At 71.9% G+C, this 92,774-nt stretch carries 87 protein-coding genes and 1 pseudogene (1 of these 88 only partly in view); 49 read left to right on the forward strand and 39 right to left on the reverse strand.

Annotated features, from left to right (window positions below; translation table 11 throughout):
* A protein-coding gene (locus ACFY0D_RS02110) for a hypothetical protein (protein WP_390796504.1) crosses the window boundary here: on the forward strand, positions 1-925 show its 3' portion. It extends 329 nt beyond the left edge of the window; only the last 925 of its 1,254 coding nucleotides appear in the window; its start codon lies off the left edge, out of view; its stop codon occupies positions 923-925.
* A 78-nt stretch (positions 926-1,003) separates the two neighbouring features.
* Here the strand turns inward: ACFY0D_RS02110 and ACFY0D_RS02115 are convergent, their stop codons facing one another.
* The gene (locus ACFY0D_RS02115; RefSeq protein ID WP_390796505.1) at positions 1,004-2,719 is read right to left on the reverse strand and encodes a bifunctional 3'-5' exonuclease/DNA polymerase; all 1,716 of its coding nucleotides are present in this window, start codon (positions 2,717-2,719) and stop codon (positions 1,004-1,006) included.
* 466 nt (positions 2,720-3,185) lie between these two features.
* On the opposite strand from ACFY0D_RS02115, the gene ACFY0D_RS02120 reads away from it, so the two are divergent.
* Entirely contained in the window at positions 3,186-4,364 is a 1,179-nt protein-coding gene (locus ACFY0D_RS02120) for a DUF2786 domain-containing protein (RefSeq protein ID WP_390796506.1), read from the forward strand.
* Positions 4,365-4,498: 134 nt separating this feature from the next.
* Positions 4,499-4,744 (forward strand): DUF397 domain-containing protein, encoded by a 246-nt coding sequence (locus tag ACFY0D_RS02125; protein WP_030009198.1) that lies wholly within the window; start codon positions 4,499-4,501, stop codon positions 4,742-4,744.
* Between the two features lie 110 nt (positions 4,745-4,854).
* Here the strand turns inward: ACFY0D_RS02125 and ACFY0D_RS02130 are convergent, their stop codons facing one another.
* A complete protein-coding gene (locus ACFY0D_RS02130; RefSeq protein WP_094744647.1) occupies positions 4,855-5,364 on the reverse strand; it encodes an ATP-binding protein in 510 nt (169 codons plus the stop codon).
* A 341-nt stretch (positions 5,365-5,705) separates the two neighbouring features.
* On the opposite strand from ACFY0D_RS02130, the gene ACFY0D_RS02135 reads away from it, so the two are divergent.
* The 9 genes and pseudogenes from ACFY0D_RS02135 to ACFY0D_RS02175 all read left to right on the forward strand — a co-directional run bounded on the left by ACFY0D_RS02135 (position 5,706) and on the right by ACFY0D_RS02175 (position 15,006).
* Complete coding sequence (locus tag ACFY0D_RS02135) at positions 5,706-6,584, forward strand: helix-turn-helix domain-containing protein (protein ID WP_382545002.1); 879 nt, start codon at positions 5,706-5,708, stop codon at positions 6,582-6,584.
* Positions 6,585-6,673: 89 nt separating this feature from the next.
* Positions 6,674-8,131 carry an aldehyde dehydrogenase family protein gene (locus tag ACFY0D_RS02140; protein WP_390796507.1) on the forward strand — a complete coding sequence of 486 codons (1,458 nt, stop codon included), beginning with the start codon at positions 6,674-6,676 and terminating at the stop codon, positions 8,129-8,131.
* A gap of 61 nt (positions 8,132-8,192) precedes the next feature.
* Positions 8,193-10,271, forward strand: a pseudogene (gene mrdA / locus ACFY0D_RS02145) (penicillin-binding protein 2); the annotation flags it as partial.
* Between the two features lie 112 nt (positions 10,272-10,383).
* The gene (locus tag ACFY0D_RS02150; RefSeq protein ID WP_390796508.1) at positions 10,384-10,896 is read left to right on the forward strand and encodes a DinB family protein; all 513 of its coding nucleotides are present in this window, start codon (positions 10,384-10,386) and stop codon (positions 10,894-10,896) included.
* 24 nt (positions 10,897-10,920) lie between these two features.
* Entirely contained in the window at positions 10,921-11,550 is a 630-nt protein-coding gene (locus tag ACFY0D_RS02155) for a PadR family transcriptional regulator (RefSeq protein WP_314242544.1), read from the forward strand.
* 78 nt (positions 11,551-11,628) lie between these two features.
* The gene (locus ACFY0D_RS02160) at positions 11,629-12,564 is read left to right on the forward strand and encodes an ATP-binding cassette domain-containing protein (RefSeq protein WP_390796509.1); all 936 of its coding nucleotides are present in this window, start codon (positions 11,629-11,631) and stop codon (positions 12,562-12,564) included.
* Positions 12,561-13,343, forward strand: coding sequence for an ABC transporter permease (locus ACFY0D_RS02165; protein WP_390796510.1), 783 nt, complete (start codon positions 12,561-12,563; stop codon positions 13,341-13,343). Before ACFY0D_RS02160 ends, ACFY0D_RS02165 begins: the two co-directional genes overlap by 4 nt.
* A gap of 76 nt (positions 13,344-13,419) precedes the next feature.
* Positions 13,420-14,178 carry a MerR family transcriptional regulator gene (locus ACFY0D_RS02170; RefSeq protein ID WP_390796511.1) on the forward strand — a complete coding sequence of 253 codons (759 nt, stop codon included), beginning with the start codon at positions 13,420-13,422 and terminating at the stop codon, positions 14,176-14,178.
* A 120-nt stretch (positions 14,179-14,298) separates the two neighbouring features.
* On the forward strand, positions 14,299-15,006 hold the full coding sequence (locus ACFY0D_RS02175; protein ID WP_390796512.1) for a DedA family protein: 708 nt from the start codon (positions 14,299-14,301) through the stop codon (positions 15,004-15,006).
* Between the two features lie 177 nt (positions 15,007-15,183).
* Here ACFY0D_RS02175 and ACFY0D_RS02180 read toward each other — a convergent pair whose 3' ends face one another.
* Together ACFY0D_RS02180 and ACFY0D_RS02185 are read right to left on the reverse strand one after the other, a co-directional pair.
* Positions 15,184-16,824, reverse strand: a complete 1,641-nt coding sequence (locus ACFY0D_RS02180) for a threonine/serine exporter ThrE family protein (protein ID WP_390796513.1) — start codon at positions 16,822-16,824, stop codon at positions 15,184-15,186.
* A 277-nt stretch (positions 16,825-17,101) separates the two neighbouring features.
* Positions 17,102-17,596: an inorganic diphosphatase gene (locus tag ACFY0D_RS02185; protein ID WP_008742522.1), complete on the reverse strand. Its 495-nt coding sequence runs from the start codon at positions 17,594-17,596 to the stop codon at positions 17,102-17,104.
* Between the two features lie 133 nt (positions 17,597-17,729).
* On the opposite strand from ACFY0D_RS02185, the gene dacB reads away from it, so the two are divergent.
* From dacB to folE, 6 genes are all read left to right on the forward strand, one after another.
* Positions 17,730-19,208, forward strand: coding sequence for a D-alanyl-D-alanine carboxypeptidase/D-alanyl-D-alanine-endopeptidase (dacB, locus tag ACFY0D_RS02190; protein ID WP_390796514.1), 1,479 nt, complete (start codon positions 17,730-17,732; stop codon positions 19,206-19,208).
* Between the two features lie 38 nt (positions 19,209-19,246).
* Complete coding sequence (locus tag ACFY0D_RS02195; RefSeq protein ID WP_390796515.1) at positions 19,247-20,383, forward strand: zinc-dependent metalloprotease; 1,137 nt, start codon at positions 19,247-19,249, stop codon at positions 20,381-20,383.
* Positions 20,384-20,607: 224 nt separating this feature from the next.
* Positions 20,608-21,645, forward strand: a complete 1,038-nt coding sequence (gene tilS, locus ACFY0D_RS02200; RefSeq protein ID WP_390796516.1) for a tRNA lysidine(34) synthetase TilS — start codon at positions 20,608-20,610, stop codon at positions 21,643-21,645.
* A gap of 65 nt (positions 21,646-21,710) precedes the next feature.
* The gene (hpt, locus tag ACFY0D_RS02205; RefSeq protein ID WP_030228417.1) at positions 21,711-22,271 is read left to right on the forward strand and encodes a hypoxanthine phosphoribosyltransferase; all 561 of its coding nucleotides are present in this window, start codon (positions 21,711-21,713) and stop codon (positions 22,269-22,271) included.
* A gap of 205 nt (positions 22,272-22,476) precedes the next feature.
* Positions 22,477-24,504, forward strand: coding sequence for an ATP-dependent zinc metalloprotease FtsH (gene ftsH, locus ACFY0D_RS02210; RefSeq protein WP_382544974.1), 2,028 nt, complete (start codon positions 22,477-22,479; stop codon positions 24,502-24,504).
* Positions 24,505-24,609: 105 nt separating this feature from the next.
* A complete protein-coding gene (folE, locus tag ACFY0D_RS02215; protein ID WP_381845450.1) occupies positions 24,610-25,218 on the forward strand; it encodes a GTP cyclohydrolase I FolE in 609 nt (202 codons plus the stop codon).
* A gap of 51 nt (positions 25,219-25,269) precedes the next feature.
* On the opposite strand, the gene ACFY0D_RS02220 is transcribed toward folE, so the two are convergent.
* The 6 genes from ACFY0D_RS02220 to ACFY0D_RS02245 all read right to left on the reverse strand — a co-directional run bounded on the left by ACFY0D_RS02220 (position 25,270) and on the right by ACFY0D_RS02245 (position 30,173).
* Positions 25,270-25,755 (reverse strand): DUF3180 domain-containing protein, encoded by a 486-nt coding sequence (locus tag ACFY0D_RS02220; RefSeq protein WP_390796517.1) that lies wholly within the window; start codon positions 25,753-25,755, stop codon positions 25,270-25,272.
* Positions 25,756-25,804: 49 nt separating this feature from the next.
* Positions 25,805-26,413, reverse strand: a complete 609-nt coding sequence (folK, locus tag ACFY0D_RS02225) for a 2-amino-4-hydroxy-6-hydroxymethyldihydropteridine diphosphokinase (RefSeq protein ID WP_390796518.1) — start codon at positions 26,411-26,413, stop codon at positions 25,805-25,807.
* Entirely contained in the window at positions 26,410-26,769 is a 360-nt protein-coding gene (gene folB, locus ACFY0D_RS02230; RefSeq protein WP_030010912.1) for a dihydroneopterin aldolase, read from the reverse strand. The genes folK and folB overlap by 4 nt, the downstream gene beginning before the upstream one ends.
* Before the next feature lie 129 nt (positions 26,770-26,898).
* The gene (locus ACFY0D_RS02235) at positions 26,899-27,342 is read right to left on the reverse strand and encodes a nuclear transport factor 2 family protein (protein WP_266603374.1); all 444 of its coding nucleotides are present in this window, start codon (positions 27,340-27,342) and stop codon (positions 26,899-26,901) included.
* 25 nt (positions 27,343-27,367) lie between these two features.
* The gene (folP, locus tag ACFY0D_RS02240) at positions 27,368-28,240 is read right to left on the reverse strand and encodes a dihydropteroate synthase (RefSeq protein WP_390796519.1); all 873 of its coding nucleotides are present in this window, start codon (positions 28,238-28,240) and stop codon (positions 27,368-27,370) included.
* A gap of 85 nt (positions 28,241-28,325) precedes the next feature.
* A complete protein-coding gene (locus ACFY0D_RS02245) occupies positions 28,326-30,173 on the reverse strand; it encodes a phosphatidylglycerol lysyltransferase domain-containing protein (RefSeq protein WP_390796520.1) in 1,848 nt (615 codons plus the stop codon).
* Between the two features lie 152 nt (positions 30,174-30,325).
* Between ACFY0D_RS02245 and ACFY0D_RS02250 the strand changes: the two genes are divergently transcribed.
* Positions 30,326-31,435: an alpha/beta hydrolase-fold protein gene (locus tag ACFY0D_RS02250; RefSeq protein WP_351148288.1), complete on the forward strand. Its 1,110-nt coding sequence runs from the start codon at positions 30,326-30,328 to the stop codon at positions 31,433-31,435.
* A gap of 103 nt (positions 31,436-31,538) precedes the next feature.
* On the opposite strand, the gene ACFY0D_RS02255 is transcribed toward ACFY0D_RS02250, so the two are convergent.
* Positions 31,539-32,501: an ABC transporter ATP-binding protein gene (locus ACFY0D_RS02255; RefSeq protein ID WP_390796521.1), complete on the reverse strand. Its 963-nt coding sequence runs from the start codon at positions 32,499-32,501 to the stop codon at positions 31,539-31,541.
* Positions 32,502-32,650: 149 nt separating this feature from the next.
* On the opposite strand from ACFY0D_RS02255, the gene ACFY0D_RS02260 reads away from it, so the two are divergent.
* The 4 genes from ACFY0D_RS02260 to ACFY0D_RS02275 all read left to right on the forward strand — a co-directional run bounded on the left by ACFY0D_RS02260 (position 32,651) and on the right by ACFY0D_RS02275 (position 36,221).
* Complete coding sequence (locus ACFY0D_RS02260; protein WP_390796522.1) at positions 32,651-33,403, forward strand: ABC transporter permease; 753 nt, start codon at positions 32,651-32,653, stop codon at positions 33,401-33,403.
* A 4-nt stretch (positions 33,404-33,407) separates the two neighbouring features.
* On the forward strand, positions 33,408-34,079 hold the full coding sequence (locus ACFY0D_RS02265; RefSeq protein ID WP_390796523.1) for an ABC transporter permease: 672 nt from the start codon (positions 33,408-33,410) through the stop codon (positions 34,077-34,079).
* A gap of 34 nt (positions 34,080-34,113) precedes the next feature.
* Positions 34,114-35,106, forward strand: coding sequence for an ABC transporter substrate-binding protein (locus ACFY0D_RS02270; protein WP_390796524.1), 993 nt, complete (start codon positions 34,114-34,116; stop codon positions 35,104-35,106).
* Between the two features lie 98 nt (positions 35,107-35,204).
* Positions 35,205-36,221, forward strand: a complete 1,017-nt coding sequence (locus tag ACFY0D_RS02275) for a hypothetical protein (RefSeq protein ID WP_390796525.1) — start codon at positions 35,205-35,207, stop codon at positions 36,219-36,221.
* A 38-nt stretch (positions 36,222-36,259) separates the two neighbouring features.
* Here ACFY0D_RS02275 and ACFY0D_RS02280 read toward each other — a convergent pair whose 3' ends face one another.
* On the reverse strand, positions 36,260-36,853 hold the full coding sequence (locus tag ACFY0D_RS02280) for a TetR/AcrR family transcriptional regulator (RefSeq protein ID WP_390796526.1): 594 nt from the start codon (positions 36,851-36,853) through the stop codon (positions 36,260-36,262).
* A 116-nt stretch (positions 36,854-36,969) separates the two neighbouring features.
* Between ACFY0D_RS02280 and ACFY0D_RS02285 the strand changes: the two genes are divergently transcribed.
* Positions 36,970-37,881: an NAD(P)-dependent oxidoreductase gene (locus ACFY0D_RS02285; protein WP_390796527.1), complete on the forward strand. Its 912-nt coding sequence runs from the start codon at positions 36,970-36,972 to the stop codon at positions 37,879-37,881.
* Here the strand turns inward: ACFY0D_RS02285 and ACFY0D_RS02290 are convergent.
* The 4 genes from ACFY0D_RS02290 to ACFY0D_RS02305 all read right to left on the reverse strand — a co-directional run bounded on the left by ACFY0D_RS02290 (position 37,878) and on the right by ACFY0D_RS02305 (position 41,592).
* Complete coding sequence (locus tag ACFY0D_RS02290) at positions 37,878-39,128, reverse strand: alpha/beta hydrolase family protein (RefSeq protein ID WP_390796528.1); 1,251 nt, start codon at positions 39,126-39,128, stop codon at positions 37,878-37,880. The two genes, ACFY0D_RS02285 and ACFY0D_RS02290, sit on opposite strands and share 4 nt — an antisense overlap.
* 187 nt (positions 39,129-39,315) lie before the next feature.
* Positions 39,316-39,531: a hypothetical protein gene (locus tag ACFY0D_RS02295; RefSeq protein ID WP_301368292.1), complete on the reverse strand. Its 216-nt coding sequence runs from the start codon at positions 39,529-39,531 to the stop codon at positions 39,316-39,318.
* Between the two features lie 29 nt (positions 39,532-39,560).
* Complete coding sequence (locus ACFY0D_RS02300; RefSeq protein WP_390796529.1) at positions 39,561-40,412, reverse strand: arylamine N-acetyltransferase; 852 nt, start codon at positions 40,410-40,412, stop codon at positions 39,561-39,563.
* Between the two features lie 37 nt (positions 40,413-40,449).
* The gene (locus ACFY0D_RS02305) at positions 40,450-41,592 is read right to left on the reverse strand and encodes an NADH-quinone oxidoreductase subunit D (RefSeq protein WP_189744048.1); all 1,143 of its coding nucleotides are present in this window, start codon (positions 41,590-41,592) and stop codon (positions 40,450-40,452) included.
* A 31-nt stretch (positions 41,593-41,623) separates the two neighbouring features.
* Between ACFY0D_RS02305 and ACFY0D_RS02310 the strand changes: the two genes are divergently transcribed.
* Both ACFY0D_RS02310 and ACFY0D_RS02315 read left to right on the forward strand, forming a co-directional pair.
* Positions 41,624-42,115, forward strand: coding sequence for a PH domain-containing protein (locus ACFY0D_RS02310; RefSeq protein ID WP_150258602.1), 492 nt, complete (start codon positions 41,624-41,626; stop codon positions 42,113-42,115).
* Positions 42,112-43,551: a PH domain-containing protein gene (locus tag ACFY0D_RS02315; protein ID WP_390796530.1), complete on the forward strand. Its 1,440-nt coding sequence runs from the start codon at positions 42,112-42,114 to the stop codon at positions 43,549-43,551. The genes ACFY0D_RS02310 and ACFY0D_RS02315 overlap by 4 nt, the downstream gene beginning before the upstream one ends.
* A 227-nt stretch (positions 43,552-43,778) precedes the next feature.
* On the opposite strand, the gene ACFY0D_RS02320 is transcribed toward ACFY0D_RS02315, so the two are convergent.
* Both ACFY0D_RS02320 and ACFY0D_RS02325 read right to left on the reverse strand, forming a co-directional pair.
* On the reverse strand, positions 43,779-44,453 hold the full coding sequence (locus ACFY0D_RS02320; protein ID WP_150258603.1) for a response regulator transcription factor: 675 nt from the start codon (positions 44,451-44,453) through the stop codon (positions 43,779-43,781).
* A 17-nt stretch (positions 44,454-44,470) separates the two neighbouring features.
* A complete protein-coding gene (locus ACFY0D_RS02325; protein WP_390796531.1) occupies positions 44,471-45,673 on the reverse strand; it encodes a sensor histidine kinase in 1,203 nt (400 codons plus the stop codon).
* A 154-nt stretch (positions 45,674-45,827) separates the two neighbouring features.
* Here ACFY0D_RS02325 and ACFY0D_RS02330 point away from each other — a divergent pair, with 154 nt between their 5' ends.
* Complete coding sequence (locus ACFY0D_RS02330) at positions 45,828-46,772, forward strand: SAM-dependent methyltransferase (RefSeq protein ID WP_390796576.1); 945 nt, start codon at positions 45,828-45,830, stop codon at positions 46,770-46,772.
* A gap of 133 nt (positions 46,773-46,905) precedes the next feature.
* Here the strand turns inward: ACFY0D_RS02330 and ACFY0D_RS02335 are convergent, their stop codons facing one another.
* Positions 46,906-48,456: a M28 family metallopeptidase gene (locus tag ACFY0D_RS02335; RefSeq protein WP_390796532.1), complete on the reverse strand. Its 1,551-nt coding sequence runs from the start codon at positions 48,454-48,456 to the stop codon at positions 46,906-46,908.
* 252 nt (positions 48,457-48,708) lie between these two features.
* Positions 48,709-49,836: a DUF5937 family protein gene (locus ACFY0D_RS02340; protein ID WP_382549001.1), complete on the reverse strand. Its 1,128-nt coding sequence runs from the start codon at positions 49,834-49,836 to the stop codon at positions 48,709-48,711.
* A gap of 198 nt (positions 49,837-50,034) precedes the next feature.
* On the opposite strand from ACFY0D_RS02340, the gene ACFY0D_RS02345 reads away from it, so the two are divergent.
* Positions 50,035-50,244, forward strand: coding sequence for a hypothetical protein (locus ACFY0D_RS02345; RefSeq protein WP_301368272.1), 210 nt, complete (start codon positions 50,035-50,037; stop codon positions 50,242-50,244).
* 78 nt (positions 50,245-50,322) lie between these two features.
* Here ACFY0D_RS02345 and ACFY0D_RS02350 read toward each other — a convergent pair whose 3' ends face one another.
* Genes ACFY0D_RS02350 through ACFY0D_RS02370 form a run of 5 tightly spaced genes read right to left on the reverse strand, consistent with a single transcriptional unit; the run spans position 50,323 to position 55,755 of the window.
* Complete coding sequence (locus ACFY0D_RS02350; protein WP_052876528.1) at positions 50,323-51,132, reverse strand: type III pantothenate kinase; 810 nt, start codon at positions 51,130-51,132, stop codon at positions 50,323-50,325.
* A 3-nt stretch (positions 51,133-51,135) separates the two neighbouring features.
* Positions 51,136-52,104, reverse strand: a complete 969-nt coding sequence (gene nadC / locus ACFY0D_RS02355) for a carboxylating nicotinate-nucleotide diphosphorylase (RefSeq protein ID WP_390796533.1) — start codon at positions 52,102-52,104, stop codon at positions 51,136-51,138.
* Positions 52,105-52,106: 2 nt separating this feature from the next.
* On the reverse strand, positions 52,107-53,858 hold the full coding sequence (locus ACFY0D_RS02360) for an L-aspartate oxidase (protein WP_390796534.1): 1,752 nt from the start codon (positions 53,856-53,858) through the stop codon (positions 52,107-52,109).
* Positions 53,855-54,847: a pantoate--beta-alanine ligase gene (gene panC, locus ACFY0D_RS02365; RefSeq protein WP_390796535.1), complete on the reverse strand. Its 993-nt coding sequence runs from the start codon at positions 54,845-54,847 to the stop codon at positions 53,855-53,857. The genes ACFY0D_RS02360 and panC overlap by 4 nt, the downstream gene beginning before the upstream one ends.
* A complete protein-coding gene (locus ACFY0D_RS02370) occupies positions 54,844-55,755 on the reverse strand; it encodes a Rossmann-like and DUF2520 domain-containing protein (protein ID WP_301368263.1) in 912 nt (303 codons plus the stop codon). The genes panC and ACFY0D_RS02370 overlap by 4 nt, the downstream gene beginning before the upstream one ends.
* Positions 55,756-55,867: 112 nt before the next feature.
* Between ACFY0D_RS02370 and ACFY0D_RS02375 the strand changes: the two genes are divergently transcribed.
* From ACFY0D_RS02375 to ACFY0D_RS02405, 7 genes are all read left to right on the forward strand, one after another.
* Positions 55,868-56,998: a threonine aldolase family protein gene (locus tag ACFY0D_RS02375; protein ID WP_390796536.1), complete on the forward strand. Its 1,131-nt coding sequence runs from the start codon at positions 55,868-55,870 to the stop codon at positions 56,996-56,998.
* 236 nt (positions 56,999-57,234) lie between these two features.
* Complete coding sequence (locus ACFY0D_RS02380; protein WP_030389722.1) at positions 57,235-57,420, forward strand: DUF397 domain-containing protein; 186 nt, start codon at positions 57,235-57,237, stop codon at positions 57,418-57,420.
* A 97-nt stretch (positions 57,421-57,517) separates the two neighbouring features.
* Positions 57,518-58,081 (forward strand): hypothetical protein, encoded by a 564-nt coding sequence (locus ACFY0D_RS02385; RefSeq protein ID WP_301374560.1) that lies wholly within the window; start codon positions 57,518-57,520, stop codon positions 58,079-58,081.
* A gap of 14 nt (positions 58,082-58,095) precedes the next feature.
* Positions 58,096-58,263, forward strand: coding sequence for a hypothetical protein (locus ACFY0D_RS02390; RefSeq protein WP_030009899.1), 168 nt, complete (start codon positions 58,096-58,098; stop codon positions 58,261-58,263).
* A 101-nt stretch (positions 58,264-58,364) separates the two neighbouring features.
* Positions 58,365-58,817 (forward strand): BlaI/MecI/CopY family transcriptional regulator, encoded by a 453-nt coding sequence (locus tag ACFY0D_RS02395; RefSeq protein ID WP_390796537.1) that lies wholly within the window; start codon positions 58,365-58,367, stop codon positions 58,815-58,817.
* A gap of 11 nt (positions 58,818-58,828) precedes the next feature.
* Entirely contained in the window at positions 58,829-59,359 is a 531-nt protein-coding gene (locus ACFY0D_RS02400; protein ID WP_301368256.1) for an amino-acid N-acetyltransferase, read from the forward strand.
* A 165-nt stretch (positions 59,360-59,524) separates the two neighbouring features.
* Positions 59,525-59,860 carry an Lsr2 family protein gene (locus ACFY0D_RS02405; protein ID WP_351148357.1) on the forward strand — a complete coding sequence of 112 codons (336 nt, stop codon included), beginning with the start codon at positions 59,525-59,527 and terminating at the stop codon, positions 59,858-59,860.
* Positions 59,861-59,864: 4 nt separating this feature from the next.
* Here the strand turns inward: ACFY0D_RS02405 and ACFY0D_RS02410 are convergent, their stop codons facing one another.
* Entirely contained in the window at positions 59,865-60,497 is a 633-nt protein-coding gene (locus tag ACFY0D_RS02410) for an SCO3374 family protein (RefSeq protein WP_390796538.1), read from the reverse strand.
* 462 nt (positions 60,498-60,959) lie between these two features.
* Between ACFY0D_RS02410 and ACFY0D_RS02415 the strand changes: the two genes are divergently transcribed.
* Complete coding sequence (locus tag ACFY0D_RS02415) at positions 60,960-63,485, forward strand: ATP-dependent Clp protease ATP-binding subunit (protein ID WP_030727078.1); 2,526 nt, start codon at positions 60,960-60,962, stop codon at positions 63,483-63,485.
* Between the two features lie 88 nt (positions 63,486-63,573).
* On the opposite strand, the gene ACFY0D_RS02420 is transcribed toward ACFY0D_RS02415, so the two are convergent.
* Positions 63,574-66,600 (reverse strand): NACHT domain-containing protein, encoded by a 3,027-nt coding sequence (locus ACFY0D_RS02420; RefSeq protein ID WP_390796539.1) that lies wholly within the window; start codon positions 66,598-66,600, stop codon positions 63,574-63,576.
* 331 nt (positions 66,601-66,931) lie between these two features.
* On the opposite strand from ACFY0D_RS02420, the gene ACFY0D_RS02425 reads away from it, so the two are divergent.
* Positions 66,932-67,525, forward strand: a complete 594-nt coding sequence (locus ACFY0D_RS02425; protein ID WP_390796540.1) for a M23 family metallopeptidase — start codon at positions 66,932-66,934, stop codon at positions 67,523-67,525.
* 79 nt (positions 67,526-67,604) lie between these two features.
* On the opposite strand, the gene ACFY0D_RS02430 is transcribed toward ACFY0D_RS02425, so the two are convergent.
* The 6 genes from ACFY0D_RS02430 to ACFY0D_RS02455 all read right to left on the reverse strand — a co-directional run bounded on the left by ACFY0D_RS02430 (position 67,605) and on the right by ACFY0D_RS02455 (position 73,271).
* Positions 67,605-68,786, reverse strand: coding sequence for a LamG-like jellyroll fold domain-containing protein (locus ACFY0D_RS02430; RefSeq protein ID WP_390796541.1), 1,182 nt, complete (start codon positions 68,784-68,786; stop codon positions 67,605-67,607).
* A 71-nt stretch (positions 68,787-68,857) separates the two neighbouring features.
* Positions 68,858-70,177, reverse strand: coding sequence for a two-component system sensor histidine kinase CseC (gene cseC, locus ACFY0D_RS02435; RefSeq protein WP_390796542.1), 1,320 nt, complete (start codon positions 70,175-70,177; stop codon positions 68,858-68,860).
* A complete protein-coding gene (gene cseB, locus ACFY0D_RS02440) occupies positions 70,174-70,887 on the reverse strand; it encodes a two-component system response regulator CseB (RefSeq protein ID WP_351148376.1) in 714 nt (237 codons plus the stop codon). Before cseB ends, cseC begins: the two co-directional genes overlap by 4 nt.
* A 29-nt stretch (positions 70,888-70,916) precedes the next feature.
* Entirely contained in the window at positions 70,917-71,549 is a 633-nt protein-coding gene (locus tag ACFY0D_RS02445) for a hypothetical protein (protein WP_390796577.1), read from the reverse strand.
* 35 nt (positions 71,550-71,584) lie between these two features.
* Positions 71,585-72,145, reverse strand: coding sequence for a SigE family RNA polymerase sigma factor (locus tag ACFY0D_RS02450; RefSeq protein ID WP_030010715.1), 561 nt, complete (start codon positions 72,143-72,145; stop codon positions 71,585-71,587).
* 184 nt (positions 72,146-72,329) lie between these two features.
* Positions 72,330-73,271: an A/G-specific adenine glycosylase gene (locus ACFY0D_RS02455; RefSeq protein WP_390796543.1), complete on the reverse strand. Its 942-nt coding sequence runs from the start codon at positions 73,269-73,271 to the stop codon at positions 72,330-72,332.
* Between the two features lie 409 nt (positions 73,272-73,680).
* On the opposite strand from ACFY0D_RS02455, the gene ACFY0D_RS02460 reads away from it, so the two are divergent.
* The gene (locus ACFY0D_RS02460; RefSeq protein WP_390796544.1) at positions 73,681-74,487 is read left to right on the forward strand and encodes a hypothetical protein; all 807 of its coding nucleotides are present in this window, start codon (positions 73,681-73,683) and stop codon (positions 74,485-74,487) included.
* A gap of 100 nt (positions 74,488-74,587) precedes the next feature.
* Here ACFY0D_RS02460 and disA read toward each other — a convergent pair whose 3' ends face one another.
* Together disA and radA are read right to left on the reverse strand one after the other, a co-directional pair.
* Positions 74,588-75,712, reverse strand: coding sequence for a DNA integrity scanning diadenylate cyclase DisA (disA, locus tag ACFY0D_RS02465; RefSeq protein WP_390796545.1), 1,125 nt, complete (start codon positions 75,710-75,712; stop codon positions 74,588-74,590).
* A 205-nt stretch (positions 75,713-75,917) separates the two neighbouring features.
* Positions 75,918-77,330, reverse strand: coding sequence for a DNA repair protein RadA (gene radA, locus ACFY0D_RS02470; protein WP_390796546.1), 1,413 nt, complete (start codon positions 77,328-77,330; stop codon positions 75,918-75,920).
* 86 nt (positions 77,331-77,416) lie between these two features.
* Here radA and ACFY0D_RS02475 point away from each other — a divergent pair, with 86 nt between their 5' ends.
* Together ACFY0D_RS02475 and ACFY0D_RS02480 are read left to right on the forward strand one after the other, a co-directional pair.
* Positions 77,417-77,869 carry a hypothetical protein gene (locus ACFY0D_RS02475; RefSeq protein WP_390796547.1) on the forward strand — a complete coding sequence of 151 codons (453 nt, stop codon included), beginning with the start codon at positions 77,417-77,419 and terminating at the stop codon, positions 77,867-77,869.
* 51 nt (positions 77,870-77,920) lie between these two features.
* Entirely contained in the window at positions 77,921-79,681 is a 1,761-nt protein-coding gene (locus ACFY0D_RS02480; RefSeq protein ID WP_390796548.1) for a hypothetical protein, read from the forward strand.
* 12 nt (positions 79,682-79,693) lie between these two features.
* On the opposite strand, the gene ACFY0D_RS02485 is transcribed toward ACFY0D_RS02480, so the two are convergent.
* A complete protein-coding gene (locus ACFY0D_RS02485) occupies positions 79,694-80,446 on the reverse strand; it encodes a hypothetical protein (RefSeq protein ID WP_390796578.1) in 753 nt (250 codons plus the stop codon).
* Between the two features lie 177 nt (positions 80,447-80,623).
* Between ACFY0D_RS02485 and ACFY0D_RS02490 the strand changes: the two genes are divergently transcribed.
* From ACFY0D_RS02490 to ilvD, 4 genes are all read left to right on the forward strand, one after another.
* Positions 80,624-81,562 (forward strand): Ppx/GppA family phosphatase, encoded by a 939-nt coding sequence (locus ACFY0D_RS02490; protein ID WP_390796549.1) that lies wholly within the window; start codon positions 80,624-80,626, stop codon positions 81,560-81,562.
* A gap of 80 nt (positions 81,563-81,642) precedes the next feature.
* Positions 81,643-82,500 carry a sugar phosphate isomerase/epimerase family protein gene (locus ACFY0D_RS02495; protein ID WP_390796550.1) on the forward strand — a complete coding sequence of 286 codons (858 nt, stop codon included), beginning with the start codon at positions 81,643-81,645 and terminating at the stop codon, positions 82,498-82,500.
* Positions 82,497-83,135: a TetR family transcriptional regulator gene (locus tag ACFY0D_RS02500; RefSeq protein WP_390796551.1), complete on the forward strand. Its 639-nt coding sequence runs from the start codon at positions 82,497-82,499 to the stop codon at positions 83,133-83,135. Before ACFY0D_RS02495 ends, ACFY0D_RS02500 begins: the two co-directional genes overlap by 4 nt.
* A 122-nt stretch (positions 83,136-83,257) precedes the next feature.
* The gene (gene ilvD, locus ACFY0D_RS02505; protein WP_390796552.1) at positions 83,258-85,108 is read left to right on the forward strand and encodes a dihydroxy-acid dehydratase; all 1,851 of its coding nucleotides are present in this window, start codon (positions 83,258-83,260) and stop codon (positions 85,106-85,108) included.
* Between the two features lie 52 nt (positions 85,109-85,160).
* On the opposite strand, the gene ACFY0D_RS02510 is transcribed toward ilvD, so the two are convergent.
* A complete protein-coding gene (locus ACFY0D_RS02510; RefSeq protein WP_390796553.1) occupies positions 85,161-87,284 on the reverse strand; it encodes a serine/threonine-protein kinase in 2,124 nt (707 codons plus the stop codon).
* Positions 87,285-87,390: 106 nt separating this feature from the next.
* Here ACFY0D_RS02510 and ACFY0D_RS02515 point away from each other — a divergent pair, with 106 nt between their 5' ends.
* The 5 genes from ACFY0D_RS02515 to proC all read left to right on the forward strand — a co-directional run bounded on the left by ACFY0D_RS02515 (position 87,391) and on the right by proC (position 90,951).
* Positions 87,391-87,693, forward strand: a complete 303-nt coding sequence (locus ACFY0D_RS02515; protein WP_390796554.1) for a peptidase — start codon at positions 87,391-87,393, stop codon at positions 87,691-87,693.
* A 69-nt stretch (positions 87,694-87,762) separates the two neighbouring features.
* Positions 87,763-88,293, forward strand: a complete 531-nt coding sequence (locus ACFY0D_RS02520) for a hypothetical protein (RefSeq protein WP_390796555.1) — start codon at positions 87,763-87,765, stop codon at positions 88,291-88,293.
* Between the two features lie 180 nt (positions 88,294-88,473).
* Positions 88,474-89,307 carry an ABC transporter ATP-binding protein gene (locus ACFY0D_RS02525; protein ID WP_390796556.1) on the forward strand — a complete coding sequence of 278 codons (834 nt, stop codon included), beginning with the start codon at positions 88,474-88,476 and terminating at the stop codon, positions 89,305-89,307.
* The gene (locus ACFY0D_RS02530; protein WP_390796557.1) at positions 89,304-90,041 is read left to right on the forward strand and encodes an ABC transporter permease; all 738 of its coding nucleotides are present in this window, start codon (positions 89,304-89,306) and stop codon (positions 90,039-90,041) included. The genes ACFY0D_RS02525 and ACFY0D_RS02530 overlap by 4 nt, the downstream gene beginning before the upstream one ends.
* A gap of 100 nt (positions 90,042-90,141) precedes the next feature.
* Positions 90,142-90,951 (forward strand): pyrroline-5-carboxylate reductase, encoded by an 810-nt coding sequence (proC, locus tag ACFY0D_RS02535; protein WP_301368215.1) that lies wholly within the window; start codon positions 90,142-90,144, stop codon positions 90,949-90,951.
* 46 nt (positions 90,952-90,997) lie between these two features.
* Here proC and trpS read toward each other — a convergent pair whose 3' ends face one another.
* Both trpS and ACFY0D_RS02545 read right to left on the reverse strand, forming a co-directional pair.
* A complete protein-coding gene (gene trpS / locus ACFY0D_RS02540) occupies positions 90,998-92,002 on the reverse strand; it encodes a tryptophan--tRNA ligase (RefSeq protein ID WP_390796558.1) in 1,005 nt (334 codons plus the stop codon).
* 525 nt (positions 92,003-92,527) lie between these two features.
* Positions 92,528-92,774, reverse strand: a 247-nt coding sequence (locus ACFY0D_RS02545; RefSeq protein WP_383397895.1) for a hypothetical protein, incomplete at its 5' end; no start/stop codon positions are given.

The following is a 92,774-nucleotide window of genomic DNA, read 5'->3' on the forward strand; positions in this document are numbered from 1 at the left end:
GGCCGGTCGGTTCACCGAGCCCAAGGCGCGGGGCACGCAGGACGAGCTGGGACCGAGGGCCGGCGTCGTGTACGACGACGGGAAGGGCCCGGCGGCCGTCTCCCTCAGCCTCCAGCGGGTGGACCCGTTCGGCAGCCAGTCCCGCGCGCAGACCGAATGCGAGGACAAGAACCTGCACACCTACGACGACTGCCGGACCGAGCAGCTGCCCGACGGCTCCAGGCTGCTGCTCCACCAGGGGTACGAGTACCCGGACCGCCGGGCGGACACCAAGGTCTGGCGGGCCGTGCTCGTGACTGTGCAGGGCTTCCTGGTCGACGCGTCCGAGTGGAACGCGGCGGCGGACAAGGGCGCCCCCGTCTCCCGGACCGACCCGCCGCTGACCGTCGCGCAGTTGAAGAGCCTGGTCACCTCGGCCACCTGGCACGCGGCCCTGAACGACCTGCCCGCGGCCGATCCCGAGCCGGCGCCCGAGCCGGAGTCGATCGCCCTGCGGGACCGGAAGGCCGTGGACGCCCTGGAGCATCTGATGGCTCGGTTCGGGATCACCGTCCCGATCGTCTCCAAGGGCGGGCAGGGGACGTACGGCTACGTCGTGCTCGACGACGGCAAGGGCAAGTCGCTGGTCCAGATCAACGTCCAGTCGCACGCGAACCCCCCGGGCTTCACCGGCAACCCGGCCGTCACCACGGAGTCCGACGGCACGAAGGTGAAGGTCACGGCGGGGCCCGGGGAGAAGAACAAGAGCGTGACCCAGTGGAAGGTGGACACCCTGCGCAAGGACGGGCTGCGCGTGCTGGTCACCGCCTTCGGCACGGCGGACCAGAACGGCCCGGCCACCCGCCCCTCACCCGCGCTGACGATGGGGCAGCTGCGGCAGATCGCGCTCGCCCCGGACTGGAACCCGGGAGCGCCCGCCCACTGACCCGCGCACTGACCCGCGCACTGGCCCGCCCGCCGACCCGCGCACCGGCCCGCCCGCCGACCCGCCCGCCGATCCCGCTCACTTGGCGTCGGCGTAGCACTCCACGACCGCCGTCGTGAACGGGAACCGGACCGGGGTGTCGCCGAAGGCGATCCGGCCGGCCCGTTCGCCGGCGGCCCGGATCGCCTCCACGACGGCCTCGGCCTCCTCGGCCGGGCAGTGCACGATCACCTCGTCGTGCTGGAAGAACACCAGCTCGGCCCGCATGCCGGCGGTCGCCTGCCGCAGGGCCGCGAGCAGCAGCAGGGCCCAGTCGGCCGCGCTGCCCTGGACGACGAAGTTACGGGTGAACCGGCCGCGGGCCCGGGTGTTGGTGGAGGCGTAGCTCGGGGTCCAGCCGTCGTCCCGGTCCTGCGGGGTCCCGGCTGCGCCCTCCCCGTACCCCTCGCCGGGGTCGACGCCGCCGTCACCGGCCTCGTCCCCCTCGCCGGAGCCGGCGGGCGGCGGGCAGGTGCGGCCCAGCCAGGTCCGTACGAGCCGGCCCTCCTCCCCGGCCTTCGCCGCGTCGTCCACGTACGCGACGGCCCGGGGGAAGCGGCGGCGGAGCGCGGCCAGGTTCTTCAGGCCGTCCCCGGAGGTCTGGCCGTAGACGGCGCCGAGCACGGCGATCTTGGCCTTGTCCCGGTCGCCCGAGAAGCCCTGGCGGGAGACGGCGGTGTAGAGGTCCGAGGCCTCCCCGGCGACCTCCATGAAGGCGGGGTCGCGGGAGATCGCGGCGAGGACGCGCGGCTCCATCTGGTCGGCGTCGGCGACGACGAGCCGCCAGCCGGGGTCGGCGACCACGGCCCGGCGGATCACCTTGGGGATCTGCAGGGCCCCGCCGCCGTTGGTGACCCAGCGGCCGGTGAGGGTGCCGCCGGGGATGAACTCCGGGCGGAAGCGGCCGTCGCGGACCCAGTCCGCGAGCCAGGCCCAGCCGTGGGCGGTGTAGATCCGGTACAGCTTCTTGTACTCGATCAACGGCTCGACGGCGGGATGGTCCAGCTCCTGGATCTCCCAGCGGCGGGTGGACTTGAGCTTGATCCCGGCCCCGGCGAAGGCCTTGACGACGTCGGCGGGCAGATCGGGGCGTACGCGTCGGCCGAAGGCGTCGGACACGCGGTCGGCCAGCTCGGCGAGGCGCCGGGGCTCCCCGCCGCCCGCGTACCGCTCGCCGAGCAGCTCGGTCAGCAGGGCGCGGTGCACGTCGGCCCGCCAGGGCAGGCCCACGCGGTTCATCTCGGCGGCGACGAGGAAGGCCGCCGACTCGGCGGCGGTGAGCAGCCGCATCCGGTCGGGGTGGGCGGTGGCGTCGAGCCGCTTCGCCTGGTCGGCGTGGACGGCGAGCAGGGCGTCCAGGGGGACCGGGGTGGGCTGCGGGTCGAAGAGGGAATCCTGGGCGCGGGGTTCGGCGGCGCGCGGGCGCGGATCGGGCGGTACGGGGGCGCCGGTGAGCCGGGCCCAGGCGGCGGCCGCCGAGCGGGGCTCGCCGAAGCGGCCCTCGTGGCCGAGGAGCAGCAGCTCGGCGTCCTCGATGTCGTGGCACCGCTCGACGCGCACGCCCGCGGCGAGCAGCCGGGGGTACACGGCCGCGGTGGACCGCCAGACCCAGCGCGTGCCGGGCGGGGCGGCGCGCACCGCGTCGGCCGGGTCGCGCACGCGCATCCGCACTCCGTCGGAGGGGGGTACGGGCGCGGCGTGCCACCACCCGTCGCCGTCCTCGGCGAGGGCCCACCGGGGAGTGCGGTCGCTCATGGGTGCGAGTGTCCCACCGGGGTCTGACAGCGGCCGTGCGGCGGGCCGTGCGGGTGCGGCGCCGTTGCGGGGGCCCTGCCCCCGGACCCCCGCGACTCAAACTCCCGCGGCTACCGCGGGGAGGTAACCCCTTGCAGGGCTGGGATCGGCGGGGCCGGAAGGAGCGGCGGTGCCCGCGTACACCTCCAGGGCCGGGCGCGGCGGGCGGCCGAGGAGGCGGGGCGGGCCGAGCAGGCGGGCGCGCAGCCGCGCAGGCGGCGTTCGGGCCGCCTGGAGCGCGACGGCCTGGTCGCCCGGACCGTGCCAGCCACCGTGCCGCCCCAGGCCGAGTACGAGCTGACGACCTCGGCCGCAGCCTGACCCGTCCGGTCAAGGGCCTCGCGGACTGGTCGTCGGCGCACCGCCCGCAGATCGAGGCCGCCCGCCGGGAACGGGACGCGAAGGCGGACATGCCAAGCTGAGAGGTGTGAGAGACCTTGCCGAGACCGTCGACCGAGCCTTCGCCGCCGCCCTCTACGCCCAGGACGACGCCGGACTGGACACCGGCGCCTCGCTGCTCGTCGCGGACCAGGGGCGCTGGCCCGCGGTCGGGCGTGAGCTGCTGGCGCGCGGGGAGGCGTACGTACGCCAGGGCTGGGAGCGGGGCTGGCAGCCGGCCGACGTGCTGCGGCTGGTCCGCCGGGACCTCGACGAGCGGCACCTGCGGATCACCGGGGACCTGATCGCCGCCGAGGCGCGCCGCTACGCCCGGCTCCCGGCGCGCTGGGGTGCCGCCGAGGTGTGGTGGACGGGCGACGAGGAGTACGCCGACCGGCTCGCGCAGCGGGAACGGGCGGACCGGTTCACGCTGGCCACCGCCTTCCTGGAGGTGCTGCGGCTGCTGATCCGGCTGCCCTCGATCGAACCGGTGGGTCCGCTGCCCGGCGACCCGGCCGACGCGCTCGCCGAGCACGCCCACATCGAGCCGCGCATGCTGGGCCGGATCCGGGCCCTGCTCGCCAAGGCCGAGGCGACGACCTTCCCGGAGGAGGCGGAGGCGCTCAGCGCCAAGGCCCAGGAGCTGATGGCCCGGCACACCGTGGACGAGGCGCTGCTGGCGGCGAGCGGCAAGGGCCCGGCCCGGGTGCCCGGCGCCTGCCGGATCGGTGTCGAGCCGCCGTACGAGGAGGCGAAGGCGGTCCTGCTCGACGCGGTGGCCGGCGCCAACCGCTGCCGGGCGGTGTGGAACAGCGGCTTCGAGTTCTCCACGGTGGTCGGCTTCGAGAGCGACCTGGAGGCGGTGGAGCTGCTCTACACCTCGCTGCTCGTGCAGGGCACGGCGGCGATGACCCGCGCGGAGGCCGCGCAGCGCTCGGGCGGGCGCAAGCGGACGAAGACCTTCAGGCAGTCCTTCCTGCTCGCCTACGCCAGCCGGCTCGGCCACCGGCTCGCCGAGACCGCCGAGCACACGGCGACGGAGGCCCCCGACAACCTGCCGGCCCTGGTGGCCCGCGACGTGGCGGTCACCTCGCGGGCGGAGGAGATGTTCCCCCGGACCACCACGACGCGGCTGCGCGGCGCCACCGACCACGCGGGCTGGGAGGACGGCACGGCCGCCGCCGACCGCGCCCACATGGGCGGCAGGCAGCGGCCGCTGCCCCGCTAGCTGTCCCTACCCCCGAGTAGGACCTGTCTGTGATCAACGGACCACCCCGCGTGCACGTGCATCTGCCCATGCAGCAGCTCATGAACACAGCTATGATCCGGAGGAGTTGACATCTGCACTATCGGGGGCTTCCTGTGGACCACGCGTACAACGGGATGGCAGCTGCAGAACTCGCTACCTTGTTTGAGCTGACGTGGCAGAAGAGCAGACACAGCAACTCGCAGGGTTCCTGCGTGGAGTTCGCACGGCTGCCGGGAGGCGATGTCGCCATGCGCAATTCGCGCTTTCCCGACGGACCGGCGCTCGTCTACACGCCGGCCGAGATCGAGGCTCTGCTTCTGGGCGTCAAGGACGGCGAGTTCGATCACCTGATCAACTGACGGAACAGCGCACGCATCACGCCATGCACGTGCACTGGCCGGGACTGATCGCAATGATCAATCCCGGCCAGTTGTCCTGTGTTCGCCCTTGATCGGCGACCGCCGGCGGTTCAGTCCTGGAGCAGGAAGAGCGCCCAGACCACCTTGCCGGTCAGCCGGCCCGCGAGCGGGTGCCAGCCCCAGCTGTCGCTGTACGAGTCCACCAGGAACAGCCCGCGCCCGGACTCCAGGTCGAAGTTCTCCTCGGTGCGCTCCGGCGAGAACGCCCCGCCGGGCCGGTCCTCGCTGGGGTCCCGCACCGCGCACACCAGCCGCGTGCTCCACCGCATCAGGTGCAGCCGTACCGGCGGCTCCGGCTCGGCGTCCGCTCCGCGCGCGTCCTCGGGCAGAGCATGGCGCAGCGCGTTGGTGACGAGCTCGGAGACCACCAGGGCCACATCGTCGAAGCGGTCGTCGAGGCCCCACTGGGACAGGGTCGAACGACAGAAGGAGCGGGCTCCGCGCACCGCCTCGTAACGGGCGGGCAGAGCGCAGGAGGCGGACCCGGAGACAGCCGTGGGGTCGACCGGGGGCAGCCCCTGCCGTAACGGCTCGAGCATGGTCGATCCATTCGTCCCCATGCGAGGCACTCCCGGGATTCGCGGGCGGAGCGGTCATCTCCGTCCAGAAAGAACTGCGGGGTGGGTCCGGCGCCGGCGCGAACAGCACGCAGGTGCGCGGGGACCATCGTTCCGAATGCCGGAGCCGGATGCAAGGGCAGATGCACGTGCACGCGCCGGACCTGTCCACTCCCGTGACGGTTCTGACTCATTTCTTCCTACGCATACTTACGGACTTCTTTTCCCGGAGACGGGATTCCGTTACAGAACGAGTACGGGCCGATGCGTTTTGGTGGCAGACTGCGGCCCCTGGGGTACGGGGGCCCTTAGACGCTCGCGCACACCACGCGCACGCCAATGCGATGGGGAGGGCAGTACTAGTGACCGCAGAAGCAAGCGGTTCTGTGGTGCGCCGCATCCTCCTGGGCTCCCAGCTCAGGCGACTCCGAGAATCCCGCGGCATCACCCGTGAGGCGGCCGGCTACTCGATCCGCGCATCCGAATCGAAGATCAGCCGCTTGGAGTTGGGAAGGGTGAGCTTCAAGGCCAGAGACGTAGAGGATCTCCTCACGCTCTACGGAGTCACGGACAGCACGGAGCGCGAGTCGCTGCTCGGACTGGTCCGCGAGGCCAACGCGACCGGCTGGTGGCACAGTTACGGCGACGTGCTGCCCGGGTGGTTCCAGACGTACATCGGCCTGGAGGGCGCCGCCTCGCTCATCCGGATCTACGAAGTCCAGTTCGTCCACGGACTGTTGCAGACCGAGGCGTACGCGCACGCCGTCGTCAGCCGCGGCATGCCCGGCGCCACCGCCGCCGAGATCGACCGCCGCGTCGCCCTGCGCCTGGAGCGCCAGAAGGTCCTCGTCTCGGAGAACGCCCCCATCTTCCACGCCGTCCTCGACGAGGCCGCGCTGCGCCGCCCGTACGGCGACCGCGAGGTCATGCGCGGTCAGCTGGAGCACCTCATCGAGGTCTCCCAGCGGCCCAACGTGCAGCTCCAGGTGATGCCCTTCTCCTTCGGCGGCCACGCGGGCGAGAGCGGAGCCTTCACCCTGCTGCGCTTCCCCGAGTCCGACCTCCAGGACATCGTCTATCTGGAACAGCTCACCAGTGCCCTCTACCTGGACAAGGGCGAGGAAGTGGGGCAGTACGAGCGGGCGATGGAACGGCTCCAGGCGGACTGCCCCGATGTCGAACGGACCCGGGATCTTCTCCGCGGCCTGCTCCAACTGTCTTGATTCGCACGTAGTATGACGTCTGATCAGTGCATGATGACCGATCGGTCTCCGGTGCAGCGCACGGGTGCGCGCTCGCAGTAAGGGATGGCATGTCCATATTCAGCGACCTGGCTCACCAGTACATCGACGGCGAATGGCTGGCCGGTACCGGTTCGTGGGACATCATCGACGTCAACCCCTTCAACGGGGAGAAGCTCGCGGCCATCACCGTGGCCACCGTCGAGCAGGTGGACCAGGCCTACCGTGGCGCCGAACGCGCCCAGCGCGAGTGGGCCGCCACCAGCCCCTACATCAGACGCGCCGTCCTGGAGCGCGCCCTGCGGATCACCGAGGAGCGCGAGAAGGAGATCGTCGAGGCGATGATCGACGAGCTCGGCGGGACGCGTCCCAAGGCCGAGTACGAGGTCCACCTCGCGATGGAGTTCATCCGCGAGTCCCTCCAGCTCGCCGTCCGGCCCGAGGGGCGGATCCTGCCCTCGCCGGTCGAGGGCAAGGAGAACCGGGTCCAGCGGCTCCCCGTGGGCGTCGTCACGGTGATCAGCCCCTTCAACTTCCCCTTCCTGGTGACCCTGAAGTCGGTCGCCCCGGCCCTGGCGCTGGGCAACGCGGTCGTCATCAAGCCCAACCAGAACGCGCCGGTCGTCGGCGGCGGCGTGATCGCCAAGATCTTCGAGGACGCCGGGCTGCCGGCCGGCCTGCTGAACGTCCTGGTCACCGACATCGCCGAGATAGGCGACGCGCTCCTGACCCACCCCGTGCCCAAGGTCATCTCGTTCGCGGGATCGGACCGGGTGGGCCGGCACGTCGGGGCGGTCGCCGCCCGCCACTTCAAGCGCACGGTCCTGGAGCTGAGCGGCAACAGCGCCCTCGTCGTCCTCGACGACGCCGACCTCGACTACGCGGTGGACGCGGCCGTCTTCAGCCGCTTCGTCTACCAGGGCCAGGTCTGCATGGCCGCCAACCGGATCCTCGTCGACGCCTCCGTCGCCGAGGAGTTCACCGAGAAGTTCACCGCACGCGTGCGCGGCCTCAAGACGGGCGACCCGCACGAGGCCGACACCCACATCGGCCCCCTGATCAACTCCTTCCAGGCCGACGCCCTGACCGCGCTCGTGGACCAGGCCGTGGAATCGGGCGCGCAGGCGCTCGTACGCGGGTCTACGCGCGGCAACCTGGTCGAACCCACGGTGCTCGCCGGGATCCCCGAGGACTCCCCGCTGCTGAGCCAGGAGATCTTCGGCCCGGTGGCCCTGCTGGTGGTCTTCGACGGCGAGGACGAGGCCGTACGGCTGACCAACGCGACCCCCTACGGGCTCAGCGGCGCCGTGCACACCCGGGACGTGGAGCGGGGCGTCCGCTTCGCCCAGCGGATCGAGACGGGCATGATCCACGTCAACGACTCCACGATCGGGGACGAGCCGCTGGCCGCCTTCGGCGGCGAGAAGGCCTCGGGTCTGGGCCGGCTGAACGGCGAGGCCACGATCGAGGCCTTCACCACCCAGAAGTGGATCTCCGTACAGCACGGCCGGACGACCTTCCCGTTCTAGGTCACCCCCGCCATCCCCCTAGACTCGGCCGGGCGTAGGCAGCCGCCCGGGGGAGAACGAGTTGAGCAACATACCGGAGACCGGCCGGACCCCTCGGGTCCAGAACCGGCTCGTCGTCATCCAGATCGTGGTCTTCTCGCTGTTGCTCACGCTGGGCGGACGCCTCTGGTACCTCCAGATCCGCAACGGCTCGGAGTACACGGACGAGGCGAAGAACAACCACGTCCAGCAGGTGGTCCAGCCCGCCGTGCGCGGCTCGATCCTGGACTCGCGCGGGATCCCGCTCGCCGACAACGCCACCCACCTCGTGGTCTCCGCCAGCCGCACCGAGCTGCTGACCATGAAGGACAAGGGCAAGTCCGTGCTGACCCGGCTCGCCGGGGTGCTGGGCGTGGACGCCCAGGAGGTCATCGACAAGGTCCGGCTCTGCGACGCCAAGACCAAGCAGCCCTGCTGGAACGGCTCCCCCTACCAGCCGATCCCGGTCAGCGACGAGGCCACCACCGAGCAGGCCCTGCAGATCCGCGAGCACCCCGAGGACTTCCCGGGCATCACGGCCGAGGCGACCGCCCTGCGCCGTTACGCGGCCCCGGACGAGGCCAACACCTCCCAGGTGCTGGGCTACCTCTCCCCGGTCACCGACGAGGAGATCGCCAAGGCGAAGAAGTCGGACTCGCCGTACCTGCGTTCCGACCAGGTCGGCCGCTCCGGCCTGGAGCGCACGTACGACAAGGAGCTGCGCGGCAAGGCGGGCATCACCCGCTACGAGGTGGACAACCTCGGCCGGGTCATCGGCCAGGGCGAGACCGACCCGGCGAGGCCCGGCTCGAACATCGTGACCTCGATCGACTCCCGGGTGCAGGCGGTCGCCGAGCGCGAGCTGAACAACGCGATGATCGAAGCCCGCAAGGTCCGGGACAAGAACACCGGCCGCAACTACGAGGCCGACTCGGGCGCGGTCGTGGTGATGGAGACCAAGACGGGCCGGGTCGTGGCGATGGCCTCGAACCCGACCTACGACCCCAACGCCTGGGTGGGCGGCATCTCCGCCAAGGACTACGCCTCGCTCACCGACAAGGGCTCCAACTACCCGCTGCTGAACCGGGCGATCCAGGGGCAGGCGGCGCCGGGCTCCATCTTCAAGGTGGTCACCTCGACGGCCGCGGTCAACGCCGGGTACCCCTTCAACAACCGCTACCCCTGCCCCAGCTCGTACTCGGTCGGCAGCCAGACCTTCACGAACTTCGAGTCGCAGGGCCACGGTGACATCACCATCGGCCGGGCGCTGGAGGTCTCCTGCGACACCGTGTACTACGCCCTCGCGGACCAGGAGTGGAAGAAGGACGGCGGCATCAAGCCGAAGAAGGACCCGAAGGACTGGTTCCTGAAGACCGCCCACGAGTTCGGGCTGGGCAAGCGCACCGGCATCGACCTGCCGAACGAGGTCCCCGGCCGGGTCCCCGACCGGAAGTGGAAGCAGGACTTCTTCGACGCGAACAAGGACGCCTGGTGCCGCGACGGCAAGAAGAACGGCTCCTTCGCCGAGAAGATCGCCTACGAGAACTGCCGTCAGGGCAACCAGATGCGCGAGGGTGACGCCATCAACTACTCGATCGGGCAGGGCGACACGCTCGTCACCCCGATCCAGATGGCCTCCGTCTACTCGGCCATCGCCAACGGCGGCACGCTCCACCAGCCCAGCATCGGCAAGGCGATCGTCAGCGCCGACGGGAAGTCGGTCCAGGAGATCGCGCCGAAGGAGGCGGGCAGGCTGCCGATGGACGCGAAGACCCGCGACAACATCGACGAGGCCCTCGCGGGCGTCGCCACCAACGGCAGCGCGGCCTGGCGCTTCGGCGGCTGGCCGCAGAAGCAGATCCCGATGCACGCCAAGACGGGTACGGCCGAGGTCCAGGGCAAGCAGACGACCTCGTGGTTCGCCTCGTACACCGAGGACTACGCGATCGTCATGACGATCTCCCAGGGCGGCACCGGCTCGGGTGCCTCGGGACCCGCGGTCCGCAACATCTACGAGGCGATGTACGGGCTCGACCCGACGGGCAAGCAGGACCTCTCCAAGGCCCTGCTCCCGCAGCCCGTCACCGCGCTGCCCGCGATCCGCCCCGACGGGGAGATCGAAGGCAACTGAACGGCCAATGAGGACAGGATCTGACCGCAATGCTCCGTAGCGTGTGTCCTGTCGGGGGGAGAAGCCCCCGGCAGGACACACCTCACGCATAAGGCGGTCGGACATGGCTCAGATTTCCACCGAGGTCCTCGGCGACGAGCGCGGCACCCTCCTCGCCTTCGTCGGCGCCCAGCGCACGGCGATCCGCGAATCGCTCCTCGGGCTCAGCGAGGAGCAGGCCGCCGGCCGCCACAGCGCAAGCGAGCTCACGCTGTCCGGGCTGCTGAAGCACGTGGCCGAGGTGGAGCTGAACTGGCTGCGCCTCGCCCAGCAGGCGCCGAACGAGAGGGCGCGCACCCAGGAGACCTGGGGCGAGGCCTTCCGCCTGGTCGACGGCGAGTCCGTCCCGTCGGTCCTCGCCTTCTGGGACGAGGTCGCGGAGCAGACGGCGGCCTTCGTCGCCGCCGTCCCGAGCCTGGACGACACCTTCCCGCTCCCGCCGGCCCCCTGGTTCCCCAAGGACGCCAAGGTCTCGATGCGCTGGATGCTCCTGCACCTGGTGGAGGAGTTCGCCCGGCACGCGGGCCACGCGGACATCGTCCGCGAATCCCTCGACGGCACCAAGGCGATGGGCTAGACGGCGGGGGCTTAGCCTGGCCCCATGTCAGCGATCCGGCTTCTTGTCCTCGGTGCGGTCCGCCAGCACGGGCGGGCCCACGGGTACCAGGTGCGCAACGACCTGGAGTACTGGGGCGCCCACGAGTGGTCGAACACCAAGCCCGGATCGATCTACCACGCGCTCAAGCAGATGGCGAAGCAGGGCGTCCTGCACGCGCACGAGGTGGCACCGAGCGCGGCGGGCGGGCCGCCGCGCACCGAGTACGAGGTGACGGACGCCGGCCGCGAGGAGTACTTCCGGCTGCTGCGCGAGGCCCTCGCGGCGTACGACCAGAAGACGGACGTGCTGTCGGCGGCGATCGGCTTCATGGTCGATCTGCCGCGGGCCGAGGTGCTCGCGCTGCTCCGGGAGCGGATGGCGAAGCTGGCGCTCTGGCGGTCGTCGGTGACGGACTACTACACGCCGGAGGGCGGCCCGGAGGCGCTGGGCCACATCGGCGAGATCATGCACAGGTGGGTCCACTCCGCGGATGCCGAGGCGGAGTGGACGCGGGGGCTCGTCGCCCGGATCGAGGGGGGCGCGTACTCCTTCGCCGGCGAGGGCGGCGATCCGTTCGTGGGGGTCCTCGCGGACGGCCAGGAGAATCCGTACGCCACGCACCAGGATGCGTAATCAAGTTTGACTAGCCGAGAGGCGGGCATTACCTTGGGCGCGCCCAGCTACTCAAATTTGATTACCGGAGGAGCGGTTTTGGCGATCTTCGTCGAAGGTGTCCACAAGCGGTACGGCGGCAAGCCCGCGCTGGCGGGCCTCGACCTGGAGGTGAAGCCCGGGACGGTGCACGCCGTCCTCGGCCCCAACGGAGCCGGAAAGACCACGGCGGTGCGCGTCATGAGCACCCTGCTGCGGCACGACGAAGGCGTGGTCCGGGTCGCCGGCCACGACGTACGCACCCAGGCGCCGGCCGTCCGCGCCCGGATCGGGCTGCTCGGCCAGCACGCGGCGCTCGACGAGGAACTGGCCGGGCGGCAGAACCTGGAGATGTTCGGCCGCCTCCACCACCTCGGCGCACGGCGGGCCGGGCTGCGGGCCGGCGAACTGCTGGAGCGCTTCGGCCTCGCGGACACCGGCCGCAAGCCGGTGAAGCAGTACAGCGGCGGCATGCGGCGCCGGCTCGACCTCGCGGCATCCCTGATCACCGAGCCGGAGGTGCTCTTCCTCGACGAGCCGACCACCGGGCTCGACCCGCGCGGCCGCACCGAGGTGTGGAGCGCGGTCCGCTCCCTGGTGGGCGGCGGCACCACCGTCCTGCTGACCACGCAGTACCTGGAGGAGGCCGATCAGCTGGCCGACCGCATCACGCTGATCGACGCGGGGCGGGTGGCGGCCGAGGGCACGGCCGACGAGCTGAAGTCCCTGGTCGGGCCGGACCGGATCGTCGTCGTCCTGCGGGACGCGGCGCGGCTCGCGCAGGCGGCGCGGCTGCTGCCGGACCCGGCCGTGGACCCGGACTCCCTGACCCTGAGCTTTCCGGTGGAGGACCGGATGGCGGGCCTGGCCCTGACCCTGCGCGCGCTGGAGGGGGCGGACATCGAGGCACGGGACCTCGCGGTCCGCCGCCCCACGCTCGACGAGGTCTTCCTGCACCTGACCGACCGCACGGACGCCACGGAGGTGGCCGCATGAGCACGCCCTGGGTGGTCGCGGACTCCTGGACGATGACCCGGCGCGAGCTCGCGCACTGGGGGCGCCGGCCCGTCCAGATGGTCGTCGGACTGGTCTTCCCCGTGATGCTGCTGCTGATGTTCGGCTTCCTGATCGGCGGCGGGCGCGGGATCGACGGCGATTACGTGGAGTTCCTGGTGCCCGGGATGCTCGCGCTGACCATGGCCTTCGGGCTGGAGGCGACCATGACCGCCGTCACCCAGGACCTGGGCAAGGGGGTGATCGACCGGTTCCGCGCCATGCCCATGTCCTCCGCGGCGGTGCTGGTCGGCCGCAGCGCGGCGGACATGCTCCAGTCGGCGGTGGGCCTGGCCGTCCTCGCGGGCGTCGGTCTGCTGCTGGGCTGGCGCTGGCACGGCTCCCCGGCGGCCGCCCTGCTCGCCTTCGCGCTGCTCCTGCTGCTGCGCTTCGCGATGCTGTGGATCGGCATCTTCCTGGGCATGGTCGCGGGCCGTCCGGAGCTGGTGCAGGCGGTGCAGATCCTGGTGTGGCCGGTGGGCTTCCTCTCCAACGCCTTCGCGACACCGGAGGCGATGCCGGGATGGCTGGGGACGGTGGTCGAATGGAACCCGATGTCGGCGACGGCGACCGCGGTCCGCGACCTGTTCGGCAACCCGGCCGCGGCCGGGCAGTCGTGGGCCGGTGACCACGCGGCGCTGCTCGCCGTCGGCTGGCCGGTCCTGCTGCTGGCGGTCTTCTTCCCGCTGGCGGTGGCCCGCTTCCGGGGTCTGAGCAAGTAGCTCCCGTAGCGGGCTTGCACCTCACGCCGCGTGAGGGACCACAGTGAAGGGCGTACCCAACCTGAGGAGGGAAGCGATGGGCCACTCCGTGGGCCAGGTCGCCGGTTTCGCCGGAGTCACGGTGCGCACCCTGCACCACTACGACGAGATCGGCCTGCTCTCCCCGAGCGGCCGCAGCCACGCGGGACACCGGCGGTACGACGACGCCGACCTGGACCGGCTGCAGCGGATCCTGTTCTACCGGGAGCTCGGCTTCCCCCTCGACGAGGTCGCGGTCCTGCTGGACGACCCGGAATCGGATCCTCAGGAGCATCTGCGCCGGCAGCATGCCCTGCTGACCGACCGGATCGCCCGGCTCCAGCAGATGGCCAAGGCCGTTGAGCACGCCATGGAGGCGAAGAAGATGGGCATCAACCTCACGCCCGAGGAGAAGTTCGAGGTCTTCGGGGACAAGGACCCCGAGCAGTATGAGCAGGAGGCCGAGGAGCGCTGGGGCGACACCGAGGCGTACACCGAGTCGCAGCGCCGGGCGGCCTCGTACACCAAGGACGACTGGCAGCGGATCCAGGACGAGTCCGCCGACTGGGGCCGCCGGTACGTGGCGGCCATGGAGGCGGGCGAGCCCGCCGACGGCGGGCGCGCGATGGACCTGGCCGAGGAACACCGCCTGCACATCCACAAGTGGTTCTACGACTGCTCGTACGAGATGCACGCCTGCCTCGGTGAGATGTACGTGGCGGACGAGCGGTTCACGGCGTTCTACGACGCGATGAAGCCGGGTCTCGCCGAGCACCTGAGGGACGCGATCCTCGCGAACGGCGTGCGCAAGGTGTAAGCGGAATGTCACGCAAGCGACCCCCTCCCGGGCCTGGAACCGGGTGGGGGTCGTGTGCGTTGATAATTGAAAACCGCCCGTCCCGCAGCACCACCCCTGATCCAGGAGAGCCCGGAACCCGTGTATACGCTTGCGCTCGGCCCTGAGTGGCTGTCCCCGGACTATCTGATCTCGCACTTCGGTCTGATCGGCATCCTGGTCATCGTCTTCGCCGAGTCGGGACTCTTCGCGTTTCTCCCGGGCGACTCCCTGCTGTTCACGGCGGGCCTGCTGGTCGCGGACGGGCAGTACATCAAGCAGCCGCTGTGGCTGGTCTGCACCCTGATCGTGGCCGCCGCGATCATCGGTGACCAGGTCGGCTACATGATCGGCAAGTTCTTCGGGCCGAAGCTCTTCAACCGGCCGAAGTCCAAGCTCTTCAAGCGGGAGAACCTGGACAAGGCGCACGAGTTCATGGACAAGCACGGCCCCAAGGCCATCGTGCTCGCCCGCTTCGTGCCGATCATCCGCACCTTCGCCCCGATGGTCGCGGGCGCCGGCACGATGAAGTACCGCACCTTCCTGACCTACAACGTCATCGGCGGCATCGGCTGGGGTGCGGGCGTCACGATCGCCGGCTACTGGCTCGGGCAGATCGAGTTCATCAAGACGAACGTCGAGCCGATCCTGGTGGGCATCGTCCTGATCTCGGTCATCCCGGTGGTCTTCGAGGTGCTGAAGGCCCGCAAGGAGAGCAAGGCGAACGCCGGCGCCGAGGCGGCCGAGGCCGTGGCCGACGGCTCCGCCCCGCAGGCCCCGGGCGCGCGCGGCCGCCACGCCAAGCGCTGAGGCCCGCCCGCAGCACCCCGTACACGCCCGTACCGCCCCGGAGGCCCGCGAGAGGCCCCGGGGCGTACGTGTGCCGTACGAGGCCGCGTGCCGGGGCGTACGGAACTCCGGCGGTCCCGGCGGTCCCGGCGGTCCCGGCGGTCCCGGCGGTCCCGGCGGTCCCGGCGGCCCCGGCGCTCAGAAGCCGCGGGTCCGCTTCGCCGCGCGGCGCTTGGCGGCGCTCGTGGCCCCCGGGATGCGCATGAACAGCCGCGAGGCCTCCGACCCGAGGTTGACCCCGATCGCGATGGCCAGCGCGATGGCCGCGGCGTTCACCAGCGATCCCAGGCCCTCGTTCAGCCGGTTCTCGGCGATCAGCAGCAGCCCGTAGTACACCGCCGAGCCGGGCAGCAGCGGGCCGATGGCGGCCGTCACGTACGGCAGGGCGGAGGCGAAGCGGTAGCGGGAGAAGAGCTGCCCGAAGAGGCCCACGAGCCCGGCCGCGATGGCCGTGGACGGGACGGGCGGGATGCCCCCCGCGTAGTGCAGGGCCCCGAAGGTGACCCAGGCGACCGCGCCGTTCAGCGTCACGATCCATACGGTGGAGCGCTCCTGCTGGAGCAGGATCGCGAAGGTGAACACCAGCACCATCGAGGCGGCGATCTGGATCAGCGGCCGCTGCTGGATCTGGAGGACCTCCTCCGGCCGCGGCGAGGCGTCGAACTGCAGCCCCACGTAGAGCACCACCAGCACGCCCATGATGATGCCGATGAAGAGGTACATGACCTCCAGCAGCCGGGCCGACGCGGTGATGTAGTAGCCGGTCAGGCCGTCCTGCACGGCCGCGACCACGGCCCGTCCCGGCAGCAGCGCGAACAGCCCACCGGTGATCACGGCCGAGGCCTTGACGTCGATCCCCGTCATGCTGAGCGCGACCCCGATGGCGGCCGGCGGCATCGCGGCGACCACGAACTGGTAGAACTCGGGCAGCCCGCGCCCGGCGCACAGCCAGGCCAGGCGGTCGCCGAGGACCGCGCCGATCGCGGCGGCGAAGAAGACGAGGACGCCACCGCCGACGAGCGTGGAGGCGGCCCCGGCGAGCAGTCCGGCGGAGGCCGTGAGCATCCAGCCGGGGTACGGGTGCCGGTTGCGGCGGATCTCGGCGAGGCGCCGGTAGGCCTCCTCCAGCGTCACGTCGATCTCGTGGGCACTGATGTCGTCCACGAGCCGGAACACGGCCGCGAGCCGGTTGTAGTCGGTGCCGCGGCGGCGCACGGTCCGGCTGGCGGAGACCGGGTCGCCCACCAGCGAGGGGTGGTGGGTGATCGACAGCATGGTGAAGGTGACGGTCGGCTCGCAGCGGTCCAGCCCGTAGGAGCGGGCCACCGCGAACATCGCGGCCTCCACGTCCTCGGCGCCCTCACCGCCCGCGAGCAGCAGCTCGCCGATGCGCAGGGTCAGGTCGAGCACGCGGCCCACGGCGGGCCCGGTCTCGCTGTGGCGCTGCACGAGCTCCGGTACGGGGCGCACGTCGACCGGCATGCGCAGCATCGTGCGCATGCGGTCCTGCCAGGGCGATTCCTTCATCTGCGCGACGGGGAAGCCCTGGCCGGGGGTGTAGGCGGGCGGGGACTGCGCGGCCCGGTAGGTGGCCGGGGCGGCGAAGGCCGATCCCTCGGGCTCGGGCTCCACCGGATCGGCGCCCGCCGGACGGGCGAATTCCGAGGTGGGCTGGTCTTCCTCGGGAACGCCCGGCTCCATGCCGGGCGGCGGCGTGAAGGCGCTGTGCGCCTCGTCGGACTGGGGCTTCCTGTCCTCTGCCCCGTCGGCCTCCGCCACGCGTCCTCCAGTCCGTGATCACCCGGGGTATCAGTATGCGGAATCGTTTCCTCCGTAGCCACGGAGGGCGGCGGGTGCCGATCGTGCCGGGAGCGGGGTGCCCGATGCCCTGCGGGGCTCTCCCCGGCCCGCCCTTCCACCGTTCCCCGGGGCTCTGCCCGGGAACGCTCCGCAGGCAGGGAACGACAGTGGGCGGCACCCCGGCCAAGGGGGTGCCGCCCACTGTCGAAGTCAGGTCCCGGGGGATATCCCCCCCGACCCGGCCGGCCGGCGGAGCCTAGTGGTGGCCGCCCTGCGCCTCCAGGCGCTTGTACGAGGCCTCGATCTCGGCCTCGGCCTCGGTGCGGCCGACCCAGTTCGCGCCCTCGACGGACTTGCCCGGCTCCAGGTCCTTGTAGACCTCGAAGAAGTGCTGGATCTCCAGGCGGTCGAACTCGGAGACGTGGTGGATGTCGCGCAGGTGCTCGACACGCGGGTCGGAGGCCGGCACGCACAGCAGCTTGTCGTCGCCGCCCGCCTCGTCCGTCATGCGGAACATGCCGATGGCGCGGCACTTGATCAGGCAGCCCGGGAAGGTCGGCTCGTCAAGGATGACCAGCGCGTCCAGCGGGTCGCCGTCCTCGCCCAGGGTGTTCTCGACGAAGCCGTAGTCGGCCGGGTAGCTGGTCGAGGTGAAGAGGCGACGGTCCAGACGGATCCGGCCGGTCTCGTGGTCCACCTCGTACTTGTTCCGCGAACCCTTGGGGATCTCGATGGTGACGTCGAACTCCACGTCCTGCTCCTCCATGATCAGCTGCATTGCTTCGGGACTGCGTCGATTCGTCTGCGTGCGCGTCCGGCCCGGCCCTGCCGGGTGGGGTGCCATGCTCGCGGCAAGACGCAGTGGTTAAGTGTCCCTCACGCATATGTGTGATCGCGAAAGGGGCTGGTCCGAGGTGCCATTGGTCAAGACCTGGCAGCTCATCGCAGGGTCGGCCGTCGCCGGCCTCGCCCTGTCGGTGGCAGCGGTGACCGCGGCCGGTCCTTGGGACTCCGGCCAGCGTAAGGCCGAGCGGGACACAGCCGCCTCCTGGGACCGTACGGGTGGCGCAGATCACGGTGGAGGGCCCCGTTCCGACGCCCTCCCCGAAGCCGCGCCCAGCGCCCCCGGGGTGCTCGGCACCATCGGCCCCGGCGCCCCGCGCGCACAGAGCGCCCCCGCCGCGCCCGCCTCCGCCGGGGGCCTGGCCGCCGCGCTCAAGCCGCTGCTCGCCGATCCCGCGCTCGGCAGCCTGCGGACCGCGTCCGTCGTCGACACCGCCACCGGGCAGGTCCTCTACGAGTCCGGGGCGCGGGACGCGATGACCCCGGCCTCCACCGTCAAGATCGCCACCGCCGCGGCCGTGCTGGCCGCCCTCGGGCCCGAGCACCGGATCAGGACCACCGTCATGCCCGGCGACTCCCCCGGACAGATCGTCCTGGCCGGCGGCGGCGACCCCTCGCTCACCGCCAAGAAGAAGAGCCCCGCCGGATCCGGCGGCAGCCTCGTCGCCCTCGCCGCCGACACCGCACAGGCCCTCAAGGCCGCCGGCACCGACACCGTGACCCTGGGATACGACGACAGCCTCTACACCGGCCCCGCCCGCCACCCGATCGGCGTCAACCCCAACATCGCTCCGGTGACCGCCCTGACGGCCGACGAGGGCCGCCCCGACGACTCCACCTCCGGGCCCGTGGACCGGTCCGACGACCCCTCCAAGGACGCCGCCCGGGCCTTCCGCACCCTGCTGGCCGAACGCGGCATCAAGGTCACCGGCGAACCCGCGAAGGCCAAGGCCGCCGCCGGCGTCCAGCCGCTGGCCGTCACCCTCTCCACCCCGGTCGCCGGCCTCGTCGAGCGGATGCTGACCAACAGCGACAACGACATCGCCGAAGCCCTCGCCCGGCAGACCGCCCTCGCCTCCGGCCGTCTCGCGAGCTTCGAGGGCGCCGAGAAGGCCGTCACGGACCGGCTCACCGCCCTCGGCATCGACACCGCCGGCTCCCGCTTCGCCGACGGCAGCGGACTGAACCGCGCCGACAAGGTCAGCGCGGGCCTGCTCACCGGGCTCCTCACCAAGGCAGCCGACCCCCAGCGCCCCGAGCTGCGGCCGGTCCTCACCGGACTGCCCGTCGCCGGATTCACCGGAACCCTGAAGGCCCGCAACTCCGGCAGCTCCCCGGCCGCAGGCCTGCTCCGCGCCAAGACCGGCACCCTGTCCGGGGTGAACTCCCTCTCCGGGACGGTCGTCGATTCCTCCGGCCGACTCCTCGCCTTCGCCTTCCTGACGGCGAACACCCCCGGTCCCGAGGGCGCCGAGAAGGCCCTCGACAAGCTGGCCGCGGCCGTCGCGACCGCTTCTTAGGGGGTCCGCCGGAGGGCCGGTCCACGTACGGTTGACGCATGACGAGCATCGGTGGTGCGGAGATGGTCGACTGGAACCTCGCGGTGGCGACCGCGACCCGACTGGTACGACCCGGCCCGGAGGTCACCCGGGACGAGGCGCGGGCCGTCGTCGCCGAGCTGCGGCGGCACGCCAGGACCTCGGAACGGCACGTGCGCGAGTTCACCCGGATGATCCCCGAGGGGTCGGCCGTCCCCGACACGCCTGTCCTGGTCGTCGACCGGGCCGGCTGGGTCAAGGCCAACGTCGCCGGCTTCCGCGAGCTGCTCCAGCCGCTCCTCGGCAAGATGCAGGACCGCCGCGCGGGCGCCCCCGGCGGAGCCGTCCTCGGCGCGGTCGGCGGCAAGGTCACCGGCGTCGAGCTGGGCATGCTGCTGAGCTTCCTGGCCTCCCGGGTCCTGGGCCAGTACGAGACCTTCGCACCCGTCTCCCGGGACCTGCCCGCCGCCGGCGGCCGGCTGTTGCTCGTCGCGCCCAACATCGTGCACGTCGAGCGCGAGCTGGAGGTGCACCCGCACGACTTCCGGCTCTGGGTCTGCCTCCACGAGGAGACGCACCGTACACAGTTCACCGCCGTCCCGTGGCTGCGCGACCACCTCGAAGGCGAAATCCAGACGTTTCTCGGCGCCACCGAGGTGGACCCGTCCACCGTCCTGGAACGCATCCGGGAAGCCGCCCAGTCCTTCGCGGGCGCCCGCCCCGACGCCGACCACGGCGACGAAGGCCGCTCCCTCGTGGAACTCGTGCAGACCCCCGAGCAGCGCGAGATCCTGAGCCGGCTCACCGCCGTCATGTCCCTGCTGGAGGGCCACGCCGACTTCGTGATGGACGGGGTCGGCCCCCAGGTGGTGCCCTCGGTCGCCGAGATCCGCGAGAAGTTCCAGCAGCGCAGGGCCAGCGGGGCCGGCCGCCTCGACGCCGCGCTGCGCAAGCTGTTGGGCCTGGACGCCAAGCTGCGCCAGTACCGCGACGGCGAGCGGTTCGTACGCGCCGTCGTCGGCCAGGTCGGCATGGACGGCTTCAACCGGGTGTGGACCTCCCCGAACACACTGCCGACCAAGGCCGAGATCGCCAGGCCCGCCGACTGGGTGGCCCGGGTGCACCGCAAGGGGAGCGAACCGAGCGAAGCGGAGTGACACAGGGGGCGTAAACATGTCTCACTGGGGGAAGCAGCGTCACCCGTCCGAGGGACCGTGGGCCGTGGAAGGGCGTGCGATGCTCGGGGAACGGCTCGGTTCTGTCACCATCGACGCACTCTGAGTGACATCCTCCCGTTCCGCGGGGGCAGCCGGGCAGCAGCACCTCAGCACACCACCCCAACGCCTCCGAGGCATCCGAACTCCATCGAAGGGCACCGGACATGGGTCCCCATCCTGCGGTCGCGGCGATACGCCTGGCGGTCCGCCGCGTACTCCACGACGTCCTCACCGACCACACGGGCACTCCCGCCGGCCCCCGCCGCGCCGGGGGCCCCCTGCCGCTCGTCCTCGTCGCCTGCTCCGGCGGCGCCGACTCCATGGCGCTCGCCTCCGCCCTCGCCTTCGAGGCCCCCAAGCTCGGCATCCGGGCCGGCGGCATCACCGTCGACCACGGACTGCAGCCCGGCTCCGACCTGCGCGCCGCCGAGGTCGTCACCCGCATGACCGCACTCCGCCTCGACCCGGTGGAGTCCGTCGCCGTGCGCGTCGGCCGCGACGGCGGACCCGAGGCCGCCGCCCGCGACGCCCGCTACGGGGCCCTGGACGAAGCCGCGGACCGCCTCGGCGCCGCCGCCGTGCTGCTCGGCCACACCCGGGACGATCAAGCCGAAACCGTCCTGCTGGGCCTGGCCCGCGGCTCCGGCATCCGCTCGCTCTCCGGCATGCCGGAGGTCTCCGGCGGCAGCGCGGGCCGCACGAACCGCTACCGCCGCCCCTTCCTCCAGGTCGACCGGCAGACCGCCCGCAAGGCCTGCATGGTCCAGTCCCTCCCCGTCTGGGACGACCCGCACAACATCGACCCCGCCTACACCCGCTCCCGGCTGCGCCACGAGGGACTGCCCGCCCTGGAGAAGGCGCTCGGCAAGGGAGTCGTCGAGGCACTCGCCCGCACCGCGCAGCTCTCCCGGGACGACGCCGACGCCCTGGACTCCTGGGCCGCCGAGGCGGAGACCGGCGTACGCGACGCGGACGGCCGCCTGGAGTGCGCCAAGCTCTACGCCCTGCCCCCGGCCGTCCGCCGCCGCGTGCTGCGCAGGGCCGTCGTCGCGGCGGGGTCCCCCGCGGGCTCGCTCTTCGCCCGTCACATCGAAGAAGTCGACCGCCTCATCACCGGTTGGCGCGGTCAGGGCGCCATCAACCTGCCCGGCCGGGTCGAGGCCCAGCGGCAGGGTGGCAGACTTGTCATCCGGCAGGGCTGATTGGTGCTGAAACACGGCTGAGTCCTCCGGGGTCGCCCCCGGAGCCCCGGCCGACAACGAAAGTGATGCGGGTGGACGAGAAGGACATGGGCAGCGACCTCCAGTCGGTGCTCATCACCAAGGAAGAGATCGACGCGAAGCTGGCCGAGCTGGCCGCGAAGATCGACGCGGAGTACGCGGGCAAGGACCTGCTCATCGTCGGTGTGCTCAAGGGCGCCGTGATGGTGATGGCGGACCTGGCGCGTGCCTTGTCCACCCCGCTCACCATGGACTGGATGGCGGTGTCCTCGTACGGCGCCGGGACCCAGTCCTCCGGCGTGGTGCGGATCCTCAAGGACCTGGACACCGACATCAAGGACAAGCACGTCCTGATCGTCGAGGACATCATCGACTCGGGCCTGACGCTGTCCTGGCTGCTGTCGAACCTGGGCTCCCGCCAGCCGGCCTCCCTGGAGGTCGTCACGCTGCTGCGCAAGCCCGAGGCCGCGAAGGTCGCGATCGACGTGAAGTGGGTCGGCTTCGACATCCCCAACGAGTTCGTCGTGGGCTACGGCCTGGACTACGCGGAGAAGTACCGCAACCTGCCGTTCGTCGGCACGCTCGCCCCGCACGTCTACGGCGGCTGATCCCGCTCCCGCCCCCCGGGAACCCCGGCAAGCCCGCGGGGAACCTGGGGGCGGTTCCCGCCGTTGAAGCAGGGGAAGGCGGGTCTGTCAGCCGTCCCACAGGGCCGCGGGTGACAATTCAGGGGTACATTCCGAAGAACAGTCTTTACTCACAGCAGCATTTACCTACGGGCAGGAGGGACGGGACGCCTGGCGTCCCGTATGGATGGACGTGAAGCGATACTTCCGTGGGCCGGTCATGTGGATCGTGCTGGCCGTCCTCGCCGTGGTCGTGTTGATGAATGTCGTCGGCTCCGGCGGCGGCTACAAGTCGGTGGACACCAGCGAGGTCATCAAGGCGATCAACACTGGCCAGGTGGAGACAGCCAAGCTGACCACCGGCGACAGCCAGATGATCAAGATCGAGCTCAAGCAAGGCGAGAAGCTCGGCAAGCACGACGGCACCAAGTTCCAGGCCAACTACATCGGGGATCAGGGCGTTCAGCTCGCCCAGAGCCTCCAGACCAAGTACGACGCCGGTCAGATCCCGGACGGGTACTCCGTCACGCCGGACAAGACCAGCCCGTTCCTGAGCGTGCTGCTCTCGCTCCTGCCCTTCGTGCTCATCGTCCTGGTCTTCCTGTTCCTGATGAACCAGATGCAGGGCGGCGGCTCCCGGGTCATGAACTTCGGGAAGTCCAAGGCCAAGCTCATCACCAAGGACACCCCGAAGACCACGTTCGCCGATGTCGCGGGCGCGGACGAGGCCGTCGAGGAACTCCACGAGATCAAGGAGTTCCTGCAGGAGCCGGCGAAGTTCCAGGCCGTCGGCGCCAAGATCCCCAAGGGTGTGCTGCTGTACGGCCCGCCCGGCACCGGAAAGACCCTGCTCGCGCGTGCCGTCGCGGGCGAGGCCGGTGTCCCCTTCTACTCGATCTCCGGATCCGACTTCGTCGAGATGTTCGTCGGTGTCGGTGCCTCGCGTGTCCGTGACCTGTTCGAGCAGGCCAAGGCCAACGCCCCGGCGATCGTCTTCGTCGACGAGATCGACGCCGTCGGCCGGCACCGCGGTGCGGGTCTCGGCGGCGGTCACGACGAGCGCGAGCAGACCCTCAACCAGCTGCTGGTCGAGATGGACGGCTTCGACGTGAAGGGCGGCGTCATCCTGATCGCCGCCACGAACCGTCCGGACATCCTCGACCCGGCGCTGCTGCGCCCGGGCCGCTTCGACCGGCAGATCGCGGTCGACCGTCCGGACATGCAGGGCCGTCTGGAGATCCTCAAGGTCCACCAGAAGGGCAAGCCGGTCGCCCCGGACGTCGACCTGGGTGCCGTCGCCCGTCGTACGCCCGGCTTCACCGGTGCCGATCTCTCCAACGTCCTGAACGAGGCCGCGCTGCTCACGGCCCGCTCGGACAAGAAGCTGGTCGACAACCACGCGCTGGACGAGGCGATCGACCGTGTCGTGGCGGGCCCGCAGAAGCGGACCCGGATCATGTCGGACCGGGAAAAGAAGATCACCGCGTACCACGAGGGCGGACACGCCCTGGTCGCGGCGGCCTCCCCGAACTCCGACCCGGTCCACAAGATCACGATCCTGTCCCGCGGCCGGGCCCTGGGTTACACCATGGTCCTGCCCGACGAGGACAAGTACTCGACCACGCGCAACGAGATGCTCGACCAGCTGGCGTACATGCTGGGCGGGCGCGCGGCGGAGGAGCTGGTCTTCCACGACCCGACCACCGGCGCGGCGAACGACATCGAGAAGGCCACCGCCACGGCGCGGGCCATGGTCACGCAGTACGGCATGACCGAGCGTCTCGGTGCGATCAAGTTCGGCGGCGACAACACCGAGCCGTTCCTGGGCCGCGAGATGTCGCACCCGCGGGACTACTCGGAAGAGGTCGCGGCGCTGGTCGACGAAGAGGTCAAGAAGCTCATCGAGACCGCGCACAACGAGGCCTGGGAGATCCTGGTCGAGAACCGTGACGTCCTCGACAACCTGGTCCTCGCGCTGCTGGAGAAGGAGACGCTGAACAAGGAGCAGATCGCCGAGATCTTCTCGACGATCGTGAAGCGTCCGGCCCGCCCCGCGTGGACCGGCTCCTCCCGCCGCACCCCCTCCACCCGTCCGCCGGTGCTCTCTCCCAAGGAGCTCCAGCTGACGAACTCGGCGAACGGCACGTCTGCCGCCGTCGCGCCGGTCTCCACGGAGAAGGGCATCGAGGTGGCTCCCGAGGACCGCCCCGAGTAACCGGCGGCTCGCCCCACCCGGAATGGAAGCCGCGCCCCCCAGGTTCTAGCCTGGGGGGCGCGGCACATTTGTACGACCGCGTGTGCGGACAGGAACGAGGATGAGATGACCGACCCAGTGACCCTGACCGGTGACGAGGGCAGGATCGGCGAGTTCGACGAGAAGCGCGCGGAGGCGGCGGTCCGCGAACTCCTGATCGCGGTCGGCGAGGACCCGGACCGTGAGGGCCTCCTGGAGACCCCGGCGCGCGTGGCGCGGTCGTACCGGGAGATATTCGCCGGGCTGTACCAGAAGCCCGAAGAGGTCCTGACGACGACGTTCGACCTCGGGCACGACGAGATGGTCCTGGTGAAGGACATCGAAGTCATGAGTTCGTGTGAACATCATCTGGTCCCATTTCACGGCGTCGCGCACGTCGGCTACATCCCGTCCACCGACGGCAAGATCACCGGCCTGTCGAAGCTGGCCCGCCTCGTGGACGTGTTCGCCCGCCGTCCGCAGGTGCAGGAGCGCCTGACCACGCAGATCGCGGACTCCCTGATGGAGATCCTGGACCCGCGCGGGGTCATCGTGGTCATCGAGTGCGAGCACATGTGCATGACCATGCGCGGCGTCCGCAAGCCCGGCGCGAAGACGATCACCTCGGCGGTCCGCGGCCAGCTCCGCGACCCCGCCACCCGCAACGAGGCCATGTCCCTGATCATGGCCCGCTGAGCCGGTACCCGAGTCGGCCCCGGCCCGGGGCCGACCGACAGGCCTCTGCCCCTAGGCCCGGGCCGGGGCCTTGGTCGGGTCCTCGTCCTCCGGGAGCTTGAGGACGTGTTCCAGGAAGAGGGCGGCGGCGACGACCGCCACGCCCGCCAGGACCGAGAAGCCGGCGTACCAGGCCTGGTCGCGGCGGGCGGGGACGTCGAGGGCGTCCGTCAGCAGGAAGACGCCCACCCCGCCGTACATGCCCGCCACCAGCGCCGCCACCAGGGCACTGGCCTGGCCGAAGACCACGGCGCGGGCCGCCATCAGCGGCTCCACGCCCTTGGCGCCCGGGCGGCGCTCCCGCTGGGCCTTGAGGCGGGCGCGCATGGACAGGGCCGTGGCCAGCAGCACCGCCGCGATGATGCCCAGGACGATCGGCGCGGCCAGCGGAACGCCCGGCAGGGTGCCGTACGCGTTCCACAGCCGGGCACCGGCCCAGGACAGGACCCCGGCGACCACGAAGATGCCCGCCAGGACCCCCGGCCTCAGTTGCTTCACTTGCGCGTTCCCCACTTTCAGCGAGTAGCCGTGGACAGGCTACTAACGACTACTCGGGGAGGTGGAGTTCCAGGTCGGGGCGCGGCGCCACGCCGACCAGGCCGATTTCGGCCAGCAGCGCCGTGACCGGGCCGCGGCCCGGGATCTGGGCCTCCGGGTCGATGTCGTGCCAGGGGGCCAGCACGAAGGCACGCTGGTGGGCGCGCGGGTGCGGGAGGGTGAGGACCGGGTCGTCGGAGACCCGGTCGGCGTACGCGACGATGTCGACGTCGATCGTGCGCGGGCACCAGCGCTCCTCGCGGACGCGGTCGAACGCCTCCTCGACGGCGTGCGCGCGCTCCAGGAGCGAGGACGGCGGCAGGGTGGTCTTCACGGCGACGACCGCGTTGAGGTACGAGGGCTGCGAGCCGGGCGCGACGCCCCACGGCTCGGTCTCGTAGACGGGGGAGACGGCCTTGACCCGCATGCCGGGGGTGTCGCCGAGGGCGTCGATGGCGCCCTGCAGGGTCTCCAGCCGGTTGCCGAGGTTCGAGCCGAGCGCGATCACGGCCCATTTGGGGTTGGACAGGGTCACGTCCGCCGCGTCGACCGTCTCGACGACGGAGGCGGGTACCGGCTGGACGGTGGGGTCGCTCTGTGCGTTCAGTCCGTTGTTCATGCGCGGCTCCGGGTGATCGTGATGGTCACGTCGTCGAAGGGGACGGTGATGGGCGCGTCCGGTTTGTGGACGACGACCTCCACCTGTGCCACCGCTTCGTGCTTGAGGCACTGCTGGGCGATTCGCTCGGCCAGGGTTTCGATCAGGTCGACGGGCTCACCCTGGACCACGTCGACGACCTCCTCGGCGACGACCCCGTAGTGCACGGTCTTCGCCAGGTCGTCTCCGGCCGCCGCGGGGCGGGTGTCGAGGTGCAGCACGAGGTCGACGATGAAGGTCTGGCCTTCCTCGCGTTCCCGGGGGAAGACGCCGTGGTGCCCGCGAGCCTTGAGGCCGCGCAGCGCGACACGATCCACGCGAATCACTCCTGCTTTGGTAGGTGCTTCCGGTCCCGGGGCTCCCCGGGGCCATGGCTGCGCCGAGTGCGGTCGGCGTCGTCCGTCTTCGAATTTACCTGCGAAATACTCCGGCTCCCGCCGGAGGGGTCAGGAGGCGTCCTCCTCCTCGTCCTCGTCGGACTCCGTGAGGACCGGAGAACCGTGGTGGGACCAGAGGCGCCAGCCCTCGGATGTGCGTCGGAACACATTCGTCGCGACGACCAGCTGACCGACGAGCGGGCCGAGTTCCCCGCCGTCCTCGGCGGGCCCGCCGCTGAGGATGTTCTCCGTACACGTCACCAGGGCGGTATCACCTATTACGGCCACTTTGGTGTCGGTGAGGAAGAACTGGATGTAGTCGGTGTGCGACATGATGAGCGCGTACGAGCGCAGGACCTCGCCGCGGCCCGAGAGCACCGGCCAGCCGGGGTGGACGCAGGAGATCTCGTCCTCCAGCCAGAGCGCCGACAGTGAGTCGAAGTCCCCCCGCTCCATTGCCTCGTAGAAGGCCGTGTTGACCTCTTCGACCGCCTCGATGTCGGTTCTGCTCACGGTGCTCCTTGTCGGTGGGTACGGATCAGAGTGCGCCTTCCACGGCACGGGCCACCCGAACCGCGTCCGCGGTCGCCCGTACCTCGTGCACCCGTACGGCCCAGGCGCCCTGGTGGGCGGCGATCGCGGAGACGGCGGCCGTGGCGGCGTCCCGTTCGCGGGCGGGCGGCGGGGTGGTACCGGCCCCGCCGGCCAGGACCCGGCCGAGGAAACGCTTCCGCGACGCGGCGACCAGCAGCGGGAAGCCCAGGGCGCGCAGCTCGGGCAGGTGGGCGACGAGGGCCAGGTCGTGCTCGGCGTTCTTGGCGAAGCCGAGTCCGGGATCGATGAGGAGCCGCTCGGGGGCGATCCCGCCGGCCACGACCGCGTCGATCCGGGTCCGCAGCTCGGCGGTGACCTCGGCGACCACGTCGTCGTAGACGGCGAGGCCGTTCATGCCGGCGCTGAAGCCGCGCCAGTGCATCACGACGAAGGGCACCTCGGCGGCGGCGACGGCCGGGATCATCCCGGGGTCGGCCAGGCCGCCGCTGACGTCGTTGACCAGGGTCGCGCCGGCCTCGACGGCCCGGGCGGCGACGACCGCGCGCATGGTGTCCACGGAGACGGTGACGCCTTCGGAGGCCAGGCCGCGGACCACGGGGACGACCCGGCGCAGCTCCTCCTCCTCGTCGACGCGGGAGGCGCCGGGGCGGGTGGACTCGCCGCCGACGTCGACGAGGTCGGCGCCGTGCTCGACGAGGTCGAGGCCGCGCTTGACCGCGGCGGTGGTGTCGAACCAGCGGCCGCCGTCGGAGAACGAGTCGGGGGTGACGTTGACGACGCCCATGACCGCGCAGCGGTCCCAGTCCGGCAGACCTGCGACCCGGCCCCTGCCGGTGGCTCCGCGCTTCGTGTTCATAGGTCCAAGGGTAGGGCTGACCTGGATACGACAGGGCCCCGGCGTCTCGCGACCGCCGGGGCCCTGGACGGGCATGTGCGGGGGGTTACGCCGCCTGGACCTCGCGCTCCGGCTGCTTGGGCACGGCCGTCATGTGGTTGTGCGTGCAGGTGCGCACCGGCTTGGGACGGCGGCGGCTGGCGAAGAGCCGGGGCAGGGCCACCGTGACGAAGCCCTCGGCCTGCATCACGGCGAAGCCGATGCGGGGCAGGTCGCGGCTGTTGCGGTAGACCATGAAGCGCGGCTCCCAGCGGGGGCGGAACTTCTCGTTGAACTTGTAGAGCGACTCGATCTGGAACCAGCGGGAGAGGAAGACCAGCAGGCCGCGCCACATCCGCAGGACCGGGCCGGCGCCGATCTTCTCGCCGCGGGCGAGGGCCGCGCGGAACATCGCGAAGTTCAGCGAGACCTTCTCGATCTTCAGGCCGGGGGCGGCCTGGAGGGAGGCGACGATCAGCAGCTCGTTCATGCCGGGGTCGGCGGCGCGGTCGCGGCGCATCAGCTCCAGCGACATGCCGTCCTTGCCCCACGGGACGAAGTGCAGGACGGCCTTCAGGTCGCCGAAGGGGCTGGTGTCGCCCTCCTCCACGCGGTGCGCGGTGGCGATGAAGCAGTCGCCGTCGCCCTCCTCGCCGACCCGGCCCAGGGCCATCGAGAACCCGCGCTCGGTGTCGGTGCCGCGCCAGGCCTCGGCCGCGCCGCGGACCCGTTCCAGCTCCTCCTCGGTCAGCTCGCTGACCCGGCGCACCTGGGTGGTGTAGCCGTTGCGCTCGATGCGCTTCACCATCTGGCGGACATTGCGCATGGGACGGCCCGCGAGGGAGAAGTCTTTGACATCGACAATCGCCTCGTCACCCAGCTCCAGGGCGTCCAGACCGGTCTCGCGGGTCCAGACCTCGCCACCGGTCTCGCTGCAGCCCACGACGGCCGGGGTCCACGAGTGGGCCTTGGCCTCCTCCATGAACCGCTCGATCGCGCCGGGCCAGGCCTCGACGTCGCCGATGGGGTCGCCGGAGGCGAGCATCACACCGGAGACGACGCGGTAGGTGACGGCGGCCTTGCCGCTGGGGGAGAAGACGACGGCCTTGTCGCGGCGGAGCGCGAAGTGGCCGAGCGAGTCGCGGCCGCCGTGCTTGGCCAGCAGCTCGCGCAGCTTGCCCTCGTCGTCGGCGGTGAGCCGGGCGGCCGGGTGCTCGGGGCGGAAGGCAAGGTAGATGGTGGTGAGGGCGGTCAGCATGCCGAGGGCGCCGAGGGAGTAGCCGACGGTCCAGGACACCTGGCCCGCGTAGTCGACGGGGCCCTCGAAGCCGAAGAGGCCGTAGACGACGTGCGTGATCTGCTCGTACAGGCTCGGGTTGCCGACGACCCGGTTCGGGTGGACGTTCACGATGAGCAGGCCGAGCCCGATGGAGCCGGCGCTCATCACGACGAAGTTGGCGAGGGCCTTCCAGCGGCTGCGCGGGTCGGGCAGCGCCTTGAACTCACTCTGGTGGCGCAGCAGCAGCGCGAAGAGCACCGCCGCGATGATCAGGCCGGGGATCGAGTGCCTGTAGAGGAACTGCGCCACGGCACCCGCCGGCAGCAGCACGACCGCCGCCCGCCAGGCCCGGCGCTTGCGGCGCTTGAGGCCGTGCGCGAGCAGCAGGAGCAGCACGCCCGCGCTGATGGCGAGGGCCGCTGCGAACGGCCCGAAGACCGGCAGCACCTCCGCCAGCGCGTGGATCCGGCTGTGCCGGAAACGCGGGAACACCCCTGCCGCGATGTCCAGAAGGCCGACGATCATGACGGCCGTACCTACCAGGCCGGGCACCGACTCCGGCTGTGGGCCTCGGAGGATTCGGCGGACCCTGCTCGGAACCTGTCCCGACTTATCGCCATCTATCCTGCTAGACATCGCTTCCCGTTGCTCCGCGAGAGATCATGTGGCCGAAGGCCGCGACAGCCTCCGGTGTGTGGTGCGTCCCTTAGGACGACATCGACGAGGAGCGGGTTCACTCTTTCGTCGGAAAAAAACAGTCCTGCCACCAGAAAGTCGACTGACTGCTCATGGGTCTCACCAGTAATACGGTTCTGGCGCTGGCCATCATCGCCGGTGTGCTGCTCTTCGCAGCCACGGTGTGGTTCTGGCCGAAGCTCTCGGGCCGCACCTGGCGCGCGTTCGCCGGCCGGATCGGGCTGCTGCTGGCGACCCAGCTGGCGCTGTTCTCGGCTGTGGGGCTCGCGGCTAACAAGTCGTTCCTCTTCTACGGTTCCTGGGCCGACCTGCTCGGTCAGGAGACGTCCATGGGCAAGGTCGTCGACCACTCGATGAGCAGCAAGGACATCAAGGTCGTCGACAAGCAGAAGCTGGACGTACCCGGTGGCGCCAAGCCCCAGGTCGGTGGTCAGATCCTGAAGGTTGCCATAACCGGGCAGAAGTCGAAGATAACGAGCCCCGGCTACGTCTGGCTCCCGCCGGAGTACTTCCAGCCCCAGCACAAGGACCAGAACTTCCCCGCGTCCATCGTCCTGACGGGCTACCCGGGCACCGCCGAGAACCTCATCAAAGGGCTCGACTACCCCATGAAGGCCTTCAGCCTGTCCAAGTCGGGCAAGATGAAGCCGATGATCCTGGTCATGCTGCGCCCGACCGTGGCGCCGCCGCGTGACACCGAGTGCGTCGACATACCCGGTGGCCCGCAGACCGAGACCTTCTTCGGCGAGGACCTCCCGCAGGCCATCACGGACACCTTCCGGGTCGGCAAGAAGCCCCAGAACATGGGCTTCATCGGCAACTCCACGGGCGGCTACTGCGCCCTGAAGATCGCCGCGCACTACCCGCAGACCTTCGGCGCCGCCGCGGGTCTGTCCGCGTACTACGAGGCCCCGGACGACCCGACGACCGGTGACCTGTTCCACGGGGACGAGAAGCTGAAGAAGCGCGCGGATGTGCTGCACAGCATCGAGCACAAGAAGCCGACCGGTACGTCGTTCCTCGTGACCAGCAGCGAGAAGGGCGAGCCGAACCTCTCCGACACCAGGAAGTTCATCAAGAAGGTGCAGGGCCCGGACCGGGTCTCCTCCATCATCCTCGACAGCGGTGGCCACAACTTCAACACGTGGCGACGGGAGATCCCGCCGATGCTGACGTGGATGAGCAACCGCATCCAGGCCTGACCCGCCTCGCGCCGACACCCGACACCCGGCGCCCCCGACCGCCCGACGCACCCGTGACCGGCCTCCCCGAGGCCGGTCACAGCTGCTTCCGGGACCGCCCGGCCTACGCCTCCTGCAACTGGGCCCGGCGCAGTGCCCGGTGGACGCCCTCCGGAGTCAGTACGCCGACCAGCGCGCCGGATTCCGGGTCCGTGACCCCGATCCGCCCCGAGTCCTCCTGCAGCAGGGCGGAGAGCGCCTCGCGCAGCGTCGCGCCCAGCTCCACCGAGGCCGCCGGGTCCTTCCCCTGCGCCGCGGCCAGGTCGGCCGCCTCGACCGCGGTGACCGCGAGCCGCTTGAGCCCCCGGTCGGCGCCGACGAAGGAGGCCACGTAGTCGGTGGCGGGCGCCCCGAGCACCGCCGCCGGGCGGGCGAACTGCTCGATGGTGCCGGTGCCGTAGACCGCGATGCGGTCGCCGAGCCGGATCGCCTCCTCCAGATCGTGGGTGACCAGCAGGATCGTCTTGCGCACCGTCCTCTGCAGGGTCAGGAACTCGTTCTGCAGCCGCTCGCGCACCACCGGGTCCACCGCGCCGAACGGCTCGTCCATCAGCAGCACCGGCGGATCGGCGGCGAGCGCGCGGGCCACGCCGACGCGCTGGCGCTGCCCGCCGGACAGCTGCTCCGGGTACCGGCCGCCGTACACGGCCGGGTCCAGGCCCACCAGCTCCAGCAGTTCGGCCGCCCGGGCGCGGGCCTGCGCCTTGGGGGTGCCGATCAGCTGCGGCACGGTCGCCGTGTTCTCCAGCACCGTCTTGTGCGGGAACAGCCCGACCTGCTGGATGACGTACCCGATCCGGCGGCGCAGCTCGACCGGATCGGCGGCCGCGATGTCCTCGCCGTTCAGCAGGATCCGGCCGGAGGTCGGGTCGATGAGCCGGTTGACCATCTTCATCGTGGTCGTCTTGCCGCAGCCGGACGGTCCCACGAGCGTGACCAGCTCACCTTCCGCCACCTCGAAGGACAGGTCCTCGACGGCTGTCGTCCCGTCGGGGTAGCGCTTGGTCACATGCTCGAATCGGATCACAAGCCCATCTTTCCGCACGCCGGCCGCTGATTTGTGAAGGGCGTGTTGCCCCACTGCGAAGGATTCCGGCCATTGAGGGTGGTGGGGGTTAGGGTCGCTGTGACGGGTGATCGTGAAGACGTACGTTCGAATGACGGGGGGTGAGGGGCATGGCGGCGCAGAACTGCCTGGTGGCGAACGACTGGATCTGCTGGGACTACGTCACCTCCCGCTCCCAGGAACTCACCGACGCCACCCTCGAACACATCTGGATCACGGGCGTGTCGGTCCTGATCGGCATAGCCGTGTCCGTGCCGCTCGCCCTGCTGGCCCGCCGCGGCCGCCGCTGGGCGGCGCCCGTCCTGGGCCTGACCACCCTCCTCTACACGATCCCCTCGCTGGCCATGTTCTCCCTGCTGCTGCCGGTCTTCGGGCTCTCGGCGGCGCTGGTGGTGACCGGGCTGGTGCTGTATTCGCTGACGATCCTGGTCCGCAACGTCCTGGCCGGCCTGGAGGCCGTCCCCGAGGACGTACGGGAGGCCGCGCGCGGCATGGGATACGGCCCGGGGCGCCTGCTGTGGCAGGTCGAACTGCCCCTCGCACTGCCCGCGCTGCTCGCCGGGGTCCGGATCGCCACCGTCTCGACGGTCGCGCTGACCACGGTCGGCTCCATCGTCGGCAAGGGCGGCCTCGGCAATCTCATCGCCCCGGCCGTGAACAGCTCCTTCAAGGCCCAGGTGCTCACCGCCTCGGTGCTCTGCGTGCTGCTCGCGCTCGTGGCCGACCTGCTGCTGCTCGGCGTACAGCGGCTGCTCACCCCGTGGACCCGGGCCGGTGCCGGTGCCGGTACCCGTGCGCGTGCCGGTGCCCGGCCCGCCGCTCCGGCTCCGGCTTCGGCTTCGGCTCCGGCGAAGGAGGCCTGAATCCGTGGGCGTCATCGGAGGGGCCTGGGACTGGCTGGCGAACGGCGCCAACTGGTCGGGGGAGAGCGGTGTCTGGCACCGGCTCGGCGAGCACGTCTACGTCAGCGCGGTCGCGCTCGCGATCGCCTGCGCGGTGGCGCTGCCGATCGGCCTGTTCCTCGGCCACCTCGGCAAGGGCGGCACCCTCGCGATCAACATCTCCAACATCGGCCGCGCCGTCCCCGTCTTCGCCGTGCTGGCGCTGTTCATGGTCTCCCCGCTGCGCAACGCCGGCTACCTGCCCACCATCGCCGCGCTCGTGCTCTTCGCCGTCCCGCCGCTGCTGACCAACGCCTACGTCGGCATGCGCGAGGTGGACCGCGCGGTCGTGGAGGCCGCCCGCGGCATGGGGATGTCCGGGATCCAGCTCTTCCTGCGCGTCGAACTTCCACTCGCGCGCGCCATGGTGATGACCGGGCTGCGCTCGGGCGCCGTACAGGTCATCGCCACGGCCACGATCGCCGCCATGGTCGGCCAGGGCGGCCTCGGCCGGATCATCACCGCCGGCTTCAACACGTACAACACCCCGCAGGTCGTCGCGGGCGCCCTGCTGGTGGCCGCACTCGCCCTGCTGGTGGAGGGCGCGCTGGTGGCGGCGGACCGGCTGCTGCTGCCGCGGGCGGCGGCGTCCCGCTGATTTCCTGTCCATCGCCTCGAAACGGAGTACCTCCATGACCAAGACCACGCGCGTCCTCGGCGCGTCCCTGGGCGCCCTGGCCCTGACGGTGTCGCTGGCCGCGTGCGGCGGCGACAGCCTGGAGAAGAGCAAGGACGGCGGCTCGGCCTCCGCCGACTCCTCCTCGTCCGCAGGCGGCGGCAAGGGCAGCCTGGTGATCGGCGCGGCCGGGTTCACCGAGTCGAACGTGCTGGCCGAGCTGTACGCGCAGATCCTGAAGGACGCGGGCTACAGCACCTCGGTCAAGACGGTCAACAACCGTGAGCTCTACGAGCCGTCGCTGGAGAAGGGCGAGATCGACGTCGTCCCGGAGTACGCGGCCACGCTCGCGGAGTTCCTCAACGCCAAGGTGAACGGTCCGAAGGCGCCCGAGGAGAAGCCGGTCGCCTCCAGCGACGTCGCGGCGACGGTGGCGGGCCTGGAGAAGCTCGCGGCCCCGCTCGGCCTCAAGGCGCTGGCCGCCGGTGAGGCGGTCGACCAGAACGCATTCGCCGTGACCAAGGAATTCGCCCAGAAGAACAACCTGAAGACGCTTTCCGATCTTGGCAAGTCCGGACTCAAGGTGAAGATCGCGGCGGGCGACGAATGCAGTGTCCGGCCCTTCTGCGCGCCGGGGTTGACCAAGACGTACGGAATTCAGGTTTCCGGTATCGACCCGAAGGGCGTCGGCACCCCGCAGGCCAAGCAGGCGGTCAAGGACGGCGCCGACCAGCTCGTGCTCACCACGACCACCGATGCCACCCTCGACAGCTACGGCCTGGTCCTGCTGGACGACGACAAGAAGCTCCAGAACGCCGACAACGTCCTGCCGGTGGTCAACGCCAAGGACGCCGGAACCCCGGAGGTCGCCGCCGCGCTCGACAAGCTGACCAAGGTGCTCACGACGGCCGATCTGGTCGACCTGAACCGCAAGGTGGACGCCGAGCGCGCCAAGCCGGCCGACGTCGCGAAGGCCTACCTGGAGTCCAAGGGGCTGCTGAAGAAGTAGGGCGCACGGGGTTGATCGGGAAAATCGGCTCAACTGACCGGGAAGAGTTTGCCGGGCGGGTATCCCACTGGACCCCCATGCCCTGTAAATTTCGGGCCATGCCCCGTGGACGCCACCGCAATCCCGAACCCCTGCACCGGCTTCTCACGCCGACGACCGTGGCCGGTGTGTCCGTCGCCGCCGCCGGCGCGGCCTGGCTGCTGGCGGAACCGATGGCGCTCCGGCTCCTCGTGGCCGTCACGGCGGCGGCCGGGGTCGCCGGCGCCGTCGTCATGCGCGCCTGGGACCGCTCGGCGGGCCGCCGCGTCGCCGAGCTCGCGCGCGAGCGGGTCAAGGACGAGTGGCGGACCGACGAGCGGATAGCCGAGCTCGAATCCGACCTCGAAGAGGCCCGGATGCTGCGGGCCAGGCTCGACGCCAAGCTGCGCGCCAAGCGGGTCGAACTGGCGGGCCTGCGCGGCGAGCACGCGGCGCTGCTGCGGCGGTACGCGACCGCCGAGACCGAGCGCGCCAGCGCCCTGGAGGGTCGCCGGCTGCTGGCCATCGAGGCCTCCGCCGCGCCGGCCGCCGCGCCGAAGGAACTTCCGCCCGTCACCGAGGAGCGCACCTCGGCGGGCGCGCCCACCGCGGTCGGCTACGCCCGGGCCCACTCGGCCCTGGAGGCGCTGGCCTCCCGCCGGCGGGAGGCGCGGGCGCTGCCCGCGGGGCCGTCGGCCCCGGAGCCCGATCCCGGTCCCGGTCCCGGCCGTGGCCACGCTCCCGCCCCCGCTGCCGCGGCCTCGCTCCCGGCGCGCCGTCCGGCGGCCGCGGTGGCCCCGTACGCGGCCCAGCGGCGTACCGCCTCGCGCGTCGAGGGCGGCTTCGACTTCTTCGGCACCAAGAACGCGGCGCAGGCCCGGGCGGTGATCGAGTCGGTGCAGAACGAGGACCTGGCCGACGTGGTCGGCGCGGAGGCCCTCGCGGTGCACAAGGCCGAGTCCGCCCAGGCCGTGGCCGAGCCGGAGTTCAAGCCGGCGACCGACGAGACCCGCGCGGTGGGCCAGGTCATCGACCTGACGGCCCATGACGAGACCGAGCCGATCGACGTGGCGCGCCTGCGGACCGCGATCTCCTAGGTCCTGTCCTGTCGCACCTGCCCGGCCGGTCGCCGGGGTCAGTCCCGGTAGGAGGCCACCAGCCGGGCCAGGTGCCGGCCCGCCACCAGCAGCGGGGTGCGGCTCATGGTGACCTGTGAGGTCGTCTCGGCGCCCTCCAGGGTGTTGATCACGGTGATCGCCAGGTCGCGGGCCTCCGGCTCCGGGTAGCCCGACGCCAGGAGCTTCGCGGCCACCAGGTGCTGCCAGTTGGCGAAGGCCTGGGCGCAGGCCGCCTGGAGCTCCGGGAGGCGGCCGACCGTCTCCAGAGCCGTGGCCGTCACCGGGCAGCCGTCCCGCCAGTCGGAGGCCTCCAGCGCCTGCGCGAGCACGGCGGCCACGCCCTCGACCGCCTCCGCGGGGTCGGTGTGGGCGGCGAGCCCGGCGCGGAGCAGCTCCGCGAACTCCTCGTCGCCGAAGTGGATCGCGGCCACCGCGAGTTCCTGCTTGCCGCCCGGGAAGAAGTGGTACAGCGAGCCGAGGGTGGCCTCGGCCTCGCGGACGAGCTGCTTGACCGGGGTGTTTTCGTATCCGCCGTGCTGCATGAGGCGGGATGCGGTGCGCACCAGCCGGTCGCGCGTCCCGGGTGCTGTGGTCGTCGCTGCTGTTGCCATGGGCGTGATCCTACCGCCGAATCTAGATAGAGCGTTCGTTCTAGTCCCGTGCTACGGTCGTCCCGAGCGCTGGATAGAGCGTTCGTTCCAGACGATGCGTGGGGGAGAACTCCGTCATGAACCAGATCCGTACCACCAGGGCCCAGGACGCCAAGGTCACCGTCGTGGGCCTCGGCCCGATGGGCCGTGCCATGGCCGCCGCCTATCTCGACGCCGGCTTCGAGGTCACCGTGTGGAACCGCAGCGCGGGCAAGGACGACGAGCTCGTCGCCCGTGGGGCCCATCGCGCCGCCGACGTCGCCGAGGCAGTCGCCGCGAGCCGGCTGACCGTGCTCAGCCTCATCGACGTCGAGGCCATGTACGGCACGCTCGGCGACACCGACCTCGGCGGCCGCGTACTGGCCAACCTGTCCTCGGACGTCCCGGACAAGGCCCGTGCCGCCGCCCGCTGGGCCGAGGCGCGCGGGGCCGCGTACCTCACCGGCGGGGTCAACGTGCCGCCGGCCGGCATCGGCCAGGAGGGCTCCTCCGTCTTCGTCAGCGGCCCGCCGGAGGTCTACGAGGAGCACCGCGCCGCGCTCGACGTGCTCGCCGCCACCGACTACCGGGGCGCCGATCCCGGCCACGCGCAGCTCTACTACCAGCTCAACATGATCCTTTTCTGGACCGCCTACACCGGCTGGTACCAGGCCGTCGCCGTCGCCCGCGCCAACGGGCTGACGGCGGCGGACATCCTCCCGTACGCCGGTTACACGGCCGACAGCATGCGCGGCTTCTACACCGGAGGCGCCCCGCTGATCGACGCCGGCGAGCACGGCGGCGAGCACGAGCGCCTCGCCATGTGCGCCGCCAGCGTCGAGCACATCCTGCACACGGCCGCCGACTCCGGTGTGGACACCGGGATCCTGACCGCGCACGCCGAGCTCTACCGGCGCGGTGTCGAGGCGGGCTTCGGCGCGGACAGCAGCTCGCGCCTGATCGGCCTGCTGGGCGGCACGGCCCGGCCGGCCCGGCAGGCCGCGGCCTAGCGGATCGAGTCGAACCAGCGGACCACCTGCGGTGCCGAGCGGACCGCGGTGGCCGTGTGGTCGGCGTCCGGGCCCTGGTCCACGACCTTCGCCCGGACCCCGTGTCGGGCCAGATCGGCGGCGCAGGCCCGGGAGTTGGCGATCGGTACGTCCGTGTCGCCCCCGGCCGCGTAGAGGCGTACGGGCACGGCGGGCTTCCAGTCGCAGACGCCGTCGTTGGCCCGTATCGCCTCCAGCAGGGCCCCGCGCGGGCCGCGGATGTTCTCGGTCCACTGCGGGGTCAGCAGCTCCTGCGGCGTCGCCGGGAGCGCGGCCACGATGTCCTGCGGCCGGTGGCTCCCGTCGAACAGTCCTTCCACAGCCTGTGCATAGGGCGCGCGGAACACCTCGGCCGGGTCCTTGTAGAGAGGGTGGAGCCGGTTCTGGGCCGTGAGGAAGTAGGAGAGGTAGAAGACGCCGACGCGCGGATCGACCCGGCCGTCGGTGAGCCCGGGGAACTCGCTGCCGAGCAGGTCGTGCGGCCCGGCCATCGGAGCCAGCGCCCGCAGCCGCAGGCCGTCCCGTCCGCGGGAGAGCTCGCGGCCCAGGGCCATCGCCACCTGCCCGCCCTGGGAGAAGCCGGTGGCGTACACGTCCCTGCTGACCGGGCGGCCCAGCCGGTCGGCGGCGGTACGGGCGGCCTTCAGCATGTCGACGGAGGCCGTGACCGAGGACCGGGTGTCCATGTACGGGTGGCTGCCCGGGCCGCCGCCCAGGCCCAGGTAGTCCGGCGCGGCGACGGCCCGGCCGGCGGAGGCGTGCAGGTAGGGGGTGAGCCGGTTGGAGCCGGCGCCCCCGGACGGGGCGTCGTCGCGGGTGGCGACCGTACCGTGGGTGTCGGAGACCAGGTCGAGGCGGTGCGGGCCGCCGCGCGGCAGGACGAACAGCCCGGTCGCGGTGGTGGGCCGGCCCTGCGGGTCCACGGTGGCGTAGGTCAGCCGGTAGGCGCGCACGCCGTACCGGACTGTCGCCGGGTCGATGCCCAGCGTGCCGAGTTCGGCGACGACCCGGTCGCGGTCGAGGGTGTCCAGCGGGATCACGGAGACCAGATCGCCCCGGGCGGCGGCCGGTGCGGTGGCCCGTGCGGCGGGCGCGGCCATGGCCGCCGGGGCGGCGATCCCGCCGAGTACGGCGGCGAGGGCCACGGCGGCGGCGCCGCGCCGCAGCCACTGCCGGCGCTGCTGCTTGCTGTGCTGCGTGATCGTCATGCCGGGAACGCTACGGACGCCCGCCGCGCCCCGACATCCTGACGGCCCCCCTCGGCCGCGGGGGTTGTCCCCCGGACGGACGGGGGAGCCCGCCGGGGGTCAGGGCCAGGGCGTGTCTTGCCGGTCAGCGCGGGCTCGCGGTGGCCGGCACCGCGCCCCGCCGCGTAGTCCTCGGTTCCCCGGATCCTCAGAACAGCGGGAGCTGCCCCGGGTGTTCGGCCAGTACGAAGCCGTCCAGGGTCGGCGCGGAGGCGCCGAGCACCACCCGGGCCCGGGATCCGGGGCAGGACACCAGGTCGCCGCGCCCCCGCCCGGAGGGCGGATCGTGGCGGGCGATCCGTCCGGCGGTGACGGCGCAGTCGCGGCCGCAGGAGGGGCAGGCCCGGCGGGGAGAGTGGGACATGGCGCCCAGTCTGCCCTGCCGCACCGACATCAGTCCTGCTGGGAGGCGAGCCAGGCCTCGTGCGCCCGCTGCACCCGGTCCCACAGCGCGGCCCGGTCCGCCGGCGTCAGGTCGTCGAGCTCGCGCCCGAAGGCCGTGGCCATGACCTCGAAGAGCTCCTCCGGGGAGGTGAGTTCCCGCTTGTCGCGGCCGCCCTGCGGGTCGAGGGTCAGCAGGATCCTGCCGTGCAGCCGGTTGATGACCCCGGCGTTGCGCCGCAGCATGAAGAAGGACTGCAGGAAGGGGGAGTCCTCGGCGGTGGACAGCCGCAGGTGTTCGTCCTCGAAGTCGGCCATGGTCGCGGGGGCCGAGCGGAAGTTCATCGCGGGGAAGGGCGAGTCCTCGTTGAGGAAGGTCCAGCCCGTGTCGGGCCCGTCCGCGCTCCCGAGCGGCCGCAGGCCGTACCGGAAGCCCCGCTCGTACGTGCCCTCGCGCAGGGGCAGCGGCTCGGGCGGACCGTCGCCCAGGCCGACGTCCACGAGGAAGGCCTGCCCGTCGATCCGTACGGTCAGGGTGAGGTGGTCGCCGCTCACCTCCGGGGAATCCGGATCCGCGCTCATGCCACCGACGTGACGCGTCACGTCGTACCCGAGGTGCTCCAGCAGCGCCGCGAAGGCGCCGTTGAGATGGAAGCAGTAGCCGCCGCGCCCGGCGCCGATGCGGCGCACGGAGAGCTCGGGGTCGATGCCCGGCGGCCGCCCCAGCTGGATCTCGGTGTTCTCGAACGGGATCCGTTCCAGATGGGCCCGCGTGAGCGCGAACAGCCCTTCGGCGGAGGGGGATCCTGGTTCGGTGATGCCGATCCGCCCGAGGTACGCGGCATATATGCCAGAAATGATCATGGGGCCACCCTAGATCGGGCATCTGCCCCGCGAGCGGCTATTTGTCGATGTCGCCGACCACGAAGAAGAGCGAGCCCAGGATCGCCACCATGTCGGCGACCAACTGCCCCGGCAGCAGCACGGCCAGCGCCTGGATGTTGTTGTACGAGGCGCTGCGCAGCTTCAGCCGGTACGGGGTCTTCTCGCCCTTGGAGACGAGGTAGTAGCCGTTGATGCCGAGCGGGTTCTCGGTCCAGGCGTACGTGTGTCCCTCGGGCGCCTTCAGGACCTTCGGCAGCCGCTGGTTGATCGGCCCCGGCGGGAGGTCGTCCATCCGGTCCAGGCAGGCCACGGCCAGGTCGAGCGCGTTGTGGGTCTGGTCCAGCAGGCACTCGAAGCGGGCCAGACAGTCGCCCTCGGTGCGGGTGATCACCTTCAGGACGTCCTGGAGCTCGCCGTAGGCCAGGTACGGCTCGTCGCGGCGCAGGTCGAAGTCGACACCGGAGGCGCGGGCGATCGGGCCGGAGACCCCGTACGCGTGCACCGCCTCGGCGGACAGGACGCCGACCCCGCGCGTACGGGCGCGGAAGATCTCGTTCCCGTGGACCAGCTTGTCGTAGACGTCCATCCGGGTCCGGACGTCGGCGATCGCGGCGCGCGCCCGGCCGAGCCAGCCGGCCGGGAGGTCCTCCTTGAGGCCGCCGACGCGGTTGAACATGTAGTGCATACGGCCGCCGGAGATCTCCTCCATGACGGCCTGGAGCTCCTCGCGCTCCCGGAACGCGTGGAAGATCGGGGTGATCCCGCCCAGTTCGAGGGGGTACGAGCCGAGGAACATCAGGTGGTTCAGCACCCGGTTCAGCTCGGCCAGCAGCGTCCGCATCCACACGGCCCGCTCGGGGACCTCCATGCCGAGCATCCGCTCGACCGCCATGACCACGCCCAGCTCGTTCGAGAACGCGGACAGCCAGTCGTGGCGGTTCGCGAGCATCACGATCTGCCGGTAGTCGCGGGCCTCGAAGAGTTTCTCCGCACCGCGGTGCATGTAGCCGACCACCGGTTCGGCGCTGACGATCCGCTCGCCGTCCAGGACGAGGCGCAGGCGCAGCACGCCGTGCGTGGAAGGGTGCTGGGGGCCGATGTTGAGCACCATGTCGGTGCTCTCCGCCGCTCCGCCGATACCGACCGTGGTCTCCGTCATGCGGGCATTGTCTCAGCCCTAGGGTGGACGCATGGAAACGGGGACGATGGGTGAGACGGACGGACCCGCATGGGTCGGGCTGCCGGGCGGGCTGCTCACGCTGAGGCGGACGCTGCTGCTGATATGGACGGTGCTGCTCGCCGCCGTGACCGCCGTCGTGCTCGGGCTGACGCTCGGCCCGGCGTGGGCGGCCCTCGGGGCGTTCTGGCTCGCGGTCCTGGCCTGGGGCTGGGTGCTCCTCGGCCGGAACTGGCGGTCCTGGCGGTACGCCGAGCGCGCGGACGACCTGCTGATCAGCCGGGGTGTGCTGTGGCGGGAGGAGACCGTGGTGCCGTACGGGCGGATGCAGCTGGTGGAGGTCACCTCCGGCCCGCTGGAGCGCCGCTTCGGCCTGGCCTCCGTGCAGCTGCACACGGCCGCGGCGGCCAGCGACGCCAAGATCCCCGGGCTGGTGCCGGCCGAGGCGGAGCGGCTGCGCGACCGGCTCACCGCCCTCGGCGAGGCAAGGTCGGCGGGCCTGTGAGCCCCGCTCCGGCCGACGGCGCCGACGGACCCGCCGCGGGCGATCCCGCAGCCGATCCCGCCACTCGCCCCGCAGCCGGCCCCGCCGGCAGCGGCCCGACGGGCGGCCCCGCCGTGGAGCGCAGGCTGCACCCCTTCACCCCGCTGCGCCGCGCCTGGGTGCCGATCGCCGCGACCGTCGGTGTGATCGCCCAGCAGGGCGACCAGGCCGGGAGGTGGGTGGCCGACCTGTCCGCCCTCCTGCGGGTGGCGGCGGTGGCGGGCCTGATCGTGGTCTTCGGCGCCTACGGATTCCTGAGCTGGTGGTTCACCCACTACGCCATCACCGACACCGAACTGCGCATCCGCAGCGGGCTCTTCTTCCGCCGCACCGCGCACATCCGCCTCGACCGGCTCCAGGCCGTGGACGTCACCCGCCCCCTGCTGGCCCGGCTGACCGGCGTCGCCAGCCTCCGGCTCGACGTCATCGGCACCGAGGACAAGGACCAGCTGTCCTTCCTCGGCGAGAAGGAGGCCGTCGCCCTGCGCGCCGAGCTCCTCGCCCGCGCGGCCGGTTTCGCCCCCGAGGAGGCCGTGAGACTGGGCGAGGCCCCCGAGAGCGAACTGCTGCGCGTGACCCCGCGCGAGCTCGTCGTGTCGCTGCTGCTCAACCTGGGCGTCTGGGCCCTGCTGGTCCCCGGCCTGATCGTGCCGCCCCTCGTGTGGTGGCTCAGCTCCAGCCCGTGGGCGGCCCTCGTCGCCGTGCTCCCGATGCTCGGCGCGGTCTGGGCGGGCACCGCGGGCCGCTTCCTCACCGAGTACGACTGGCGGGTCGCCGAGTCCCCGGACGGGCTGCGCCTGGACCACGGGCTGCTGGACCGGGCCCACGAGACCGTGCCGCCGGGGCGCGTGCAATGCGTACGGATCGTGGAGCCGCTGCTGTGGCGGCGGCGCGGCCTGGTCCGGGTGGAGCTGAAGGTGGCGGGCTCGAACAACACGGTCCTGATCCCCGTGGCCTCCAAGGACGCCGCCTTCGCCATGATCGCCCGGGTGCTGCCCGGGGTGGACCTGGCGGCCCTGTCCTTCTCCGGCTCCCCGCGGGCCGGGTCCCGCTGGGTGGTCCCGGTGTGGTGGAAGGGCTACGCCCTGGCGGTCTCCCCGGAGGTGTTCGCCGCCCGGCACGGCCGCCTGTGCCGGCGTACGGACGTCGTCCCGCACGCCAAGGTGCAGAGCGTCCGCTTCACGCAGGGCCCCTGGGCCCGCGCCCGCGGCGTCGCCGACGTCCACGTGGACACCGGCGCGAACTGCACGGTCACGGCCCGGCTCCGCCCGGAGCCGGAGGCCGCGACCCTGCTGCACGCCCAGGCCGCACGCTCCCGCACCTCCCGGGCCTCGGCCCGTCCGGACCGCTGGATGACCGAGCCGGGGACGGGGAACGGCATGGCCGGCACCCCCTAGCTCCGGCGCGGCCGCCGCCGCTGGATTCAGCGGCGCACTGCGAGACGAGGTGGCAAGGGATGGCGGAGACGTGCTCTTGATCGGTCTCGATGAGCTGTACGGCCGGGTGACCCCCGCCAGGCTCTTCGGGTAGGACCGAACGGCAGGAGGGGCTCGGCGTACAGCGCCCGCACCAGCGGGTGCTCCCCTCGGGCCGGGCGGCCCGAGGGGAGCGTCCGAAGCAGGTGCTAGCCGGCGCCGCCGCCCGCGCGGACCAGGCCCGTCTCGTACGCCAGGACCACCACCTGGACCCGGTCGCGCAGCCCCAGCTTGGTCAGGATCCGGCCCACATGGGTCTTCACCGTCGCCTCCGACAGGACCAGCCGGGCCGCGATCTCGCCGTTCGACAGGCCCTGCGCCACCAGCAGCATGACCTCGCGCTCGCGCTCCGTCAGCCGCTCGATGTCCTTGTTCTGCGGCTCCTGCGTGGTCGTCGGCAGCATCGGCGCGAAGCGGTCCAGCAGGCGCCGCGTCGTGGACGGGGCCACCACCGCGTCCCCGCTGTGCACCGAGCGGATGGCCGCGAGCAGCTCGCCCGGCGGGACGTCCTTCAGCATGAATCCGCTCGCGCCCGCCTTCAGGCCCGAGAAGGCGTACTCGTCCAGGTCGAAGGTGGTCAGGATGATCACCTTCGGGTGCTCCTCCGGCTCGCAGATCCGCCGCGTCGCCTCCACCCCGTCCAGCCTGGGCATGCGGACGTCCATCAGCACCACGTCCACCTTCGTGGCCCGCAGCACCTCCAGCGCCTCCAGGCCGTCGCCCGCCTCGGCGACGACCTCCATGTCCGGCTGGGCGGCGAGCACCATACGGAAACCGGTGCGCAGGAGCACCTGGTCGTCGACCAGCATCACGCGGATGGACATCAGTTACCTCGTCCTCGTCATCTCTTCTTCAGGGGCAGCAGTGCGCTGATCCGGAAGCCGCCACCGGGCCGCGGCCCCGCGTCCAGGGTTCCGCCGACCATACCGATCCGCTCGCGCATGCCGATCAGCCCGTGCCCGGCGCCGTCCGCGCCGCCGTCCTCGTACAGCTCGTGGGCCGCGCCCCGGCCGTCGTCCTCGACCAGCAGGCCGAGCCCGTCGTCGAAGTAGACCAGCCGGACGCTGGCCTTCGCTTCTGGGCCGCCGTGCTTGCGGGTGTTGGTCAGCGCCTCCTGCACGATCCGGTACGCCGTCAGCTCGACCCCGCTGGGCAGCCGCCGCGGCGTGCCCTCGACCTCGAAGTCCACCGCGAGCCCGGCCGTCCGCACCTGCTCGACCAGGACCTCGATCTGCTCGACGTCCGGCTGGGGAACGTAGTCCTCGGACTCCTGCGGCTCGCCGGTGCGCAGGACGCCCAGCAGCCGCCGCATCTCGGCGAGCGCCTGGCGCCCGGTGCCGGAGATGGTCTGGAGGGCTTCCTTGGCCTGTTCGGGGGCCGCGTCCATGACGTACGCCGCCCCGTCCGCCTGGACCACCATCACCGAGACGTTGTGGGCGACGACGTCGTGCAGCTCGCGGGCGATCCGGGCGCGCTCGGCGGCCACGGCCACCTTCGCCTGGGCCTCGCGCTGGTTCTCCAGGCGCTGGTTCCGCTCGACGAGCTGGGCGTAGTAGGCCCGGCGGGTGCGCAGGGAGTCGCCGAGCACCCAGGCGAGGGCGAACGGGACGATGGCGAAGAGCACGAAGAAGAAGTTGTCGCGCAAGTTGCCCTTGTCCACCGCGAAGCGCAGGGCGTACAGGGGGGAGGCGAGGCATCCGATGGCGAACGCGGTACGGGACATCCGGCGCGAGATGTCGGCGGAGGCGGCGACCGTGTACAGGATGATCAGCATCGCGAGGTCGGCGTTGTTCACCTCGGCATGGACGATCAGTTTGTAGACGCCGGTGCCGACGGCCAGCCAGAACATCGCTTGAGTCCACTTGCGGCGCAGGGCCACCACGACGCTCATGGCGACCACCGCCGGGACGGCGAGCATCCGTGCGGTGGTGCTGCTGAAACTGTCGTCGGCGACTTGCAGCATCCCGATCCCGAAGAGGAGGACAGCCCAGAAGCTGTCGACGCCCGTCGGGTGTCTGCGGAAGAAGTCGTAGAGGCGCTGCACGTAACCCAGAGTAGGGAACGCAGATAGGTGCTGGAGTCAACCAGAGGTTCGAACCTGACACCGGGGGCGTACTCCCCAGGGTGGACGGAAGCCTACCCTTTGTCCGGTGAGCTCTCAGGGTGAAGGCGTGACCCCGGTCCGGTGGCGCGGTGCGATGGAGGCCGCGCTGTACGGGCCCGAAGGCTTCTACGTGCGGCCCGGCGGGCCGGGACCCGCCGGGCACTTCCGTACCTCCGTGCACGCCTCGCCCCTCTACGCCGCGGCCGTGGCCCGGCTGCTGCGCTGGGTGGACACCGCGCTCGGGCACCCGGCGGAGCTGGACCTGGTCGACGTCGGGGCCGGGCGGGGGGAGCTGCTGACCGGGGTGCTCGCCGCGCTGGAGCCGCAGACGGCCGCGCGGGTGCGCCCGTACGCCGTGGAACGGGCGGAGCGGCCCGCCGGGCTCGACCCGCGGATCCGCTGGGTCGCGGCCCCGCCCGAAGGGGCGAGCGGACTGCTCTTCGCCAACGAATGGCTGGACAACGTGCCGCTGGAGGTCGCCGAGGACGGGCACTACGTGCTCGTCGCCCCGGACGGTACGGAGAGCGCGGGCGGCCCGCTGGACGGCGCGGACCGGGCCTGGCTGGAGCGGTGGTGGCCCGGCGGCGGCCGCGCCGAGATCGGCCGTGCGCGTGACGAGGCCTGGGCGGCCGCCGCAGGGACCCTGGAGCGGGGCCTGGCGGTGGCGGTGGACTACGCCCACACCCGGGGCGCACGGCCCCCGTACGGCACCCTGACGGGTTTCCGCGGCGGCCGGGAGGTCCCGCCGGTGCCGGACGGCTCCTGCGACGTCACCGCCCACGTGGCCCTGGACTCCTGTGCGGGGCCCGGGGCGGTCCTGCTGACCCAGCGCGAGGCCCTGGCCGCGCTCGGCGTCTCGGGGGCCCGGCCGCCGCTGGCCCTGGCCTCGGCGGACCCGGTGGCCTACGTACGGGCCCTGTCCTCGGCCGGTGAGGCGGCGGAGCTCACGGACCGCGCCGGGCTGGGCGCCTTCGGCTGGCTGGTCCAGCCGGCCGGCATCCCGGCCCCGGCGTGGCCGGGCGCGCGGGCGGCGCACTGACCCGCCGAGAACGCGCACTGACCCGCCGGGAAACGCGGAGCGACCCGCCGAGAACGCGGAGCGACCCGCCGAGAACGCGGAGGGCCGGGATCCGCTGCGGGATCCCGGCCCTCCTGTGCATCTGCCTCCGTGGTTACTGCTTCACCTCGTCGTGGCCCTGGTGCAGGCCGCCGCCGCTGCCCGAGCCGCCCGTCGGCTGCGAGACGACCGGCTTCGACAGCGGGGCCAGGTCGAAGGCGTAGTGGCCGACCGCGTCCGCGATGACGTCGACGTTGATGTCGAGCGCCTTCTGGTCGATGTTGGTGATGTCGTCACCCTTGCCGTGGTAGTTCACGTCGTAGGCGACACCCGCCTGGCCACCGAACTTCGCGGCCTGCTCCGGGGTCTTGATGCCCTCGGCGCCGGTGAAGGTACCGCCGGACGGGATGCCCACCTCGATGAAGGGGCCGTAGTCCGAGCGGCCCGAGAAGTCCGTGCCCTCGTGCGGGATCTTCTTCGAGTCGAGGAAGTCGTTGATCCCCTTCTCCAGCTGGGCGGAGCCCTCCGGGCCGGGGCCCGCGCCGGTCGCGTCCGAGTCGTCGCCGTCGTAGACGAAGTACGCGGCGTTCGGCGAGGCGATCATGTCGAAGTTCAGGTAGAGCTTGATCTGCTTCTTCTGCGCGTCGCTCAGCCCGGCGACGTACGCCTCGGAGCCGAGCAGGCCGAACTCCTCCGCCGACCACCAGGCGAACTTGACCTTGTTCTTGATCTTCGACTGGCTGCTCGCGAGGCGCTGCGCGACCTGGAGGATGCCGGCCGATCCGGACCCGTTGTCGTTGATGCCGGGGCCGGCCGCGACCGAGTCGAGGTGCGAGCCGAGGAAGACGGTGTTGTTCTCGTCGCCGCCCTTGGTCTCGGCGATGACGTTGTACGTCTTGCGGTTCTCGCGCAGCTGCCGGATGTCGAGGGTGACCTCGACCGGGCCGGCCGCGGCCTCGGCGGCGAGCTTCTCGCCGTCCTCCTGGGTGATGCCGCCCGTCGGGATCTTGCCCGCGTCCGGGTCGCCGAGGGTTCCGTTGAGGGCGCCCGCGGTGTTGTTGTAGATGATCGCGCCGACCGCGCCGGCCGCCGCCGCGTTGGCCTGCTTGGCCGCGAAGGTGCAGCCGCCGCGCTTGACCAGGGCGATCTTGCCGGTGAAGGTGCCGGAGGCGAAGTCGCCGGGCTCGCAGCCGTTCGTCCCGTCAGCGTCGACCGGGGCGACGGAGACGCCGGCGGTCACACCGCCCTCCGGGCTGTTCGCCGTGTACGACATCAGGTGGATCGGTACGTCGCGCTGGTTCGCGCCGCCCACCGTCAGCTTCTCCTCGATGGTCTCGACGTACACGAAGTCGAATTCGTTCTTGGTGACCTTGTAACCGGCCGCCTTCATCACGGCCTCGATGTACTTGGCCGACTGCACGTGCCCCTTCGAGCCGGCCGCGCGGTTGCCGTTGTTGTAGTCGGCGAGCGACTGCAGGACCTTGAGGTGGTTGTAGGCGCCCTTGCCGGTCGCTTCCTTGACCAGCTTCTTGGCGAGCGCGTCACCCCGGGCGGCGTCGCTCTGCGGGCTTGCGGTGGCTCCGGCCGGTCCGGCCAGCAGCAGCGGCGAGACGAGGGCTGCGGCTGCCAGGGCGGCGGTTGCTGCGGCTATACGGCGTGAGGGCATGAAGGTCCTTCCACGGCAAAGGCGAGCAGGGCAGGGCGGAGCAGGGCACAGCACGGCGGAGCGTGGTGGAGCGTGGTGGAGCGTGGTGGAGCGCGTGAGCAGAAGTGGTGCGCGTTACGTGGGGGATCGGTGGACGCACGTTAGACAGCAAGTGGCCACCATGGCCAGAGTTTTCGCTGATTCCGGTTTATGAATTCCGTATATCGGTGAATCTGGGCCGCCCAAATCAAGCCAACCACACGCCGGTTCGGCCTAGCGAAGGATGCCCTCGATGAAGTCCGATCCGATGCGCGCGACCGCCGTCAGGTCCAACTGGTGCTGGGCGTACCGGCCCTGACGCCGCGTGTGCATCAGGCCGGCCTTCTTCAGGACGGCCAGATGCCGCGACACCTCAGGCGCGGTGATCCCGTACACGGTCGCCAGCTCGCTCGTCGTGAACGGGGCCCGGGCCAGGCTCCGGCACAGCATCATCCGCATCGGATGCGCCAGCGCCTCCATCCGCCGCTGGAGCAGCTCCACCGAGCCGGGCTCGGAGGCCAGTTCGGGGGAGCCGAGCGGATAGTGGACCACCGGCCGCCAGCCCGGCGCGTGCAGCACCAGCAGATGCGGCCAGCCGAAGTTGGTCGGCACGAAGACCAGACCGGTGCCTATTCGGTGATCGGTCGCGGTCGTCGATCCGTGGACCATCTTGTCGGCGGTGATGGTGGTGCCGGCCTCGTCGACGCTCAGCGCCGCCGAGACCTCCTTCAGCACGGTCGGCAGCCCCTTGCGGCGCAGCACCTCCGTCTTGTGCCGGGCGTCGGCACTCTGCCCGGGCTCGACGCGCTTCCACGTCTCGGCGAAGAAGGCCTCGTCGCAGTCCTCCAGGAGGCGTCGCATCCACACCCGCACGGCGGCCGTGTCGTCGAGGAGCCGCATGGAGAAGTCCAGCTGGCGCGGGCCGCGGGCGGCGGCCGTCTCCAGTGCCTTGGCACGCGCCGCCGGGTTGTCCAGAGGTGAGGAGGACGGCCCGCCCTCGTTGTAGAGCGCCAGCCAGCACTGCTCCAGGGCCGCCCGCACGAACCGCTCGTCGTCCAGCCGGTCGAGCACGTCCAGCGCCTCGGCCAGTGTCGCGGCCGGCTGCCCGGTTCCGCCGGGCAGCCCGGCGAAGGGCATGAAGATGTCGGAGAACGAGCTCCGCCACATGAAGTCGGCCTCCAGCAGCCGGTCCGCGAGGCACGGATCGAGCGAGGCGGCGGTGGCGGTGGTCCAGGAGGTCAGCCCCGGGTGGTGCGCGGGCTGGGAGAGCGCGTGCAGGGCCATGCAGAGCTCGGCGAGCGGGGAGGGCGCGAAAGTGATCCGCTCGGTGGGCAGGCCTGCGATGTCGATCGTGACGCTCATCAAGCCATTCTGTCGTTACGTGCACGCGGTAAAGGCCGGGACGGGCCTCCCGGTCCCGCCGTACGAGTGGCTGCGGGCGCCCCGGCGCGGCGGCCGGACGAGTGATCATTTGTGGCCGCAGGGGCGCTTTCAAGCCGTCGATTGACGGGGAACGTCAACTGTCGTGCGCGATGCCGCCGACGGGGTGAGGCTTGGGGCATGACCGCAATCGAGCAGTACATGATCGACACCTACCGGGCGTCCCAGCAGGGCGCCCCGATGCCCCCGCCGCCGGGGCGGGACGACGTCGCCGTCCTGCGCTCGCTCCGCTCGTACGAGCAGGCCCGCGCCGTCATGGACGGCAGATCGGGCCGCCACCCCTGGCGCGCGGCCCTGCGCCGGATATTCGTCCGCCCGCGGGCGTGCTGACCGCGGGCGTGCTGACCGCGGGCGTGCTGATCCGGCGAGGCCCCGAGCCCGGCCCGGCCCGGGACCCTTCCGCCCCCGCTACTCGAAATTGGGCGCGTTGCGCTGGTACACGAGCCGCAGCCCGATCAGCGTCAGCCACGGCTCGTGGTCGTCGATCACCGAGGACTCGCCCAGCACCATCGGAGCCAGCCCGCCCGTGGCGATGACCCGCACGTCGTCCGGGTCGCCGTGCGGTCCGGCCAGCTCCTTCGCCATCCGGGTCACGACCCCGTCGACCTGCCCCGCGAAGCCGTAGACCACGCCCGACTGCATCGCCTCGACCGTGGACTTCCCGATCACGTTGCGCGGCCGGGCCAGCTCGATCTTCCGCAGCTGGGCACCCCGTACGCCGAGCGCCTCCATCGAGATCTCGATGCCCGGGGAGATCACCCCGCCCACGTACTCGCCCTTCGCGGACACCGCGTCGAAGGTGGTCGCCGTACCGAAGTCGACCACGATCGCCGGGCCCCCGTAGAGCTCGACCGCCGCGACCGCGTTGATGATGCGGTCCGCGCCGACCTCCTTCGGGTTGTCCATGAGGATCGGCACGCCCGTCTTGATGCCGGGCTCCACCAGCACCGCCGGCACGTCGCCGTAGTAGCGCCGGGTCACCTCGCGCAGCTCGTGCAGGACCGACGGCACCGTCGAGCAGATCGCGATGCCGTGGATCCCGTCGCCCAGCTCGCTGCCGAGCATCGGGTGCATGCCCATCAGGCCCTGCATCAGCACGGCCATCTCGTCGGCCGTGCGCCGCGGGTCGGTCGAGATGCGCCAGTGCTCGACGATCTCGTCACCGTCGAACAGGCCCAGGACCGTGTGGGTGTTGCCTACGTCGATGGTGAGGAGCACGGGTTACACCGCCTCGCGCAGATCGAGCCCGATGTCCAGGATCGGCGAGGAGTGGGTCAGCGCGCCGACCGCCAGGTAGTCCACGCCGGTCTCCGCGTACGCGCGGGCGGTGTCCAGGGTGAGGCGGCCCGAGGACTCCAGCACCGCGCGGCCGGCCACCAGGGCCACGGCCTGAGCGGTCTGCCCGACCGTGAAGTTGTCCAGCAGGATCAGGTCGGCGCCGGCCTCCAGGACCTCCCCGATCTGCTCCAGCGTGTCGACCTCGACCTCGATCGGGACCTCCGGGAAGGCCTCGCGCACGGCCTTGAAGGCCTGCGCGACGCCGCCCGCCGCCACCACGTGGTTGTCCTTGACCAGCGCGGCGTCCGAGAGCGACATCCGGTGGTTGACGCCGCCGCCGCAGCGCACCGCGTACTTCTCCAGCGAGCGCAGGCCCGGCGTGGTCTTGCGGGTGTCGCGGACCTTCGCCGCGGTGCCCTCCAGCACGTCGGCCCAGCGGCGGGTGGCCGTCGCGATGCCCGACAGCCGGCACATGATGTTCAGCGCGCTGCGCTCGGCCGTCAGCAGGTCACGGGTGCGCGAGCGCACGGACAGCAGCAGCTGCCCGGCCTCGACGGTGTCGCCGTCCTCCGCGTGCCGCTCCACCTCGAAGGCCTCCGTGCAGACCACGGAGAACACGGCCTCGGCGATCCGCAGACCGGCCACGACACCGCCCTCGCGCGCGACGAAGTCGGCGACGGCCTCGGCCTCCTCCGGCACGGTCGCGACGGTCGTCACGTCCACGCCGCCGTCCAGGTCCTCCGACAGCGCCATGTGCGCGATGTCCTCGACCTCGATCGGGTCCAGGCCGGCGTCGGCGAGCAGCTGCGCCAGCGCCGGGTCCAGGCCGCTCTCCTCGCCGTCACCGCAGGCGCAGTCGTCGCCGCAGCCGCCGTCGTTCTGGTCGATCAGGGGAAGTTCGGGGGTGCTCACGGTCACTGCTCCAGGCTCGGGGTGCTCAGGGGGTGCACGGACGGGAAGTCCGCGGAGTCGGTGGGTACGACGACCAGGGCGCGCTTCTCGGTCGCCGAGAGCCGGACGACGAGATGGCGGCGCCAGTGCGCATCGTCCCGCTCGGGGTGGTCCTCGCGCCAGTGGCAGCCGCGGGTCTCCACGCGCCGCTGCGCCGCGGCGACCAGGACCCGCGCCACGCACAGCAGGTTCGTGGCCTCCCAGGTGTCCACGCCCGGCTCGGCGGTCTTGCCGTGCGCTTCGAGATCGTTCAGGGCGGTGGCGTACAGCCCTTCGAGGGCGTCGGCCGCGGCACTGAGCGAGTCGGCGGAGCGGAGCACGCCCGCGCCCTCCGTCATGATCCGCTGGACCTCGTACCGGGCCCCGGCGGGCTGCAGCGGGCCGGTCGCCGGGACCGGTATGCCCGGGCCGCTGCCGGCGAGCCGCTCGGCGACGATGTCATCGGCGATCCGCTCGGCGAAGACCAGACCCTCCAGCAGGGAGTTGGAGGCCAGCCGGTTCGCGCCGTGCACACCGGTGCAGGCGACCTCGCCGCAGGCGTACAGGCCGGGGACGGTGGTCCGCCCCTGCAGGTCCGTGCGGACGCCGCCGGACGCGTAGTGCGCGGCGGGCGCCACCGGGATGGGCTCGGTCACCGGGTCGATGCCGTGGGAGCGGCAGGCGGCCAGGATGGTCGGGAAGCGCTGCTCCCACATCCGCGCGCCGAAGTGCCGGGCGTCGAGGTACATGTGCTGCGCGCCCTGCTCCTGCATGCGGCGCATGATGCCCTTGGCGACGATGTCGCGCGGCGCGAGCTCGGCGAGCTCGTGCTGGCCCTGCATGAAGCGCACGCCGTCCGCGTCGACGAGGTACGCGCCCTCGCCCCGGACCGCCTCCGACACCAGCGGCTGCTGTCCCTCGGCGTCCGGGCCGAGGAAGAGCACCGTCGGGTGGAACTGCACGAATTCGAGGTCGGAGACCTCGGCGCCGGCCCGCAGCGCGAGCGCCACGCCGTCACCGGTGGACACCGACGGGTTGGTCGTCGCGGAGAAGACCTGGCCCATCCCGCCGGTCGCGAGGATCACGGCGGGCGCGTGCACGGCACCGACCCCGTCGTGCTGGCCCTCGCCCATGACGTGCAGGGTCACACCGGCCGTACGGCCCTGCGCGTCCTGCAGCAGGTCCAGGACGAGGGCGTTCTCCACGGTCTCGATGCCCGCGGCCTGGACGGCCTCGACGAGCGCCCGCGAGATCTCGGCGCCGGTGGCGTCGCCGCCCGCGTGCGCGATCCGGCGGCGGTGGTGCCCGCCCTCGCGGGTCAGTTCTATCTCGCCGGTCTCCGTGGAGGTGTCGAAGACCGCGCCGGTGGCCATCAGCCGCCGTACCGCGTCGGGGCCCTCGGTGACGAGCAGCCGGACGGCCTCCTCGTCGCACAGGCCCGCACCGGCGACCAGGGTGTCGTCGAGGTGCTGCTCGGGGGTGTCGCCCTCGCCGAGGGCCGCGGCGATTCCGCCCTGCGCCCAGCGGGTGGAGCCGTCGTCGAGCCGGGCCTTGGTGACCACGACGGTACGGCGGCCCCCGGCGGCGCAGCGCAGCGCGGCGGTCAGGCCCGCCACGCCGGAACCGACGACCACGACATCGGCGTCGAGGGACCAGCCGGGGGCCGGTGCGTGCAGCCGTATGCCGGTGCCTGCGCCTGCCCCGCCCGACGGGATGCCTCTGCCTGGGGTGCTCACGAGTGTGCTCCGAATTCCAATGGGATGTTGTCGATCAGCCGGGTCGCGCCCACCTTCGCGGCGACGGCCAGCACGGCCCGCCCGGTGAAGTCCTGACCGGTCTCGGTGAAGTCCAGCGGGTCCACCAGCGCCAGGTAGTCCAGCACGAGCGGCGGCTCGTGGCGGCCCGCCTCGTCCAGGACGTGCAGCGCGGCGGCCCGTACGGCGTCCGGCAGTCCGGCGCCCGCCGCCGAGACGGCGTGCGCGTCGGCGGAGGCGCGGATCTCGCCGAGACGGGCCAGGGCGGTGGCCCGCTCGTCGCTGGCCGGGGAGGCCTCGGCGCGGGCGCGCAGGGCCGCCTGCGCGGCGAGGCGGTCGCGCCCGGCGAACAGGGCGCGGGACAGGGCCAGGGCGGTGTGCCGTTCCGCGGCCGAGAGGTAGCGGTTGCGGGACGACAGCGCGAGCCCGTCCTCCTCGCGGACGGTCGGTACGCCGACCACCTCGACGGGGAAGTTCAGGTCGGTCACCATCCGCCGGATCAGGGCCAGTTGCTGCGCGTCCTTCTGGCCGAAGAGGGCCAGGTCGGGGCGGGTGAGGTGGAGCAGCTTGGCGACGACGGTCAGCATTCCGTCGAAGTGCCCGGGGCGGGTGGCCCCTTCGAGACGCTCGCCCATGGGTCCGGCGGTGATCCGCACCTGCGGGTCACCGCCCGGGTAGACCTCGTCGACGGCGGGGGCGAACACCGCGTCGGCGCCCGCCTCTTCGGCGATCCGCAGATCCGCGTCGAGGGTGCGGGGGTAGCGGTCGAGGTCCTCGCCCGCCCCGAACTGCAGGGGGTTGACGAAGACGGTGACGACGACCTGCCCCTCGGGCCCGGCCTGTTCGCGGGCCGTGCGGATCAAGGTGGCGTGGCCCTCGTGGAGGGCGCCCATGGTCATCACCACGGCCCGGCGGCCGGTGCGCGACAGCTTGTGCAGCTCCTCCGCGGTGTGCAGCAGCAGGTCGGTCACCGGTCGCCCCCGTCGGACTCCGTGTCGGCGAGCACACCGAGCAGGTCCTCGGCGAGTTCGGGCTTGAGCAGACCGTGCGCGAGGGCCCGGTCCGCGGTCGTGCGGGCCATCGCCAGGTATCCGGCGACCGCGCCGGGCGCGTGCCTGCGCAGCTCCGAGACGTGCGCGGCGACCGTACCGGCGTCCCCGCGGGCCACCGGCCCGGTCAGGGCGGCGTCACCGGAGCGCAGGGCGTTGTCGAGGGCCGCGCCGAGCAGCGGGCCGAGCATCCGGTCGGGGTGCTCCACCCCGGCCTTGGCCAGCAGCTCCATCGACTGGGCGACCAGCGTGACCAGGTGGTTCGCGCCGAGGGCCAGGGCCGCGTGGTAGAGCGGACGGTTCTCCTCCGCGATCCACTCGGGCTCCCCGCCCATCTCGATGACCAGGGCCTCGGCGGCCAGGCGCAGCTCCTCGGGGGCGGTGACCCCGAAGGAGCAGCCGGCGAGCCGCTGCACGTCGACCTCGGTCCCGGTGAAGGTCATCGCCGGGTGCAGGGCCAGCGGCAGGGCGCCCGCGCGGCGCGCGGGGTCGAGCACGGAGGTCCCGTACCGGCCGGAGGTGTGCACCAGGAGCTGTCCGGGCCGGACCGCGCCGGTCTCGGCGAGGCCCTCCACGAGGGACGGCAGCGCGTCGTCGGGGACGGTCAGGAGCACCAGGTCGGCCAGCTCCAGCACCTGCGCGGGCGGTACGAGCGGCACATCGGGCAGCATCCGCGCGGCCCGGCGCACGGACGAGTCGGAGACTCCGGAGACGGCGACGGGCCGGTGCCCGGCCTGCTGGAGCGCACACGCCAGCGCGGGACCGACGCGGCCGGCTCCGACGACGCCGACGGCGAGCCGGGCAGGGCGTGGCTGCTGTGATGGATTCACGCGGGGAGGGCCCTTCCGTTCCAGTCCGCGGGGGGTACCGGACGATACGCCGCCATGCTAGCTCCTGGGGCAGTTGGCCGGTCGGCGGTGACGGGAGCGAGGATCTTTCCCCATGAGTGATGACAGCGAGGACATCGAACGTACGAAGCGGCTGGTAGCGGCCTGGCGCGGGGCGGAGCGGAAGCTGTCGCGCAGCCTGCTGGAGCCCACCGTGGGCGAGCTGCTCGGCTCGCTCGCCGAAGCCCCGTACGACATGGCCGGGCCGGCCGACGTCTACGGCGACGGGGTCGTCGGCGCGCTGGAGCGCAAGGTCGCCGAGCTGCTGGGGACCGAGGACGCGGCGTTCTTCCCCAGCGGCACGATGGCGCAGCAGATCGCGCTGCGGTGCTGGGCCGGCCGGACCGGGAACCCGGTGGTGGCGCTGCACCCGATGAGCCATCCGGAGCGGTGGGAGGGGGACGCCCTGTCGGCCGTCTCCGGGCTGCGGGTGGCGCACCCGACGACGGAGGCCCGCCCGCCGTCGGCCGCGGACGTCGAGTCGCTCCGGGAGCCCTTCGGCACGCTGATGGTGGAGCTGCCCCTGCGGGACGCGGGCTTCCTGCTGCCCACCTGGGAGGAGCTTGAGGCGCTCACCGAGGCGGCACGGGCGCGGGACGCGGTCGTCCACTTCGACGGGGCCCGGCTGTGGGAGTCCACCGTCCACTTCGGCCGCACCCTGCCGGAGATCGCGGGCCTCGCGGACTCGGTGTACGTCTCCTTCTACAAGTCGCTCGGCGGCCTCAGCGGGGCGGCCCTGGCGGGGCCGCGGGAATTCGTCGAGGAGACCCGGGTCTGGCGGCACCGCTACGGCGGCCAGATCTTCCGGCAGTTCCCGCAGGCCCTCTCCGCGCTGGCCGGACTGGAACGGGAACTGCCCCGCCTGCCGTCGTACGTGGCCCAGGCGCGGGTGGTGGCCCGGGCGCTGCGCTCGGCGTTCGCGGACTCGGGGGTCCCCTGGGCCCGTATCCACCCGGAGGAGCCGCACACCCACCAGTTCCAGGTGTGGCTCCCGTACGAGCCGGACCGGCTGACGCAGGCGGGGCTGCGCCAGGCCGAGGAGACGGGCACGGTCCTCTTCCGCCGCTGGTCCGCCGACGGCCCGCCGGGCCTGGCGGTGACGGAACTGGAAATCACCGAGCCGGGCCTGTCCTGGACGGAGTCCGACGTCCACGAAGCGGTCTCGGCCTTCGTGGCCCGCATCTAGGGGGCGTCCTGCCGGCGGAATCCAGCCCCGCCGGCGTTCGAGGCGCGGGGTCCGGGGCGGAGCCCCCGGGAAACGGCGAACGGGCGGGGCGGGGAGAGACCCAGCTCAGCGGTACCCGCACCGCCCTCGGAAGGCAAGTACGAAACGCCGAATTCCCGAAAGCCATCGGCGCGGCCCGGCCACGGCGTTACCGTCATTGACGGCAATTACCGGCCACCGCGCCCGGAGGAGACACCATGACCACTCAGCCCGCGTGGCGTAAGTCCTCGTTCTGCAGTGAGGGCGACGCCTGCGTCTACGTCGCCACCGCCCCCGGAGCCCTCGTCAAGGTCGCCGACCGCGCCGACCCCGCCCACCTCGTGCTCGCCACCACCCAGGCCGCCTGGGCCGACTTCCTGCGCGCGGTCAAAGAGACCGGCTGAGGGACCCGCCGAGCGCGCCGCACCCGCGATCAGGGGATTTTGTCCGATTAGCGCGTATCTTCGGCCCATGCCCACGCCCTACGGATCCCGCGGCGGCATGGCGTTCAGCGCCGCTGAGCTGCACCTGCTCAGGCGCCTCCTCGCCCACGCCCTTCAGTCCTCCTCGGCCCCCCTGGCGGCCGAGGAGGTCCAGGACTGCCTGCGCCTCGCGCGGTCGGTGGACGAAGCGGTCCAGGAGGCGGGCCGGCTCAGAGCGTTCCTCCTCGCGGACCTCGCCCGCTACCGCGGCGCCCTGCCCGGCAGTCTCTCCGGCTACCTGGAGCTGCTGCAGGACGCCCTGGCCGCCGGGTACGAACCGGAGCCCGACGACCTCGCCGCCCTGCGCGCGCTCCGCGCCAATCCGGTCGCCGCCGCGCTGCTGGAACGGGTCCGGACGGTCGCGGAGCGCTCCGTACGGCGGCGCCTGTCGACCGCCCCCGCGCCCCGGACCCGGCTGCTGGCCCTGGCCGGCGGCAAGGAGAAGGACGAGCCGCCGGCCCGCCCGGCGCCGCAGCCCAAGGAGCCGCCGAGCCCGGAGCGGCCGATTCCGACCCCCGGTGAGGTGTTCCCGCCGCGCCGCAAGCCCAGCCCGCCCCCGGCGGCCGGGCGGGCCGCCGGGTAGCTACGCTGTGGGGCATGGACTATGTCTCCGCGCTCGTGCCCCCCTTCGTGATGGCCGTGTTCTTCATCGCTCTCGTCATGACGATCGTGAAGAGCCAGGGCGGTTCCAACAAGGCCAAGGAGGACGCGGCGGTCGACGCCGTGCTCGCCCGGGCCGAGGCCACCCAGCAGCAGCAGAAGTAACCCTCAGGGCGTGCGGCTTCACCGGCCGTGCGCCCGATTTTCTTGCGCGTTGCCGAGCGAATAGTCGGGCAATTCCGCACAAGCCGCACTATCGTGCTGCTGTGCCTCGCCCCTTGGGAGAACTCGAAGACGCCGTCATGACACGGGTGTGGCAGTGGAACCGCCCGGTCACCGTGCGAGAAGTCCTGGAAGACCTCCAGCAGGAACGGTCCATCGCGTACACCACGGTCATGACCGTTATGGACAATCTTCATCAGAAGGGCTGGGTCCGCCGGGAAGCCGAAGGCCGCGCCTATCGATATACGGCGGTCTCCACCCGCGCCGCCTACTCGGCCGCACTGATGAACGAAGCGTGGTCGACGAGCGACAACCCCGCGGCCGCCCTCGTGGCCTTCTTCGGCATGATGTCCGCGGAACAGCGGGAAGCCCTCCGTGACGCCGTGCGGGTCGTCCAGTACGACGACGAGTCGGGCTCCGACACCACCCCCGAACCCCCCGCTCCGCCCGTGGCCGAGGGGGAGTCCGCCGAGCGCCCGCAGGAGCCGGGGCGATAACGTCCGCAGCCATGGGAGAGTTTTCCACTGCACATGCAGAATCAGTGACGATCCGCCGTGCCCGGACGCGTGATGTTCCCGCGCTGCGCCGCCTCCTCGACCAGTACGTGCAGCAGCGGATCCTGCTCGACAAAGCTCCGGTCGTCCTTTACGAGGACATCCAGGAGTTCTGGGTCGCGGAACGCGAGTCCGACGGCCAGGTCGTCGGCTGCGGCGCTCTCCACGTGATGTGGGAAGACCTTGCCGAAGTGCGCACTCTCGCCGTCGACCGGGGCTTGAAGGGCGCCGGAGTCGGGCATCAGGTGCTGGAGCAGTTGTTGCGTACCGCCCGTACCCTCGGGGTGAGCCGGGTTTTCTGCCTCACCTTCGAAGTCGAGTTCTTCGCGAAGCACGGCTTCGTCGAGATCGGCGAGACCCCGGTCAAGACCGATGTCTACATGGAGCTGCTGCGTTCCTATGACGAGGGTGTCGCCGAGTTCCTCGGTCTCGAACGAGTGAAGCCGAACACCTTGGGCAACAGTCGGATGCTTCTGCACCTCTGATCGATGGCCTCAGCTTTTCCGGCGCTCCGCGCACCTGTGGCCTATGTCCGAATCGCGCACGTTTCCCGCCCTGTTGCGGTCTCGAACCTCTCCCCGGGGGTTTGTGTTTTCCAGGCAAAAGCGGTTTCCTTTCCGCGTACTGCTTTTCGATGAAAGGAAATCCCGGTGGCACAGAAGGTTCAGGTCCTTCTTGTCGACGACCTCGACGGTGGCGAGGCGGACGAGACGGTGACGTTCGCTCTGGATGGCAAGACCTACGAGATCGACCTCACCACCGCCAACGCTGAAAAGCTCCGCGGTCTGCTCGACCCGTACACCAAGGGCGGCCGCCGTACCGGTGGCCGCGCGTCCACCGGTCGCGCCAAGGGCCGTACGGCCGCGGCGTCCGGCAACCCGGACACCGCAGAGATCCGCGCCTGGGCGAAGTCCCAGGGCATGAGCGTCAACGACCGCGGTCGCGTTCCGCAGGAGATCCGCGACGCCTACGAGAACCGGGGCTGACCCGTCAGGGACTGACCCGGCCGGCCCGCGAGGGAGGCCCGGCCACGGCGCTCCGCAGGGGCGTGCGGCGCCGGAGCCGCGCGCGGTGGCATTCCGTCGCCGCCGCGGAGACCAGGCGCACGAGATCGGGCCCGGCGCTCACCCGCCCGGGACCGGCGCCCTGTCCGGGAGCGGACAGGGCAGGCAGAAGTGCTTCGCACCCCTGCTCGGGGGGCCGTAGCCACACGGCGGCCCCCCGGGGACTCCCGTCCCGTACGCGATGCCCCGGCGGCACCGGGGCGGTGATCCGGCCACCCGCACCCAGGGCGGCGAGATCGAGGGCGACCCCGCCCCACTCCAGCCAGTCGAGCAGCCCGTCGAGCTCCTCTGCGCTCCCCGCGGCCACCAGGAACCGCATCCGGCGCCCCATCAGGGCCACCGGGCCCGTGGCGACCGGCCTGCGCAGCAGCGCGGCCCCCGCGTCGGACGGCAGCTCCAGCACGTCGAACCGGACCCCGGTCGCGAGCTGGGCGGGCGGCCCGCCCACGACGCTCCAGCCGAGCGCTCTCCCGTACCAGGAGGCGTACGCGTCCTCCTCGGGCGCCGGGCGGGGCGACGGCACGGTCGGCGGGGCGAGCGGCGGGAGGGTTACGGCCATGTCCGGAGCAACTTCCGAAACGCCCCGGGGTTACGCTCGATGTGACACACCGCACTCGCCACCATGCGGAACGTAAACGTCCGTGGAGTCCGGAGTCCGCATTCGGGACGCAACTGTGTTCGCCCTTAGCTGAGGGAACCGGTGGTACCGGCATGGAGTGTCAGTCCTTACGGGTAAGACATTCCTAGTGGATCGGGGCGACACGCTGATTTGACGGGCATCCGTTCGCCGTCGGCGTACACGCATGACGGGTATCTGCCTGGCCTGCGGGAACATCGTCTCGCACCATCGAGTTGGAGCAGTTGTCGGCTCTTCAAGCCGGTTTTCCCGCTGATGCAGGGGTGAGCCGCGGACGGATGTCGGCAGTTGGAATGAGCTGTCCCGCCCCGCGGGACTAGCATGCGGAAGGACAGGGCGGGGACCGACCCCGAACTGCCCGACCGCTCTGAGGAGCGATAAACGATGTTCGAGAGGTTCACCGACCGCGCGCGGCGGGTTGTCGTCCTGGCTCAGGAAGAAGCCCGGATGCTCAACCACAACTACATCGGCACCGAGCACATCCTCCTGGGCTTGATCCACGAGGGTGAGGGTGTCGCCGCTAAGGCCCTGGAGAGCCTCGGGATTTCGCTCGAGGCTGTTCGCCAGCAGGTTGAGGAGATCATCGGTCAGGGGCAGCAGGCCCCGTCCGGCCACATCCCCTTCACCCCGCGGGCGAAGAAGGTCCTGGAGCTTTCGCTCCGAGAGGCCCTCCAGCTCGGCCACAACTACATCGGCACCGAGCACATCCTGCTCGGCCTGATCCGCGAGGGCGAGGGCGTCGCCGCCCAGGTCCTCGTGAAGCTGGGCGCCGATCTCAACCGAGTCCGGCAGCAGGTCATCCAGCTGCTCTCCGGCTACACCGGTGGAGGCAAGGAGTCGGCCACGGCCGGCGGGCCGGCCGAGGGCACGCCCTCGACCTCGCTCGTCCTGGACCAGTTCGGCCGCAACCTCACCCAGGCGGCCCGCGAATCCAAGCTCGACCCGGTCATCGGGCGCGAGAAGGAGATCGAGCGGGTCATGCAGGTGCTGTCCCGCCGTACGAAGAACAACCCGGTCCTCATCGGCGAGCCCGGCGTCGGCAAGACCGCCGTCGTCGAGGGCCTGGCCCAGGCGATCGTCAAGGGCGAGGTTCCCGAGACGCTGAAGGACAAGCACCTCTACACGCTTGACCTCGGCGCCCTGGTCGCGGGTTCCCGTTACCGCGGTGACTTCGAGGAGCGCCTGAAGAAGGTGCTCAAGGAGATCCGCACCCGCGGCGACATCATCCTGTTCATCGACGAGCTCCACACCCTCGTGGGTGCGGGCGCCGCCGAGGGCGCGATCGACGCCGCCAGCATCCTGAAGCCCATGCTGGCCCGTGGTGAGCTCCAGACCATCGGTGCCACGACGCTCGACGAGTACCGCAAGCACCTTGAGAAGGACGCGGCCCTTGAGCGCCGCTTCCAGCCGATCCAGGTGGCGGAGCCTTCCCTCCCCCACACGATCGAGATCCTCAAGGGCCTGCGCGACCGCTACGAGGCCCACCACCGCGTCTCCATCACGGACGAGGCCCTCGTCCAGGCGGCGACGCTGGCGGACCGGTACATCTCGGACCGCTTCCTCCCGGACAAGGCGATCGACCTGATCGACGAGGCCGGCTCCCGGATGCGCATCCGCCGGATGACCGCGCCGCCGGACCTCCGCGAGTTCGACGAGAAGATCGCGGGCGTGCGCCGCGACAAGGAGTCGGCCATCGACTCCCAGGACTTCGAGAAGGCGGCGTCTCTCCGTGACAAGGAGAAGCAGCTGCTGGCGGCGAAGACCAAGCGCGAGAAGGAATGGAAGGCCGGCGACATGGACGTCGTCGCCGAGGTCGACGGCGAGCTCATCGCCGAAGTCCTCGCGACCGCGACCGGCATTCCCGTCTTCAAGCTCACCGAGGAGGAGTCCTCGCGACTGCTCCGCATGGAGGACGAGCTCCACCGTCGGGTCATCGGCCAGAAGGACGCCATCAAGGCGCTCTCCCAGGCGATCCGCCGTACCCGTGCGGGTCTGAAGGACCCGAAGCGCCCGGGTGGCTCGTTCATCTTCGCCGGTCCGTCCGGTGTCGGTAAGACCGAGCTCTCCAAGACGCTCGCCGAATTCCTCTTCGGCGACGAGGACGCGCTGATCTCCCTCGACATGTCGGAGTTCAGCGAGAAGCACACGGTTTCCCGTCTCTTCGGTTCGCCCCCCGGCTACGTGGGCTACGAAGAGGGCGGCCAGCTCACCGAGAAGGTGCGCCGGAAGCCGTTCTCCGTCGTCCTCTTCGACGAGGTCGAGAAGGCCCACCCGGATATCTTCAATTCCCTTCTCCAGATCCTGGAGGACGGTCGCCTGACCGACTCCCAGGGCCGGGTCGTGGACTTCAAGAACACGGTCATCATCATGACGACCAACCTGGGTACCCGGGACATCTCGAAGGGCTTCAACCTGGGCTTCGCCGCCCAGGGCGACACCAAGACCGGATACGACCGGATGAAGGCGAAGGTCAACGAAGAGCTCAAGCAGCACTTCCGGCCCGAGTTCCTCAACCGTGTCGACGACACGGTCGTCTTCCACCAGCTCACGGAGGAAGACATCATCCAGATCGTCGACCTCATGATCGCCAAGGTCGACGAGCGCCTCAAGGACCGCGACATGGGCATCGAGCTGAGCGGTGACGCGAAGCTCCTGCTCGCCAAGCGCGGCTACGACCCGATCATGGGTGCCCGGCCGCTGCGCCGGACCATCCAGCGCGAGATCGAGGACATGCTGTCGGAGAAGATCCTCTTCGGCGAGCTGCGTCCCGGTCAGATCGTGGTCGTCGGCAAGGAGGGTGAGGGCGAGGACGCCAAGTTCACCTTCCGCGGCGAGGAGAAGTCGGCGCTGCCCGACCTCCCCCCGATCGAGGCCACGGGCTCCGGCCCGGACCTGTCGAAGGGCGCGTAAGCGCGGCTGAGTGCCAAAGGGGCGGCCCCGGGACTGAAAAGTCCCGGGGCCGCCCCTTTTCCGGCCGGACATCCCTTCCGGACATCCCTTACGAACGGGTCACCCGGATGTGCGGGGGCAGCGCGCCGACGGCCGACTCGTCGAAATCCCCGGACAGGGTCCTCAGGCCGGGGAAGACCGTGGGCAGCCGGCGGGTGATCTCCGGACCCAGGCCCGCGCTCCGGGGCACGTGGAGCTGCTCCACCGAGGGCATGCGCAGGCCGTCCGGGAGGAGACCGAGGGCCAGGTCCGGTACGGCGAGCTCGCTCAGCTTCGTGAGCAGGGCGAGCTGCTGCCACTCGGCCGGGTCCCGCGGGGCCCAGCACCTCCCGAGGGCGACGGACCGGAGCCCGAGGTGGCGGGACAGACCGACGGGTCCGGCCGCCTCGGGCGTCACCGAGTAGATGTTCACGCTGTCCAGCTCGACGCGGGGGGCGAACCGGTCCAGCGACCAGTTGGCGTGGGTGCCGCGGAGCACGAGGCCGCGCAGGGAGGTCCAGCCGGCGAGGACGGGGCCGATGGGGAGGACGTGGCCGCGCAGGTCGAGCACGGCCGACCGGACCGGCAGCCCCACCAGCCCTTCCAGGTCCCGGATCCCCGTGCAGTGGGAGATCTCGATGGCGAGCAGCGCGTCCTGGCCCTTCAGGAAGCCGAGGTCGGTGAGCAGGCCGTTGCCGCGCAGGGCGAGGTACTGGGCCCGGACCGCGCCCAGATATGCAGTGAGGGCCTCGCCCGTCACCTCACCGACCACGTTCAGGTCCCGGCGGGGCGAGAACTCGGCCAGGGCGGCCAGCTCCTCGTCCGACACGACCGTCACGTTCTGGTCCGCGGGGAGCAGGGAGATGACCTCCGCGGCGTACCGGCGGGTTTCGAAGCGCGGCCAGAGCCTGGCCAGCTCCGCGCGGACCTCGTAGGAGGGGTGGTTGGTGTAGCCGACGAGGAAGGGGATCGCGAGGTCCGACAGCACCCCGCCCGCGGCCTGGACCGTGTGCAGGGCCGCCGGACCGGCGGGGGCCCGCTCCGGCGGCGGGAGCAGTTCCAGAACCAGCGGCCCGATGCGGCCCAGCTCGCGCGCCGTGCCCACGCTGGTGGGCGGGATCAGCCGGCCCGCCTGCGACTCGACCTCCGCGCGCAGTGCGGGATCGAGCTCGGCCGCGTACCCCAGGCAGGCCAGGGCGAGCAGGACCGACCGCTGCGAGTCGCGGGCCAGCAGGCCCCGGATGATCTCGGTGCGCTCGCGGGGGCGGCCCTGGGCGACGGCCATGCGGATGACGTCCTCCCACTGGTCGTCGTCCGCGTGGCCGGTCAGCTCGCCGAGGCTGCCCTCGTCCAGGGCCGCCCGGGCCCCCAGGAAGTCCTGGAAGGTGCGGTGGACGAACTGGACCGTGTCCTCCGTCGGTGCCCGCAGCAGGCCGGTGCGCTCCAGGAAGTGCGCGGAGACGGCCCGTGCGTCGCCGAGGGCGCCGGCGGCCGGTACGGCGGGCAGCGCGTCCGCGATCAGCGCCTCGGCCCGGGAGCGGTCCATCTCCGTGCGGCCGTTGCGGATCAGCCAGTACGCGAGCCGCTGGAGCAGCTGGAGCTGGGGCTCCTCGGCCAGGTACGGCAGGCGCACCCCCCGCTCGCGGTCGCGGCGGTCCAGCAGCATCGACAGCGCGGCGGCGTACAGCTCCTTGCGGCCCGAGGGGAGGAAGCCCCGGCGCTCCCGGTGCAGCGCGCAGATCAGGCCGCACAGCAGCGGATTGGTGGCGAGCCGGGCCAGGTCCGGCTTCCTGGCGACGGAGTCCAGCAGCTGCTCCCGGTACTCCGCCGGGGCATGGTCCGCGGCCGCGTGCCAGCGCTCGATGAAGGCCCGTACGTTCGCATGGCTCATCGGCGCCAGCGTCACCTCGGAGAAGTCCACGTCGGCCAGCCAGTCCTGCCGGACCGCCGAGGGCCGTGAGGTCACCAGCCAGCGGTTGCCGGGGTAGGCGGTGATCAGGTCGGCCAGCCAGTCCCGGGCGCGGTCCCGCTCGGCCTCCGGGATCTCGTCGATGCCGTCCACCAGCAGCAGGGCGCGCCCGTCGCGCAGGACCCGGCCCTCCCAGCCCTCGGGGGCCTCCCCGGCCAGCGGGGTGCCGGAGAGGAAATCGCGGGGTGCGGGGAGCCGCTCGCCGTGCCGGGTGAGGGTGCGCAGGGGCAGGACGTAGGGGACGAGCCCGTCGGCGTGATCCCGGGCGGCGGAGACGGCCAGCCACTGGATCAGGGTGGTCTTGCCGGATCCGGCCTCGCCGCGCAGCAGGACGCGGTGGTGTTCGTCGAGGAGCCGGTCGGCGGGCGGGGCGTAGGGGGCGGGGTGCTTGCCGGTCCCGGCCGTGGTCGTGGCCCCGGCTCCGGGGGCGGTGGAGACCTCCAGGCTCACGTAGGCCGCGTCCAGCGGCCAGCGGGCGGAGCCGGGGGCCAGGTCCAGGCCGAAGATGGTGAGGGTGCTGTGGCGCCGGGCCAGATAGTCCAGGTAGCGGGTCTCGAAGGCGGTGTCCCGGCCGTCCTGGCGGGGCAGGCGGGTCAGCAGCTCGTCGACCTTGGCGATGGTCTCGGCGTGCAGCCGACTTTGTTCGACCAGGGTCGCCGCCACGAAGGTGGAGCGCTGGGTGAAGAAGTTTAGGATGTGCAGGCAGGCCAGGTCCACCAGGCGGGAGTGGAAGAGCTCGGCGTCCCGGGAGAGACCGGGATACGGGCCGACGGCCCGGAGCTTCCGGGCGAAGGCATGCGGGCCGAGGCGGACGGCCTCCACGTCGGAGAGGGCGAGGTCGCCCAGCGCGTGCAGGGTGGCGGCGAGCGCGGCGGACACGCCCGCCTCCTCGCCCGGGGGCAGGGGGCGTTCCCCAGGGGCCCTTAACGCCTCCTTCACCAGGTGGTCGGCGAGCTTGCGCAGGTCGGCGGAGTCGAGACCGCGTTTCTCGCGCCACGCCACATAGGAGGAGATGCGGTGCGGCCGGTCCACCAGCCCCGCGCCCGCCCCCTCCTGCCGGAAGAGCTTCCTGACGAGGGGTGCCACGACCCCCGAGGCCAGCCGGATCCCCACCACCGATGCGTCCACGACCCCGGAGCCTAGTGACCTGGGCCTCAGACCGCCCTGGGTTCTCTGGGGCGGCCGGTGACAAGCCGCACAGGACAAATCGGACGTACTAGGTCGTTTCGTAGATCAAAAAGGCTCTGCTGCGGGAGCTTCGCCCCTGGAGAGAGCCGTCAACGGGGCGCGTCACACGGGCGCCGCTACGAGTTCCGCTAGTAATCGGGACATTTGGGGAAGTCCCGGGGCGCGGGTTACCAAAGATGAGCCAGCCCGGCACTCGCTCGATCGTGCCGGGTCACTTCATGCCTCTTACAGGTGTGAAACCCCCCTTGTCCCCGGCCCCGGAGGTCTGCACATGTTCGCGAAGCGCGTCTACACCCGTCGTACCCGTATCGCTGTCGGCACCACCGCTCTCGGTGCGGTGCTGGCCCTCGGGGCGGGCACGACCGCCGCGTTCGCAGACGCCCCGCAGGCCGCCGTCACCGCCAAGGCAGCCGGCGCCGCCGGTGCAGCGGGCTCCTCGAAGACCGGTCTCTGGGACAAGCCGCTGGAGAAGTACACGCTGTCCGCGACCTTCGGCAAGGGCGGCAACATGTGGTCCCACAAGCACTCCGGCCAGGACTTCGCCGCCCCGGTCGGCACCCCGGTCAAGGCCGCGGCCGCCGGCGTCGTCGTCAAGGCGGGCCCGAACGGCGGCGGCGACGGCCCCGCGTACGGCAACGCCATCGTGATCAAGCACGCCAACGCCACGTACTCGCAGTACGCGCACCTCTCGAAGATCCAGGTCAAGATCGGCCAGAAGGTCAACGCCTCGCAGCGGATCGCCCTGTCGGGCAACACCGGCAACTCCAGCGGCCCGCACCTGCACTTCGAGATCCGCACCACCCCGAACTACGGCTCGGCCGTCAACCCGGTCGCCTTCCTGCGCACCAACGGCGTCACCGTCTGACCCGTCCCGACCGCAGTACCCGCAGTACCCGCAGTACCCGCAGTACCCGTCGTACCGGCCGACCCGCCCTGCTCACCGATCAGGTGAGCAGCCAGGCATGGGTCGGCTTCGGCGATGGGTCGAGCTTCCCCTCCTTGTACGCGGCGGCCTGCTCCGCCGTGAAGGCCATGTCGTAGGTCTTGACGCTGTGCAGGGCGCCCTGCCACGGACCGGTCCAGATGTTGTGGTGCTTCGACCGGCCGAGCTGGAGCGGACCGGGGGCCTGCCAGATCGGCGGCACCGGGGTCTCGCCGGCCTTCTTGCCGTCCACGTAGAGCGCGATGGCCTTCTTCTCGGCGTCGTAGGTGGCCATCAGCAGCGTGGGCGTCTTCACCATCTGGAGCCCCTCGGCGGTGACCGTCCGCGTGGTGGCCGCGGCACCCTTGTCGCCCGTCTGCACGCGGAAGATCCAGGCCTGCTTGCCGTTCACCTCGTTCACGCCCAGCTCGAAGGAGAACGACTCCCCGTCGCCCTGGCTCATGACGATCCGCGAGCCCTTGGCGGCGGAGTTGTAGGCGCGGGCCGTGACGGTGAAGCTCTTGGTCACGTCCACGACCGGCTCTGCGGACTGCCCCCACGAGTTCCCGCTGCCCTTGCCTATGACCTGGAAGCGCTTGCCCAGCGGGCCGACCTTGAGGTCGGGGCCGAGCCGGATCCCCATGCTGCCGTAGCTGTCGCGCAGCAGGGTGTCGTCACCCGCGACGGTCGCGGTGTAGGCGGCAGGCCCCTTGGCATCCTCCGGCTCGGGCGAGGCGGAGGCCGAATTCGAGGGCTGCGCGTCCTGTCCGTCCTCGTCGCCGCCCATCAGGAAGAACGTTCCGCCGCCGGCCAGCAGCGCGAGTACGGTCACCGCGCCGCCCAGCATCCACAGCCGCTTCTTGCGCCGCTCGGCCGCGGAGCGGTCGGCCATGGCCTCCCAGTCCGGCTGCTGCGAGCCGCCGGGGAGGTCCGGACCGGCCAGCCTCGTGAAGCCCGGCTGGGACGGAGGCCACTGGTCGCCCCCCGCGTCCTGCTGGGACGGAGGCCACTGGCCGCCCCCCGCGTCCTGCTGGTACGGGTTCGGCTGCTGCCCAGCCTGCGGGTAGCCGTAGCCGTAGCCGCCGGACGGGGTCGGGTAGCCGTAGCCGTCCTGTGCGGGCGGTCCCGGCGGGAACCCGTATCCGCCGCTCCCGGGGGCGGACTCGGGCTGCGGGTGGCTCGGGGGATTCGTACCGTCGGTCATGCCACTGGATGCTAAGTCACGGACCCCCGGGCGGATACCGCCCGGTACCCCTCCGCCCCACCCGCCCCGGTTCAGCCCTGCGGCAGCTTGAGGATCGGGAAGCTGCCCGTCGCCGTCGGCGCGTGCTCCGGCAGCCACAGGACCGCCACCGCACCCGCCGCCGCGCCCGCACGCTCCGAGCCGCCCCGGGCGGCCACGTTACGGAACGTCAGCCGGGCGCCCAGGACCCGCGCCTGGCCCTCCGCGATGGTCAGCCCCAGCCCGTGCCCCACACCCGCGCGGTCCGTCGACCCGGTGCGGAAGCGGCTCGGCCCCTCGCGCAGCAGTGCCTCGGGGAAGCCCGGCCCGTGGTCCCGGACCCGTACGACCCGGCCCTCGACGTCGACCTGGATCGGCGCCTGCCCATAACGCGCGGCGTTGGCCAGCAGATTGCCCAGGATCCGCTCCAGGCGGCGCGGGTCGGTGCTGACGATCTCGTCCGCGACGACCCGTACGGTCGCCTCCGGCATCAGCGACGCCACCCGCCGGCTCACGAACTCGCCCAGCGCCACGTCCTGGAGCTCCGCCCGCTCCGACGCACTGTCCAGCCGGGCCACCTCCAGCACGTCCTCCACCAGCGCGCGCAGGGCCTGGGCCCGGTCCCGCACCAGCTCCGTCGGCCGTCCCGGAGGCAGCAGTTCCGCCGCCGTGAGCAGGCCCGTCACCGGGGTCCGCAGTTCGTGCGCGATGTCCGCGGTCACCCGCCGCTCGGCCTCCAGCCGCTGCTGGAGGGCGTCCGCCATGGCGTCCACGGCCCGCGCCAGGTCGTCCGTCTCGTCCCGCACGACACCGCCGACCGCGTCCCGGACGCGTACGTCGGGATCACCGTGCGCCACCCGCTGCGAGGCGGCCGCGGCCTTGCGCAGCCGGCGCGAGATCTGCCCGCCGATGAGCACGCCGAGCGCCGAGCCGCCGATCACGGCGGACAGCCCGCCGATGAGCAGGGCCCGGTCCAGGTCGGGGAGCAGATTGGTGCTCTCCCGGAACGGCGTGTGCAGCGACAGCACCGTCCCGTTCCCGAGCGGTACGGCGGCCCACACCTCGGGCATCCCCCCGCCCGGCCGCTCCTGGACGTAGGTCCCGCGCCGGCCCGACTGCGCCTTGTGCCGCAGTTCGGCGGGCAGTTCGGGATCGTTGAGCTTGGCCCCCATGGGCGGCTTGCGCCCCGCGTCGGCATTGCGGGAGATGAACTGCACGCGCTCCAGCTGCACCTCGCGGGCGCTCTCCAGCATCGACACGCGGGCAGCACTGTGCACCACCAGGCTCAGTGCGATCGTGACGAGGACGCCCACGGAGGCGATGGCGACGGTGATCTTCCAGCGGATCCCCGTGCGGAAGGTGAACCGTCTCATGCCTTGAGTTTGTATCCGAAGCCCCGGACCGTTTCGATGCGGTCCTGTCCGATTTTGGTACGCAGCCGCTGGACGTGGACGTCCACGACGCGGGTGTCGCCGCCCCAGTCGTAGTCCCAGACCCGCTCCAGCAGGCGGTCGCGCGACAGCACGGTGCCGGGTGCGGAGGAGAACTCCAGCAGCAGCCGCATCTCGGTCGGGGTCAGGGCCACGGCGGCGCCCGCCCGGCGGACCTCCATGCCCTCGGTGTCCACCTCCAGGTCGCCGAAGGAGAGGACCCCGCGCTCGGCGTCCGAGCCGTTGTCGGCCCCGTTCGCGCCGCCGTTCTGCGGGCCGCCGGAGTGGTCGAAGCGGCGCAGCACCGCGCGGATCCGGGCCACGAGCACGGATCCGTCGAAGGGCTTGGTGACGTAGTCGTCGGCGCCCGCCTCCAAACCCAGCACCACGTCGATGGAGTCGGCGCGCGCGGAGAGCATGATCACCGGGACGGTGGACTCGTCGCGGATGCGGCGGCACAGGCTCACGCCGTCCATGCCCGGGACCATCACGTCCAGCAGGGCGATGTCGGGCCGGTTCGCGCGGAAGGACTCCAGTCCGGACAAGCCGTCGGGCATGGCCGTGACCACGAACCCGTCGCGTTCCAGCGCCAGGGTCGTGGCCTCACGGATGACGTCGTCGTCCTCCACGAACAGGACATGGGTCTCGGCCATGCGGGAGCCTCGCCTCGGTTCTTCTGTGCTCAGTTCTTCTGACTCGTGACCGGGGCGGGCTGGACACCGCCGTCGACCACGTTGCTGTACTCCGAGTGAACTCGGTCCTGCTCGGTGAACTTCTCCCCGTTCCAGCGGTACGTGATCACGTCCTCGCCCGACGGATAGGCGAGCGCGTCGCTCTTTCCGTAGACCTGCTTCGTGACCACCAGGTCGCCCCGGTCGATCTCCGCGTAGACGGGTGGCTGTTCGTCCGAGAACACATTCTCGTACGTGTCTCCGTCCGCCCGGTACACGTACGTTCCGCGGCCCAGGGCGTCGGCGCAGGACAGGACGTTCACCACGATGTCCACGACGGGACTGCCGGTGACCTTCCCGTAGCTCACGTCCACCGGGTACTCCTTGCCCGAGCAGGGCTTGAGGTCCCGTTTGACCTCGGTGCTGACCTTGGGGTCCTTCATCAGCAGCCCGACGGGGTCGACCTTCTTCAGCGGCCGGCCGGACGAGGGCGGGACGGACTCGTCGGGGACGGGCCCCGACGGCGTGGCCTTGGCCACGGCCTCGGTGCGGGCCGGGCCGCCGTCGCGCAGGCCGGTGCCGCCCGTGGCGCACCCGACCGCGAACACGGCTGTGCCGACGAGGACGACCGTCCCCGCCGACATCAGCACCAGAGAACCTCCGGACAAACCTTGGCCGTTCAGGCCGCGCACCGCTCACGCCCCTCGTACCGCATGGTGTGGTCACCGCGCTCCAGCGCACGCATGTCCAGATCCCGGCTCTCCAGCTCCTGCCGGAGGCGGGCCAGCGCGCGGTGCAGAGTGCTCTTCACGGTTCCCGCCGACATTCCGAGCGCCGCGGCCGTCTCCTCGGTGCTCATCTGCTCCCAGTGTCGCAGCACGACCACACTGCGCTGCTTGGGCGCGAGAACCTTGAGGATGTCCATGAGGAGGGCGCGGTCGGCGCGCTGGTCGGAGCCGTCCTCGACGGAGGCGTCGGGGAGCTGCTCGGTGGGGACCTCTTCGAGCTTGCGGGCGCGCCACCACTCGGTGCGGGTGTTGATCATGACCCGGCGCAGATAGGCGTCGGCCAGGGACTTGTCGGCGATGCCGTCCCAGCGGCCGTAGGTGCGTACGAGCGCGGTCTGCAGGAGGTCCTGGGCGTCGGTGGGGTCCGGTACCAGGCGCCGGGCGCTGCGCAGCAGCGCGTCCTGCCGAGTGCGTACGTACTCCTCGAATCCGAGTACCTCGCCGTGCGCCATCTCAGACCGCCTCCACCCGTCCAACCGCTCATCCCCGTGTCCTACGGATTCGAAGGTACGGAGGGGTTGTCACGGGCCTGTGCGAGCCAGCCTTCGGTGGGCGCACGGACACCCATAGGTTGTGTAACAACGCCCGTGAGCTGGGGTTTACCGGCGATAAGCGGAATCTCGGAGTCAGTTTCGGTCAGGCCTGCGGGACGGTCCGGGGGAGGGCCTGCGGGAGCCGGTAGAAGCCCCCGTCCAAGGGCTCCACCAGCCCGTCGGACACCAGCCCGTCCAGCGCCCGGGCCCGCTGCACCGGCTCGTCCCAGACCGTGTCGAGCACCGCCTGCGGAACCGCGCCCACCGCCTCCCGGAGCACGGCGAGGAGCTTGCCCCGCACCTGCCGGTCGGTACCGGCGTACGTCTGCCCGCGCCGCGGCGGACCCTCGTGCGCCGGCTTCCCGGCGAGCCGCCACGCGCACAGCCCCGCCACCGGACAGCGCACGCAGTCCGGGCTCTTGGCGGTGCACACCAGCGCCCCGAGCTCCATCGAGGCGGCCGCCCAGCGGGCCGCGGTGGCCTCGTCCTCGGGCAGCAGGTCCCGCGCGAGGCGCCGTTCGGCGGCGGTCGTCGCGTTCGGCGGGTACTCGACCCCGGTCGCGGTCCGCGCGAAGACCCGCCGGACGTTGGTGTCGAGGACGGCGTGCCGCTGCCCGTACGCGAAGGAGGCCACGGCCGCCGCCGTGTACTCGCCGATCCCGGGCAGCGCCAGCAGCTGCGCGTGCTCCCGCGGTACGTCGCCCCCGTGCCGGTCCGTTATCGCGACGGCTGCCCCGTGCAGCCGCAGCGCGCGGCGCGGGTAGCCGAGCCGCCCCCAGGCCCGTACGGCTTCGCCGGGGGCCTCGGTGGCCAGGTCCGCAGGGCGGGGCCACCGGGCGAGCCACTGCTCGTAGACCGGCAGGACCCGGCTGACGGGCGTCTGCTGGAGCATGAACTCGCTGACCATGACCCCCCAGGGGCCGGCCTCGGGGCGGCGCCAGGGCAGGTCGCGGGCGTGCTCGTCGAACCACGCGATGACGGGGGAGTGCAGCGCGTGGGAGGAGTCGGGGGATACGGCCGTGGAGGAACCGGGAGATGCAGTCATGGCAGACGGCATCCTGGCACGTTTCCCCTCCCTCGGCGCGCCGGAACAGGGCCGGTGAACGGGACGACGGCCGGTCCGTCACCCGCCCGCGCGGCGCCCCGGCCGCGCGAGCGCCACCGGGCGGCCCGAGGAGCACCCCGGAGAGGAGGAGCCCGTATGCCGTCCGGATCACGGCGGGCGATTGCGCCCATGAGGGTGCCCGGTGGGCGATACGGGTGAGGGCGGGGTAGAGGCCGGAGCTGCCCCGTGCTCACCGAACGTACTCACGGCGGATCGATCTCCGCAGCAACCCCTTTGGCCGGATCTCGGCGCCCCCGATTGCGCCCGCAGGATGATCATCGGCAAATCAAGTCCTCTGCGCGGCATGTGGGGCACTGATCGGGTCGCGAACTCTCGTAAAGTTCCGTCCGTGGGATCTCTGCGCAATCCGGTCGGGCCGCTCCCCTCCTCCATCTACTGGCGACGGAGGGCTGTGCTGGCTTCCGTCGTCGCGCTCCTCGCGCTCCTCGCCGTATGGACCGTCAGTTCCGGTGGCGGGAGGACGAGTACGAACGGAAAGGGCCAGGACGGCCCCGACCCCGTCACCTCGATCACCCCGGGACCGGCCGGCACCGGCCCCGCGATCAGCGCGGCCCCCGGCGGGCGCCCCGAGTCGGGCAGCGGCGGGAACACGGGCTCCGGAAGCGGCAACACGGGCGGCGCGGGCAAGAACGGCGAACCGGGCGGCGGTACGGGCTCGAACGGCGGCTCCGGCTCCGGCTCCGGCGGCGCCGCGGGCGGCCCGGCCCCGGTCCCGGCGGACTCCCCGCTCCCCACGTGCGCGCCGGGAGCGCTGCAGTGGGAGGTCAAGAGCGTGAAGAACGAGTACGAGGCGAACGAGAAGCCGCGCCTCGAACTGGTCGCCCGCAACACCTCCGGAACCACCTGCAAGATCGACCTCGGCCCGAAGCAGGCCGTCCTGACCATCCTTCAGGCGAGCAGCAGCAAGGCGGTCTGGTCCTCGGCGGACTGCCCGACCGGCGCGGGCAACGCCTTCTTCCGCCTCCCGGCACAGGGCGAGACGAAGCAGTCGCTGGACTGGGACCGCAGGTTCAGCGCGGCCGACCAGTGCCAGACGCCCCCGGCGGGGTCCGCGGCACCCGACACCTACGTGGTCGAGGTCAAGGCCCCGGGCATGCCGGTGGCCCGCACCTCGTTCGTCCTCAAGCAGGACTGATCGGATCCGTGCCGGCGCGGCTGAATGCCAGCCCCGCCGGCGTTCGAGCCCCGGCAGCGGCGGCTAGTGCCGTGACCGGCAAACCTTTCCGGTCACAGCACTAGACGTAGCGTTCCAGGATGGACGACTCCGCCAGACGGGACAGACCCTCGCGGACGCTCCGCGCACGGGCCTCGCCCACCCCGTCCACCGTCTGCAGGTCGTCGACGCTCGCGGCGAGCAGCTTCTGCAGCCCGCCGAAGTGCTCCACGAGCCGCTCGATGATCGCGCCCGGCAGTCGCGGCACCTTCGCCAGCAGCCGGTACCCGCGCGGCGACACCGCCGAGTCCAGCGTCTCCGGCGAGCCCGTGTATCCCAGCGCCCGCGCCACGATCGCCAGCTCCAGCAGCTCCGGATGCGTGAGCGCGTCCAGCTCCGCCAGCGCCTCGTCCACCGTGCGGGAACGCTTCGCCGTCGGCTCCGGCACGTAGTCCCGGATGACCAGCTCCCGCTCCTGCTCGATCCCGACCGTCAGCTCGTCCAGCTGCAGCGACAGCAGTCGCCCGTCCGTGCCCAGTTCGACCACGTACTCGGCGATCTCGGTCGCGATCCGGCGGACCATTTCCAGCCGCTGCGCGACCGCCGTCACGTCGCGGACCGTGACCAGGTCCTCGATCTCCAGCGCCGACAGCGTGCCCGCGACCTCGTCGAGGCGCAGCTTGTACCGCTCCAGCGTGGCCAGCGCCTGGTTCGCCCGCGACAGGATCGCCCCGGACTCCTCCAGGACCCGCCGCTCCCCGTCCACGTACAGCGCGATCAGCCGCATCGACTGGGACACCGACACCACGGGGAAGCCGCACTGCTTGGAGACGCGGTCGGCCGTACGGTGCCGGGTACCCGTCTCCTCCGTGTGGATCGACGCGTCCGGCACCAGCTGCACACCGGCCCGCAGGATCTTGGTGAGGTCCTTGTCGAGGATGAGCGCGCCGTCGAGCTTGCACAGCTCGCGCAGCCGGGTCGCGGTGAACTCCACATCCAGGACGAAACCGCCCGTGCACATGGCCTCGACGCTCTTGTCCATACCGAGGACGATGAGCCCGCCGGTGTTGCCGCGAACGATCCGCTCCAAGCCGTCACGCAGCGGCTGACCAGGTGCGACCGCGCTCAGCGAGGCGCGCATCATGGCCTCCTGCTTGGAGCTCGCGCCCGACTTCCCGGATGCTGCTGCCCCGTCCTTGGCTGCCACTGCACTCCTCCGGTCGCGGGTTGCGCCGCCCAGCGCCGCGGGCACGAAGACGTGCGTACGGCCGGGCGGACCAGCACAAAGTCTACCGGCGCGCGCCACGGCCCCGCCGTGGCTTGGCCAGGTACGGCCCGCCCGGGCCCCCGACGGACCCCCTGACCAGGGGATCGTCCCCCGGTTGTTCCCCCTGGTTGTTCCCCCGCGTCGGCTACTCCGCGGACCGCTCCCTGGCCGGCGTACGGGAGCGGCCGCGCGGCAACACCCGTAGCGCGTCGCCCATGTCGGCCACCTCGATGACCTTCATCCCGGTCGGCACCTTCCCCGGATCCGCCGGGACCAGCGCGTGCGTGAATCCCAGCCGGTGCGCCTCGGCGAGCCGCCGCTGCACACCGGTCACCCGCCGCACCTCGCCCGCCAGGCCGACCTCACCGATCGCGACGAGGTTCTTCGGCAGCGGGACGTCGCTGGCGGCGGAGGCCAGCGCGAGCGCGATCGCCAGGTCGGCGGCCGGCTCGGTCAGCTTCACCCCGCCCACGGTGGCGCTGTAGATGTCGCGCTTGCCGAGCGCCGTGATCCGGCCGCGCTGCTCCAGCACCGCCAGCATCATCGACACGCGCGAGGTCTCCAGGCCCGAGGTCGTGCGCCGGGGGGAGGGGATCTGGGAGTCCACGGTCAGCGCCTGCACCTCGGCGACCAGCGGACGCTTCCCCTCCAGAGTCACCGTCAGGCAGGTGCCCGGAACGGCCTCGGCCCGCCGGGTCAGGAACAGCCCGCTCGGGTCGGCGAGCCCGGTGATCCCCTCGTCGTGCAGCTCGAAGCAGCCGACCTCGTCGGTGGCTCCGTACCGGTTCTTGATGCCGCGCACCAGCCGCAGCCGGGCGTGCCGGTCGCCCTCGAAGCTCAGCACCACGTCGACGAGGTGCTCCAGCAGACGGGGACCGGCGATGGCCCCGTCCTTGGTCACGTGGCCGACGAGGAGGGTGGACATCCCGCGCTCCTTGGAGGCCCGGATCAGCGCTCCGGCCACCTCGCGCACCTGGGCCATGCCGCCGGGCGCGCCGTCGATCTCGGGGGAGGCGACGGTCTGTACGGAGTCCAGGATCAGCAGGGAGGGCTTCACGGCGTCGAGATGCCCGAGGACGGCGGACAGATCGGTCTCGGCGGCGAGATAGAGGTGATCGCTGAGGGCGTTGATCCGGTCGGCCCGCAGGCGCACCTGGCTGGCCGACTCCTCACCCGTCACGTACAGCGTGCGGTGCTCGTCGCTGGCCGCCTTCGCCGCGACGTCCAGCAGCAGGGTCGACTTGCCGACACCGGGCTCGCCGGCGAGCAGGACGACGGCGCCGGGCACCAGCCCGCCGCCGAGGACGCGGTCCAGCTCGTCCACGCCGGTGCTGCGGGCGGTCGCGGTCCGGCCGTCGACCTGTGCGATCGGCAGCGCGGCGGTCGAGACCCGGCCGGCGGCGGTGGTCCGCACGGCGGGCGCGCCCATCTCCTCCACGGTGCCCCAGGCCTGGCATTCGGGACAGCGGCCGAGCCACTTGGCGGTCGTCCAGCCGCAGTCGGTGCAGCGGTAGGACGGCCGGTCCTTGGCGGATGAACGAGCGGTGCGGGCAGCCATGCCGTTCACGGTAGCCGCCCGCACCGACAGGCCGGACCGGGGTGCTGGTCGCGGGGCGCGGCCGGCGGGGTGCGAGGGTTGCCCCCATGGACCTGTCCGACGAGGGATCCCCCTTCGACGCCGACGTGACCGGCCTGCCCGTCGCGGATGTGGCGGGGCTCTTCCCCGGCAGCCGCTCCGCCGCAGACCTCGCCGCGTTCTTCGTCCGCGCGGGCTGGAGCTCGCGTTCCTCCTCCCGGGAGGGGTACGAGGTGGAGAGCCCGCTGGCCCGGCTGGAGATCGAACCGGTCGACGCCGGCGTCCTCCTCCACGGCGAGGCGGACGCCGGCCGGCTCGACGCGCTCACCGCCGTGCTCTCCGCACGCGGCCTCCCCTTCTCCGTGGAGTTCTACGGGGAGGACGGCGCTCTGCTGCGCGAGGTGCGCGTGGGTCCCGCCGGCCTCGCGGGACCCGCGGGCCCACGGCAGCGGGACCTGCCGGTCCGACCGCGTCAGGGCCTGCGTCAGCGCCTCACCGATCTGTTCACCCGTAAGGGCTAAAAGTGGCGAAGGCTTCCAGGGCGTCACCGGCGTGCCGCCTACGGTCGCCAGGTGAACAGCAGCAACCAGGCACACTCCCCAGCGCGCACCGGCGCACACCGGGCGCACGGGCGCATGCCCCACGAGGCCGAGCAGCCGCCGCCGTTCCGGCACGAGCCCTACCTGGACGGCCTGTTCACGTACTGCCTGTCGGTCCTGTGCGACCACGACACCGCGACCGACGTGCTCGGGGACGTCCTCGCCGTGGCCGAGCGGCATCCCGGCCGCTGCCCCGACGAGGGGGACCGGCGCGCCTGGCTCTACGCACTCGCCCGCTGGGGCTGCCTGCACCGGCTGGCCGAGCAGCGGCGCGCGCGCCAGGGAGCGCATTCCGCCCGGCGTGCGCCGGAGCACACCGGGCGCGACCGTGCGCCGGGTGCTGACACGCAACCCGACCGCGGCCCGGACGCCCACCGGCCGCTTGACGTGAGCGCCTACCGCCGTACCGAACTGGCCCGGCTCGCCTGGCCCGAAGCCGCCGGCACCACACCCGAGCAGCGCGAGGCCCTCGAACTCGCCGTCCGCCACCGCCTCGGCGTCCCCGAACTCGCCGCCGTCCTCGGCACCCCCGCGGCCGCCGCCCGCGAGCTGCTCTCCGGCGCCGCCTGCGAGGTGGAACGCACCCGCGCCGCCCTCGCCGTCGTCGAGACCGGCAACTGCCCCAGCGTCTCCCGGCTCACCGGCGACGACGGCGACGGCAACGTCCTGCTCTCCAGCACCCTGCGCGCCGAGCTCGTCCGCCACGTCGACGACTGCCCCCGATGTCGCCGCGTCGCCGAACGCGTGGGCGCCGCGGGCCCCTGGCCCGGCTCCGGCGGCCTCAACACCGCCGCGCTGCCCCTCGTACCCGCCCCTCGCACCGCCGTCCACGCCGCGATGCTCCGCGCAGGCCGGGGCCGCGGCCGAGGGCCCGCCCCACGCTTCGACCGCACCGGCTTCCCCATGGACCCCAAGGACCGCGCGGCCCGCCGGGACCGGCTGCGCGCCCGGGTGGTGACCACCACCGTGGTCGCCACCGTCGTCGCCGCCCCGGTCCTGGCCCTGTGGGCGGCGTACCGCGGCGACTCCGGCTCCGGCGAGCCCGCCGGCGGCGACGCCACCCGTATCTCCGCCAGCGAGTCCGAACTCCCGGCCGCGCGGACCGACGGCCGCCCGCTGACCGCCTACGAGAACGCCGGCAACGCCGCCACCACCACCAGCGGCCCCGGCTTCGCCCAGAGCGACACCACCTCCGACGTCTCCGTCGAGATCATCAGCACCGGCCCGCCCGCGACCCCCGACCACCCCGGCAGCGCCGGCCACCTCACCGTGGCCGCGTCCGCCCAGGGCGCCGTCACCCTGCTCACCCTCACCGCCTCCGGCGGCGCCCCCGTGGACTGGCGGCTCTGGTCCGACGCCCCCTGGCTGCGCGCGAGCCGGACCGCGGGCACGCTGGCCCCAGGAGAATCGGTCACCCTACGGATCGCCGTGGACCCCGAGGGCCAGCCGATCGGCGCCTGGACCGCCCGGGTCGGGGTCGACCCGAGCGGCGCCGTGGTCTCCATCCAGGGCCGCGGCCGGCCCGCGGCGACGCCCGCGCCCACCCCGGACCCGACGCGGCCCGCGACCCCGGCGCCTTCGGCGGACCCGACGCAGCCGTCCACCCCGCCGCCGTCCCCGACGGAGCCGACGATCCCACCGTCCCCGACGCCCGAGCCGACCCCTACGGAGGGCTCAGGCGGAACGGTTTCCCCCGCCCCGGACCCGGCCCCGTCGGCCTCGCCGGGGCCCTGAGAGGGCCTGCGGTCAGACAGGATCCGCGGGGTGCGGGGCCATCGGCAGCAGCGAGGCCAGCCGCGCCTCGCACAGCTTCACGAGCTCGTCGTAACCCTCCTTGCCCATCAGCTCCGTCAGCTCGGGGCGGTACGACACGTACACCGGCTCGCCGGCACCGTGCGCGGAGGTGGCCGACGTGCACCACCAGTGCAGGTCGTGGCCGCCCGGACCCCAGCCGCGGCGGTCGTACTCACCGATCGACACCTGCAGCACGCGCGTGTCGTCCGGCCGGTCGATCCACTCGTACGTCCGGCGGATCGGCAGCTGCCAGCAGACGTCGGGCTTGGTCTCCAGCGGCTCCCGGCCCTCCTTCACCGCGAGGATGTGGAGCGAGCAGCCCGCCCCGGCGGGGAACCCCGGCCGGTTCAGGAAGATGCACGCCCCGTCCCAGCGGCGGGTCTGCTTCTCCCCGTCGTCGTCGTGCTGCGTCCACCCGCTCTCGCTGCCGACGTCATGGAACTGCCACAGCTCGGGCGTCAGCCGGGCCACGTGCTGCGCGACGCGCTTCTCGTCGTCCTCGTCGGAGAAGTGCGCGCCGAGCGTGCAGCAGCCGTCGTCGGCCCGGCCCGCCTGGATGCCCTGGCAGCCGCTGCCGAAGATGCACGTCCAGCGGGAGGTCAGCCAGGTCAGGTCACAACGGAAGATCTGCTCGTCGTCGGCGGGGTCGGGGAACTCCACCCAGGCCCGGGGAAAGTCGAGCCCTTTCTCGTCGGCCGCGACCACGGCCTTGTCCTTGCCGCCCTTGGCGTCGGCCTTGGCCTTCGCCTTGCTCTTGACGGCGTCCTTGCCCGTGTCCTTCTGCGACCGGGTCTTGTTGGCCTTCTTCGTATTTGGCACAAACCCAAGCCTATGCGCCCCTTACACAACCCCCGAGTCTTCCTCGCAGTAGCGTTTCCCCCTATGAGACTCGGTGTGCTGGATGTGGGTTCGAATACGGTCCATCTGCTGGTGGTGGACGCGCACCCCGGCGCGCGCCCGCAGCCGGCGCACTCGCACAAGGTGGAGATGAGGCTGGCGGAGCTGCTCGACGAGCGCGGCGCCGTCACCCCCGAAGGCGTCGAGCGGCTCGTCTCGGTGATCGGCGACGCGGTCCAGGCCGCCGAGGACAAGGGGTGCGAGGACGTCCTCCCCTTCGCGACCAGCGCCGTACGCGAGGCCACGAACGCGGACGAGGTCCTCGCGCGGGTCAAGGCCGAGACCGGCGTCGACCTGCCGGTGCTGAGCGGCGAGGACGAGGCCCGGCTCACCTTCCTCGCGGCCCGCCGCTGGTTCGGCTGGTCCGCCGGGAAACTGCTGGTCCTGGACATCGGCGGCGGCTCGCTGGAGATCGCGTACGGCATCGACGAGGACCCGGACGCGGCCGTCTCCCTCCCGCTGGGCGCGGGCCGCCTCACCTCGGGCTGGCTCCCGGGCGACCCGCCGGACGCGCTGGACATCCGGGCCCTACGGCGGCACGTGCGGGCGGAGATCGCCCGGTCGGTCGGCGAGTTCCGCCGCTTCGGCGCGCCGGACCACGTGGTGGCGACCTCGAAGACCTTCAAGCAGCTGGCCCGCATCGCGGGCGCGGCCCGCTCGGCGGAGGGCCTGTACGTCCAGCGGGACCTGAGCCGCAAGTCCCTGGAGGAGTGGGTCCCGCGCCTGGCGGCGATGACCACGGTCCAGCGCGCGGCCCTCCCGGGCGTTTCGGAGGGCCGGTCGAACCAGCTCCTGGCGGGTGCACTGGTGGCGGAGGCCACCATGGACCTCTTCGGCGTGGAGGAACTGGAGATCTGCCCGTGGGCCCTCCGCGAGGGCGTGATCCTGCGCAGGCTGGACCACATGCCGGCGCCGGAGGCGTAGGGGCGGGGCAGATCCCGCCTTCCGGAGTCGCGTGGCCGCCGTCACGGTCGGGCGCCGTTGCGGGCCCGTACCCTGTCTTCGTGGCAGAACCAGTCCGTGTCCCGACCGCGAAAGTCGCCCTATCCACCGCCTCCGTCTATCCGGAGTCGACGGCGACCGCCTTCGAGATCGCCGCGCGCCTCGGTTACGACGGCGTCGAGGTGATGGTCTGGACGGATCCGGTCAGCCAGGACGTCGACGCCCTGCGCCGGCTGTCGGACCACCACGGGGTGCCGATCCTGGCCGTGCACGCGCCGTGTCTGCTGATCACCCAGCGGGTCTGGTCCACCGATCCGTGGACCAAGCTGCAGCGCGCCCAGGCCGCGGCCGAGCGGCTCGGGGCGAGCACCGTGGTCGTGCATCCGCCCTTCCGCTGGCAGCGCCAGTACGCGCGGGACTTCGTCACCGGTATCTGGCGGATGGCCGACGAGACCGACGTCCGGTTCGCCGTGGAGAACATGTATCCGTGGCGCTACCGCGACCGCGAGATGCTCGCGTACGCCCCCGAGTGGGACGTGACGAAGGACGACTACCGCCACTTCACCGTCGACCTGTCGCACACCGCGACCGCCCGCACCGACGCCACCGCGATGATCGACCGGATGGGCGACCGGCTCGCGCACATCCACCTCGCCGACGGGAACGGATCGGCCAAGGACGAGCACCTGGTCCCGGGCCGCGGTACGCAGCCCTGCGCCGAGCTGCTGGAGAGCCTCGCGCGGACCTCGTTCGACGGGCACGTGGTGATCGAGGTGAACACCCGCCGGGCGATGTCCTCCGCCGAGCGCGAGGCCGATCTCGCCGAGGCGCTGGCCTTCACCCGCCTGCACCTCGCCACCACCCCCGCCGCTCCCGCCACCCCCACCCGCGCCGAGCGCGACAAGGCCCGCCGGCCGTGACCGATACCCCCGATGCCCCCGACGCACCCAAGCCGCGCCGCCGCGGCCCCGGCCGGCCCCGGCAGGACGAGGCCGACGACGGCCCCGGCACCCAGGAGCGCATCCGGCTCGCCGCCCGTGAGGTGTTCGCGGAGCGCGGGTACGACAAGACGTCCGTACGCGGCATCGCGAAGGTCGCCGGCGTCGACCCGGCGCTGGTGCACCACTACTTCGGCAGCAAGGACGACCTGTTCGCCGCCGCCATCGAGGTCAGCATCGAGCCCGCCCTGGTGGTCCCCGCGATCATCGGCGAGGGGCCGGACGGCATCGGCGAACGCCTCGCCCGCTACTTCCTGGGCGTCTGGGAGAACCCGGTCACCCGGGTCCCGCTGCTCGCCGTGATCCGTTCGGCTCTCACGCATGAGGCCGCCGCGAAGGTACTGCGCGGGCTGGTCCTGCGGCGGCTCCTGGAGCGCGTCGCCGCCGACCTCGACGTCCCCGACCCGACCTTCCGCGCCGAGCTCGCCGCCTCCCACATGGTCGGCATCGCGATCCTGCGCTACGTGGTCCAGGTGGAGCCCCTCGCGTCCGCCGACCCGGAGAAGATCGTGGCTCTGGTGGCGCCCACGCTCCAGCGGTACCTGACCGAGGAATGAGCCCGCCGTCCCGGCATCCGGACGCGGTGTCCGGATCGCGGGCGGTGGGCGTAGCCTCGTATCTGAGCCATATCCGCAGTCGCGGCTGACCGTACAGCCGCACTCATGGGGAGTGAAACCGCATGCCCGAGCTGAGGTCCCGCACCGTCACCCACGGCCGCAACATGGCAGGCGCACGTGCGCTGATGCGCGCGTCGGGCGTAGCGAGCGCGGACATCGGCAAGCCGATCGTCGCGGTCGCCAACTCCTTCACCGAGTTCGTCCCCGGTCACACCCACCTGGCGCCGGTCGGCCGCATCGTCTCCGACGCCATCCGTGCCGCCGGTGCGATCCCGCGCGAGTTCAACACCATCGCGGTCGACGACGGCATCGCCATGGGCCACGGCGGCATGCTGTACTCCCTGCCCTCCCGCGACCTGATCGCGGACTCGGTCGAGTACATGGTCGAGGCGCACTGCGCCGACGCGCTGATCTGCATCTCCAACTGCGACAAGATCACCCCCGGCATGCTGATGGCCGCGATGCGCCTCAACATCCCGGTCGTCTTCGTCTCCGGCGGTCCGATGGAGGCCGGGCAGGCCGTCCTCGTCGACGGCACCGTCCGCAAGCTGGACCTGATCGACGCCATGGTCGACGCCTCCAACGAGAACGTGTCGGACGAGGACGTGCTCCGCATCGAGGAGAACGCCTGCCCGACCTGCGGGTCGTGTTCGGGCATGTTCACCGCCAACTCCATGAACTGCCTCGCCGAGGCCATCGGCCTGGCCCTCCCGGGCAACGGCTCGGTCCTCGCCACGCACACCGCCCGCCGCGCCCTGTACGAGGACGCCGGCCGCACGGTCGTGGAGATCACCAAGCGCTACTACGAGGACGGCGACGAGTCCGTCCTCCCGCGCAGCATCGCGACCCGCGAGGCCTTCGAGAACGCCATGGCCCTCGACATCGCGATGGGCGGCTCCACGAACACGATCCTGCACCTGCTGGCCGCCGCCCAGGAAGCGGGCCTGGAGTACGACCTCACCGACATCGACGCCGTCTCGCGCCGCGTCCCGTGCCTGTCCAAGGTCGCGCCGAACGTGGCGCCCGGCGGCACGTACTACATGGAGGACATCCACCGCGCCGGCGGCATCCCCGCCATCCTGGGCGAGCTCCACCGCGGCGGCCTCCTCAACAAGGACATCACCACCGTCCACTCCGACGGCCTGGAGGACTGGCTCGCCAAGTGGGACGCCCGCTCCGGGACGGCCACCGACACGGCCATGGAGCTGTGGCACGCGGCCCCCGGCTGCGAGCGCTCCGCCACCGCCTTCTCCCAGTCCAAGCGCTGGGAGACCCTCGACCTCGACGCCGAGGGCGGCTGCATCCGCTCGGTGCAGCACGCGTACTCCAAGGACGGCGGACTGGCCGTGCTGCGCGGCAACATCGCCGTCGACGGCTGCGTCGTGAAGACCGCCGGCGTCGACGAGTCGATCTGGACCTTCGAGGGCCCGGCCGTGGTTTGCGAGTCCCAGGACGAGGCCGTCGACAAGATCCTCCGCAAGGAGATCAAGGCGGGCGACGTCGTCGTCATCCGCTACGAGGGCCCGCGCGGCGGCCCCGGTATGCAGGAGATGCTCTACCCGACCTCCTTCCTCAAGGGCCGTGGCCTCGGCAAGGTCTGCGCCCTGGTGACGGACGGCCGCTTCTCCGGCGGCACTTCGGGCCTGTCCATCGGCCACGCCTCCCCGGAGGCGGCCTCGGGCGGCACCATCGCGGTCGTCGAGGACGGTGACCGGATCCGCATCGACATCCCGAACCGGTCCATCGAGGTCCTCGTCGACGAGGCCACCCTGGCGGCCCGCCACGAGGCCCTCGGCGGCGTCTACGCCCCGAAGAACCGCGAGCGCAAGGTGTCCGCGGCCCTGCGCGCCTACGCCGCGATGGCCACCAGCGCCGACAAGGGCGCGGTCCGCGACGTCTCCCTCCTGGGCTGACGACCGACTCCGCCGGCGCCCCCGTACCCTCCGGTGCGGGGGCGCCGGCGTCTCACCATCCGCCCGGATCCCCCGCGCCCACCGCGAACACCGACCCGTCGGGCGCCCCCGTGAACACCCGCCCACCGCCGACCACGGGCGCGGGCAGGGTGGAGGTGTACTTGGTGCCGCTGTCGGCCATGCGCGGCTTGGTCTGTCCCGCCGGCCGTCCGCTGCCCGCGTCGACGGCCAGGAGCCGTCCGTCCGGGGCCGTCAGGAACACCCGGCCGTCGGCGAACACCGGTCGGGAGGCCACGGCCACGCCCGTCTCCAGCCGCCACCGCTCCTTGCCCGCTCCGACCGCGACCAGCGTGCCCGAGGTCCCGAACAGGTACACGGTGCCGTCCTGGCCCACCGTCGGCTCCGCGTCGTACACCGGCGCCGTCAGCCGCACGCGCTGCACCCCGTGCGAGGCCAGGTCGGCGCGCACGACCGCGCCGGTCCGGGAGGACGCGTCGAGGTCCAGCAGGTACAGCCCGCCCTGTGCCACGCCGACCGGGCGCAGCCGCCCCGCCGTCCGGAGCTGCCAGCGCACGTTTCCGGTCGCCGGGTCCACCGCGGCGAGCTGTGTCGACCCGCTGTCGCTCCCGGGCGTGGCCACGTACAGCCCGGGCGCCCCGGACTCGTCCGTGCCGCCCCACCACTCGGCGCCGACCCCGCCGATCTGCTGGGTCCAGCGCGGTGTGCCACTGGCCGCGTCCAGCGCGGTGACGCTGCCGGTCGTTCCCACGAGCAGGACGTGCGCGCCCGCGGTCACCACCTGTGAGCCGCCCGGCAGCTTCCGCCGCCAGGTCTCCTTTCCCGTGCCCGGGTCCAGCGCCTGGAGGGTCTCGCTGCCCGGCGCCACGACGAGCACCTGCCCGCCCGCGTGGACCGGCGCGCCGAGGGCCGTCGTCCGGGGCGCCTGGGCGGTCGCCTCCACCGCCCACACGGTGGTGCCGTCCGCGGGGTCCAGCCGGGCCGCGACGAGGCCCGGCCCGGCGCAGTAGAGGGCCGCCGTCTGCCAGGAGCAGGCCCCGATCCGGCTGCCCGTACCGGGTTTCCCCAAGGCGACCGACCAGGGGGCGAAGCTCTTCTGCGGCGCCGGACCGGCCTGCGCGGCGATCTGGCCGGGGTGTCCGGCGTCCGGTCCGAACTGCCAGTACCCGCCGACCGCGGCAGCGCCGGTGAGCAGCAGCCCGACCCCGATTCCGACGGCCAGGCGGCCTCGGCGTCCGGCCGGAGCGGGCTCGACGGCGCTCCGCGCCCGCCGGTGCGTGACCTGGTCCGCGTCGGAAGGCTGCCGCTGCCGGGGCACGAAGGCCTGGGTGTCCTCGGCCGTCGGGTACGCGATCGCCCGTATCTCGGCGATCAGCTCCTCGGCGGTGGGCCGCTCCACCGGATCCTTCGCCAGGCACCGGGCGACGAGCGGTACGAGCCGCGGCGGCAGCCCGGTCAGATCGGGCTCGCTGTGCACCACCTGGTACGCCACCAGGTAGTGGCTGTCCGAGTCGAACGGTCCGTGCCCCGTCGCCGCGTGCACGAGCACGGCCCCCAGGGCGAAGACGTCCGCGGCCGTTCCGACGTCCCGCGGTCGCTGGAACTGCTCGGGCGCCATGTACGGCGGAGTACCGATCAGCTTCCCGGTCTCGGTCCGCAGGTCGCTGTCGGCCGGACGCGAGATCCCGAAGTCGATGACCCGCACGCCGTCCGGAGCCATCAGCACGTTGCTGGGCTTGAGGTCCCGGTGCACCACTCCGGCCCGGTGGATGTCCCGCAGGGCCTCGGCCAGCCCGGCGGCGAGCCGGGTCAGTTCGACGGGGTCCAGGACCTGTTCCCGTACCCGTTCGGCGAGCGTGGGCGCGTCGATGAACAGGGTGGCCATCCACGGCCGTTCGGCATCGGGATCGGCATCCACGACGGGCGCGGTGAAGGCCCCGCTGACCCGCCGCGCGGCGGCGACCTCCTGGCGGAACCGGGCCCGGAACTCCGGGTCCACCGCGTGTTCGGGGTGCACGATCTTGACGGCGAGTTTCAGCCCCGAGCCGGACGTGGCCAGATGGACGACGCCCATCCCTCCGGAACCGAGCACCGATTCGAGCCGGTACTGCCCGGCGTACTCCGGAAAGCCCACGTAGTCCGCGCGCAGCGAATGCACCGCTCACCACCCCCGCCGGAGCCTAGTCGATGACCCCGGCGCATCTCCAAGGTCCTGCTACCCTGCGCGAGTTGCACAGGGCAACACCCATGGGGGGAGATTTCGCATGTCGGTGGAGAACGATTCGAGCCAAGTCGAGAGCCTGGCGTCCGGCTCGGGGTACCCGATGTTCCCGGTCGCTCCCGGCGCCCGGCTGAACGTCCGCAACGGCCCCGGCACGAACTATGCGGTCATCGAGGTCCTGCCGCTCGGCGCGACCGTCTCGCTCCGCTGCCAGTGCGAGGGCACCACCGTCTCGGGCCCGTACGGCACGACGGACATCTGGGACTGCATCGGCAACGGCCGGTTCGTCTCCGACGCGTACGTGAAGACCGGCAGTGACGGCTACGTCACCAACCAGTGCGGCTGACCGTCCCGGACCCGTCTGCCACGTGAGACACACCCGGCCCGACCGGCCCGGCGAGGGATAATCGCTGATGTGAGCGACGACCAGCGAGACCAGACCCCCGCCGAGCCGGCCGCGCAGGCCCCGCTGCCCGCCGGCCCGCAGCCCGAGCCGATCCCGTTCTTCGGCACCACCTGGGTCGAGCACGACGGCGGCTACGCCCTGCGCCGCGTCGGCCTCGCCATCGGCTCGCTGGCCACCGCCGTCGCCGCCGCCCTGCTGCTCCGCTTCGCCTACGAGGGCCTGGAGATCGGCAACGTCGGCCCCTTCCTCAGCATCTCGGTCGTCGTCCTCTTCGCGATCGCCAGCTCCATCGCCTTCACCAAGACCTGGGCCGCCTTCAGCCGTCGCCCGGCCCCGTCCTCCGACGAGGCCGCCCTCAAGGGCCTGAAGGCGATCGGTTTCATCGGCTCCCTGATCGCGTACTTCCTGCGCTGCCTCGGGGAGGCGCCGGGCGAGAAGCTCCGCCGCGCCGAATACGAGCGCGCCCAGGCCGAATACGCCCGCCGTCGCAGCACCCGTACGGGGAACCCGGCCGCCCGCCGGCCCAAGCGCAAGAAGTAGCCACGCGCGCGGCGCGGTGGCGAGAAGCAGCCCGCAGCCGTAGTCGCAGCCGTAGCCGCGCCCGCATCCACACCCCCGGCCCACACCCCCGGCCCACACCCCCGGCCCACACCCCCGGCCCACACTCGCCTCCGTCCCGGCGATTGACGTCGTGGCACCGCCAGGAGCATTATTCATCACATGATGAATAACCAGGCCGAGGGAGACCCGGCCGCCGTCCACGCCCATGACCTGACCGTCCGGCGCGGCACCGGCCGCACCCCCCGCACCGTCCTCGACTCCATCGCCTTCGACGTCCCCCGCGGCCGCATCACCGGCCTCCTCGGCCCCTCCGGCTGCGGAAAATCCACCCTCATGCGCGCCATCGTCGGCACCCAGGCGCACGTCACCGGCACCCTCGACGTCCTCGGCCACCCCGCCGGCCACCCCCGGCTCCGCTCCCGCATCGGCTACGTCACCCAGGCGCCCAGCGTCTACGACGACCTCACCGTCCGGCAGAACCTCGACTACTTCGCCGCCGTCCTCGACCCCGGCCGCGCCGCCGCCGACCGCCGCGCCGCCGCCGTCAGCCGCGCCATCACCGACGTCGACCTCACCAGCCGCGCCGGCGCCCTCGCCGGCAACCTCTCCGGCGGCCAGCGCAGCCGCGTCTCCCTCGCCGTCGCCCTGCTCGGCACCCCCGAGCTCCTGGTCCTCGACGAACCCACCGTCGGACTCGACCCCGTCCTGCGCCGCGACCTGTGGAACCTCTTCCACGACATCACCGCCACCCGCGGCGCGACGATCCTCGTCTCCTCCCACGTCATGGACGAGGCCGAGCGCTGCCACGACCTGCTCCTCATGCGCGAGGGCCGCATCCTCGCCCAGGACACCCCCGACGCACTGCGCACCCGTACCCACGCCACCACCGTCGAGGAGGGCTTCCTGCGCCTCGTCGACGAAGCCAACGCCAACGCCGACGCCGCCGACGCCGCCGACTCCAACGTCACCGCCATCCGGGAGCAGACCCGATGAACGCCGCCCGCACCACCGCCACCGCCGCCCGCGTCCTGCGCCAGCTCCGCCACGACCCGCGCTCCATCGCGCTGATGCTCCTGGTCCCCGTACTGATGCTCACCCTGCTGCGCTTCGTCTTCGACGGCAGCCCCAAGACCTTCGACGGCATCGGCGCCTCACTCCTCGGGATCTTCCCCCTCATCACCATGTTCCTGGTGACCTCCATCGCCACCCTGCGCGAACGCACCTCCGGAACCCTGGAACGCCTCCTCGCCATGCCGCTCGGCAAGGGCGACCTCATCGCCGGCTACGCCCTCGCCTTCGGCGCCGTCGCCGTCCTCCAGTCCCTGCTCGCCACCGGCCTCGCCCTCTGGGCCCTCGGCCTCGACGTCGTCGGATCCCCCTGGCTGCTCCTCCTCGTAGCCCTCCTCGACGCCCTCCTCGGCACCGCACTCGGACTCTTCGTCTCCGCCTTCGCCGCCTCCGAGTTCCAGGCCGTCCAGTTCATGCCGGCGGTGATCTTCCCCCAGCTCCTCCTCTGCGGCCTCTTCGCCGCCCGCGACACCATGCACCCCGTCCTCGAAGGCCTCTCCGACGTCCTGCCCATGTCCTACGCGGTCGACGGCATGACCCAGGTGCTCACCCACACCGACATGACCGCCGACTTCGTCCGCGACGCCGCGATCGTCGCCGCCTGCGCCGTGCTCGTCCTCGCCCTCGGCGCGGTCACCCTCCGCCGCCGCACCCCCTGACCGCACTCCGGACAGCGCCTCCCCCCACCCCGCCCGGGTGCAAGGATGAGGACGTAGACGTAGCTCACGCGCAAGAACAGTTCGGCGAGGTGGATCGGGCATGACCCAGACAGTCGCAGTCCTCGGTACCGGCAAGATCGGCGAGGCCCTGCTCAGCGGAATGATCCGCGGCGGCTGGCCCGCCGCGAAGCTCCTCGTCACCGCCCGCCGCACCGAACGGGCCGAGGAACTCCGCACCCGCTACGGGGTCGAGGCCGTCTCCAACGCCGAGGCCGCCAAGCGCGCCGACACCCTCATCCTCACCGTCAAGCCCCAGGACATGGCCAAACTCCTCGACGAGCTCGCCCCGCACGTCCCCGCCGACCGCCTGGTCATCAGCGGCGCCGCCGGCGTCCCCACCGCCTTCTTCGAGGAACGGCTCAGCCCCGGCACCCCCGTCGTCCGCGTCATGACGAACACCCCCGCCCTCGTCGACGAGGCCATGTCCGTCATCTCCGCCGGCAGCCACGCCACCGCGGCGCACCTCGCCCACACCGAGGAGATCTTCGGCAGCGTCGGCAAGACCCTGCGCGTCCCCGAGTCCCAGCAGGACGCGGCCACCGCCCTCTCCGGCTCCGGCCCCGCCTACTTCTACTTCCTCGTCGAGGCCATGACCGACGCCGGCATCCTCCTCGGGCTGCCCCGCGCCCAGGCCCACGACCTGATCGTCCAGGCCGCCATCGGCGCCGCCGTCATGCTGCGCGACAGCGGCGAACACCCGGTCAAGCTCCGCGAGGCCGTCACCTCCCCGGCCGGCACGACGATCAACGCCATCGTCGAGCTGGAGAAGCACGGCGTACGCGCCGCCCTCATCGCCGCCCTCGAAGCGGCCCGCGACCGCAGCCGCGAGCTCGCCTCCGGCAACAGCTGAGACACCCGTACGGTGGGGGCCCCACGGCATGCGGGACCCCCACCCGTCACGGCTCCAACAGCCCGATGGCCCGGTACGCCCGGTCGACCACCGGCCGCGCCAGCTCCCTGGCCCGCCCGGCACCCTCCCGCAGCACCTTCTCCACCTCCGCCGGATCGCCCGCCAGCTCCGCATGCCGCTCCTGTACGGGCCGCAGTACTTCGACCACCGCGTCGGCGACATCCCGCTTCAGCGCCCCGTAGCCGCTGTACCCCTCGGCGAGCACGGCCGGATCACCCCCGGCACACGCCGCCAGGATGTCCAGCAGATTGGCGACCCCCGGCCGCGCCTCCCGGTCGTAGACCACCGCACCGTCCCCGCTGTCGGTGACCGCACGCATCACCTTCTTGCGCACGACCCCGGGCTCGTCGAGCAGATAGACGATCCCGGCCCCGCTCTCGTGGGACTTCCCCATCTTCGACGTCGGGTCCTGCAGGTCCATGACCCGCGCGGCCACCGCCGGAAGCGTCGCCTTCGGCACGGTGAAGGTGTGCCCGTACCGCTGGTTGAACCGCACCGCCAGATCCCTCGTCAGCTCGACGTGCTGCCGCTGGTCCTCCCCGACCGGCACCTCCTGCGCGCCGTACGCCAGGATGTCGGCCGCCATCAGCACGGGATAGGTGAGCAGCGACAGCCGCACGCCCTCCCCGGAGACCCGCGCCTTCGCCGCCTTCTCCTTGTACTGGATCATCCGCCGCAGCTCCCCGTCGGTGGCGGTGCACTCCAGGAGGTACGCCAGCCGGGTGTGCTCGTCGACGTGGCTCTGCACGAAGAGGGTGCACCGCTGCGGATCCAGCCCGGCCGCCAGCAACAGCGTCGCCGCCTGCCGGCTCAGCCTTCGTACGCGGGCCGGCTCGTGCTCGACGGTGAGCGCGTGCAGATCGACGACGCAGAACAGCGCGGACTCGGGCGTCAGGTCGGCTTCGACCCACTGCCGCACGGCCCCCAGGTAGTTGCCCAGCGTCAGGTGTCCGGTGGGCTTGATCCCGCTGAAGATCCTCGTCGTCGTCATGTCCTGCTCTCCCTGTGTGTGAGTGGTGCCGGTGGCCACCGCGCCGGGCGACCGAGCCACTCCCGGGAGGGGAGAAACAAAAACGGCCGCCGTAGCGGCGGCCGTGAGCGCATGCGTGCTCGCGTGGAAGGTCGGCCGCCGTCAGGCGGCCCACCAGCGAAGGCTGAGCGTGAGCGCATGCGTAGTCATGGGCCCAGCGTAGACCGAAGGGGCTGAAGGCGGCGGGAGTTTCACGGATCCCGCGCGGCGGGTCAGCCGGGGGTTGACACAGGTGTACCCGGTCCGTAAGGTTCTTCGAGTTGTCCGAAGTGAGCGCCGACCCCGGTCGGTCCCCGGACAGCCATCCCGCACTACACATTCGAACGAACGACGCACTCCGTCGTCTCGTTTTCATGCGTATTTGCGAATGAGGAATCCGCGTTCCAGGACGCAGCCGCCGATTAGGTTCGGAGGCACGGAATCCGCTACTGTCTCACTCGTCGAAAGGGCCCAACAGCCCGGAAGACAAGCCCCGCTGACTGGGGATCAGGCCCGAAAGGATCTGATAGAGTCGGACTCGCCGGAAAGGGAAAGCGCGAAAGCGAAAACCTGGAAAGCACCGAGGAAGTCGGACACGAAAGAGTCTGATAGAGTCGGAAACGCAAGAACAGAACGAAAGCCCGGAGGAAAGCCCGAGAGGGTGAGTACAAAGGAAGCGTCCGTTCCTTGAGAACTCAACAGCGTGCCAAAAATCAACGCCAGAAGTTGATACCCCGTCCACTTCGGTGGATGA

The organism is Streptomyces sp. NPDC001502 (assembly GCF_042894785.1).
Taxonomy (GTDB): Bacteria; Actinomycetota; Actinomycetes; order Streptomycetales; family Streptomycetaceae; genus Streptomyces; species Streptomyces kutzneri.

Coding starts and splice junctions, on each gene's coding strand:
- ACFY0D_RS02115 (WP_390796505.1), bottom strand. CDS start 2,719: ATGAGCGACCGCACTCCCCGGTGGGCCCTCGCCGAGGACGGCGACGGG.
- ACFY0D_RS02130 (WP_094744647.1), bottom strand. CDS start 5,364: ATGGGGACGAATGGATCGACCATGCTCGAGCCGTTACGGCAGGGGCTG.
- ACFY0D_RS02135 (WP_382545002.1), top strand. CDS start 5,706: ATGGGGAGGGCAGTACTAGTGACCGCAGAAGCAAGCGGTTCTGTGGTG.
- ACFY0D_RS02140 (WP_390796507.1), top strand. CDS start 6,674: ATGTCCATATTCAGCGACCTGGCTCACCAGTACATCGACGGCGAATGG.
- ACFY0D_RS02150 (WP_390796508.1), top strand. CDS start 10,384: ATGGCTCAGATTTCCACCGAGGTCCTCGGCGACGAGCGCGGCACCCTC.
- ACFY0D_RS02155 (WP_314242544.1), top strand. CDS start 10,921: ATGTCAGCGATCCGGCTTCTTGTCCTCGGTGCGGTCCGCCAGCACGGG.
- ACFY0D_RS02165 (WP_390796510.1), top strand. CDS start 12,561: ATGAGCACGCCCTGGGTGGTCGCGGACTCCTGGACGATGACCCGGCGC.
- ACFY0D_RS02170 (WP_390796511.1), top strand. CDS start 13,420: ATGGGCCACTCCGTGGGCCAGGTCGCCGGTTTCGCCGGAGTCACGGTG.
- dacB (WP_390796514.1), top strand. CDS start 17,730: ATGTGTGATCGCGAAAGGGGCTGGTCCGAGGTGCCATTGGTCAAGACC.
- ACFY0D_RS02195 (WP_390796515.1), top strand. CDS start 19,247: ATGACGAGCATCGGTGGTGCGGAGATGGTCGACTGGAACCTCGCGGTG.
- tilS (WP_390796516.1), top strand. CDS start 20,608: ATGGGTCCCCATCCTGCGGTCGCGGCGATACGCCTGGCGGTCCGCCGC.
- hpt (WP_030228417.1), top strand. CDS start 21,711: ATGCGGGTGGACGAGAAGGACATGGGCAGCGACCTCCAGTCGGTGCTC.
- ftsH (WP_382544974.1), top strand. CDS start 22,477: ATGGACGTGAAGCGATACTTCCGTGGGCCGGTCATGTGGATCGTGCTG.
- folE (WP_381845450.1), top strand. CDS start 24,610: ATGACCGACCCAGTGACCCTGACCGGTGACGAGGGCAGGATCGGCGAG.
- folK (WP_390796518.1), bottom strand. CDS start 26,413: ATGAACAACGGACTGAACGCACAGAGCGACCCCACCGTCCAGCCGGTA.
- folP (WP_390796519.1), bottom strand. CDS start 28,240: ATGAACACGAAGCGCGGAGCCACCGGCAGGGGCCGGGTCGCAGGTCTG.
- ACFY0D_RS02245 (WP_390796520.1), bottom strand. CDS start 30,173: ATGTCTAGCAGGATAGATGGCGATAAGTCGGGACAGGTTCCGAGCAGG.
- ACFY0D_RS02250 (WP_351148288.1), top strand. CDS start 30,326: ATGGGTCTCACCAGTAATACGGTTCTGGCGCTGGCCATCATCGCCGGT.
- ACFY0D_RS02260 (WP_390796522.1), top strand. CDS start 32,651: ATGGCGGCGCAGAACTGCCTGGTGGCGAACGACTGGATCTGCTGGGAC.
- ACFY0D_RS02270 (WP_390796524.1), top strand. CDS start 34,114: ATGACCAAGACCACGCGCGTCCTCGGCGCGTCCCTGGGCGCCCTGGCC.
- ACFY0D_RS02275 (WP_390796525.1), top strand. CDS start 35,205: ATGCCCCGTGGACGCCACCGCAATCCCGAACCCCTGCACCGGCTTCTC.
- ACFY0D_RS02280 (WP_390796526.1), bottom strand. CDS start 36,853: ATGGCAACAGCAGCGACGACCACAGCACCCGGGACGCGCGACCGGCTG.
- ACFY0D_RS02285 (WP_390796527.1), top strand. CDS start 36,970: ATGAACCAGATCCGTACCACCAGGGCCCAGGACGCCAAGGTCACCGTC.
- ACFY0D_RS02290 (WP_390796528.1), bottom strand. CDS start 39,128: ATGACGATCACGCAGCACAGCAAGCAGCAGCGCCGGCAGTGGCTGCGG.
- ACFY0D_RS02295 (WP_301368292.1), bottom strand. CDS start 39,531: ATGTCCCACTCTCCCCGCCGGGCCTGCCCCTCCTGCGGCCGCGACTGC.
- ACFY0D_RS02300 (WP_390796529.1), bottom strand. CDS start 40,412: ATGATCATTTCTGGCATATATGCCGCGTACCTCGGGCGGATCGGCATC.
- ACFY0D_RS02305 (WP_189744048.1), bottom strand. CDS start 41,592: ATGACGGAGACCACGGTCGGTATCGGCGGAGCGGCGGAGAGCACCGAC.
- ACFY0D_RS02310 (WP_150258602.1), top strand. CDS start 41,624: ATGGAAACGGGGACGATGGGTGAGACGGACGGACCCGCATGGGTCGGG.
- ACFY0D_RS02320 (WP_150258603.1), bottom strand. CDS start 44,453: ATGTCCATCCGCGTGATGCTGGTCGACGACCAGGTGCTCCTGCGCACC.
- ACFY0D_RS02330 (WP_390796576.1), top strand. CDS start 45,828: ATGGAGGCCGCGCTGTACGGGCCCGAAGGCTTCTACGTGCGGCCCGGC.
- ACFY0D_RS02335 (WP_390796532.1), bottom strand. CDS start 48,456: ATGCCCTCACGCCGTATAGCCGCAGCAACCGCCGCCCTGGCAGCCGCA.
- ACFY0D_RS02340 (WP_382549001.1), bottom strand. CDS start 49,836: ATGAGCGTCACGATCGACATCGCAGGCCTGCCCACCGAGCGGATCACT.
- ACFY0D_RS02345 (WP_301368272.1), top strand. CDS start 50,035: ATGACCGCAATCGAGCAGTACATGATCGACACCTACCGGGCGTCCCAG.
- ACFY0D_RS02375 (WP_390796536.1), top strand. CDS start 55,868: ATGAGTGATGACAGCGAGGACATCGAACGTACGAAGCGGCTGGTAGCG.
- ACFY0D_RS02380 (WP_030389722.1), top strand. CDS start 57,235: ATGACCACTCAGCCCGCGTGGCGTAAGTCCTCGTTCTGCAGTGAGGGC.
- ACFY0D_RS02385 (WP_301374560.1), top strand. CDS start 57,518: ATGGCGTTCAGCGCCGCTGAGCTGCACCTGCTCAGGCGCCTCCTCGCC.
- ACFY0D_RS02390 (WP_030009899.1), top strand. CDS start 58,096: ATGGACTATGTCTCCGCGCTCGTGCCCCCCTTCGTGATGGCCGTGTTC.
- ACFY0D_RS02400 (WP_301368256.1), top strand. CDS start 58,829: ATGGGAGAGTTTTCCACTGCACATGCAGAATCAGTGACGATCCGCCGT.
- ACFY0D_RS02410 (WP_390796538.1), bottom strand. CDS start 60,497: ATGGCCGTAACCCTCCCGCCGCTCGCCCCGCCGACCGTGCCGTCGCCC.
- ACFY0D_RS02415 (WP_030727078.1), top strand. CDS start 60,960: ATGTTCGAGAGGTTCACCGACCGCGCGCGGCGGGTTGTCGTCCTGGCT.
- ACFY0D_RS02425 (WP_390796540.1), top strand. CDS start 66,932: ATGTTCGCGAAGCGCGTCTACACCCGTCGTACCCGTATCGCTGTCGGC.
- ACFY0D_RS02430 (WP_390796541.1), bottom strand. CDS start 68,786: ATGACCGACGGTACGAATCCCCCGAGCCACCCGCAGCCCGAGTCCGCC.
- cseC (WP_390796542.1), bottom strand. CDS start 70,177: ATGAGACGGTTCACCTTCCGCACGGGGATCCGCTGGAAGATCACCGTC.
- cseB (WP_351148376.1), bottom strand. CDS start 70,887: ATGGCCGAGACCCATGTCCTGTTCGTGGAGGACGACGACGTCATCCGT.
- ACFY0D_RS02445 (WP_390796577.1), bottom strand. CDS start 71,549: ATGTCGGCGGGGACGGTCGTCCTCGTCGGCACAGCCGTGTTCGCGGTC.
- ACFY0D_RS02450 (WP_030010715.1), bottom strand. CDS start 72,145: ATGGCGCACGGCGAGGTACTCGGATTCGAGGAGTACGTACGCACTCGG.
- ACFY0D_RS02455 (WP_390796543.1), bottom strand. CDS start 73,271: ATGACTGCATCTCCCGGTTCCTCCACGGCCGTATCCCCCGACTCCTCC.
- radA (WP_390796546.1), bottom strand. CDS start 77,330: ATGGCTGCCCGCACCGCTCGTTCATCCGCCAAGGACCGGCCGTCCTAC.
- ACFY0D_RS02475 (WP_390796547.1), top strand. CDS start 77,417: ATGGACCTGTCCGACGAGGGATCCCCCTTCGACGCCGACGTGACCGGC.
- ACFY0D_RS02490 (WP_390796549.1), top strand. CDS start 80,624: ATGAGACTCGGTGTGCTGGATGTGGGTTCGAATACGGTCCATCTGCTG.
- ilvD (WP_390796552.1), top strand. CDS start 83,258: ATGCCCGAGCTGAGGTCCCGCACCGTCACCCACGGCCGCAACATGGCA.
- ACFY0D_RS02515 (WP_390796554.1), top strand. CDS start 87,391: ATGTCGGTGGAGAACGATTCGAGCCAAGTCGAGAGCCTGGCGTCCGGC.
- ACFY0D_RS02525 (WP_390796556.1), top strand. CDS start 88,474: ATGATGAATAACCAGGCCGAGGGAGACCCGGCCGCCGTCCACGCCCAT.
- ACFY0D_RS02530 (WP_390796557.1), top strand. CDS start 89,304: ATGAACGCCGCCCGCACCACCGCCACCGCCGCCCGCGTCCTGCGCCAG.
- proC (WP_301368215.1), top strand. CDS start 90,142: ATGACCCAGACAGTCGCAGTCCTCGGTACCGGCAAGATCGGCGAGGCC.
- trpS (WP_390796558.1), bottom strand. CDS start 92,002: ATGACGACGACGAGGATCTTCAGCGGGATCAAGCCCACCGGACACCTG.